Source organism: Shinella daejeonensis (assembly GCF_024281235.1).
GTDB classification, from domain to species: Bacteria; Pseudomonadota; Alphaproteobacteria; order Rhizobiales; family Rhizobiaceae; genus Shinella; species Shinella daejeonensis.
Genome location: NZ_JAHWXY010000009.1, coordinates 1 through 113156 on the forward strand (window position 1 = coordinate 1; position 113156 = coordinate 113156).

Annotated in this window: 113 protein-coding genes, 1 tRNA gene and 1 pseudogene; 85 read left to right on the forward strand and 30 right to left on the reverse strand. The window is 64.0% G+C overall.

The genetic code is table 11. The annotated features are described in order from the left end of the window. The 4 genes and pseudogenes from KYK29_RS17585 to KYK29_RS17600 form a co-directional block, all read left to right on the forward strand. Positions 1 to 633, forward strand: a pseudogene (locus KYK29_RS17585) (DNA polymerase III subunit gamma/tau); the annotation flags it as partial. 28 nt (positions 634 to 661) lie between these two features. Then, the gene (locus KYK29_RS17590; RefSeq protein ID WP_254692197.1) at positions 662 to 985 is read left to right on the forward strand and encodes a YbaB/EbfC family nucleoid-associated protein; all 324 of its coding nucleotides are present in this window, start codon (positions 662 to 664) and stop codon (positions 983 to 985) included. Between the two features lie 89 nt (positions 986 to 1074). Beyond that, on the forward strand, positions 1075 to 1680 hold the full coding sequence (gene recR / locus KYK29_RS17595; RefSeq protein ID WP_254692198.1) for a recombination mediator RecR: 606 nt from the start codon (positions 1075 to 1077) through the stop codon (positions 1678 to 1680). Between the two features lie 14 nt (positions 1681 to 1694). After that, positions 1695 to 2939, forward strand: coding sequence for a lytic murein transglycosylase (locus tag KYK29_RS17600; protein ID WP_254692199.1), 1245 nt, complete (start codon positions 1695 to 1697; stop codon positions 2937 to 2939). A 53-nt stretch (positions 2940 to 2992) separates the two neighbouring features. On the opposite strand, the gene KYK29_RS17605 is transcribed toward KYK29_RS17600, so the two are convergent. Then, positions 2993 to 4621: an MFS transporter gene (locus KYK29_RS17605; RefSeq protein WP_254692349.1), complete on the reverse strand. Its 1629-nt coding sequence runs from the start codon at positions 4619 to 4621 to the stop codon at positions 2993 to 2995. A gap of 231 nt (positions 4622 to 4852) precedes the next feature. Between KYK29_RS17605 and rimP the strand changes: the two genes are divergently transcribed. From rimP to KYK29_RS17660, 11 genes are all read left to right on the forward strand, one after another. After that, positions 4853 to 5464 (forward strand): ribosome maturation factor RimP, encoded by a 612-nt coding sequence (rimP, locus tag KYK29_RS17610; protein WP_254692200.1) that lies wholly within the window; start codon positions 4853 to 4855, stop codon positions 5462 to 5464. 129 nt (positions 5465 to 5593) lie between these two features. Then, positions 5594 to 7195, forward strand: a complete 1602-nt coding sequence (nusA, locus tag KYK29_RS17615) for a transcription termination factor NusA (RefSeq protein ID WP_254692201.1) — start codon at positions 5594 to 5596, stop codon at positions 7193 to 7195. A gap of 16 nt (positions 7196 to 7211) precedes the next feature. Next, entirely contained in the window at positions 7212 to 7868 is a 657-nt protein-coding gene (locus KYK29_RS17620; protein WP_254692202.1) for an RNA-binding protein, read from the forward strand. Positions 7869 to 7969: 101 nt separating this feature from the next. Continuing rightward, positions 7970 to 10570: a translation initiation factor IF-2 gene (gene infB, locus KYK29_RS17625; RefSeq protein ID WP_254692203.1), complete on the forward strand. Its 2601-nt coding sequence runs from the start codon at positions 7970 to 7972 to the stop codon at positions 10568 to 10570. Positions 10571 to 10642: 72 nt separating this feature from the next. Continuing rightward, positions 10643 to 11053 (forward strand): 30S ribosome-binding factor RbfA, encoded by a 411-nt coding sequence (gene rbfA / locus KYK29_RS17630; RefSeq protein ID WP_254692204.1) that lies wholly within the window; start codon positions 10643 to 10645, stop codon positions 11051 to 11053. A gap of 12 nt (positions 11054 to 11065) precedes the next feature. Further along, entirely contained in the window at positions 11066 to 12001 is a 936-nt protein-coding gene (gene truB, locus KYK29_RS17635) for a tRNA pseudouridine(55) synthase TruB (RefSeq protein WP_254692205.1), read from the forward strand. Positions 12002 to 12114: 113 nt separating this feature from the next. Further along, positions 12115 to 13863, forward strand: a complete 1749-nt coding sequence (locus KYK29_RS17640; RefSeq protein WP_254692206.1) for a sensor histidine kinase — start codon at positions 12115 to 12117, stop codon at positions 13861 to 13863. Between the two features lie 202 nt (positions 13864 to 14065). Then, complete coding sequence (gene rpsO, locus KYK29_RS17645; RefSeq protein ID WP_254692350.1) at positions 14066 to 14335, forward strand: 30S ribosomal protein S15; 270 nt, start codon at positions 14066 to 14068, stop codon at positions 14333 to 14335. A 309-nt stretch (positions 14336 to 14644) separates the two neighbouring features. Further along, positions 14645 to 16789 (forward strand): polyribonucleotide nucleotidyltransferase, encoded by a 2145-nt coding sequence (pnp, locus tag KYK29_RS17650; RefSeq protein ID WP_254692207.1) that lies wholly within the window; start codon positions 14645 to 14647, stop codon positions 16787 to 16789. Positions 16790 to 16869: 80 nt separating this feature from the next. Continuing rightward, positions 16870 to 17886 (forward strand): class I SAM-dependent methyltransferase, encoded by a 1017-nt coding sequence (locus KYK29_RS17655; RefSeq protein WP_254692208.1) that lies wholly within the window; start codon positions 16870 to 16872, stop codon positions 17884 to 17886. A 92-nt stretch (positions 17887 to 17978) separates the two neighbouring features. Further along, the gene (locus KYK29_RS17660; RefSeq protein ID WP_254692209.1) at positions 17979 to 18206 is read left to right on the forward strand and encodes a hypothetical protein; all 228 of its coding nucleotides are present in this window, start codon (positions 17979 to 17981) and stop codon (positions 18204 to 18206) included. Positions 18207 to 18318: 112 nt separating this feature from the next. Here the strand turns inward: KYK29_RS17660 and fabI are convergent, their stop codons facing one another. The 3 genes from fabI to fabA are packed head-to-tail and all read right to left on the reverse strand — an operon-like array spanning position 18319 to position 20923. Continuing rightward, a complete protein-coding gene (gene fabI / locus KYK29_RS17665; protein WP_254692210.1) occupies positions 18319 to 19125 on the reverse strand; it encodes an enoyl-ACP reductase FabI in 807 nt (268 codons plus the stop codon). A gap of 5 nt (positions 19126 to 19130) precedes the next feature. Then, positions 19131 to 20354 (reverse strand): beta-ketoacyl-ACP synthase I, encoded by a 1224-nt coding sequence (fabB, locus tag KYK29_RS17670; protein WP_254692211.1) that lies wholly within the window; start codon positions 20352 to 20354, stop codon positions 19131 to 19133. Positions 20355 to 20407: 53 nt separating this feature from the next. Next, on the reverse strand, positions 20408 to 20923 hold the full coding sequence (gene fabA, locus KYK29_RS17675; protein WP_254692212.1) for a 3-hydroxyacyl-[acyl-carrier-protein] dehydratase FabA: 516 nt from the start codon (positions 20921 to 20923) through the stop codon (positions 20408 to 20410). A 315-nt stretch (positions 20924 to 21238) separates the two neighbouring features. On the opposite strand from fabA, the gene irrA reads away from it, so the two are divergent. Further along, positions 21239 to 21661, forward strand: coding sequence for an iron response transcriptional regulator IrrA (irrA, locus tag KYK29_RS17680; RefSeq protein WP_254692213.1), 423 nt, complete (start codon positions 21239 to 21241; stop codon positions 21659 to 21661). Between the two features lie 4 nt (positions 21662 to 21665). Here the strand turns inward: irrA and KYK29_RS17685 are convergent, their stop codons facing one another. Then, positions 21666 to 22301 (reverse strand): trimeric intracellular cation channel family protein, encoded by a 636-nt coding sequence (locus KYK29_RS17685; RefSeq protein WP_254692214.1) that lies wholly within the window; start codon positions 22299 to 22301, stop codon positions 21666 to 21668. 137 nt (positions 22302 to 22438) lie between these two features. Here KYK29_RS17685 and KYK29_RS17690 point away from each other — a divergent pair, with 137 nt between their 5' ends. Then, complete coding sequence (locus KYK29_RS17690) at positions 22439 to 22912, forward strand: hypothetical protein (protein WP_254692215.1); 474 nt, start codon at positions 22439 to 22441, stop codon at positions 22910 to 22912. 96 nt (positions 22913 to 23008) lie between these two features. Here KYK29_RS17690 and KYK29_RS17695 read toward each other — a convergent pair whose 3' ends face one another. From KYK29_RS17695 to KYK29_RS17705, 3 genes are all read right to left on the reverse strand, one after another. Further along, complete coding sequence (locus KYK29_RS17695) at positions 23009 to 23803, reverse strand: YdcF family protein (protein WP_254692216.1); 795 nt, start codon at positions 23801 to 23803, stop codon at positions 23009 to 23011. A 135-nt stretch (positions 23804 to 23938) separates the two neighbouring features. Then, a tRNA-Ala gene (locus KYK29_RS17700) sits at positions 23939 to 24014 on the reverse strand. A gap of 143 nt (positions 24015 to 24157) precedes the next feature. Next, entirely contained in the window at positions 24158 to 24550 is a 393-nt protein-coding gene (locus KYK29_RS17705) for a TIGR02300 family protein (protein WP_254692217.1), read from the reverse strand. A 277-nt stretch (positions 24551 to 24827) separates the two neighbouring features. Between KYK29_RS17705 and aroA the strand changes: the two genes are divergently transcribed. The 3 genes from aroA to rpsA all read left to right on the forward strand — a co-directional run bounded on the left by aroA (position 24828) and on the right by rpsA (position 28635). Next, entirely contained in the window at positions 24828 to 26183 is a 1356-nt protein-coding gene (gene aroA, locus KYK29_RS17710) for a 3-phosphoshikimate 1-carboxyvinyltransferase (RefSeq protein ID WP_254692218.1), read from the forward strand. Continuing rightward, a complete protein-coding gene (cmk, locus tag KYK29_RS17715) occupies positions 26180 to 26812 on the forward strand; it encodes a (d)CMP kinase (protein ID WP_254692219.1) in 633 nt (210 codons plus the stop codon). The genes aroA and cmk overlap by 4 nt, the downstream gene beginning before the upstream one ends. Positions 26813 to 26928: 116 nt before the next feature. Beyond that, positions 26929 to 28635, forward strand: coding sequence for a 30S ribosomal protein S1 (gene rpsA / locus KYK29_RS17720; RefSeq protein ID WP_254692220.1), 1707 nt, complete (start codon positions 26929 to 26931; stop codon positions 28633 to 28635). 77 nt (positions 28636 to 28712) lie between these two features. On the opposite strand, the gene KYK29_RS17725 is transcribed toward rpsA, so the two are convergent. Next, positions 28713 to 30209: a hypothetical protein gene (locus KYK29_RS17725; protein WP_254692221.1), complete on the reverse strand. Its 1497-nt coding sequence runs from the start codon at positions 30207 to 30209 to the stop codon at positions 28713 to 28715. A gap of 334 nt (positions 30210 to 30543) precedes the next feature. Between KYK29_RS17725 and KYK29_RS17730 the strand changes: the two genes are divergently transcribed. Together KYK29_RS17730 and KYK29_RS17735 are read left to right on the forward strand one after the other, a co-directional pair. Continuing rightward, positions 30544 to 31926, forward strand: a complete 1383-nt coding sequence (locus KYK29_RS17730; protein ID WP_254692222.1) for a nicotinate phosphoribosyltransferase — start codon at positions 30544 to 30546, stop codon at positions 31924 to 31926. 103 nt (positions 31927 to 32029) lie between these two features. Continuing rightward, positions 32030 to 32371: a DUF6665 family protein gene (locus KYK29_RS17735; RefSeq protein ID WP_254692223.1), complete on the forward strand. Its 342-nt coding sequence runs from the start codon at positions 32030 to 32032 to the stop codon at positions 32369 to 32371. A 13-nt stretch (positions 32372 to 32384) separates the two neighbouring features. Here the strand turns inward: KYK29_RS17735 and KYK29_RS17740 are convergent, their stop codons facing one another. Further along, on the reverse strand, positions 32385 to 33620 hold the full coding sequence (locus tag KYK29_RS17740; RefSeq protein ID WP_254692224.1) for a hypothetical protein: 1236 nt from the start codon (positions 33618 to 33620) through the stop codon (positions 32385 to 32387). 80 nt (positions 33621 to 33700) lie between these two features. Then, entirely contained in the window at positions 33701 to 34327 is a 627-nt protein-coding gene (locus tag KYK29_RS17745; RefSeq protein ID WP_254692225.1) for a ribonuclease D, read from the reverse strand. 110 nt (positions 34328 to 34437) lie between these two features. Between KYK29_RS17745 and KYK29_RS17750 the strand changes: the two genes are divergently transcribed. After that, the gene (locus KYK29_RS17750) at positions 34438 to 34770 is read left to right on the forward strand and encodes a hypothetical protein (RefSeq protein ID WP_254692226.1); all 333 of its coding nucleotides are present in this window, start codon (positions 34438 to 34440) and stop codon (positions 34768 to 34770) included. Positions 34771 to 34957: 187 nt separating this feature from the next. Further along, entirely contained in the window at positions 34958 to 35998 is a 1041-nt protein-coding gene (locus KYK29_RS17755; protein WP_254692227.1) for a hydroxyacid dehydrogenase, read from the forward strand. Between the two features lie 57 nt (positions 35999 to 36055). Here the strand turns inward: KYK29_RS17755 and KYK29_RS17760 are convergent, their stop codons facing one another. The 3 genes from KYK29_RS17760 to KYK29_RS17770 all read right to left on the reverse strand — a co-directional run bounded on the left by KYK29_RS17760 (position 36056) and on the right by KYK29_RS17770 (position 39822). After that, complete coding sequence (locus tag KYK29_RS17760; protein WP_254692228.1) at positions 36056 to 36310, reverse strand: GlsB/YeaQ/YmgE family stress response membrane protein; 255 nt, start codon at positions 36308 to 36310, stop codon at positions 36056 to 36058. Positions 36311 to 36426: 116 nt separating this feature from the next. Beyond that, positions 36427 to 37716 (reverse strand): L-rhamnose catabolism isomerase, encoded by a 1290-nt coding sequence (gene rhaI / locus KYK29_RS17765; RefSeq protein WP_254692229.1) that lies wholly within the window; start codon positions 37714 to 37716, stop codon positions 36427 to 36429. 12 nt (positions 37717 to 37728) lie between these two features. Continuing rightward, positions 37729 to 39822 carry a bifunctional rhamnulose-1-phosphate aldolase/short-chain dehydrogenase gene (locus tag KYK29_RS17770; RefSeq protein ID WP_254692230.1) on the reverse strand — a complete coding sequence of 698 codons (2094 nt, stop codon included), beginning with the start codon at positions 39820 to 39822 and terminating at the stop codon, positions 37729 to 37731. Between the two features lie 199 nt (positions 39823 to 40021). On the opposite strand from KYK29_RS17770, the gene KYK29_RS17775 reads away from it, so the two are divergent. From KYK29_RS17775 to fliF, 17 genes are all read left to right on the forward strand, one after another. Next, a complete protein-coding gene (locus KYK29_RS17775) occupies positions 40022 to 40834 on the forward strand; it encodes a DeoR/GlpR family DNA-binding transcription regulator (RefSeq protein ID WP_254692231.1) in 813 nt (270 codons plus the stop codon). 35 nt (positions 40835 to 40869) lie between these two features. After that, positions 40870 to 41859 carry a rhamnose ABC transporter substrate-binding protein gene (gene rhaS, locus KYK29_RS17780; protein ID WP_254692232.1) on the forward strand — a complete coding sequence of 330 codons (990 nt, stop codon included), beginning with the start codon at positions 40870 to 40872 and terminating at the stop codon, positions 41857 to 41859. 177 nt (positions 41860 to 42036) lie between these two features. Beyond that, entirely contained in the window at positions 42037 to 43539 is a 1503-nt protein-coding gene (locus KYK29_RS17785; RefSeq protein ID WP_254692233.1) for a sugar ABC transporter ATP-binding protein, read from the forward strand. Then, positions 43536 to 44522 (forward strand): ABC transporter permease, encoded by a 987-nt coding sequence (locus KYK29_RS17790; protein WP_254692234.1) that lies wholly within the window; start codon positions 43536 to 43538, stop codon positions 44520 to 44522. Before KYK29_RS17785 ends, KYK29_RS17790 begins: the two co-directional genes overlap by 4 nt. After that, complete coding sequence (locus KYK29_RS17795) at positions 44515 to 45549, forward strand: ABC transporter permease (protein WP_254692235.1); 1035 nt, start codon at positions 44515 to 44517, stop codon at positions 45547 to 45549. The genes KYK29_RS17790 and KYK29_RS17795 overlap by 8 nt, the downstream gene beginning before the upstream one ends. A gap of 10 nt (positions 45550 to 45559) precedes the next feature. Further along, positions 45560 to 45874: an L-rhamnose mutarotase gene (rhaM, locus tag KYK29_RS17800; protein ID WP_254692236.1), complete on the forward strand. Its 315-nt coding sequence runs from the start codon at positions 45560 to 45562 to the stop codon at positions 45872 to 45874. A gap of 619 nt (positions 45875 to 46493) precedes the next feature. Then, positions 46494 to 48056, forward strand: a complete 1563-nt coding sequence (locus KYK29_RS17805; RefSeq protein ID WP_254692237.1) for a globin-coupled sensor protein — start codon at positions 46494 to 46496, stop codon at positions 48054 to 48056. Between the two features lie 47 nt (positions 48057 to 48103). After that, positions 48104 to 48403 carry an STAS domain-containing protein gene (locus KYK29_RS17810; protein WP_254692238.1) on the forward strand — a complete coding sequence of 100 codons (300 nt, stop codon included), beginning with the start codon at positions 48104 to 48106 and terminating at the stop codon, positions 48401 to 48403. Next, positions 48400 to 48765, forward strand: coding sequence for a chemotaxis response regulator CheY1 (gene cheY1, locus KYK29_RS17815; RefSeq protein WP_254692239.1), 366 nt, complete (start codon positions 48400 to 48402; stop codon positions 48763 to 48765). The genes KYK29_RS17810 and cheY1 overlap by 4 nt, the downstream gene beginning before the upstream one ends. Positions 48766 to 48781: 16 nt before the next feature. Further along, the gene (locus tag KYK29_RS17820; protein ID WP_254692240.1) at positions 48782 to 51061 is read left to right on the forward strand and encodes a chemotaxis protein CheA; all 2280 of its coding nucleotides are present in this window, start codon (positions 48782 to 48784) and stop codon (positions 51059 to 51061) included. Between the two features lie 2 nt (positions 51062 to 51063). Further along, complete coding sequence (locus KYK29_RS17825) at positions 51064 to 51528, forward strand: chemotaxis protein CheW (RefSeq protein WP_254692241.1); 465 nt, start codon at positions 51064 to 51066, stop codon at positions 51526 to 51528. Then, a complete protein-coding gene (cheR, locus tag KYK29_RS17830; RefSeq protein ID WP_254692242.1) occupies positions 51525 to 52433 on the forward strand; it encodes a protein-glutamate O-methyltransferase CheR in 909 nt (302 codons plus the stop codon). Before KYK29_RS17825 ends, cheR begins: the two co-directional genes overlap by 4 nt. Continuing rightward, complete coding sequence (gene cheB, locus KYK29_RS17835; RefSeq protein ID WP_254692243.1) at positions 52430 to 53488, forward strand: protein-glutamate O-methylesterase CheB; 1059 nt, start codon at positions 52430 to 52432, stop codon at positions 53486 to 53488. Before cheR ends, cheB begins: the two co-directional genes overlap by 4 nt. After that, entirely contained in the window at positions 53488 to 53877 is a 390-nt protein-coding gene (locus KYK29_RS17840; RefSeq protein ID WP_254692244.1) for a response regulator, read from the forward strand. Before cheB ends, KYK29_RS17840 begins: the two co-directional genes overlap by 1 nt. Then, a complete protein-coding gene (cheD, locus tag KYK29_RS17845; protein ID WP_254692245.1) occupies positions 53874 to 54428 on the forward strand; it encodes a chemoreceptor glutamine deamidase CheD in 555 nt (184 codons plus the stop codon). The genes KYK29_RS17840 and cheD overlap by 4 nt, the downstream gene beginning before the upstream one ends. 83 nt (positions 54429 to 54511) lie before the next feature. Further along, positions 54512 to 54904, forward strand: a complete 393-nt coding sequence (cheT, locus tag KYK29_RS17850) for a chemotaxis protein CheT (protein WP_254692246.1) — start codon at positions 54512 to 54514, stop codon at positions 54902 to 54904. Between the two features lie 274 nt (positions 54905 to 55178). Beyond that, the gene (gene fliF / locus KYK29_RS17855; protein ID WP_254692247.1) at positions 55179 to 56864 is read left to right on the forward strand and encodes a flagellar basal-body MS-ring/collar protein FliF; all 1686 of its coding nucleotides are present in this window, start codon (positions 55179 to 55181) and stop codon (positions 56862 to 56864) included. A 24-nt stretch (positions 56865 to 56888) separates the two neighbouring features. Here fliF and KYK29_RS17860 read toward each other — a convergent pair whose 3' ends face one another. After that, positions 56889 to 57269, reverse strand: coding sequence for a hypothetical protein (locus KYK29_RS17860; RefSeq protein WP_254692248.1), 381 nt, complete (start codon positions 57267 to 57269; stop codon positions 56889 to 56891). Positions 57270 to 57412: 143 nt separating this feature from the next. On the opposite strand from KYK29_RS17860, the gene visN reads away from it, so the two are divergent. Beyond that, a complete protein-coding gene (visN, locus tag KYK29_RS17865; protein ID WP_254692249.1) occupies positions 57413 to 58156 on the forward strand; it encodes a transcriptional regulator VisN in 744 nt (247 codons plus the stop codon). Then, a complete protein-coding gene (gene visR, locus KYK29_RS17870) occupies positions 58156 to 58911 on the forward strand; it encodes a transcriptional regulator VisR (protein WP_254692250.1) in 756 nt (251 codons plus the stop codon). The genes visN and visR overlap by 1 nt, the downstream gene beginning before the upstream one ends. Before the next feature lie 60 nt (positions 58912 to 58971). Here the strand turns inward: visR and KYK29_RS17875 are convergent, their stop codons facing one another. From KYK29_RS17875 to motA, 6 genes are all read right to left on the reverse strand, one after another. After that, a complete protein-coding gene (locus tag KYK29_RS17875; RefSeq protein ID WP_254692251.1) occupies positions 58972 to 59418 on the reverse strand; it encodes a BspJ family T4SS effector nucleomodulin in 447 nt (148 codons plus the stop codon). Between the two features lie 4 nt (positions 59419 to 59422). Continuing rightward, positions 59423 to 60502 carry a flagellar biosynthesis protein FlhB gene (gene flhB / locus KYK29_RS17880; protein WP_254692252.1) on the reverse strand — a complete coding sequence of 360 codons (1080 nt, stop codon included), beginning with the start codon at positions 60500 to 60502 and terminating at the stop codon, positions 59423 to 59425. Positions 60503 to 60617: 115 nt separating this feature from the next. Further along, on the reverse strand, positions 60618 to 61655 hold the full coding sequence (fliG, locus tag KYK29_RS17885; RefSeq protein WP_254692253.1) for a flagellar motor switch protein FliG: 1038 nt from the start codon (positions 61653 to 61655) through the stop codon (positions 60618 to 60620). A 138-nt stretch (positions 61656 to 61793) separates the two neighbouring features. After that, the gene (gene fliN / locus KYK29_RS17890; RefSeq protein ID WP_254692254.1) at positions 61794 to 62393 is read right to left on the reverse strand and encodes a flagellar motor switch protein FliN; all 600 of its coding nucleotides are present in this window, start codon (positions 62391 to 62393) and stop codon (positions 61794 to 61796) included. A 62-nt stretch (positions 62394 to 62455) separates the two neighbouring features. Then, positions 62456 to 63400 carry a FliM/FliN family flagellar motor switch protein gene (locus KYK29_RS17895; RefSeq protein ID WP_254692255.1) on the reverse strand — a complete coding sequence of 315 codons (945 nt, stop codon included), beginning with the start codon at positions 63398 to 63400 and terminating at the stop codon, positions 62456 to 62458. Between the two features lie 3 nt (positions 63401 to 63403). Then, the gene (motA, locus tag KYK29_RS17900; protein ID WP_254692256.1) at positions 63404 to 64279 is read right to left on the reverse strand and encodes a flagellar motor stator protein MotA; all 876 of its coding nucleotides are present in this window, start codon (positions 64277 to 64279) and stop codon (positions 63404 to 63406) included. A gap of 183 nt (positions 64280 to 64462) precedes the next feature. Here motA and KYK29_RS17905 point away from each other — a divergent pair, with 183 nt between their 5' ends. The 14 genes from KYK29_RS17905 (at position 64463) to fliP (ending at position 74217) form a co-directional block, all read left to right on the forward strand. Next, complete coding sequence (locus KYK29_RS17905; protein WP_254692257.1) at positions 64463 to 65242, forward strand: DUF1217 domain-containing protein; 780 nt, start codon at positions 64463 to 64465, stop codon at positions 65240 to 65242. Position 65243: 1 nt separating this feature from the next. Further along, on the forward strand, positions 65244 to 65969 hold the full coding sequence (gene flgF, locus KYK29_RS17910) for a flagellar basal-body rod protein FlgF (RefSeq protein ID WP_254692258.1): 726 nt from the start codon (positions 65244 to 65246) through the stop codon (positions 65967 to 65969). Between the two features lie 6 nt (positions 65970 to 65975). Continuing rightward, positions 65976 to 67388, forward strand: coding sequence for a flagellar protein export ATPase FliI (gene fliI / locus KYK29_RS17915; RefSeq protein WP_254692259.1), 1413 nt, complete (start codon positions 65976 to 65978; stop codon positions 67386 to 67388). A gap of 4 nt (positions 67389 to 67392) precedes the next feature. Beyond that, complete coding sequence (locus KYK29_RS17920; protein WP_254692260.1) at positions 67393 to 67950, forward strand: flagellar protein; 558 nt, start codon at positions 67393 to 67395, stop codon at positions 67948 to 67950. 173 nt (positions 67951 to 68123) lie between these two features. Beyond that, the gene (flgB, locus tag KYK29_RS17925; RefSeq protein ID WP_254692261.1) at positions 68124 to 68504 is read left to right on the forward strand and encodes a flagellar basal body rod protein FlgB; all 381 of its coding nucleotides are present in this window, start codon (positions 68124 to 68126) and stop codon (positions 68502 to 68504) included. 3 nt (positions 68505 to 68507) lie between these two features. Then, the gene (gene flgC / locus KYK29_RS17930) at positions 68508 to 68927 is read left to right on the forward strand and encodes a flagellar basal body rod protein FlgC (RefSeq protein WP_254692262.1); all 420 of its coding nucleotides are present in this window, start codon (positions 68508 to 68510) and stop codon (positions 68925 to 68927) included. Beyond that, positions 68924 to 69250, forward strand: a complete 327-nt coding sequence (gene fliE, locus KYK29_RS17935; RefSeq protein ID WP_254692263.1) for a flagellar hook-basal body complex protein FliE — start codon at positions 68924 to 68926, stop codon at positions 69248 to 69250. Before flgC ends, fliE begins: the two co-directional genes overlap by 4 nt. Before the next feature lie 9 nt (positions 69251 to 69259). Further along, positions 69260 to 70042, forward strand: coding sequence for a flagellar basal-body rod protein FlgG (gene flgG / locus KYK29_RS17940; protein ID WP_254692264.1), 783 nt, complete (start codon positions 69260 to 69262; stop codon positions 70040 to 70042). 74 nt (positions 70043 to 70116) lie between these two features. Then, a complete protein-coding gene (gene flgA, locus KYK29_RS17945) occupies positions 70117 to 70599 on the forward strand; it encodes a flagellar basal body P-ring formation chaperone FlgA (RefSeq protein WP_254692351.1) in 483 nt (160 codons plus the stop codon). Further along, the gene (locus KYK29_RS17950; protein ID WP_437437271.1) at positions 70596 to 71711 is read left to right on the forward strand and encodes a flagellar basal body P-ring protein FlgI; all 1116 of its coding nucleotides are present in this window, start codon (positions 70596 to 70598) and stop codon (positions 71709 to 71711) included. The genes flgA and KYK29_RS17950 overlap by 4 nt, the downstream gene beginning before the upstream one ends. Beyond that, a complete protein-coding gene (locus KYK29_RS17955; protein ID WP_437437272.1) occupies positions 71708 to 72250 on the forward strand; it encodes a MotE family protein in 543 nt (180 codons plus the stop codon). The genes KYK29_RS17950 and KYK29_RS17955 overlap by 4 nt, the downstream gene beginning before the upstream one ends. Beyond that, entirely contained in the window at positions 72247 to 72957 is a 711-nt protein-coding gene (gene flgH / locus KYK29_RS17960; protein ID WP_254692266.1) for a flagellar basal body L-ring protein FlgH, read from the forward strand. The genes KYK29_RS17955 and flgH overlap by 4 nt, the downstream gene beginning before the upstream one ends. Before the next feature lie 34 nt (positions 72958 to 72991). After that, positions 72992 to 73483 (forward strand): flagellar basal body-associated FliL family protein, encoded by a 492-nt coding sequence (locus KYK29_RS17965; protein ID WP_254692267.1) that lies wholly within the window; start codon positions 72992 to 72994, stop codon positions 73481 to 73483. Continuing rightward, a complete protein-coding gene (fliP, locus tag KYK29_RS17970; protein ID WP_254692268.1) occupies positions 73480 to 74217 on the forward strand; it encodes a flagellar type III secretion system pore protein FliP in 738 nt (245 codons plus the stop codon). The genes KYK29_RS17965 and fliP overlap by 4 nt, the downstream gene beginning before the upstream one ends. Before the next feature lie 98 nt (positions 74218 to 74315). Here the strand turns inward: fliP and KYK29_RS17975 are convergent, their stop codons facing one another. Next, positions 74316 to 76238 (reverse strand): O-linked N-acetylglucosamine transferase, SPINDLY family protein, encoded by a 1923-nt coding sequence (locus tag KYK29_RS17975; RefSeq protein WP_254692269.1) that lies wholly within the window; start codon positions 76236 to 76238, stop codon positions 74316 to 74318. A 320-nt stretch (positions 76239 to 76558) separates the two neighbouring features. Here KYK29_RS17975 and KYK29_RS17980 point away from each other — a divergent pair, with 320 nt between their 5' ends. From KYK29_RS17980 to KYK29_RS18085, 22 genes are all read left to right on the forward strand, one after another. Then, positions 76559 to 77449, forward strand: a complete 891-nt coding sequence (locus tag KYK29_RS17980; protein ID WP_254692270.1) for a flagellin N-terminal helical domain-containing protein — start codon at positions 76559 to 76561, stop codon at positions 77447 to 77449. Positions 77450 to 77693: 244 nt separating this feature from the next. Further along, positions 77694 to 78683, forward strand: coding sequence for a flagellin N-terminal helical domain-containing protein (locus KYK29_RS17985; RefSeq protein ID WP_254692271.1), 990 nt, complete (start codon positions 77694 to 77696; stop codon positions 78681 to 78683). Positions 78684 to 78993: 310 nt separating this feature from the next. Beyond that, positions 78994 to 79956 carry a flagellin N-terminal helical domain-containing protein gene (locus tag KYK29_RS17990; protein WP_254692272.1) on the forward strand — a complete coding sequence of 321 codons (963 nt, stop codon included), beginning with the start codon at positions 78994 to 78996 and terminating at the stop codon, positions 79954 to 79956. Positions 79957 to 80274: 318 nt separating this feature from the next. Continuing rightward, a complete protein-coding gene (locus KYK29_RS17995) occupies positions 80275 to 80922 on the forward strand; it encodes a hypothetical protein (RefSeq protein WP_254692273.1) in 648 nt (215 codons plus the stop codon). Next, complete coding sequence (locus tag KYK29_RS18000) at positions 80919 to 82109, forward strand: flagellar motor protein MotB (protein WP_254692274.1); 1191 nt, start codon at positions 80919 to 80921, stop codon at positions 82107 to 82109. Before KYK29_RS17995 ends, KYK29_RS18000 begins: the two co-directional genes overlap by 4 nt. Before the next feature lie 4 nt (positions 82110 to 82113). Continuing rightward, complete coding sequence (gene motC, locus KYK29_RS18005; RefSeq protein WP_254692275.1) at positions 82114 to 83418, forward strand: chemotaxis protein MotC; 1305 nt, start codon at positions 82114 to 82116, stop codon at positions 83416 to 83418. Further along, positions 83415 to 84800 (forward strand): flagellar hook-length control protein FliK, encoded by a 1386-nt coding sequence (gene fliK, locus KYK29_RS18010; RefSeq protein WP_254692276.1) that lies wholly within the window; start codon positions 83415 to 83417, stop codon positions 84798 to 84800. The genes motC and fliK overlap by 4 nt, the downstream gene beginning before the upstream one ends. Further along, positions 84742 to 85302: a transglycosylase SLT domain-containing protein gene (locus KYK29_RS18015; RefSeq protein WP_254692277.1), complete on the forward strand. Its 561-nt coding sequence runs from the start codon at positions 84742 to 84744 to the stop codon at positions 85300 to 85302. The genes fliK and KYK29_RS18015 overlap by 59 nt, the downstream gene beginning before the upstream one ends. 281 nt (positions 85303 to 85583) lie before the next feature. Then, on the forward strand, positions 85584 to 86258 hold the full coding sequence (gene rem, locus KYK29_RS18020; protein WP_254692278.1) for a transcriptional activator Rem: 675 nt from the start codon (positions 85584 to 85586) through the stop codon (positions 86256 to 86258). A 99-nt stretch (positions 86259 to 86357) separates the two neighbouring features. Then, positions 86358 to 87629 (forward strand): flagellar hook protein FlgE, encoded by a 1272-nt coding sequence (locus KYK29_RS18025; protein WP_254692279.1) that lies wholly within the window; start codon positions 86358 to 86360, stop codon positions 87627 to 87629. Between the two features lie 43 nt (positions 87630 to 87672). Continuing rightward, a complete protein-coding gene (flgK, locus tag KYK29_RS18030) occupies positions 87673 to 89118 on the forward strand; it encodes a flagellar hook-associated protein FlgK (protein WP_254692280.1) in 1446 nt (481 codons plus the stop codon). A 3-nt stretch (positions 89119 to 89121) separates the two neighbouring features. Continuing rightward, a complete protein-coding gene (locus KYK29_RS18035; RefSeq protein ID WP_254692281.1) occupies positions 89122 to 90177 on the forward strand; it encodes a flagellar hook-associated family protein in 1056 nt (351 codons plus the stop codon). 37 nt (positions 90178 to 90214) lie between these two features. Continuing rightward, positions 90215 to 90568 carry a flagellar biosynthesis regulator FlaF gene (flaF, locus tag KYK29_RS18040; RefSeq protein WP_254692282.1) on the forward strand — a complete coding sequence of 118 codons (354 nt, stop codon included), beginning with the start codon at positions 90215 to 90217 and terminating at the stop codon, positions 90566 to 90568. Then, complete coding sequence (flbT, locus tag KYK29_RS18045; RefSeq protein ID WP_254692283.1) at positions 90565 to 91011, forward strand: flagellar biosynthesis repressor FlbT; 447 nt, start codon at positions 90565 to 90567, stop codon at positions 91009 to 91011. Before flaF ends, flbT begins: the two co-directional genes overlap by 4 nt. Then, positions 91005 to 91415, forward strand: a complete 411-nt coding sequence (flgD, locus tag KYK29_RS18050) for a flagellar hook assembly protein FlgD (RefSeq protein WP_254692284.1) — start codon at positions 91005 to 91007, stop codon at positions 91413 to 91415. The genes flbT and flgD overlap by 7 nt, the downstream gene beginning before the upstream one ends. 6 nt (positions 91416 to 91421) lie before the next feature. Continuing rightward, on the forward strand, positions 91422 to 91688 hold the full coding sequence (gene fliQ, locus KYK29_RS18055; RefSeq protein ID WP_254692285.1) for a flagellar biosynthesis protein FliQ: 267 nt from the start codon (positions 91422 to 91424) through the stop codon (positions 91686 to 91688). Between the two features lie 116 nt (positions 91689 to 91804). Beyond that, a complete protein-coding gene (gene flhA, locus KYK29_RS18060; RefSeq protein WP_254692286.1) occupies positions 91805 to 93892 on the forward strand; it encodes a flagellar biosynthesis protein FlhA in 2088 nt (695 codons plus the stop codon). Further along, positions 93889 to 94641 (forward strand): flagellar biosynthetic protein FliR, encoded by a 753-nt coding sequence (locus KYK29_RS18065; protein ID WP_254692287.1) that lies wholly within the window; start codon positions 93889 to 93891, stop codon positions 94639 to 94641. Before flhA ends, KYK29_RS18065 begins: the two co-directional genes overlap by 4 nt. Before the next feature lie 7 nt (positions 94642 to 94648). Beyond that, on the forward strand, positions 94649 to 95041 hold the full coding sequence (locus KYK29_RS18070; RefSeq protein ID WP_254692288.1) for a hypothetical protein: 393 nt from the start codon (positions 94649 to 94651) through the stop codon (positions 95039 to 95041). Positions 95042 to 95244: 203 nt separating this feature from the next. Continuing rightward, a complete protein-coding gene (locus KYK29_RS18075; RefSeq protein WP_254692289.1) occupies positions 95245 to 95796 on the forward strand; it encodes a rod-binding protein in 552 nt (183 codons plus the stop codon). 15 nt (positions 95797 to 95811) lie between these two features. Continuing rightward, positions 95812 to 96180, forward strand: a complete 369-nt coding sequence (locus tag KYK29_RS18080) for a hypothetical protein (RefSeq protein WP_254692290.1) — start codon at positions 95812 to 95814, stop codon at positions 96178 to 96180. Next, a complete protein-coding gene (locus KYK29_RS18085; RefSeq protein WP_254692291.1) occupies positions 96177 to 96689 on the forward strand; it encodes a hypothetical protein in 513 nt (170 codons plus the stop codon). The genes KYK29_RS18080 and KYK29_RS18085 overlap by 4 nt, the downstream gene beginning before the upstream one ends. Before the next feature lie 31 nt (positions 96690 to 96720). Here the strand turns inward: KYK29_RS18085 and KYK29_RS18090 are convergent, their stop codons facing one another. After that, positions 96721 to 97515 (reverse strand): WecB/TagA/CpsF family glycosyltransferase, encoded by a 795-nt coding sequence (locus KYK29_RS18090; RefSeq protein ID WP_254692292.1) that lies wholly within the window; start codon positions 97513 to 97515, stop codon positions 96721 to 96723. Here KYK29_RS18090 and KYK29_RS18095 point away from each other — a divergent pair. The 5 genes from KYK29_RS18095 (at position 97514) to KYK29_RS18115 (ending at position 102861) form a co-directional block, all read left to right on the forward strand. Next, on the forward strand, positions 97514 to 97768 hold the full coding sequence (locus KYK29_RS18095) for a hypothetical protein (protein WP_254692293.1): 255 nt from the start codon (positions 97514 to 97516) through the stop codon (positions 97766 to 97768). The two genes, KYK29_RS18090 and KYK29_RS18095, sit on opposite strands and share 2 nt — an antisense overlap. 225 nt (positions 97769 to 97993) lie before the next feature. Further along, on the forward strand, positions 97994 to 98893 hold the full coding sequence (gene folD, locus KYK29_RS18100) for a bifunctional methylenetetrahydrofolate dehydrogenase/methenyltetrahydrofolate cyclohydrolase FolD (RefSeq protein WP_254692294.1): 900 nt from the start codon (positions 97994 to 97996) through the stop codon (positions 98891 to 98893). 334 nt (positions 98894 to 99227) lie between these two features. Beyond that, positions 99228 to 100586 (forward strand): ABC transporter substrate-binding protein, encoded by a 1359-nt coding sequence (locus KYK29_RS18105; protein ID WP_254692295.1) that lies wholly within the window; start codon positions 99228 to 99230, stop codon positions 100584 to 100586. Positions 100587 to 100700: 114 nt separating this feature from the next. After that, the gene (locus tag KYK29_RS18110; protein WP_254692296.1) at positions 100701 to 101711 is read left to right on the forward strand and encodes a carbohydrate ABC transporter permease; all 1011 of its coding nucleotides are present in this window, start codon (positions 100701 to 100703) and stop codon (positions 101709 to 101711) included. Position 101712: 1 nt separating this feature from the next. Then, positions 101713 to 102861, forward strand: coding sequence for a carbohydrate ABC transporter permease (locus KYK29_RS18115; RefSeq protein WP_254692297.1), 1149 nt, complete (start codon positions 101713 to 101715; stop codon positions 102859 to 102861). A gap of 54 nt (positions 102862 to 102915) precedes the next feature. Here KYK29_RS18115 and edd read toward each other — a convergent pair whose 3' ends face one another. The 5 genes from edd to KYK29_RS18140 all read right to left on the reverse strand — a co-directional run bounded on the left by edd (position 102916) and on the right by KYK29_RS18140 (position 110081). Then, complete coding sequence (edd, locus tag KYK29_RS18120) at positions 102916 to 104736, reverse strand: phosphogluconate dehydratase (protein ID WP_254692298.1); 1821 nt, start codon at positions 104734 to 104736, stop codon at positions 102916 to 102918. 136 nt (positions 104737 to 104872) lie between these two features. Beyond that, positions 104873 to 105571: a 6-phosphogluconolactonase gene (pgl, locus tag KYK29_RS18125; RefSeq protein ID WP_254692299.1), complete on the reverse strand. Its 699-nt coding sequence runs from the start codon at positions 105569 to 105571 to the stop codon at positions 104873 to 104875. A 9-nt stretch (positions 105572 to 105580) separates the two neighbouring features. Next, positions 105581 to 107053 (reverse strand): glucose-6-phosphate dehydrogenase, encoded by a 1473-nt coding sequence (zwf, locus tag KYK29_RS18130; protein ID WP_254692300.1) that lies wholly within the window; start codon positions 107051 to 107053, stop codon positions 105581 to 105583. Positions 107054 to 107149: 96 nt separating this feature from the next. Further along, entirely contained in the window at positions 107150 to 108433 is a 1284-nt protein-coding gene (locus KYK29_RS18135) for an NAD(P)/FAD-dependent oxidoreductase (protein ID WP_254692301.1), read from the reverse strand. Between the two features lie 208 nt (positions 108434 to 108641). Next, on the reverse strand, positions 108642 to 110081 hold the full coding sequence (locus KYK29_RS18140) for a glutamine synthetase family protein (protein ID WP_254692302.1): 1440 nt from the start codon (positions 110079 to 110081) through the stop codon (positions 108642 to 108644). Positions 110082 to 110249: 168 nt separating this feature from the next. Here KYK29_RS18140 and KYK29_RS18145 point away from each other — a divergent pair, with 168 nt between their 5' ends. After that, a complete protein-coding gene (locus KYK29_RS18145; RefSeq protein ID WP_254692303.1) occupies positions 110250 to 111431 on the forward strand; it encodes a BaiN/RdsA family NAD(P)/FAD-dependent oxidoreductase in 1182 nt (393 codons plus the stop codon). 99 nt (positions 111432 to 111530) lie between these two features. Here the strand turns inward: KYK29_RS18145 and KYK29_RS18150 are convergent, their stop codons facing one another. Beyond that, a complete protein-coding gene (locus KYK29_RS18150) occupies positions 111531 to 111770 on the reverse strand; it encodes an SMc00767 family acetate metabolism repressor (RefSeq protein ID WP_254692304.1) in 240 nt (79 codons plus the stop codon). Positions 111771 to 111813: 43 nt separating this feature from the next. Next, a complete protein-coding gene (gene aceA, locus KYK29_RS18155) occupies positions 111814 to 113103 on the reverse strand; it encodes an isocitrate lyase (protein WP_254692305.1) in 1290 nt (429 codons plus the stop codon). Positions 113104 to 113156 lie beyond the last annotated feature (53 nt).

A 113156-nucleotide genomic window follows, 5' to 3' on the forward strand; every position in this document is an offset into this window, starting at 1 on the left:
CAGTCGTCTGCGCGGTCCGCCGTTTCGGCGGTTGCCCGTGCGCCCGACGCTGCGGCGCGTCCGCAGCCGGGCGGCGGGGCGGCGACGATGCTGCGCGCCGTGCCGAAGGCCGAGCCGGAGCTGCAATCCGAGCGCCGTATCGAGCCGGTCCCGGCCGAACCGCCGCCGGCGCCGAAGGTGCCGGTGGAAAGCCTGTCCGACATCGCCGATCTCTGCACGCAGAACCGCGATATCCGGTTGCGCGCCCTGTTGCGGGCGTTCGTGCGTCCGGTGCGCATCGAGGCCGGCCGGCTGGAGATCGGTCTGGCCGAGGACGCACCGAAATCGCTGGTGGCGGAATTGCAGCGTCGTCTGGAGGAATGGACCGGTGTGCGCTGGATGGTGATCCTGTCGCGCGACGCCGGCGGCCCGACGCTTGCCGAGGCGGAGGCGCAGGCGCAGCAGGAACGGGTCGCCGATGCCCGTCAGGACCCGGACGTCGCCGCGATCCTCCAGCGCTTTCCCGGCGCCCGCATTACCGACGTGCGCATAAAGCCGGCGGAGACGGAAGCCGACGAGGAGACGGCGGAAGTGGCCGCCGTCGCCGAATCCGCCGAGGGCGACATCCTGCCCGGCGACGATATCGAACACTGACGTTTTCAAACAGGAACAGGAGAGGCCGATGCGCGATATCATGGGCATGATGGGCAAGGTCAAGGAAATGCAGGCCAAGATGGAGAAGATGCAGGAGGAGATCGCGGCGCTTGAAGTCAGCGGCAGCTCCGGCGGAGGTCTTGTCTCGGTGACGCTCGACGGCAAGGGCAATCTCAAGGGCCTGAAGATCGATCCCTCGCTTTTCAAGGAAGACGATGTCGAAATCCTCGAGGACCTGATCGTCGCGGCCCACAAGGACGCCAAGGAGAAGGCCGAAGCCGAGGCCGCGGAGAAAACCCGGGCGCTGACCGCCGGGCTGCCGATTCCTCCCGGTTTCAAGCTGCCGTTCTGATCGGGCGACGGCCCGCTCGGCCCGCCGGCGCGGCGCGCGCCTTCGAGAGATAGATTCCGTTTGCCCGGCAGATGGGCTAGATAGCGGCAATGGCAAAACGAGTCACCGGCCCCGAAATCGAAAAACTCATCCAGTTGCTGGCGAAGGTGCCGGGCCTCGGGCCTCGTTCGGCGCGCCGCGCGGCGCTGCATCTCGTCAAGAAGAAGGACCAGTTGCTCGGGCCGCTCGCGGATGCGATGGGCGAGGCGCATCGCAAGGTGCGCATCTGCTCGTGCTGCGGCAATGTCGACACCAGCGATCCCTGCACCGTCTGCATGGATGTCCGCCGCGACCGGTCGGTCATCATCGTCGTCGAGGATGTCTCCGATCTCTGGGCGCTGGAGCGGGCCGGAGCGATGAACGCCGCCTATCACGTGCTGGGCGGAACGTTGTCGCCGCTCGACGGTATCGGACCGGACGATCTCAATATCCGCGGTCTCGTCGACCGGGTGGCGGAAGGCGGCGTGCGCGAACTGATCATCGCGGTCAACGCCACCGTCGAGGGCCAGACCACGGCGCATTACATCACCGATCAGCTTTCCGGCCTCGACGTCAGGATCACGCGGCTGGCGCATGGCGTGCCGGTGGGCGGCGAGCTTGATTATCTGGATGAAGGTACGCTGACGGCCGCATTGCGCGCCCGCACGGCGATCTGAGAAAGGGACCTGTGATGCTTCGATGGCTGCGGCGGTTCATCCCTTTCGCGCTCCTCCTCGCCGTGGCGCTTCCCGCTCAAGGCGCTTCCAGGCCCGAGGTGGAAAAGATGTTCCGGGCGTGGATCGAGACTGAACTCTGGCCAGCCGCCCGCAAAACCGGTGTCGGCGAGAAGACCTTCCGCGCCGCCATGGCGGGCGTGACGCTCAACTGGGATCTGCCCGATCTCGTTCCGCCGGGTTCCAGGCCGAAGGCGGAGCAGGCGCAGAGCCAGGCGGAATTCTCCTCTCCCGGCGCCTATTTCTCCGAAAAGCGGTTGCAGGGGCTGGCAGCGACCGGCCGGCGCCTTTTCAAGACCCATGCGGCGACGCTGCGCCGGATCGAACAGCGTTTCGGGGTTCCCGGCGAGATCGTCGTCGCCGTCTGGGGCCGTGAATCGGGTTTCGGCAGCGCGAAAATCCCCTATTCCGCCGTCGAGGTGCTGGCCACCAAGGCCTTCATGTCGACGCGCCGGGACCTGTTCCGCCGGGAACTGATCGCCGCGTTGCATATCGTCGACGGCGGCGACCGGACGGTAGAGCAGCTGAAGGGCTCCTGGGCGGGCGCGCTCGGTCAGCCGCAGTTCATGCCTACGAGTTTCCTGCAATACGCCGTCGATTTCGATGGCGACGGCCTGCGCGATATCTGGGGCTCGGTGCCCGACAGCCTGGCCTCGATCGCCAATTATCTGGCGCGCAAAGGCTGGAAGCCGGGGCGCGACTGGGGCTTTGAGGTGTCGATCCCGGCGGGTGTTTCCTGTGCGCAGGAGGGGCCGGATCGGGCCAGACCGGTTTCGGCCTGGGCCGCGCAAGGCATCGAACGGATTTCCGGCAAGGCGTTCCCGGCGGGCGAGGCCGGGGCTTCCGGCATGATGCTCGTGCCCGCCGGCACGCATGGGCCGGAATTCATCGTGACGCCGAACTTCTACGTGCTCAAGGAGTATAACAACTCCGATCTCTACGCGCTTTTCATCGGCAATCTCGCCGACCGTATCGCCTATGGCGCCGGACCGTTCCGGGGCCGTTGGGGCGATGTCGGCAAAATGCTGCGTTCGGATGTGCTCGCCATGCAGAAGGCGCTGGTGGCCGAGGGATACGACGTGGGCAAGGTCGACGGGCTGCCGGGTTTCAAGACGCGCCGCTCGCTCGGCGACTGGCAGGCAAAGAGCGGGCTTGCGCCGACCTGCTACCCCGACGCCTCCCTCAAGGCGCGGCTGCACTGAAACGGTTCCGGTAAAATCGGGCATCGGTCTGCCCCCCAACCACACACATAATTTCAGGGCAGGTCGACGGGTTGCTTGTAGCGTTCGTAGTCGCCGGGGATGATGGTCTGGCGCTCGATCATCCGGTGGACATGCGGTGCGTCGGGTCCCCGGTGCAGCTTGCGCAGCCGCTCGCTGTTTTCCGCATCCGCCTGGGTGCGCCGCCGGTTGTGCCGGACATATTCCACCCAGGTCGGCACCTGATAGGTTTCCGTCCAGACGGTGGGGTTCTCCAGATCGCGCATCAGCGCCCACTGGCCGGCTCCGTCGCGAATGCGGATGCGCCGCCGCTCGGTCATCGCCGTCAGGAACGCGGGAATATCCGCCTCGTCGATCTCGTAGTCGATGAGGATGACGATCGGGCCGCTGCGCGGCTTCAGGTCGAGCGGCAGGACCGGCTCGCTGAAGCGGTTGAGCGGCGCAAGGTCGAGGGAGCCGAGTTCGGGAAGCGCGTAACGAAGGCCGATCGCCGCACCGACGACCATTGTCGCGGCGGAGGCGAGAAGCGCGGTCTGCGCGCCATGGGCCTCCGCCGTCGCGCCCCAGATCCAGCTTCCTGCCGCAATGCCGCCGAAGGTTGCCGTCTGGTAGAGCGAGAGCGCCCGGGCGACGACCCAGCGCGGCGTCGAGAGCTGCACCGTGGTATTGAAGAGCGACAGCGCCAGCACCCAGGAGGCCCCGGCAAGGAGAAGGAAGAGGCCGGTCACCGCGGACAGGGAACTGACGGCTGCAACCACCGCGCTGACGGCGAAACTTGCGAAGGCGAGCCGGGTGATCGCCTCGACCGACAGGTGTTCGCGGATGCGGGTGTTCATCAGCGCGCCGCCGACGGCGCCAAGGCCGAAACAGCCGAGCAGGATACCGAAGGTGAGGGGGCCGCCGGCGACGAGATCGCGGGCGATCAGCGGCAGCAGCGACAGGATGGAGCTGGTGGAAAGCCCGAAGGCGAAACTGCGCAGGAGAACCTTGCCGATGTTCGGCGACATGAAGACATAGCGCAGCCCCGCCCGGACCGCGCGGCCGAAGTCCTCGCGCGGCAGCGTGCGGTCGTAGGCCGGCGGTCGCCAGCGGAACAGGGCGAAGATCAGCGCGAAATAGCTGACGGCGTTGACGGCGAAGGCCATGGCCGCGCCGCCTGCCGCGACGATGATCCCGCCGATTGCCGGCCCGACGCTGCGGGTGATGTTGAAGCCCATGCTGTTCAGCGAGACCGCGGACGGCAGGTCCTCGCGCGGCACCAGGTCGCCCACCGACGCCTGCCAGGCGGGGTTGTGCAGCGCGATGCCGCAGCCGATAAGGAAGGTGAAGGTCAAAAGCAGCCAGGGCGTGATCATCCCCTGCCAGGCGACGAGCGTCAGCAGGATGGAAACAACCAGCATGAAACATTGCGCTGTCAGCATCAGCCGGCGGCGGTCGAAATTGTCGGCAAGCGCGCCGGAAGCGACGGAAAACAGCATGATGGGCAGGGAGGTCGAGGCCTGCACCAGCGCCACCATATTGGCGGAGGTGGAGATCGAGGCCATCATCCAGGCCGCGCCGACCGCCTGGATCAGGCCGCCGAAATTGGAAGCAAGGCTGGCCAGCCATATCCGGCGGAAGGTTTCGTTTCCAAGGGGCGCTAGCGGGGATTTTCGGTCCGGCACGACGATGTCTCGCGGTTGTCGGGAGAGATGAAGGACTGCAATGTAGCTCCTGCGTCCGCCGGGGCAAGCGCCATCGGCGGTGCGCATGCGTGATCTTGCAATCGCGGCCGGACCGGTCTATATAGCGTGCAAATTCTTGATCGTCAGATGAAGAGTGGGCCCGCGAGGACCCGCTCTTTTTTATTGGCCCGGTCAGGTGCATGATAAACGGGCAATCCGGGGAGGGCAGCCATGTCCGATACGACCCAGACAGAAAATGCCGCCATCGAGCCACGGCTGATCGTCGAAACCGGCCTCGACCGGCGCGTCGCCGAAATCGTCGAGCCGGCGATTGAGCAGATCGGCTACCGGCTGGTGCGCGTGCGCATGCTGGCGCAGAACGGCGCGACGTTGCAGATCATGTGCGAGCGGCCGGACGGCACCATGACCGTGGAGGACTGCGAGCAGGTCTCCATGGCGGTCTCCCCGGTGCTCGACGTTGAGGATCCGATCGACAAGGCGTATCATCTTGAGGTGTCGTCGCCCGGTATCGATCGCCCGATGGTGCGGAAATCGGATTTCGCGCGCTGGGCCGGCCATCTCGTCAAGGGCGAGACATCCGTGCTGATCGACGGACGCAAGCGGTTTCGCGGCACGATCGTCGCGACGGATGCCGATGGCTTCACGATCGAACGGGACCAGCCCCCGGCGGGTGAGGATCCGCAGGCGGTGATCCCGTTTGCAGCGCTGGCCGAGGCCAAGCTCATCCTGACCGACGAGCTGATCCGCGACGCGCTGGCCGCCGACAGGAAGGCGCGGGCCGAAGCGGCCAACCAGAACGGCGAAGACGACGGCGACGAATAGATTTTGTGAATGCGTGTCGTCCCGGGGCCTCGGCCCCGACGCGGGCGGGGCGAAGGCGAGAGAACCGGAACGGCGGTGCCGTTCCAGGCGCCGGAGCAGGACTCCGGCCTGAACATGGAGACTGAGACAATGGCAGTCAGTGCGAACCGGCTGGAACTTCTGCAGATCGCGGATGCCGTAGCCCGAGAAAAGGTGATCGACCGCGAGATCGTGCTTGCGGCGATGGCCGACGCCATCCAGAAGGCGGCCCGCTCCCGTTACGGCTCGGAATCGAATATCCGCGCCGACATCAACTCCAAGACCGGTGAAATCCGTCTCCAGCGCCTGCTGGAGGTCGTCGAGCATGCCGAGGACTATTCCACCCAGATTCCGCTGGAACTGGCGCGCGACCGCAACCCGGACGCCAAGCTCGGCGACTTCATCGCCGATCCGCTGCCGCCGATGGACTTCGGCCGCATCGCCGCGCAGTCGGCCAAGCAGGTCATCGTGCAGAAGGTGCGCGAGGCCGAGCGTGACCGCCAGTTCGATGAATACAAGGATCGCATCGGCGAAATCGTCAACGGCACCGTCAAGCGCGTCGAATACGGCAATGTCATCGTCGATCTCGGCCGTGGCGAAGGGATCATCCGCCGCGACGAGATGATCCCGCGCGAAAACATGCGCTATGGCGACCGCGTCCGCTCCTTCGTCTATGACGTGCGCCGCGAGCAGCGCGGCCCGCAGATCTTCCTGTCGCGGACGCATCCGCAGTTCATGGTCAAGCTCTTCACCATGGAAGTTCCGGAAATCTACGACGGCATCATCCAGATCAAGTCGGTCGCCCGCGATCCGGGTTCGCGCGCCAAGATCGCCGTCATCTCGAACGATTCGTCGATCGATCCGGTCGGCGCCTGCGTCGGTATGCGCGGTTCGCGCGTTCAGGCCGTCGTCGGCGAGCTTCAGGGCGAGAAGATCGACATCATTCCGTGGAGCCAGGATCCGGCCTCCTTCATCGTCAACGCCCTTCAGCCGGCGGAAGTCGCCAAGGTCGTCCTCGACGAGGATGCCGAGCGCATCGAGGTGGTCGTTCCCGACGAGCAGCTGTCGCTGGCGATCGGCCGGCGCGGCCAGAACGTGCGGCTTGCCTCGCAGCTCACCGGCTGGGATATCGACATCCTGACGGAGGCCGAGGAATCCGAGCGCCGCCAGAAGGAATTCAACGAGCGCACCAACCTCTTCATGGACGCCCTCGACGTCGACGAGATGGTGGGGCAGGTCCTTGCGTCCGAAGGCTTTGCCGCCGTGGAGGAACTGGCCTATGTCGAACTCGACGAAATCTCCTCGATCGAAGGTTTCGACGAGGACACCGCCCAGGAAATCCAGACCCGCGCCCGCGAATATCTCGACCGCATCGAGGCTGAAATGGACGCCCGCCGCAAGGAGCTTGGCGTTTCCGACGATTTGCGTCAGATCGATGGCCTGACGGGCCAGATGCTCGTCGCTCTCGGCGAGGATGGCGTCAAGACGATGGAAGATTTCGCCGGCTGTGCGGTCGACGATCTGGTCGGCTGGAGCGAGCGCAAGGACGGCGAGACGAAGAAGTTCGAGGGTCTGTTCTCGAAGCTGGAGGTCTCCCGCGCCGAAGCCGAGGCGATGATCATGCAAGCCCGCCTGGCGGCCGGCTGGATCACGGAAGAAGAGCTTGCCGCCGATACCGAGGAAATCGTCGAGGGCGCCGAGCAGGACGCCTGAGGCGTCCCGGCGATCGATGATGGACAGGAAGGGCGAGGACGTGAACGATCGTCAGTGCATCGTGACCCGCGAGAGCGGTGATACGGACATGCTGATCCGTTTCGTCGCCGCTCCCGACGGCGGGGTCGTTGCCGATCTGAAGCGCCAGCTGCCCGGACGCGGCTGCTGGGTGAAGGCGGAGCGCGCCGCTGTCGACAAGGCGGTGGCGAAGAAGCTTTTCGCCCGCGCGCTGAAGGCCGGCGTGACGGTTTCTCCCGATCTCGGCGGGGAGGTGGACCGGCTGCTTTCCCTTCAGCTTGCCGGTATGATGAACATGGCGCGCAAGGCGGGCCAGTTCATCACCGGCGCGACCAAGGTCGACCAGGCGGTGCGGGCAATGGCGGCGCTTGCTGTCTTTCATGCGGCCGATGCCGCCCCCGACGGCGTGCGCAAGATCGACCAGGCGCGCAAGGCGATGAGCTTTGTGCGCGACGACGGAATGGAAATACCTTCCTTTCGCTGCTTCACGGAGGGCGAATTGGAGACGCTTTTGGGTCAGAATGCCTTTATTCATGCCGCAGCGCTTGCAGGGCAGGCGGGTGAAGGTGTAGTGAAGCGCGCAATCATGCTCGAAAAGTACCGGGGCGAGAGCCGGGTAGGAGCACCTGATGGCGCGGGCCAGCCAAACCGATGACGCGGTCACCGGCTTTTGGCCGGCCAAAGCCGCATTGGATGAACGCAATTGAACGACGGGGTCTGACACGTATCTGGCCCTGATCTTAGGAACGGAACGGAATGACCGACAACAATGACGACAAGACGATCAGCGTGGCGGGCAAGAAGACCCTGACCCTGAAGCCTTCGGGGGTACAGCAGGGGATGGTGCGCCAGGACATGGGTCGTGGCCGCACGAAGGCTGTCGTGGTCGAGACCCGCAAGCGCCGCATCAATCGTCCCGAGGACGAACGCGTGGCTCCGCCGGCCGCCGCTCCGGTCCAGCGTGCGCCCGAGCCGCCGCCGCAGCGCGTGCAGCCGCGCCCCGAGCAGAACCGCCCCCGCGTCGGTGTGGTGTTGAACCAGCTTTCGGCCGACGAGATCGAGGCGCGCCGTCGCGCGCTCGCCGAAGCGCAGATCCGCGACGCCGCCGAGGCGGAGCAGCGCGCCGAGGAGGAAGCGCGCCGCAAGGTCGAGGAAGAAGCCCGCCGCAAGGCCGAGGAAGAGGCTCGCATTCAGCGCGAGAAGGAAGAGGCCGAGCGCCTGGCGGCAGAGGCCGCCCGTCCCGCCGTGGTGGAAACACCGGCGGACCGTACCGCTGCGCCCGCTTCCGACGCCCGTCCGCAACCGGCCCGCACGCCGTCCGCCGCTCCCGTTGCCGGCCGTGGTCGTCGCGAGGGCGAGGAGGAAGAGGCTCGCCCGCGCTCCGGCGCTCCGGCAAACCGCGGCAAGGTCGTCCGCCCGGAAGCCGCCAAGACACCGGCCCGCCCCAAGGGCGACGAAGGCCGCCGCCAGGGCAAGCTGACGCTGACCACCGTGTCGAGCGACGACGACGGCGCGGTCCGTGGCCGTTCGCTTTCGGCGATGCGCCGCCGCCAGGAAAAGTTCAAGCGCTCGATGATGCAGGAGACCCGTGAGAAGATTTCGCGCGAGGTCGTCCTGCCGGAAACCATCACCATCCAGGAACTGTCGCAGCGCATGTCCGAACGGGCCGTCGACGTCATCAAGTATCTGATGAAGGAAGGCCAGATGATGAAGCCGGGCGACCTGATCGATGCCGATCTCGCCGAACTCATCGCCGGCGAATTCGGTCATACGGTCAAGCGGGTTTCGGAATCCGACGTCGAGGAAGGTATCTTCAACATCTCCGACGACGAGGGCGATCTGGAATCGCGTCCGCCGATCGTGACGATCATGGGCCACGTCGACCACGGCAAGACGTCGCTGCTCGACGCCATCCGCCACGCCAATGTGGCGTCCGGGGAAGCCGGCGGCATCACGCAGCATATCGGCGCCTATCAGGTGGAGCAGAACGGTAACAAGATCACGTTCATCGACACCCCCGGTCACGCCGCCTTCACCGCCATGCGCGCCCGTGGCGCGCAGGCGACGGACATCGCGATCCTGGTGGTCGCCGCCGACGACAGCGTCATGCCGCAGACGGTGGAATCCATCAACCACGCCAAGGCGGCCGGCGTGCCGATCATCGTGGCGATCAACAAGATCGACAAGCCGACGGCCGACCCGCAGAAGGTTCGCACCGAACTCCTCCAGCACGAGGTCTTCGTCGAATCCATGGGCGGCGAGACGCTAGACGTCGAGCTTTCCGCCAAGAACGGCACCAATATCGACAAGTTGCTCGAGGCGGTGCTGCTACAGGCGGAAATCCTCGATCTCAAGGCCAATTCGAACCGCACCGCCGAGGGCGTCGTCGTCGAGGCGGAACTCGATCGCGGCCGTGGCGCCGTTGCGACGATTCTCGTGCAGAAGGGCACGCTGACGCCCGGCCAGATCATCGTGGCCGGTGACCAGTGGGGCCGCGTGCGCGCGCTCGTCAACGACAAGGGCGAGCACGTCAAGGAAGCCGGTCCCTCGACGCCGGTCGAAGTGCTCGGGCTTTCCGGCACGCCGGCCGCCGGCGACAGGTTCGCCGTGGTCGAGAACGAAAGCCGCGCCCGCGAGATTTCGGAATATCGCCAGCGTCTCGCACGCGAGAAGCAGGTCGCCCGCCAGACCGGTTCGCGCGGCTCGCTCGAGCAGATGATGAACCAGCTCCAGACCTCCGGCCTCAAGGAGTTCCCGCTGGTCATCAAGGGCGACGTGCAGGGCTCGATCGAAGCGATCGCCGGCGCCCTCGAAAAGCTCGGCACCGACGAGGTGCGCGCCCGCATCGTCCATTCCGGCGCAGGCGGCATCACGGAGTCCGACATCTCGCTTGCGGAAGCCTCCAATGCCGCGATCATCGGCTTCAACGTCCGCGCCAACGTGCAGGCGCGCAGCCTGGCGGAGCGCGAGGGCATCGAGATCCGCTACTACAACATCATCTACGATCTGGTGGATGACGTGAAGGCGGCCATGTCCGGCCTGCTGTCGCCGGAACGCCGCGAGACCTTCCTCGGTTATGCCGAGATCCTCGAGGTGTTCAACATCACCAAGGTCGGCAAGGTCGCGGGTTGCCGCGTCACGGAAGGCAAGGTCGAGCGCGGTTCGGGCGTACGCCTCGTGCGCGACAACGTCGTCATCCACGAAGGCAAGCTCAAGACCCTCAAGCGCTTCAAGGACGAGGTCTCGGAAGTCAACGTCGGCCAGGAATGCGGCATGGCCTTCGAGAATTACGAGGACATCCGCGCGGGCGACCAGATCGAGTGCTTCCGCGTGGAGCACATCACCCGCACGCTTTAAGCATCCGGCGGACCAGGAAACGCGCGAGCGCCGGACCATTTCGGCGCTCGCGCTTTTTTGAAGGTAACGATTATGACCAGAGCCACATCCTCCGCCCCGTCACAGCGCATGTTGCGCGTGGGCGAGCAGGTTCGTGCGGCGATCACCCAGGTCCTGCAACGGGGCGAGGTGCGCGACGCGCTTCTTGAAAAGACCGTCGTCTCGATCTCGGAAGTCCGTATGTCGCCGGACCTGCGCCTTGCCACCGCCTATGTGACGCCGCTCGGCGTTGCCGATCACGCCGCGGTCATCGAGGCGCTGAACCGCAATGCGAAGTTCATTCGCGGCCGTCTCGGCCCGCAGCTTCGCCAGATGAAATACATGCCGGACGTCCGCTTCCGCGACGATACCAGCTTCGACAATTACAAGAAGATCGACGATCTTCTGCGCTCGCCGGAAGTGGCCCGCGACCTTTCCGCCGAAAACGGCGACGACGACAGATAATTCAGGATAACGATGTCCAAGCCCCGCAAACCCAAGGGCCGCCCGGTTTCCGGCTGGCTCATTCTCGACAAGCCTTTCGACTTCGGCTCGACGGAAGCCGTCGCCAAGATCAAGTGGCTGTTCAAGGCGCAGAAGGCCGGCCATGCCGGCACGCTGGATCCGCTCGCCTCCGGCATGCTGCCGATCGCGCTCGGCGATGCGACCAAGACCGTGCCCTACGTCATGGACGGCCGCAAGATCTACGAGTTCACGGTCACCTGGGGCGAGGAGCGCACGACGGACGACCTTGAGGGCGAGGTGACGCAAAGCGCGCAGACGCGCCCCGACGCCGACCGGATCGAGGCGATCCTCGGGGACTATACCGGCGTCATCCGGCAGGTGCCGCCGCAGTTCTCGGCGATCAAGATTGCAGGCGAGCGCGCCTACGACCTCGCCCGTGAGGGCGAGATCGTGGAAATCCCGTCCCGGGAGGTGGAAATCCATCGCCTGACGCTGATCGGATGCCCGGACGAAAACAGCGCGCAGTTCGAGGTCGAATGCGGCAAGGGCACCTATGTGCGCGCGCTTGCCCGCGATTTCGGCCGCCAGCTCGGTTGCTACGGATATGTCTCGGCGTTGCGGCGCACCTTCGTCGCGCCGTTCGGGGAAGATGAGATGGTGCCGCTTGCGGATCTGGTGGCGCTGGAGAAGATCGAGGACGAGGCGGAACGGCTGGCCGCGCTCGACGCGCTGCTGATCGACACCGGAGAGGCGCTTTCCGATTTGCCGCAAATCGTCATCAACGACGACCAGGCGCACCGGCTGCGCATGGGCAATCCGATCCTGCTGCGCGGCCGCGATGCGCCGGTTTCAGCGGATGAAGCCTATGCGACCGCGCGGGGCAAGCTGGTGGCGATCGGCGAGGTCGGCGGCGGCGAGTTCCGGCCCAAGCGGGTTTTCGCCGGTTGACGCTTTCTGCCGGAACCATCCGGCATGGACTTGATTTCACCCCCGGCGGCAGGTTTTATTGTCCGCCGCATGGGGGCGGGTGATAGGGCGGGAGGTGAAAGGAATGGCCGTTGATGGTTGTCGGACGCGATCAGCCCACCTCCGCCGCTGCGATGGATGATGAGGCAGGGCGCGGGGCGACCCGCCGGATGCGCCATCCCGTGGCGCTCTATCTGGTCTGCCTGATCCTGGTGGTTGTCGTCCCGGCCTTCCTGTTTTCCTTCGTGATTCTCTACCGGACGAACGAAGCGCAGGAGCGTATCTTCGAATCGCTGCTGCGCACCTCGACCAGCGCCGTGAATCGCGCCGTCGAGCGCGAAATCTCCGGGATGTTCGCGACGCTGAATTTCCTGTCCACCTCGGAAAGCCTCACCAACGGCGACTTCAAGGCGCTGCATGGCCAGGCGCTGAAGGCGCTGGAAGGCACGGATATCCATTTCGTCGTCATCGACGACCATATGCGGCAACTGCTGAACACGCGCGTTCCCTACGGCGCCCCGCTCCTGACCATGTCCGATCCGCAATCGGCAAATCTGGCCCTGTCGCGGGAGGAGCGCATGGTGTCGGGCCTGTTCTTCGGCCGGACGGCGCAGGAGTGGGTCTTCAACGTCTATCAGCCGCTGCGCCTGCCCGATGGCCGGCGCTTGCTGCTCGCCCTCAACAAGAGCGCGCAGGCCCTGCGTCGCGCCGTCAATCCCGATATCCTGTCGCCGGGCTGGAATGCTGCGGTGCTGGATGCCGGCGGCCTCGTGGTGGTCTCCAGCGACAAGGAACAGAAGACCGGAGAACCTTTCTTTCTCAAGGTGGTTCCGTCCTTCCACGTCGGGGCCAGCACGGCCCGCTATGACGGCGTCGACTATCAGGTTGTAGTCGAATTCTCGTCGCTTGCCGGCTGGCGGATGATCGCCTGGGCCAAGGCCTCCGATGTGCAGGCGCCGGCCAAGGCCTCGTTCCTGTGGTTGACGATCGGCGGCGCGCTCTTTGCGCTGCTCGCCGCCGCCACCGCCTTCGGCATCGCTCGGGTGTTGTCGCGCGACGTCCGCCTGCTGGCCTTCGATGCCCGCCAATTGGGGCGCGGCGAACGCGTCCCGTCGCGCCGCTACGTCATTTCCGAGCTGGAGACCGTGTCGCGGGCCCTGTCGGAAGCCGCCGATGACCGGGTCAAGGCCGAAACCAATGTCCGCTTCCTGATGCGCGAGGTCGCTCACCGGTCGAAAAACCAGCTCAGCGTCATCCAGGCGATGCTGAACCAGTCGGCGGCGGGAGCGGAGAGCGCGGCCGACTTCGCAGAGGCTTTCCGCAAGCGCGTGGCAGGGCTTGCCCGTTCGACCGACCTGATGATCGCCAATGCGACCCAGGGCGTCAATCTGGCGGAGCTTGCGCGTAACCAGCTGAAGCCTTTCACGCCGGATGACGCCAGCCGCGTGCGCATCTCCGGTCCGGTCGTGCTGCTCGATCCGCAGCCCTCGCAAACGCTCGGCATGGCGTTGCACGAACTGTCGACCAACGCCACCAAATACGGCGCGCTTGCCAATGAGACCGGCGCCGTTTCCCTGACCTGGACGCTGTCGCAGGACGACCTGCATTTCATCTGGCGCGAGAGCCGGGCGGAAATCGACCGGCAGGCGCTTGCCGAAAACCGCAAGGGCTTCGGAAGCGTCGTCCTCGAACGGATGCTGGGCATGGTTCTGGACGCCCGGCTGGTGCAGATCGTCCATGACGACGGCATCGAATGGCGCGTGACGATCCCGCTTGCGCGCCTGCGGGGCGCCGAGGAGCAGGACGAAGAGGAAGACGGAGAGGAAACGCGGCCCGGGGCGTGAAGTGCGCCCTGTCCGGCGATAGTCCGGAGGCATCCGGCCTGCGGACGTCGCGGGGCGCATGAATTACGCCTTTCCTTTCTGCCGGCTTTGGTTTATAGGCACCGCCAGCAACGCAGGGTATGAACTGCTTGCCATCAAGGCCATCGCTGGACGACATCCCGGCTTTTGGCGACCTTGTTCTCCATTCATGAAAGGACACGCGATGTCGATCACTGCCGAGCGCAAGACTGCTCTCATCAAGGAATATGCCACGAAGGAAGGCGACACCGGTTCTCCGGAAGTTCAGGTCGCGATCCTCACCGAGCGGATCAATAACCTGACCGAGCACTTCAAGGGCCACAAGAAGGACAATCACTCCCGTCGCGGTCTTCTGGCTCTGGTTTCCAGCCGCCGTTCGCTTCTTGATTATCTCAAGAAGAAGGAAGAAGCCCGCTACACGAAGCTGATTGCAGCTCTGGGCCTTCGCCGCTAACAGTTTTCCGGCGGGCGCTCCCAGGGGCGCCCGCCGATTTTGCAACGGAACGACCGTTCCGTCCCGCCTTTCGCTTGCCGGTCGGACCGATAAGCGAAGCGGATTTTCCAGCAGGCCGGAAGAGCCGGTCCTGCGGAGCCAACCGTTGGCCTGTCATGGGGCAGGATTGCAGGATGCTTCCGGCGGCCCGCGCCGTCTCTTTTTTCGCCGAAGCCTCCCGTTGTCTTGCCCATGATGCGTCACGAATGCGGACGGGACGCCCGCGCCTTGCCAGGCCGCGCCGCGCCGATCCGCCAAAAAGGACAAGACATGTTCAATACCCATACGGTTGAAATCGAATGGGCGGGCCGTCCGCTCAAGCTCGAAACCGGCAAGGTCGCCCGTCAGGCTGATGGCGCGGTTCTCGCCACCTACGGCGAGACCGTCGTTCTCGCCACCGTCGTTTCGGCGAAATCGCCGAAGCCGGGACAGGATTTCTTCCCCCTCACCGTCAACTACCAGGAAAAGACCTATGCCGCCGGCAAGATCCCGGGGGGCTACTTCAAGCGCGAAGGCCGCCCGAGCGAGAACGAGACGCTGGTTTCCCGCCTGATCGACCGGCCGATCCGCCCTCTTTTCCCGGAAGGCTACAAGAACGACACGCAGGTCGTCATCACCGTCATTCAGCATGACCTCGAAAACAACCCCGATGTCCTGTCGCTGGTCGCCGCCTCGGCAGCACTGACGCTTTCCGGCATCCCCTTCATGGGACCGGTCGGCGGCGCGCGCGTCGGTTACATCAATGGCGAATACGTCCTCAATCCGCATCTGGACGAGATGGATGAAACGAGCCTCGACCTCATCGTCGCCGGCACGCAGGAAGCGGTGCTGATGGTTGAATCCGAGGCGAAGGAGCTTGCCGAGGACATCATGCTCGGCGCCGTCATGTTCGGCCAGAAGGGTTTCCAGCCGGTCATCGACGCGATCATCAAGCTTGCCGAAGTCGCCGCCAAGGAGCCGCGCGAATTCGAGCCGGAGAACTATTCCGCGCTTGAGAACGCCATGCTTGCGCTTGCCGAGGACGAGCTTCGCAACGCCTACAAGATCACCCAGAAGGCTGAACGTTATGCCGCCGTCGACGCCGTCAAGGCGAAGGTCAAGGCGCATTTCCTGCCGGAAGGCGTCGAAAATCCGGACTATACGGCCGAGGAAATCGGCGCGGTCTTCAAGCACCTGCAAGCCAAGATCGTCCGCTGGAACATTCTCGACACCAAGAGCCGCATCGACGGCCGCGATCTCGAAACCGTCCGCACGATCGTCGCCGAAGTCGGCCTCCTGCCGCGCACGCACGGTTCGGCGCTCTTCACCCGCGGCGAGACGCAGGCCATCGTCGTCGCCACCCTCGGCACGGGCGAGGACGAGCAATATGTCGACAGCCTGACCGGCATGTACAAGGAGCGCTTCATGCTCCATTACAACTTCCCGCCCTATTCGGTCGGTGAAACGGGCCGCATGGGCTCTCCGGGCCGTCGCGAGATCGGCCACGGCAAGCTCGCTTGGCGCGCCATCCGCCCGATGCTGCCGTCCGCCGAGCAGTTCCCCTACACGCTGCGCGTCGTCTCGGAGATCACCGAGTCGAACGGCTCGTCCTCCATGGCGACCGTTTGCGGTACGTCGCTCGCCCTCATGGATGCCGGCGTTCCGCTGGCCAAGCCCGTTGCCGGCATCGCCATGGGCCTGATCAAGGAAGACGAGCGCTTCGCCGTCCTGTCCGACATCCTCGGTGACGAAGATCACCTCGGCGATATGGACTTCAAGGTCGCGGGTACGGAAACCGGCATCACCTCGCTCCAGATGGACATCAAGATCGACGGTATCACCGAAGAGATCATGAAGGTCGCCCTGAACCAGGCGAAGGGCGGCCGTCTGCACATCCTCGGTGAGATGGCCAAGGCCATCACCGAAGGCCGTTCGGAACTCGGCGAATTCGCCCCGCGCATCGAAGTGATGAACATTCCGGTCGACAAGATCCGCGAAGTCATCGGCACGGGCGGCAAGATCATTCGCGAGATCGTCGAAAAGACCGGCGCCAAGATCAACATCGAGGACGACGGCACGATCAAGATCGCCTCTTCCTCGGGCAAGGAGATCGAAGCCGCGCGCAAGTGGATCCACTCGATCGTCGCGGAGCCGGAAGTCGGCCAGATCTACGAGGGAACGGTCGTCAAGACCGCCGATTTCGGCGCCTTCGTCAACTTCTTCGGCCCGCGTGACGGCCTCGTCCATATCTCGCAGCTTGCCCAGGAGCGCGTCGCCAAGACCTCCGACGTCGTCAAGGAAGGCGACAAGGTCTGGGTCAAGCTGATGGGCTTCGACGAGCGCGGCAAGGTCCGCCTGTCCATGAAGGTCGTCGATCAGGCGACCGGCCAGGAGATCACTGCCGAGAAGAAGAACGACGGCGAAGCCGCCGAATAAGTCGTGCCTGATGGAATTGAAGGGGCGCGGAGCGGCAAGTTCCGCGCCCTTTTTCCTTGATCGCCACCCGGAAACCGACGATGACCCGTGACGCCCTGAAGACCTTGTTCCATCCTTTCGCCACCGGCACGCTGGCCCTGCCCGGCGCGGAGCAACGCTATCTCTTTCTCGGGGCCGAGGCTGGCCAGCGCCCTCCGGCCGGCTTTGAGGCCGCCATCGATGCCGTGCAGCCGCTGCGCCCGCTCTACCGCGCGCTGGAGGCTGCACGCGTTGCCGTGACGCCCCTGATCGAAGGAGACGATTACGACGGCGCGCTCGTGCTTTTGAACAAGCATCGGGGGGAAAATGAAAACCGCCTCGCCGAGGCTTTGCGCCGCGTGCGCACGGGCGGCCTGATCGTGATCGCCGGCGGCAAGGAGGATGGCGTCCAGTCGCTGAGAAAACGTCTGGATCAGCTCGGCCTGTCCGGCGATTCCATGCCGAAATATCATGGCCTCGCTCTCTGGTTCGCCCGCCCGGAGGATCCGTCGGCGGCGATCGACAAGCTGGCGGCCGCGCCGGTGCGCATCGCCAACAGCTTTATCGCAGCGCCCGGCATGTTCTCCCACGACCGGATCGATGAGGGCTCGGAATTGCTCGCGACCCGCATTCCGGAGGACTTTCACGGCCACGCCGCCGATTTCGGCGCGGGCTGGGGCTATCTTGCGGCCACCCTCGGCGGCCGTGCGCCCCAGGCCAAGGGGATCGATCTTTTCGAAGCCCATTACGAGGCACTGGAAGCCGCCCGGCAGAACATGGCGGTAAACTGCCCGAACGTGCCGGCGCGCTATTACTGGATGGACCTGACCGCGGAGACGCCGCGCGATCATTACGACCTCATCGTCATGAACCCGCCCTTTCACGAGGGCCATGCGGTCGATCACGGCCTCGGTGCGGCGATGATCCGCATGGCGGCGAAGTCGCTGAAGGCGGGCGGACGCCTCCTGATGGTCGCCAATCGCGGCCTGCCCTACGAGCCGGTGCTGAAGGAAGCCTTCAAGGAAAGCGGAGAGACCTGCCGGAACGCACGCTTCAAGGTGCTCTGGGGCAAGCGCTGAAGCGCCTGCGACACGCTTCGCCGCCGGCAAGACTTGTTTTTTCCGCAAAGAGGGGCATCATTCCCGAACCCGTTCCGTTCAGGAGACCTGCCATGGCTTTTGGACCCGCAAGACCGCCGATGATGGAAGATGTGGCGGAAGTGATCGCGAAGGAAGTGAAGGAAGGGGAGGGGCACAGGCCGACCTCCGAGGTGCCGCTTGCCTTCCTGCGAAAAGCAGGCGGCGACAAGCCGCTCGAAATGAACGCCCGCGTGCGGATGTTCCTGATCGCCGCCGCTGCGGCCGTGGCGGTGCTCTTCATCCTGCTGGCGCTGCTTTAGAACCCTTTCAGCTGACAGGCTCAGCGGTTTTGCGCCCGGAATCGATCTGGGATATTCTTCCGCTCTTCTCCCGCAAACGGGCTTGAGGAAGAGCGGAAGGGTGTGATGGCCGTTATTCGCTATCGGCGGAGCGTAGGCGCTCGAGGGTCGGCATGGAGGTGATATTGTAACCGGCGTCCACATAATGGATTTCGCCGGTGACGCCGCTCGACAGGTCGGAGAGCAGATAGAGCGCCGAACTGCCGACGTCCTCGATGGTGACGGTGCGGCGCAGCGGCGCGTTCTTCTGCTGCCAGGACAGCATCGCGCGGGCGTCCGAAATGCCGGCGCCGGCGAGCGTGCGGATCGGCCCGGCCGAAATGGCATTGATGCGAATGCCGCGCGGGCCGTAATCGCCGGCGAGATAGCGCACGGAAGCCTCCAGCGCGGCCTTGGCGACGCCCATGACGTTGTAGTTCGGCATGAGTCGGACGGAGCCGCCATAGGTCAGCGTCAGCATCGTGCCGCCGTCTTCCATCAGTTCGGCCGCCCGCTTGGCGATTTCCGTGAAGGAGAAGCAGGAGATGACCATGGTGCGCGTGAAATTGTCGCGCGTCGTGTCCGCGTAAAGGCCTTTCAGCTCGTTCTTGTCGGAAAAGCCGATGGCGTGCACGATGAAATCGAGCTTGCCCCATTTTTCCCGGATCGTCGCGATGGCGGCGTCGACCGAGGCGATGTCCTCGACGTCGCAGGGCAGGATGAAATCCGAGCCGAGTTCTGCGGCGAGCGGCTTCACCCGCTTGCCGAGCGCCTCGCCCTGATAGGTGAAGGCGAGTTCGGCGCCCTGCGAGGCGAGCTTCTGGGCGATGCCCCAGGCGATGGAGTGATTGTTCGCGACCCCCATGATGAGGCCGCGCTTGCCGTTCATGATCCCCGTCATGTCTGTCATCCGTTGAAGCGCTGGAAAACCAGCGTGGCGTTGGTGCCGCCAAAACCGAAGGAATTGGAAAGAACCGTGTCGATCCGGGCATTGTCGATACGCTTGCGGACGATCGGAACCCCCTCGAATACCGGGTCGAGTTCGGTGATATGGGCGCTTTCGCCGATGAAGCCGGCCTGCATCATCAGGAGGCCGTAGATCGATTCCTGTACGCCGGCTGCGCCCAGCGAATGGCCGGTCAGCGACTTGGTCGACTGGACATGCGGGATACGGTCGCCGAAGACCTCGCGGATCGCCGCGATTTCCTTGGAGTCGCCGACCGGCGTCGAGGTGCCGTGCGTGTTGATATAGTCGATGTCCCCCTTCACCGTCGCGAGCGCCTGGCGCATGCAGCGCACCGCGCCCTCGCCGGAGGGGGCGACCATGTCGTAGCCGTCCGACGTCGCGCCATAGCCGACCAGTTCGGCGTAGATCTTCGCGCCGCGTGCACGTGCGTGTTCCAGTTCCTCCAGCACCAGAACGCCCGCGCCGCCGGCGATGGCGAAACCGTCGCGCGTCACATCGTAGGCGCGCGAGGCGGTGGCGGGCGTGTCGTTATGCTTCGACGTCATGGCGCCCATGGCGTCGAAGAGGTTCGACATGGTCCAGTCGAGATCCTCGTGGCCGCCCGCGAACATCAGGTCCTGCTTGCCCCATTGGATCATCTCCGCGGCATTGCCGATGCAATGCGCCGATGTGGAGCAGGCCGACGAGATCGAATAATTGACGCCGTGGATCTTGAACCAGGTGGCGAGCGTCGCCGAGGCGGTGGACGACATGGCCTTCGGTACAGCAAAGGGGCCGATGCGCTTCGGCGAATTGTTCTTGAGCGTGATGTCCGCCGCCTCGATCAGGGTGCGGGTCGAGGGGCCTCCGGAGCCCATGATGATGCCGGCACGCGGATTTTCGGCATAGTCGGCTTCCGTCAGGCCCGAGTCGGCGATCGCCTGCTTCATGGCCACATGGTTCCACGCTCCGCCCTGCGACAGGAAGCGGGCGGCGCGGCGGTCGACGAGGTCGCTGGTGTCGATATCCGGGGATCCCCAGACCTGGCAGCGGAAGCCGTGGTCGGCAAAATCCTGCGAGAAGCTGATGCCGGAGCGCGCGTCATGTAGCGACTGCGTCACTTCGTCCGCATTGTTTCCGATGGAGGATACGACCCCGAGACCCGTAACGACGACCCGTCTCATTGTGCTGACCTTTTCTAGAACTCTCTCATGTGAAGGCGGCCGGCGGCCGCCGTTCAGGCTGTCTTGTCCTTCGACAGGCCGACCCGCAGGTCGGTCGCCTGATAGATAAGCTCGCCGTCGGCCTTCAGCCAGCCGTCGGCCGTGCCGAGGACCAGCCGGCCGCGCAGGACGCGCTTGAAATCGATGCCGTACTCCAGGAGTTTCGTTTCCGGGCGGACCATGCCCTTGAACTTGACCTCGCCGGTCGACAGCGCCATGCCGCGCCCGGGCTCGCCGAGCCAGCCGAGAAAGAAGCCGGTCAATTGCCACATCCCGTCGAGGCCGAGGCAGCCCGGCATGATCGGGTTGCCCTGGAAATGACACGGGAAATACCAGTCATCGGGCGTGACGTCGTATTCGGCGCGGACATAGCCCTTGTCGAAAGCGCCGCCAGTCTCCGAGATATCCGTGATGCGATGGACCATCAACATCGGCGGGAGAGGAAGCTGCGCGTTGCCGGGTCCGAACAATTCGCCGCGCCCGCAGCGCAGGATTTCCTCATAGTTGAAGCTGGATTGCCTGGTTGTCATCTGGTTGTCTCGTCCCCGGTCTCTGGAAGCCCTGTCGGCTCTAGCTTTAGAACAGGATCGGGCCGAATTGAAGCACCCGGGCCATCCTCTTCATCGTCTTCCGGCCCCATGGGACCGGCGTCAATTCCGCAGTCCGCATACATGATGCTCTCCATGACAGCCAGAACAAAGTAACGGCTTTGCGGGAAAAGTCCCGGTTTTCCGCATGTTGCGCGTCTTTCTGCCGCTCCGATGCTATTGAATACCGCGACGGCAAAAGTTATATCACTTTCCTATGGATTATTGTTCAAGGCCCCAGGAGCGGACTTTTTGCCCATGACGCCTGTACATGAGATGCCGATCGAGGAGCGCCTGCGCTGCTCCGGCCTTCGACCGACGCGCCAGCGGGTAGCGCTCGCCGACCTGTTGTTCGCCAAGGGAGATCGCCATCTGACGGTCGAGGAACTGCATGAGGAGGCGGTGGGCGCCGGCGTGCCCGTTTCGCTTGCCACCGTCTACAACACGCTGCATCAGTTCACCGAGGCCGGCATGATTCGCGTCCTGGCGGTGGAAAGCTCGAAAACCTATTTCGACACCAATGTCTCCGATCATCACCATTTCTTCATCGAGGGCGAAAATCGCGTCCTCGACATTCCGGTGAGCAATATCGAGATCGGCAATCTGCCGCCGCCGCCCGAGGGCATGGAAATCGCCCATGTGGATGTGATCATCCGGCTGCGTCAGCGCAAGGGCGCCTGAAGGCTCACATCACATCGTCGGGATGTCTTCCCGGCCGGGACCGATAGGCGGGAAACCGCCAGCCGAATTTCAAGGTTCCGCCGCGCACCGCGAAGGCGACCGAAATCCCGAGACCGGCGGCCAGCCACAACGGACCGCCCATCGCCGTCGCCAGCGTGAACATGGCGGCGCCGGCAAGCGCGGCGGTGACGTAGATTTCCGGTCGCAGCAAGACGGAAGGCTCGCCGGCCAGCAGGTCGCGCAGGATCCCGCCGAAGGTGGCCGTCAGTACGCCGGTGGTGATCGCCACCGTCGGCGAGCCTGTCGCCGTCAGCCCCTTGGCCGCGCCCATGACACAATAAGCCGAAACGCCCATCGCATCGAGCCACAGCAGGAGCCGGTAGCGCGATTCCACCCGGTGGGCGAGAAAATAGATGATGAGCGCAACGGCGGCGCAGACGAGGAGATACGTCGGGTTCACAACCCAGAAGACCGGCGTCGCTCCCAGGACGACGTCGCGAAACGTACCGCCGCCGATGCCGGTCGTCGCCGCCAGAAACAGGAAGCCGATAATGTCGAGCTGCTTGCGCGAGGCGGCCAGTGCGCCGGTGGCGGCGAAGATGGCGACGCCGGCATAATCGAGCAGTTCCAGGATCGGCACGGTTTCCTCCCTCGGGCGGGCACAGCCCCGCGACAGCTTGCCGGCCTTAAATGATGCAGCCGCGCGGCCGGACGCAGAATCAGCCGCGATCTACCCGCCGATAATGACCGAAACGCCCGTCATGGAAAGGTTGTGCGATGATCATCCGCATCAGTTTGTTCGCGACGCTCGCTTTTTCACTCCTGATCGCCAGCCTGCCGGCCGGCGCCGCAGAGATCCTTCCCGATCCGGTCGCCAGGGAGAAGGCCGGCGTGGCGGAGCGCTGCAAACAGGCGTTCTACGGCCGGGATTTCGTCGAGGAGATCGATTTCAACAATGACGGGCTGGCCGATGTCATCACCAATCTCGGCGCGGTCAATTGCGATGGCGTTCCGGGTGGACTTTGCGGCAATGTCGGCTGCCCGCACAATTTCTACATCCGTGTCGCGGAAGGCGGCTATTTCCTGGCGGCAAGCGCCGATCTCTATGGCTACACGTTGAAGAAGCGCTATGGCAACAAGGTGCTGGAACTGCGCGCCAATGCTGCCAGCTGCGGCCGCGACGACAGCGACTATTGCATGATGACGATCCGGGTCCGCGGCACGCGCTTCGAAACCATCTCGAAGAAATAGGCAGGTCCCGCGTCGGGGGCGATTGCGGCCGGCAATCCCGTTGCTCCAGGCGGTTCCCGGTGCAAGACCGGGTCTCCTGCTTTCGCAGGCGTTGCTTTAATCGTCCGGAAACAGCGCATCCGTGCGGCCCGCGAGATAGTAGACAAGGAGGCCGGTCCATTCCCGCAGGGCCGTCGTGGTGAGCTGGCTGTTGGTCGAGGGTTGCGTAAAATCGAACCCGATGCCGGTGCGGCCGGTCGTCCGGTAGTCGGTGGGCCAGGGATGCACGGTCAGTCCCTGTCGCCGGAAGAGCCCGATCGAACGCGGCATGTGGAACGCCGAGGTGACGAGCAGGCAGTCGCGAAGACCCTCCTGCTCCAGCAGGGCCTTCGTATTGGCGACGTTCTCGAAGGTCGTGCGGGACCGCGTTTCGAGGAGCAGCCGGTCGCGGGAAACGCCGAAGGTCTCGAAGAACCGTGCGGAGACGGCGGCGTCGGCTTCGTAAGAGCCGCTGAAGGAACCGTCGCCCCCCGACACGAGAATGCGGGCTTGCGGCAGGTCCCGGGCAAGGCGCAGCGTCTCGATGAAACGGTCTCCCGCCTGGTTCGTCTCGAAGCCTCCGCGCGCGGCGATCACCGCCGCCTCGATGCCGCCACCCAGCAGGATGATGCAGGCGGCGCCGTCTTCCGGCAGGGCCGCGCGGGCGATCCGATCCTCCAGCCGTTGCAGCAGCACCGGGCCGGTGGTGGTAAAAAGGGTGAGAAAAAGAACGACAGCGGCGACGAGTGATGCCGCAGTGCGCAGGCGTTTGAACCCCAGAAGCCCGGCCAGCATGCCGGCGACGAGCAGAAGAAGCGTCAGCGATAGCGGCTGCGCCAGGAGCCAGACGATTTTCGATGCGTAGTAAACCACCCGTCCCTCCGTCCGTTCCGGCGCGCCCTCGCCACCCGCCGCCTCAGGAAGACCTCCGATGGCACATCGAAGGCACCGGCGATAGAGCCCGGGCGATTATCAGGAAAGAATCGGAAGCGGATGTCAGGAGAAATTTGGTGGAGCTAAGCGGGATCGAACCGCTGACCTCTTGCATGCCATGCAAGCGCTCTCCCAGCTGAGCTATAGCCCCACGTCGGGTCCGGCGGAGCCGGTGTCCGGGAACCGAGGCGTTGCGCCTTCGGTGAGCGGGTTCATACTTGCGCTTCTCCAGGATGGCAAGCCCCAAATTGCATTCCGGCCGATTTATTTGAAATCAGCCGGAAATTCATGGTCTTAAGTCTCGTCGTCGTCACCGGTCACGCCGATGAGATCGCTCATGTCGGTATCGTCCTCGTCCTCGTCCTGCTCGAGGAAGGTGTCGTCGTCGTCGCCGTCGATCTCGACGTCGTCGTCGTCCCCAAGATCGGGCAGCGCCTCATCGCCGCTCGCTTCCTCGTCGGCTTCCTCGAGGGAGACGAGCTCGACTTCGGTATTTTCTGCGTCGACCTCGTTGACATCCTCTTCCTCGGCCTTTTCGAGGACCGCGGCAGCCGACGTCTCCTCGAAGAAGGAGAGCGGATAGGACTTGCCGGTATAGGGGGAAACGATCGGGTCGCGGTTCAAGTCGTAGAACTTTTTGCCCGTTTCCGGATCGATGCGCTTGGTTCCGAGTTCCGGTTTTGCCACAGTCAAAGCCTCTCAGGGTGCCGGGCCGTGCCGGCAGGGCCGGGGATCCCGGCGCGTTGAACGGTAGAAGGATTCAGCCGGTCCCCTTAATCGTCTTGATCTTTCCTGTCAAAGCCAAACTTCAAGGGTTCCGCCGGCCGACCCGTCGCAATGATTTGCAGGTGGAGGATGACGCTCCCTGTCCTTTGTGCTAGCAAGCGCCGGCCTCCCGGATCTCCGGTCCGCAAGCCGCCGATGATCCATGGACCCCGTACCGGACTCTATAAGGAAAAAGAACATGTCGCACGGCGCCAGTGCACGGCCCGCCACCGCTCGCAAATCCATCGGCCTTTCCGGCACCGTCCGCATTCCCGGCGACAAGTCGATCTCCCATCGCGCCTTCATGTTCGGCGGGCTGGCCAGCGGTGAAACCCGCATCACCGGCCTGCTCGAAGGCGAGGATGTCATCAATACCGGTAAGGCCATGCAGGCCATGGGCGCGAAGATCCGCAAGGACGGCGATACCTGGATCATCAACGGCACCGGCAACGGCGCGCTGCTGGCGCCGGAAGCGCCGCTCGATTTCGGCAATGCCGGCACGGGATGCCGCCTGATGATGGGCCTCGTCGGCGTCTATGATTTCGAAACGACCTTCATCGGCGACGCCTCCCTCACCAAGCGGCCGATGGGGCGCGTTCTGGATCCGCTGCGCGAAATGGGCGTGCAGGTCGCGTCCGCCGAGGGCGACCGTCTGCCGGTGACGCTGCGCGGGGCGAAGACGCCGACGCCGATCACCTATCGCGTGCCGATGGCTTCCGCGCAGGTCAAGTCGGCCGTGCTGCTCGCGGGCCTCAATACGCCCGGCGTGACCACGGTGATCGAGCCGGTCATGACCCGCGACCACACGGAAAAGATGCTGCAGGGCTTCGGCGCGAACCTCACCGTCGAAACGGACGGTGAGGGCGTTCGCACCATCCGGCTCGAAGGCCGCGGCAAGCTTTCGGGACAGGTCATCGACGTGCCGGGCGACCCGTCCTCGACGGCTTTTCCGCTGGTGGCCGCGCTTCTCGTGCCGGGCTCCGATGTGACGATCCTCAACGTGCTGATGAACCCGACGCGCACCGGCCTCATCCTGACGCTTCAGGAGATGGGCGCGGACATCGAGGTGCTCAATCCCCGCCTTGCCGGCGGCGAGGACATGGCGGACCTGCGTGTGCGTTCCTCCACGCTCAGGGGCGTCACGGTGCCCGAGGATCGCGCCCCCTCGATGATCGACGAGTATCCGGTTCTTGCCGTCGCGGCCGCCTTTGCGGAAGGCACGACCGTCATGAACGGACTGGAGGAACTGCGCGTCAAGGAAAGTGACCGTCTCTCGGCCATGGCCGTCGGCCTCAAGCTCAACGGCGCCGATTGCGACGAGGGCGAGACCTCGCTCGTCGTGCGCGGCCGTCCGGACGGCAAGGGTCTCGGCAATGCGTCGGGCGCTCCCGTCGCCACGCACCTCGACCATCGCATCGCCATGAGCTTTCTCGTCATGGGTCTCGTCTCGGAACATCCGGTGACGGTGGACGATGCGGCGATCATCGCCACGAGCTTCCCGGAGTTCATGGACCTCATGACGGGTCTCGGGGCGAAGATCGAGATGGCGCCGTGAGCTTCGTCGTCGCTATCGACGGCCCGGCGGCGGCCGGCAAGGGAACGTTGGCGCGCCGGATCGCAGAGCATTACGGCTTCCATCACCTCGATACCGGCCTGACCTATCGTGCGACGGCCAAGGCGCTTCTCGACCGGGGCCTGCCGCTTGACGACGAGGCCGTCGCCGAAGGCATGGCGCGCGAACTCGACCTTTCCGGGCTCGACCGGGCGGTCCTTTCGCGTCACGAGATCGGCGAGGCGGCCTCGAAAGTGGCCGTGATGACGCCGGTGCGCCGCGCGCTGGTGGAGGCGCAGCGGCGCTTCTCGCTGAAAGAGCCCGGCGCGGTGCTCGACGGGCGCGATATCGGCACGGTCGTCTGCCCCGGCGCGCCGGTGAAACTCTACGTCACGGCCTCGCCCGAAGTCCGGGCGAAACGCCGCCTCGACGAGATCGTCGCCAATGGCGGGAACGCAGACTATGCCGCGATTTTCGCCGATGTCCGCACGCGTGACGAGCGCGACATGGCGCGCGCCGACAGTCCGTTGAAACCCGCGCAGGACGCGCACTTGCTTGATACGTCCGAAATGAGTATAGAAGCGGCGTTTTCGGCGGCGAAGTCGATCATCGACGCCCGCCTCGAACAATAGAACCAAGCCTGTCCCCGCGCCGGATCTGGCTGCCTTGAAGGCAGCGGACATGTGCCTGGTTCATCATCAACGCTAACCCCCGGCGCCCGTGTCCGAGTGACACATCAGGAGTTTTCATGTCTCAAGCAAACCCCACGCGCGAAGATTTCGCAGCCCTTCTGCAGGAATCCTTCGCCGTAAACGATCTCGCCGAAGGCTATGTCGCCAAGGGCCTGATCACCGCGATCGAAAAGGACGTCGCCATCGTCGACGTCGGCCTCAAGGTCGAAGGTCGCGTTCCGCTGAAGGAATTCGGTGCGAAGTCCAAGGATGGCACGCTCAAGGTCGGCGACGAAGTCGAAGTCTACGTCGAGCGCATCGAAAACGCGCTGGGCGAAGCTGTCCTGTCGCGCGAAAAGGCTCGCCGTGAGGAGAGCTGGGCCAAGCTCGAAGTCAAGTTCGAAGCCGGCGAACGCGTCGAAGGCGTCATTTTCAACCAGGTCAAGGGTGGCTTCACCGTCGATCTCGACGGCGCCGTCGCCTTCCTGCCGCGTTCGCAGGTCGACATCCGCCCGATCCGCGACGTCACGCCGCTCATGCACAACCCGCAGCCCTTCGAAATCCTCAAGATGGACAAGCGCCGCGGCAACATCGTCGTTTCGCGCCGTACGGTTCTCGAAGAGTCGCGCGCCGAGCAGCGCTCTGAAATCGTCCAGAACCTTGAAGAAGGTCAGGTCGTCGACGGCGTCGTCAAGAACATCACCGATTACGGTGCGTTCGTCGACCTCGGCGGCATCGATGGCCTGCTGCACGTTACCGACATGGCCTGGCGCCGCGTCAACCATCCGTCGGAAATCCTGTCCATCGGCCAGTCGGTCAAGGTTCAGATCATCCGCATCAACCAGGAAACCCACCGCATCTCGCTCGGCATGAAGCAGCTCGAGTCGGATCCGTGGGATGGCATCGGCACCAAGTACCCGACCGGCAAGAAGATTTCCGGCACGGTTACGAACATCACCGATTATGGTGCCTTCGTGGAACTGGAGCCGGGCATCGAAGGCCTGATCCACATTTCCGAAATGTCCTGGACCAAGAAAAACGTCCACCCCGGCAAGATCCTGTCCACGAGCCAGGAAGTCGATGTGGTCGTCCTCGAAGTCGACCCGACGAAGCGCCGTATCTCGCTCGGTCTCAAGCAGACGCTGGAGAACCCGTGGCAGGCATTCGCGCATGGCCATCCGGCCGGCACGGAAGTCGAAGGCGAAGTCAAGAACAAGACCGAGTTCGGCCTGTTCATCGGCCTCGAAGGCGACGTGGACGGCATGGTTCACCTCTCCGACCTCGACTGGAACCGTCCGGGCGAGCAGGTCATCGAGGAGTTCAACAAGGGCGACGTCGTCAAGGCCGTCGTTCTGGATGTGGACGTCGACAAGGAGCGCATCTCGCTCGGCATCAAGCAGCTCGGCCGCGATGCGGTTGGCGATGCTGCCGCTTCCGGAGACCTGCGCAAGAACGCTGTCGTGTCGGCCGAGGTCATTGCCGTCAACGATGGCGGCATTGAAGTGAGGCTGGTCAACCACGAGGACGTCACCTCGTTCGTTCGTCGCGCCGATCTGGCGCGCGACCGTGACGAGCAGCGTCCGGAGCGTTTCTCGGTCGGTCAGGTCATCGACGCCCGCGTCACCAACTTCTCGAAGAAGGATCGCAAGATCCAGCTTTCGATCAAGGCGCTGGAAATCGCCGAAGAGAAGGAAGCCGTCGCGCAGTTCGGTTCGTCCGATTCGGGTGCGTCGCTCGGCGACATCCTCGGCGCGGCTCTGAAGAACCGCAACAACGCCGAGTAAGCCTCGCTTGCATCGCCTTATGAAAAGCCCGCGGAGAGCAATCTCCGCGGGCTTTTTCGTGGTCTGCTCCGGCCGCCTCAGGCCCAGTAGTCGCCGAGGGTCCGGTAGAAGGAAAGGCCGGGCTCCTGGGTTCCCACCATCTCCTCCGTCTTCCGGCGACGTTGCGCCATGTCGGGGCTTTCGGAAGCCGTCGCGTCCGCCGCGTCGTCCGGCCGCTCGTCGTCGTCCGGCTCTCCGCCGTCGTCTGTATCGCCGCCGGGGTCCTCGTCCTCTTCGTTGCGGGCGTCTTCCACCGCGTCCCAATCGGGATCGTCCTCGGCCGGCAGGTAGGGGACATAGGCGAGCGGCACGCCTTCGCGAAGCGGGACCGCCTGTGTCGTGGTGACAGGGTCCCTGCGTGCCGCCGCCGGCATCTCGCGCAGGTCCGCGCTGGCGGTCTCCGGTGTTTTGGCCGCTGGTCGTGCCGGCCTTTCGACGGCGTCTCCGGTCCCCGTAAGGGGAGCGGCCGGGCCGCCCGCCATCGGGCGGGCTTTCGGTTCGCCACCCATATCGAGCGGCTTTTCAAGAAGCAGGCGCAGGAATTGCGCATCTTTCGGCGGCAGGCTGGCGATGAAGCGGACGACGGCCTGCTGGAGAGCACCTTGTGAAGCCAGTCGGGGAGCGGTGTGCGGGAGGCGTTCGGCGGGATGATCTGCGGCTTGCATCCGGTCGGCCTTCGCGGCCGGCAGGGCCGGCTCGGCTGTTCCGTTCCGCACCGGTGCGACGGTTGCATGATCCTGTCGGGGAGCGACGGGCGCACGCTCGCCGGCATGGCCGCTTTCCGTGGGCCTTGCGGCGGGTTCCTGTCCCGAGACGCGGGCGGGGGTGGGTGGCGCGGCTTTCTCCCCGCCGGCCGGCGCGCTATGGAAGCGGCTGGATTGAAGTCGTCCTCCCTCCATCTCGAAGAGACGGACCAGGGCATTTTGCAGGGCGCGGGCGTCGGCGGACGGGGCTGGCTGCGTGTTGGCGGTTTGCTGTCCTGTCCGCCCGTCGAGGGCGGCAAGCTGCTGTATCGTGAGGCCTGTTGCGGGCGGCCGCCTCGCTCCAGCGGGCGCGATTTCGCCCTCGCGATTGCCTTGGGCGGCAAGGCGTTCCGACAGAAGGGCGATGAGTTTCTGTGCCTTTGGCGTGTCTGGAGCGCGCCATGCCTCCATGAGGGTCCGTGTCGGCATGGAGGAGAGAAGCGTTCGCACAAGCGTTTCCGCCGCCGGTCGCAGGTTGGGCGGCAGGCGGACGAGAAGCTCGAAAAGCGGCCGCCGCCCCTTGTCTCCCGCCTCGGGAAGCGATTTCAAGGCGGCGATCAGGGCTTCGAGAAGCGGCCGCCCGGCAGCATTGTCCCGCCCCCCTTCTTCAGGCATCCGGCCGATCAGCGCCTCGAAGAGGCGGAGCAGCATTTCGGCGCGAATGCCGGCAAGTGCGATGGCGGGCGCGATGGCAGGGGCGGGCGGCTCGCTGCGTGCGCCGGCCGTCGTTTCCACGGGGACGGCGGTCGAAGAGGGTGTCGTACCGATCGCCGGTGCTGTCTGCGTCAACATGCTTGCCTCCCTTCGTGCGCGCGGAAATGCGGATTCGCCTTGCCGTGCGGGTCGTTGACGGTCGATCCTGTGGTCGATGGCGCATCATGCGCGATGCTGTGATTGCGATGCCTCGTCCGCCGCTGCGGCGGGGCCGGCTCTTGCCGGCGAGGGGCGATGCGGGAAAAGCGGGTTGCCGCTTTTCCTCCACTCATAGCATTTCTCAATTCATGCTTAACAAATCGCTAACGACGCGGAGTGCCGCCGCCGCCCTTGCTCCTCCTGTGCGGCTCGCGTAAATCTTGCCGGCCCGCGCGAAGCGGCGGCGCCCCGGACGCGGCGGAGAACCGATGCGATGAACCTGACGAACCTGATCCTCAATACGGACAGCTACAAGCTCAGCCACTATCTGCAATATCCGCCGCAGACCCGGGCGATTTCTTCCTATGTGGAGGCGCGCGGCCACTCCGACGAGCCGGAGGTGATGTTCTTCGGTCTCCAGATGTTTCTGAAGGAATATCTGTCAAAGCCGGTCACCATGGCCGACATCGAGGAAGCCGAGGCGATCGTCACCGCGCACGGGCTGCCCTTCAACCGGGAAGGCTGGATGCACATCGTGGCGCGGCACGGCGGCTTCCTGCCGCTCGCCATCGAGGCGCTGCCGGAGGGAACGCGCGTGCGCCGGGGCGTACCGATGGCGCAGGTGGTCAACACCGATCCCGCCTGCTTCTGGCTGACCTCCTACATCGAGACGGCGCTGTTGCGGGCGATCTGGTATCCGAGCACGGTCGCCTCCAATTCGCGCAAGGTGAAGCAGATCATCCAGCCGGTCCTCGAACGGACCTGCGACGACCCGGCGGCGGTCCTGCCGTTCCGCCTGCATGATTTCGGTGCGCGCGGCACGACGAGCCTGGAGCAGGCCGGTATCGGCGGCGCGGCCCATCTCGTCAATTTCATGGGAACCGATACGGTGAGCGGCCTGCTTTTCGCCCGGCGCTATTATGGTGCGGAGATGGCGGGATTTTCCATTCCCGCCTCCGAACATGCGACCATGACGGCGTGGGGGCCGGAGCGGGAGGTGGAAGCCTATGCCAATATGGTCGAGAAATTCGGGGGTGGAGGCCTCTATGCCGTCGTCTCCGACAGTTACGATATCAACCACGCCGTCACCGGGATCTGGGGCGGGCAGCTCCGGGACAAGGTGAAGGCCGCCGGCGGGACGCTCGTCGTCCGGCCGGATAGCGGCGATCCGGTGGAAACGCCGGTAGAGGTGGTTCGCCAGCTTGCCCATCACTTCGGCACGCGGCTCAATGCAAAGGGGTTCAAGGTGCTGGACGACAGCGTCCGCGTCATCCAGGGCGACGGCATCTCGCCCGCCGAGATCGGCCAGATCCTCGGTCGTCTCGAAGCGTTCGGTTTTTCGGCGGAGAATATCGCCTTCGGCATGGGAGCCGGCCTGTTGCAGAAGGTCAATCGCGACACCTATTCCTTCGCCATGAAGGCCAATGCCCGCCAGGACGAGGCGGGCGAATGGCACGATGTCTACAAGCGGCCGGCGACGATGACCCTCAAGGCCTCCAAGGCGGGCCGGCAGGCGGTTGTCGAGGCGGCCGAAGGGCTCGTGGCGGTGCGCGCCGATGCGCTTGCAGGTCGGGAAAATCTGCTGGTTCCCGTGTGGCGCGACGGAGCGCTGCTGGTCGACTGGAGCTTCGAGGCCATCCGCGCCCGCGCGGCCTGAGAGGCCCTTGCTGTTCCGCCCCCGTCGCGCCATCCTGCGATCCTGGACGCACGACCGGCTCCCGCTTTCGCCGGAATTGCACGGCAAGGAAAGGAGAGTGGAAATGACGGTTCGCCCCCCGCAGGCGCTGGCTCCCGCCACGGCCACGCAAACCGGCCTCGGTGTCCTCGAATACGAACTCATGGCCGAACGGGCCGATGCGCTCGGCCGGCATGGACAGAAGGTGGAGACGGCGCTTGCGCGTCTGGCGGAAGGGGTGGCTGGCGGATGCCCGCCCGAAGAGCGCGAGACGCTGCTCGACGATGCCGCCGGCAAGGTCTGGGCCTTCATGATCCAGCGGGAAATATGCGGCCTGCGCAGCCAGAAGGATCTCGTGCGCCGTTACGGCATTCCGCCGGAGGTCATGGCCCGGCTCGGCATCGTCAAGCCGGGGCAGGCGGGCTGAGTCCGCCCTTGCGCTAGCCGGCAAGCTGGCGGGTGATCAGATCGTAGATGCCGTTCTCGTCGACGCGCAGGGTAAAGATGTCCTTTGCCGCGTCGCGACGCTCCTTATCCTGCCGTTTCGCCTCGGCTTCGATCCCGCGGAGCGCATCCTGCGAGGTTTCCGCGTCGTCGTCTTCCGTTTCGTTGCCCGTAGCATCGCCTTCGCCGGATTGCGCCTGTGTGGCGGCAAGGCCGGAGGCGAGAAGCTGGATTGCCGACAATGCATCCGAAGGGCCGTCCGTTTCGCCGTCGCCGGCCCCTTCTGCGGCCTGCTTCTTCTGGACCTCGCCCATCGCTTCCTGAAGGTCGCGAACCTCCTCCAGCTTTCCGGCCGTCTCGCGTGCGCGGATATCCTCCTCGCGCTCGGCCCGGGTTTCGGCATCCTCCACGCGCGTCAGGTCGCGTCGGGTCCGTTCGAGCTTCAGTTCCTCGATGGTCTTCGGAGCGGCGGTGTCCTCCAGCCGGGCCAGCGTCTTGCGCATCTCCGGCGTCAGCGCCTTTTCCGCCTCAGCCTTTTCGGCAAGCGCGTCCTTCACATGCCGGGCAGCCGATCCATAGGGATCGCGCAGGGCGGCAAGCAGGTCTTCGACCTTGAGGCCGAGGCACGAAAGCCCCGTCTGCCGCTCGATCGCTTCCTTGCTTTCCGGGATCTCGCCGCGAAGGCGCGTCAGCATGGCAGAAAGGCGGTCGGAAAAATCGGCGTCGGCCTCCCCTTCTTCCTGCGCCACGCCCTGCGAGAGGGCGAGCCGCGCCACGAGCATGGCCGCCGGATCGTTGGCTTGACCGCCGCCGAGAGCGGATTGGACCGCGGCGAGCGTGGTGCCGAGGCTTGCAAGCGTGACCTGCGGCGGTTCACGGCCGTTGGTGCGCACCGTATCGGCGAGCGTCACCAGATCGGAAAGCCGTTGCGCGAAGGCGCGGCCGGTTTCTTCCGGCCGCTGGCCGACGCCGAGGACAGCACTCAGCCGGGAGACCAGCGTGGCGATCGTTTCCGTATCGCGGGCGCGGCTTCCGAAGAAATGCTCGTTGACGCGCGCATTGGCCTGCCGCGCCGTTTCGTCCGATTGCACGGACGGCGCGGGAAACGCATCGTTCTTGCGGCCGTTCGCCCTCTCGGCTTCCTCGCGCTGCCGGTCCCCGATCGTGTCGAGGATGCCCTGCATCGTCGAGGCGGCGGCGGCCAATGGTGCGCTCTTCAAGGGATAGAGCATCGCAACCTCCGGTTTGGCCGAAGGTAGGTCGTCGCGGTTAACCGTGCGTTAAATCCGTCCCGCCCGTGTCGTTTTCCGGCTCAGCTATGGGCGAAAATATCGGTTTCCTCCCAGCCGAGAAGATCAAGCTTGGCGCGGGTGGGAAGGAACGCGAAACAGGCCTGCGCATGGGCGAGGCGGCCGTCGCGCACCAGCCTTGCGGTAAGCTTGTCGCGCAGCGCATGCAGGTGGAGCACATCCGAGGCGGCATATTCGAGCTGCGCCGGCGAGAGCGTTTCGGCCGCCCAGTCGGAGGACTGCTGCTGCTTGGAAACGTCGACGTCGAGCATTTCCTTGAGATTGTCCTTGAGGCCGTGGCGGTCGGTATAGGTGCGGGTGAGGCGCGAGGCGATCTTGGTGCAGAAGACCGGCTGGGTGGTGACGCCGAAAGTATGGAACAGCACGGCGATGTCGAAACGGCCGTAATGGAAGATCTTCTGGCGGGCCGGGTCTTCCAGCATCGCCACGAGATTGGGCGCTTCCTTCTGGCCGGCGGCGATGCGCACGACATCGGCGGTGCCGTCGCCGGACGAGAGCTGGACGACGCACAGCCGGTCGCGGCGCGGGATGAGCCCCAGCGTTTCGGTGTCGATGGCGATGGCGTCGGTATAACGCGCCGCGTCCGCCGCCGGGATGTCGCCTTCGTGGTAGCGGATTGCACTTGCCATGAAAAACCCCATATGAATGTCAATCGATGCCCGCAGGCCTATAGCGCATGTTTCGGCCGGCGGGTACTTCTTTCCGATGACGACAGGGCGCTTTGCGCGGGGAGGCGGTGATGACGGGATGCAAGAGGATGGCGGCGGCGCTGGCCGGCGTGCTTCTGTTTGCCTCCGGTTCGCAGGCCGTCGCGCAAGTGAAGGTACTCGATTTTTCCGGCCCCGTACCTGGCGAGGTCTACAGGGACCTGCCGGGCGTGGTGACGCCGGAGGAAGCGGAGGCGCGCAAGAAGAATGTGTCCTGCGTGCGCGTCCCGTCAGACCGCTCCCTCAGCGGGCGATGGCGGCCGGAGGACAGCGCCTTATACAGTTGCACCCGCAACGGCGTGACCGTCACGACCAACCAGCTTCCCCGCTCGCGCGAGCGCGACCTGCGCGGTATCGGCTGGTAGCGCGTGACGTTGCTTCCCCGTCCGTGCCAGAGCATTTCCAGCAAAAGTGCGAAACGGTTTTGCGTCCGGAAATGCGGCTCAAACAAAGAAATAGAGCGGTTCTACCGATTCTGTTAAAACCGGAACCGCTCTAATTTTCCAGCCGGCCCGCCCCGCCGGATGGGAGTCCGTTGCGCAAGGAGTTTTCATGACGGCTGTTTCCGATGTTTCTCTGCCGCTGGTGATCAGCGCGCCGGAGCCGCGTAGTCTCGATCTCATCTTCACGCCGGAAGCGCTGGCGCGGCTGCGCGCCGGCTATCGTGTCGTCGAGGCCGATCCTGAGAATATCGCGGGACTTGGCGAGGCCGTGCTTGGCGAAGCGCGCTACGTCATCGGCCAGCCGCCGCTTTCCGCAGAGACGCTCGCCCGCATGCCGAAGCTGCGGGCGATCCTCAATGTCGAAAGCAATCTTCTGGACAATATGCCCTATGACATCCTCTTCCAGCGCGGCGTCCATGTGGTGACGACGGGCCAGGTCTTTGCCGAGCCTGTTGCGGAAATGGGGCTCGCCATGGCGCTCAATCTGGCGCGCGGCGTCATCGATGCCGATGTCGCCTTTCGCGAAGGACGGGAATTGTGGGGCGGCGACGGCAACCGCGCCGCACGCCTCGTCTCCGGCTCCGAAATCGGCATCGTCGGCTTCGGTGATCTCGGCCGCGCGCTGAACCGGGTGCTGGCGGGCTTCCGGGCGCATGTGCGCGTCTTCGATCCATGGCTGCCGTCGTCGATCCTGCGTGAGGCCGGGGTCGAGCCGGCCTCGCTTGAAACGGTGCTCTCGGCGAGCGATTTCGTCTTCGTGGTGGCGGCGGTCACCAGCGAGAACCGGGGCTTCCTCGGTGCCGACGCCTTCGCCTCGATGCGTAAGGGCGCGGCCTTCATCCTGCTCAGCCGCGCCGATGTGGTCGATTTCCCGGCGCTGATGGCGGCCGTCCGCTCGGGCCATATCGTGGCGGCGAGCGATGTCTATCCCGAAGAGCCGCTGCCGCGCGATCATCCGGTGCGCGAACTGCCCGGCTTCATCCGTTCGGCGCATCGCGCCGGCGCGCTCGACAGCGCCTTCAAAAAAATGGGCGAGATGGTGCTGGAGGATATGGCGCTGATGGATCGCGGCCTGCCGCCGATGCGTTGCAAGCGGGCGGAGCGCGAGACGGTGTCGCGGATGCGTTCGAGGCCGGTCAGCCGCAACTGAGACGAAAAAGGGCCGCAGTGTGAAAGCACCGCGGCCCTTTTTACCGGTGGCTCCGGGTCAGGCGCGTTTGACGACCTTGATGAGCACGAGCAGGATCACCGCGCCGATGGTCGAATGGATGATTGCCGCGACGATGCCGCTGCCGAGGCTGATGCCGAGCGCGGGAAAGAGAAAGCCGGCGATGAACGCCCCGACGATGCCGACGACGATATTGCCGACGAGGCCGAAGCCGAAGCCCGAGACGATCAGGCCGGCGAGCCAGCCGGCGATGGCGCCGACGATGAGAAATACCAGAATGCTTTCAATGCCCATGATGCGCTCCCTGTGAAAATGTCGTCTTTCGCCGGAAGAATGTGGCAGGCGTTTCAAGGAATGCAAGGGCTTTCGTCGCCGCCGTTTGCCGGAACCGGCAGGATGGCTTTGACAGTTCAGACGATGCCGCCGCCGCCGCTGGCCACCGCCGGTCGCTCGCCGGCCACTTTCGCCCGATAGCCGGCCGCCCGATAGGTCGCGACCGGATCGATCGCCCCGCCGCTTTCAAGACGCGCCGTGGCGAGGATCGGTTCCACATCGGTGCGGAAGGCGGCCTTCAGCGTTTCGGAGGCCATCAGGGCGTCGTTTCCGTCCTGATAGACCGCCAATGCCGCCCGATCGACAAGGAGGCCCTGGGCATAGGCGCGGCAGACCTCCATGGCGCTGCGCATCAGGCTTTCGATGGGATCGGTGACGTTATGGCTCTGGTCCAGCATATGGGCCGGTGCGAAATCTTCGGCCTGCCGCATTTCCGCTCCGACGAGTTCGTTGAAGACGAGGAACAGGCGATAGGGATCGATGGAGCCGGTGTCGAGATCGTCGTCGCCATATTTCGAATCGTTGAAATGAAAGCCGCCGAGTTTGCCGAACTGGATCAGACGGGCGACGATCATCTCGATATTGACGTTGGGCGCATGATGGCCGAGATCGACGAGGCAATAGGCCTTGGGGCCGAGCTCCCGGGCGATCAGGTAGTTGGTGCCCCAATCCTGCACGATCGTCGAATAGAAGGCCGGTTCGTACATCTTGTGCTCGGTGAAGAGCCGCCAGTCGTCCGGCAGTTCCCTGTAGATCGCCTTCATCGCATCGAGATAGCGCTCGAAACTTCTGGTGAAATCGGCCTGTCCGGGGAAATTCGTCCCGTCGCCGATCCAGACGGTCAGGGCCTTCGAGCCGAGGATCCTGCCGATCTCGATACATTCCAGATTATGCTCGACCGCCTGCCGGCGGGTGGCGGCGCTGGCATGCGACAGCGAGCCGTATTTGTAGGAATGCTCCTGCTGCGGCGCGTCGGAGAAGGTGTTGGAGTTCATGGCGTCGAAGCCGAGGCCCAGCGCGTCGCCCTTTTCCTTCACGTCCCTCATGTCCGCCACCTTGTCCCACGGAATATGCAGCGAGACGCTCGGCGTGGCGCGGGTCAGTTCCTGAATGACCGCGCAGTCCTCCAGCTTGTCGAAAATGTTGCGCGGCTCGCCATCGCCGGGGAAGCGGGCAAAGCGCGTGCCGCCGGTGCCCACGCCCCAGGAAGGCACCGCCACGCCATAGGCCGCGACCTTCGTCTTGATCGCTTCGATGTCGACGCCCCGGCGGGCAAGCCGCGCGCCGAGGTGGTCGTAGTCCTGCTTGAGTTCGGCAAGGCGCCGGTCGTTTTCGGCGGCGATCACATCCCTGGAAATCATCGTCATGGCGCGTCCTCCTCAACGCGTGAAGGACTGGGCGTTGCCCGCGTCGACATTGATGATGTTGCCGGTCGATTTGGCCGACATGTCGGAGGCGAGGAAATAGATCGCTTCCGCGATATCCTCCGGGAAGACCGAGAGCTTCAGCATGGAGCGCTCGCGGTAATGCGCTTCCAGATCGTCGGTCTTGTAGGTGGCGGCGCGCTGTTCCTTCCATTCGCCGGTCCAGATCTTCGAGCCGCGCAGCACCGCGTCGGGGTTCACCACATTGACCCGGATCTGCTCGGATGCGCCTTCGAGCGCCAGGCAGCGGGCCAGATGGATTTCGGCGGCCTTCGCCGTGCAATAGGCCGAAGCGCCGGGGGAGGCGGCAAGGCCGTTTTTCGAAGCGACGAAGACGACGTTGCCGCCGGCCTTCTGCTTGCGGAAGATTCGGAAGGCCTCGCGCGAGACGAGGAAATAGCCCGTCGCGAGAATGTCGACGTTCCGGTTCCACAGTTCCAGCGTCGTATCCTCGATCAGCGCCGAGGAGGCGAGGCCGGCGTTGGAGACGAGGATGTCGAGGCCGCCGAATTCGACGAGCGTTTCGGCGAAGCTTCTCGCCACCAGGGCCTCGTCGGTGACATTCATCGCGACCGAGCGCACGAAATCCTTGCCGTAGCGGCCGGCAAGCTCGCTTTGCGCGGTTGCGAGCGCCGCCTCGTCGATATCGGCAAGCATCACGCAGGCGCCCTCCGCCATCAGCCGGTCGGCCGTCGCCTTGCCGATGCCGCCGGCGCCGCCCGTGACGAGCGCGATGCGACCGGCGAGGCTCTTCGGCTTCGGCATGCGCTGGAGCTTGGCCTCCTCCAGGAGCCAGTATTCGATATCGAAGGCCTCCTGTTCCGGCAGGCCGATATAGTCGGAGACGCCGGATGCGCCGCGCATGACGTTGATCGCATTGACGTAGAATTCGCCGGAAATGCGGGCCGTCGCCTTGTCCCTGGCGAAGGTGATCATGCCGACGCCGGGCACCAGATAGACGACGGCGTTCGGATCGCGCATGGCTGGGCTGCCGGGACGCTTGCAGCGTTCGTAATAGGCGGCGTAACCGGCGCGATAGGCGGCAATGGCGTCGGCCAGTCCGGCAAGCGTTGCGTCTATATCCGGATTGGCGGGATTGAAGTCGATCACCAGCGGGCGGATCTTCGTGCGCAGGAAGTGATCCGGGCAACTCGTGCCGAGGGCGGCGAGCGGTTCGAGGTTCCCGGACGTCACGAAATCGAGCACGGCGTCGCTGTCGTCGAAATGGCCGACCTTTCTTTCGTCCTTGCCGATCATGCCCCGGATGACCGGCATCAGCTTTTCGGCGATCTTCCGGCGTTCCGCAGCGGCAAGCGCCGGCCGCGCCGCGCCGCCGAAGGCGGGGGCCTTGTTGTTTTCCTCGAACCAGGCGATCGCCTTGTTGATGATTTCGATCGTCGTCTCGTAGCAGTCCTTTGCCGTATCGGCCCAGGTGAAGAGGCCGTGGCTTTCGAGCACCACGCCGCGGGCTTTCGGGTTGTCCCGGCAGAATTTCTCAAGCCACAGGCCGAGTTCGAAACCCGGCCGCTTCCAGGGCAGCCAGCCGATGTCGTTGCCGAAGATCTTTTGCGTCAGTTCGCGGCTGTTCTTCGACGCCGCAATCGCGATGACGGCGTCGGGGTGCATATGGTCCACATGCTTCCTCGGCACAAAGGCGTGCAGCGGCGTGTCGATGGAGGCGGCGCGCGGATTGAGATCGAAGGTGCAATGGGAAAGATAGCCCACCATCTCGTCCTCGTGTTCGATCCCCCGATAGAGGCCTTTCAGCGCGTTGAGCCTGTCCATATAGAGGGTTGCAAAGCCGTCCATCCGGATCGTGCCGACGTCGCCGCCCGATCCCTTGACCCAGAGGACCTCGACATCGCCGGCCGTAAGCGGGTCTTTCCCGATCACCTTGGCCGACGTGTTGCCGCCGCCGTAATTGGTGATCCTCTTGTCCGAGCCCAGCAGATTGGAGCGATAGAGCAGCCGTTCGGGTTCGCTCATCGTCGATGCCCGCGCGTCATCCCAAAGATTGGCAAGGCGCGCGCCCAGGTTCTCGTCGAGCATCGGTGTTTCCTCCCGCTGGTTCCAGGTGCAGGCCGCTCGCGGCGGCTGACGGCAGGTTTTCAAATTTCATGGAATGAGCGCAAATGTCAATCATTAACGATCAAAAACAATCATATTGCGTTGCACAATGAAAAAAAATGATCGAACGTGATTGACAATGCGTGGTGGCGATGGAAGCATTGCAACGGTTGGAGGAGCCATGCACGAGAAGGAAAGACATCGGATCATTCTGTCGGCGGTCCAGGAAAAGCCGGTCGCGACAGTGCCCGAACTGGTCGAGCTGACGGACAGTTCCGAGGCGACGATCCGGCGCGACATCGCGGCCCTGCATGTGCAGAAGCGGCTGCGCCGGGTGCGCGGCGGAGCGGAGGCGCTGCATCCGCCGCAATTCGTCGGCCTCGCCGGTCGGCCCTTCACCGTCAACGAGACGCTGAACACCCGCCAGAAGCAGGCGATCGCGAAAGAGGCGGTGGCGCTCTGCGAGGATGGCGACCCGATCATCATCAACGGCGGCACCACCACCTTCCAGATGGTGCATTTCCTGGTGAACCGGCGCATGCAGGTCTTCACGAATTCGTTCAATATCGCCGAGCATCTGCTCAAGCATTCGAAGAACACCATCATGCTTTCCGGCGGCACGATCTATCGCGAACAGAACATCGTGCTCAGTCCCTTCGACAACGATGTGACGCGCAATTTCTATGCGCGCCGCATGTTCATGGGGGCGCAGGGTCTCGGGCCGCTCGGTCTGATGGAGGCCGATCCGCTGCTCATCCAGGCGGAACAGAAGCTCATCGACCAGGCGGACGAACTCGTCGTGCTGGCCGATTCGACCAAATTCAGGAAGCGCTCCAGCCTCATCCTGTGCGGCCTGAAGCGCATCGCAACCGTGATTACGGATTCGGGCATCGAGGACAGGGACGCCGCGATGCTGGAGGAAGCGGGCGTCCGGCTGATCGTCGCGAATGTTCAGGCGGAAGCCGGAGCGCAGACTGCGCCCGCACCGGCGTGAGGCCGGAGGGTGGATTTCACTGGGAGGAAACAGTCATGAAGATCTTGAAGACTTTGCTGGTGACGGCGGCGGTATCGGTCGCCCTCGTCGCCAATACCGCGCATGCGGAAACGAAGAAGATCGCCCTCGTCGTCAAGGCGCTCGGCATCGGCTTCTTCGAAGCCGCCAACAAGGGTGCGCAGGAGGCCGCGAAGGAACTCGGCGACGTCGAGGTGATCTATACCGGCCCGACCAGTACCACGGCGGAAGGCCAGATCGAGGTGATCAATTCGCTGATCGCCCAGAAAGTCGACGCCATCGCCGTCTCGGCCAATGACACCAACGCCCTCGTTCCGGCGCTGAAGAAGGCGATGGACCGGGGTATCAAGGTGATTTCCTGGGATTCGGGTGTCGCGCCCGAGGGTCGCCAGATGCACCTCAATCCATCGTCGAACCCGTTGATCGGCAATATGATCATCAAGCTTGCCGCCGACAACCTGCCGGAAGGCGGCGATGTCGCCGTTCTCTCGGCGACCGCCACCTCGACCAACCAGAATGTCTGGATCGAGGAAATGAACAAGGTGCTCGGCAATTACCAGGGGATCAATGTCGTGGCGACCGTTTATGGTGACGATCTTGCCGACAAGTCCTATCGCGAGACGCAGGGGCTCATCCAGTCGTATCCGGATCTGAAGGCCATCATCGCGCCGACCTCCGTCGGCATCGTCGCCGCCGCCCAGGCGGTCACCGATGCCGGCAAGGCCGGCCAGATCAACGTCACCGGCCTTGGCCTGCCCTCCGAAATGGCCGGCCACGTCAAGTCGGGCGCGTCCAAATCCTTCGCGATCTGGAACCCGATCGACCTTGGCTATTCCGCCACCATGATCGCCTACGACCTGATCGGCGGCGCGGAAGCCAAGCCGGGCGCGGAACTCAAGATGGGACGCATGGGCGCCGTCACGCTCGACGACAACAACGAAGGCGCCATGGCCGACCCCTTCGTCTACGACGCCTCCAATGTCGAGGAATTCGCCAAGATCTTCTGATCTGGACGAAAGACGGATGAGCGGATGACGGCAAGCATTGCGCCTGCCGGTTCCCCTCATCGCCTCGCATGCGCTCCACTCTTCTCCCGGCCGGAGAGGAGCGGGCTGCGGGGCAGCCTTGATGAAAAACCCTGAAACTTGCCGGTGGACCGACCCTTGCAGCAGGACACGACCCCATTGCGGACGAAGCCCGCCATCGCGCTCGAAGGGATCTCGAAATCCTTTCCGGGCGTGCGGGCGCTGTCCAAGGTTTCGCTCGCGCTCCATCCGGGTTCCGTAACGGCGCTCGTCGGCGAGAACGGCGCCGGCAAATCGACCCTGGTGAAGATCCTCACCGGCATCTACCAGCCGGACGAGGGCGTCATCCGCGTCGATGGCGCGCCGACCCGTTTTCCGTCGGCCAGTTCCGCAGCCCGGGCCGGCGTCACCGCCATCCATCAGGAAACCGTGCTCTTCGACGAACTGTCGGTCGCCGAAAACATCTTCCTCGGCCACGCCCCTCGCATCGGTCCCGGTCTCATCGACTGGCGGAAGATGAACGCGGACGCCCGTGCGCTGCTTGCGCGTGTCGGGGCCGATCTCGATCCGTCGATCCGCCTGCGCGATCTCGGTATCGCCAGCAAGCATCTGGTGGCCATCGCCCGGGCGCTTTCCATCGACGCCCGCGTCGTCATCATGGACGAGCCGACGGCGGCGCTGTCGCACAAGGAGATCCACGAGCTTTACGAGCTCGTCGACCGGCTGAAGGCCGACGGCAAGGCGATCCTTTTCATCAGTCACAAGTTCGACGAGATTTTCCGTATCGCCGACCGCTACACGGTCTTTCGGGACGGCTCCATGGTGGGCGAGGGACTGATCGCTGAAACCACGCAGGACGATCTCGTGCGGCTGATGGTTGGCCGTGATATCGGCCAGGTCTTTCCCAAGCAGGCGGTGGCGATCGGCGAGCCGGTGCTCACCGTTTCCGGCTACCGGCATCCGACCGAATTCGAGGATATCAATTTCGAACTGCGTCGCGGCGAGATTCTCGGCTTCTACGGCCTCGTCGGCGCCGGCCGCTCGGAGTTCATGCAGTCGCTGATCGGCATCACGAAACCGTCCGCCGGGGCCGTCCGGCTCGATGGCGAGGTCCGGGTCATCCGCTCGCCGGCCGATGCGATTGCGGCGGGTATCGTCTATGTGCCGGAGGAGCGGGGCCGGCAGGGGGCGATCATCGGCCTGCCGATCTTCCAGAATGTCACGCTGCCGTCACTGTCGCGCACCTCCCGCGCCGGTTTCCTGCGGCTGGCGGAAGAATTCGCGCTGGCGCGCGATTATACGGCGCGGCTCGATCTTCGCGCGGCCTCGTTCGATCAGGACGTCGGAACGCTGTCGGGCGGCAACCAGCAGAAGGTGGTCATCGCCAAATGGCTGGCGACGAAGCCGAAGGTCATCATCCTCGACGAGCCGACCAAGGGCATCGACATCGGCTCCAAGGCGGCCGTTCACGCCTTCATGAGCGAACTGGCCGCCTCCGGTCTCAGCGTCATCATGGTCTCTTCGGAAATTCCGGAGATCATGGGCATGGCCGACCGCGTCATCGTCATGCGCGAGGGGCGCATCGCCGCCCGCTTCGAGCGGGACGCGCTTTCCGCTGAAGGACTGGTGCGCGCCGCCGCCGGCATCCGGGAGGCCGCATGATGAAGCGTCTCTCCGGAAATCGCGAGATGCTGCTGGTGGTGGCGATCGTCGCGCTGGTGGCGCTGATCGCCCTGCGGTTCCCGCCCTTCGTGACGCCCGGCAATCTCGTCAATGTCTATAACGACTCCTCGATCCTGATCATCCTGGCGCTCGGCCAGATGGCCGTCATCCTGACGCGCTGCATCGATCTTTCGATGGCTGCGGCGCTTGCGCTCTGCGGCATGGCCGCGGCGATGGTCAATGCGGCGATGCCCGGCCTGCCGATCCCGCTTCTCATCCTGATCGCCATGGCGCTCGGCACGGTTCTCGGCGCCTTCAACGGCCTGCTCGTCTGGAAGCTCGATATTCCGCCGATCGTCGTCACGCTGGGAACGCTCACGATTTATCGCGGGCTGATCTTCCTCCTCTCGGGCGGGGCCTGGATCAACGCGCACCAGATGAGTCCCGCCTTCAAGGCGCTGCCGCGTCTGAACCTGCTCGGCTTTCCGGTCCTGTCCTGGCTGTCGCTCGCCATGATCGCGATCATGCTGCTCGTCATGCGGCGAACGCCGCTCGGACGGGCTTTCTTCGCGGTCGGCGGCAATCCGCATGCGGCCGTCTATACCGGCATCGACGTCGGCCGGACGCGGTTTCTCGCCTATTGCCTCTCCGGCATGCTGGCCGGCCTTTCCGGTTACCTCTGGGTTTCGCGTTACGCGGTCGCCTATGTCGATATCGCGGCCGGCTTCGAACTCGACATCATCGCCGCCTGCGTCATCGGCGGCGTATCGATCGCCGGCGGCATCGGCTCCGTCGCCGGCACGGTGCTCGGTGCGCTCTTCCTCGGCGTCATCAAGAATGCGCTGCCGGTCATCGACATCTCGCCCTTCGCCCAGATGGCGATTTCCGGCACGGTCATCATCGTCGCCGTTGCCGTCAACGCCCGTTCCGAAAAACGCAAGGGCAGGGTGATCCTGAAGAAAGCGGAGGCGACCCATGGCTGACGTGCAAAGGGCTGACGGGCACGGGGCTGACGGGCAGAGGGTTGCACGTCATATTCCCGATCGGCGGGAAGGCCGTGCCGCCCGCATGCTGAAAGGCTGGGAAGCGTTGCTCGTCGCCGTGGCGGCGGCGATCTTCCTCGTCAATTCGTTTGCCTCTCCCTATTTTCTCGATCCCTGGAACCTGTCGGACGCGACCTTCAACTTCACCGAGAAGGCGATGATCGCCTTCGCCATGGCGCTGGTCATCATCTCCGGCGAGATCGACCTTTCCGTCGCCTCGATCATCGCATTGACCTCCACCGCCATGGGCTATGCCGTGCAGCTCGGCTTCGATACGCCGGCGCTCGTCACGGTCGGCCTCGCCACCGGTCTTCTTTGCGGCGCGCTCAACGGCGCGCTCGTCACCGGCCTCGGCCTCCCGTCCATCGTTGTGACCATCGGCACGATGAGCCTGTTTCGCGGGCTGTCCTTCATCATCCTCGGCGATCAGGCGTTCACCGGCTATCCCGCAAGCTTTTCCTGGTTCGGCCAGGGCTACGTCTGGTGGGTCTTCTCCTTCGAGTTCTGCCTGTTCCTGCTGTTCGCCGTCGTCTACGGCGTGTTGCTGCACCGGACGAGTTTCGGCCGCACGATCTACGCCATCGGCAACAATCCCACTGCGGCGCTGTTTTCCGGGGTTCGCGTCGGGCGTGTGAAATTCCTGCTTTTCCTGCTCACCGGCCTGATGTCCGCCGTTGCCGCGATCTGCCTGACCGCCCGCCTCGGTTCGACACGCCCCTCCATCGCGCTCGGCTGGGAGCTGGAGGTGGTGACGATGGTGGTGCTCGGCGGCGTCAACATCCTCGGCGGCTCCGGCACCATCCCCGGCGTCGTGCTGGCTGCCCTCATCATGGGCATGGTGACCTTCGGCTTCGGCCTCCTCAATGTGCCCGGCATCGTCATGTCGATCTTCATCGGCCTCCTGCTGATCACCGTCATCGCCCTGCCGATCCTTTACGGACGCCTGCGCCGCCGCGTAACGCACTGAGGAGAAGACCGTGGAGAAATATGCCTTCCGCATGCGGCTCGACCCGGGCAAGGCGGCCGAATACAAGGCGCGGCACGACGCTATCTGGCCGGAACTGGTGGCGCTTCTCAAGCAGGCGGGCGTAGCCGACTACTCGATCCATCTGGATGAGGAGACGAACCTGCTCTTCGGGGTGCTCTGGCGGAAAAAGGATCACGCCATGGCCGGCTTGCCGGACCATCCCCTGATGAAGCGCTGGTGGGCGCATATGGCGGATATCATGGAAACGAAACCCGACAACGAGCCGGTGGCGGTGCCGCTCGTCACCGTCTTTCATATGGCCTGACGCGCCGGATCCTTGTTTTTAACACATTCCCCGACGCCGAAGCGATCCCGCTTCGGCCGGAAATGCGCCGGCGGCCGCGACGGATCAGAACACTTTGGTCCGCACCGGCCCGCGTCCCGCATCGATGTCGATCAGCAGCGATACGGCGACGAATGTCGCCGAGGCGATCAGCGCCGCGCCCAGTCCCAGAACGATCATTGTTCCCTCCTGACGATCATGGTCAGCCTTGACCGTCATCCTGCGCCTCGCGGCTTGCCCGGAGCTTGCGCAAACCGCAAGTTTTCCCGCGGCACTCAACTTTTCGGGGAACCGCCGGATATTAACCTTCAGGCAAGGAATTAACCATAAACATGGGGGTAACACGTCGGAATGGGAAATCCGCCTTTTCCCACCCAGGCATGACGCCGAACCGCCGTACCGGGTTCGAGCCGGTATTCGAGATTCACCGAATTTGATCATGGATCGACGGTCGGCATCCTGGTGCACCGGTTCCTGGAAGCTGCGCTCCGCTTCCCGGCCGGCGCCGGCGCCACCTTCCTTCCATGCGCGAATTTCCGGACCGGGCCTCTAATGGCCGGTTCGGGCGCATCGTTGGTTTGGGAGCGGATTGGTGCAGGACATGTCGGCAGATCAGGTGCGAACGGGACAGGCGTCAAGCCTGCGCGACCGCCTGCGCTTTGCCGGCCTCGAAGCAGACCAGGGCGAATGCCTGCGCGCCGGCCGGCAGGCGCTCGAACGGCGCGTCGAACTGGCGCTGCGCGATCTTTTCCAGCGCTTCCAGGCGTTTCCGGATGCCGCCCGCCATTTCGAGAGCGACCGCCAGATCGACCGCCTGCACGATCTCCACAGCTCCCACTGGAACGTTCTGACCGATGCGCGCTTCGATGCGCTTTATGCCGAACGCGTCAAGGTGCTCGCCGATACCGAGAGCCGGATGGGGCTCGATCCGCGCTGGCGCATCGCCGGCCATGCGGTGGTCATCGAAAAGGTGGTCACCGGCCTCATCGAGGACCATTGGCCGAAGTCGTTGCTGCCCGGTAGCGGAAAGGCGCGCCGCGAGGCGCTGACGGAGCTCGTCTCCGCCTTCCTGTGCACGGCGCTTGTCGACTTGGAGATCGGCGTTTCGCTCCGCTTCAATGAATTGCGCCATGCGCACGCCCGCGCGCTTGCCGAACAGCGCGACGAGGACCGGGCGGATCTCGAACGCGTCTTCGGCGAGACGATCCGGGGGCTGGCGCGGCTGGATTTTTCCGCGCGTGCCAGCGAAACGGCGCCGGAGTCCTGGCGGGAACTGGTCGATACGCTGAACGGCGCGCTCGACGAAATCGGCGGCCGCCTGTCCGCCGTCGCCACGCAGGCCGGCGAAACCGACCGCCTTGCCGTCATGCTGTCGGCCGAATCCGGCACGCTTGCCGGCCGTTCTGCCGAACAGTCGGCAAATCTCCTGGAAGCCGCGAATACGCTTGGCGGGATCGCCGAGCGTGTGCATCGGACCCTGAACGAGACCCGAAAGGCGCAGGAAGCGGCTGCCGAAACGCGCCAGTCCGTGGCGCTGAGCGGCGATATCGCCGGCGAGGCGATGACGGCCATGGCCGATATCGAGGCCTCGGCGGAAAAGATCGGCCAGATCATCGGCGTCATCGACGAGATCGCCTTTCAGACCAATCTTCTCGCCCTCAATGCCGGAATCGAGGCGGCGCGGGCCGGCGACACCGGCCGCGGCTTCGCCGTGGTGGCGCAGGAGGTGCGGGCGCTTGCCCAGCGCTCGGCCGACGCCGCCCGTGAAATCAAGCAACTCGTCGTCGGCACGAAGACGCAGGTCGAGGAAGGGGTCGAGCGCGTCCATCGCACGCAGCACGCCATCGGCGGCGTCGTGCGTCAGGTCGAAGACATCAACGAGCGGATCGGCGGTATCCTGCGCGACGGCGCGGCGGAGGCCGACGGACTGGATCTGGCGAGCGCCGGGATCGCAAGCGCCGGCCGTGCGCTGGAGGCGCAGGCGACGGACGCCGGTCGCATCGGCTCCGCCGGCGGCGACCTGAAAACCGTCATCCTCGAACTTGGCCAAACCATCCGTCAGTTTCATGTGGCGCATACGCGCGAACGCCAGACCGGCGAAAGAAACGATGGCGCAGCGGGAGCCCTGTCGCTTCCCGCTCGCGCAGCGGGCATTGCGAGTTGAAACGGGACGATGATGAACATGAACCGACTGGAACAAGGAAAACCGTGATGGCGAGCAGGAAAACCGCCGGCAAGACGCTGAACCTCGCGCCGGTGCTGGATCTCAACGAGGCTTCGGCCCTGCACGGCAGGCTGATGAGCCTGAAGGGCAGCGCCATCGTCATCGACGCATCGGCGGTGGAGCGCGTCGGCGCGCTCTGCATTCAGGTCCTGATGGCTGCGGCGAGAAGCTGGGAGCGCGACCGGCTGTCCTTCACCTTCGCCCGCGTTTCGGACGCCTTCATGGCGACCCTGAAACTCATCGGCGTCGACATTGATCATTTGCTGGCGAAGGAGATTCGGCAATGAAGAAGAAGGTACTGACCGTGGATGATTCACGGACGATCCGGAACATGCTTCTGGTGACGCTCAATAATGCGGGCTTCGAGACGATCCAGGCCGAGGACGGTATCGAGGGGCTGGAGGTGCTGGAAAACACCCGTCCCGACGTCATCGTCACCGACATCAACATGCCGCGTCTCGACGGCTTCGGCTTTATCGAGGGCGTGCGCCGCAATGAGAAATATCGTGCGATCCCCATCCTCGTTCTGACGACCGAAAGTGACGCCGAGAAAAAGAACCGCGCCCGTCAGGCCGGTGCGACCGGCTGGATCGTCAAGCCCTTCGACCCGACCAAACTGATCGATGCAATCGAGCGCGTAACCGCCTAATCCAGGATTCTTCCCGATGGATATGAACGAAATCAAGGAGATATTCTTTCAGGAATGCGAGGAACAGCTCGCGGAACTGGAAGGGGGACTCCTGCGTCTGAACGATGGAGACCGCGATCCGGAAACGGTCAACGCCGTGTTCCGTGCGGTGCATTCGATCAAGGGCGGCGCCGGCGCCTTCGGCCTCGATGACCTCGTATCCTTCGCCCATGTCTTCGAGACGACGCTGGAATGCGTCCGCTCCAACCGGCTGGAACCCTCCCCGGATGTCCTGAAGGTCATGCTCAAATCCGCCGATGTGCTTGCCGACCTGACGAATGCGGCGCGCGACGGCGGCAGTGTCGATGCCGAGCGCAGCCGCGCGCTGATCGGTGAACTGGAAGCGCTCGCGCGCGGTGAAGTGGAGACGCTCGCGCGCGTCGAGGCGCCCGTCGCCGAAACGCCGGCGTCCCCCGCGCCGGATGCCGGGACCGCGATCGAAACGCCCGCGCCCTCTTCGGGCAATAACGAGGGGTTCCAGCCGATACCCTTCTCCTTCGACGATTTCGGCGACGAGCCGGCGCTCGAAACCGCCGATGAAGCCTCCTGTGTGCCGACCTGCGAGATCCTGTTCCGCCCGCGAAGCGACCTTTATGCCAAGGGCAACGAGGCGACGCTGCTGTTGCGCGACCTGTCCCGCCTCGGCGACATGAGTATCCATTGCGACATGGACAGCCTGCCGCCGCTGGAGGAGATGAACCCGGAGGAAGCCTATTTCTCCTGGCGGATTTCCGTGGCCACCGACCGGGGCGAGGACGCCGTCCGCTCGGTCTTCGAATTCGCCGAATGGGACTGCGATCTGGAGGTGCGCACCGTAAAGGACGAGCCCCTCGCCACCGATGGGGGTGATCCGGATGAAGCGCCGATGCAGCCCGTTCCCTTCGACCTGTCCATCCTCGATGACGATCAGGGGCCGTCGATCGTCGAAACGGAAAGCCCGGCAGTCGCCGCGGTCAACGCCGCGGAAACGGCGACCGCCGTCTCGCAGGCGGCAGCCGCCGCCAGCCGCAATACCGCTGCCGCAACCGCTGCCAATGCCCAGGGCGCTGCCGCCCAGACGATCCGCGTCGACCTCGACCGGGTCGACCGGCTGATCAACCTCGTCGGCGAACTCGTCATCAATCAGGCGATGCTGTCGCAGAGCGTCGTCGAAAATGACAGCAACGGCGTGTCCTCCATCAACATGGGGCTCGAGGAGCTGCAACAGCTGACCCGCGAGATCCAGGATTCGGTGATGGCCATCCGCGCCCAGCCGGTGAAGCCGGTCTTCCAGCGCATGTCGCGCATCGTGCGCGAGATCGCCGACGTCACCGGCAAGTCGGTGCGCCTCATTACGGAAGGCGAGAACACCGAGGTCGACAAGACGGTCATCGACAAGCTGGCCGAGCCGCTGACCCATATGATCCGCAACGCCGTGGACCACGGTCTCGAATCGCCGGAAAAGCGGGAAGCCGCCGGAAAGAATCCGGAAGGAACGGTGCGGCTCACCGCCAAGCACCGGTCCGGCCGTATCGTCATCGAGCTTGCCGACGACGGCGCCGGCATCAATCGCGAGAGGGTGCGCCAGAAGGCCATCGACAACGATCTCATCACTGCGGACCAGAACCTGTCGGATGAGGAGGTCGACAACCTGATCTTCCATGCGGGGTTTTCGACCGCCGACAAGATTTCCGATATTTCCGGACGCGGCGTCGGCATGGACGTGGTGAAACGATCGATCCAGGCGCTCGGCGGGCGCATCTCGATTTCCTCGAAGCCGGGCCATGGCTCGGTCTTCACGATGAGCCTGCCGCTGACGCTCGCCGTCCTCGACGGCATGGTGGTGACGGTTGCCGGCCAGACGCTGGTGGTGCCGCTGACGGCCATCGTCGAGACGTTGCAGCCGGAGGCGGCGGCAATCCATTCCTTCGGGGCCGCCCAGCGGCTTATCTCGATCCGCAACTCTTTCTGCCCGCTGGTCGACGTCGGCAAGATCCTGAATTTCCGGGCCTCGCAGGCGAACCCGGTGGAGGGCGTGGCGCTCCTGGTCGAGTCGGAAGGCGGTGGCCAGCGCGCGTTGATGGTCGATGCCATCCAGGGCCAGAGGCAGGTCGTCATCAAGAGCCTGGAGGCCAATTACAGCCATGTTCCTGGCATTGCCGCGGCCACCATTCTCGGCGACGGCCGGGTCGCGCTCATCCTGGACGTCGATGCGGTCGTGGCCGCTTCGCGCGGCCAGTCCCTGAAACCTGAAATCTCGCTTGCGGCGACGGGCTAGCCATGACGAACGCGGTCAAGAATCTTACCCACGGGCGCGAACTCATCGCCTTCAGGATCGGCGACCAGGAATTCTGCGTCAACATCATGTCGGTGCGGGAGATCCGGGGATGGACCCCGGCCACCGCCATGCCGCATGCGCCCGGCCATGTGCTGGGCGTGATCAACCTGCGCGGCGTGGTGCTGCCGATCGTCGACCTGTCGCAGCGCCTCGGCATGGCGCCGGCCGAGCCGACGGTCCGCCATGTCATCATCGTGGCCCAGGTCGGCGCGAAGGTGGTGGGGCTTCTGGTCGATGCGGTCTCCGACATATTGACTGTCGTCGACGAAAATATCCAGCCGACGCCGAATATCGCCAGCGAGATCGAAAAGGTCTGCGCGCGCGGTATCCTGGCCATCGAGGGGCGCATGATCTGCCTGATCGATCTCGACGCCCTCTTCCCGGACATCGAAAGCGAGGCGGCATGACGACTTCACCGGCCAGGGATATCAGGCCGTCGCCGGACGAGTGCCTGGCGAGCGGCGAATATCCGCTGACGCGGCGGGATCTCTCCGAGATCGCCGCCATGATCTATGCGGATGCGGGCATCTTTCTCAACGAGACGAAGGCCTCGCTTGTCTATTCGCGCCTGTCGAAACATATTCGCGCGCTCGGCCTCAAGGGCTTTCGGGAATATTGCGAACTGGTCTCCTCGCCGGAGGGCGCGCCCGTCCGCCGGGAGATGCTGTCGCATCTGACGACGAATTTCACCCGCTTCTTCCGCGAGAATCACCATTTCGAGCATATGAGGACGGAGCTTCTGCCCGGACTTCTCGAACGGGCTCGTCGTGGCGGAAGGGTGCGCTTGTGGTCGGCGGCCTGCTCGGACGGGCAGGAGCCCTATTCCATCGCGCTGACGGTTCTTTCGATGATGCCGAATATCGCCGACTACGATTTCCGCATCCTCGCCACCGATATCGACCCGAAGGTGCTCGCGCTTGCCCGCGCCGGCGCCTATGATGCGACGGCGCTGGAGACGGTGAGCCCGCCGATGCGCAAGCAGTTCTTCCGCGAGGTGGAGATCGGCGGCCGCAAGCGCTTCCAGGTCGATGACAGGGTGAAGCGTCTCGTTACCTTCAACGAGTTGAACCTGCTTGCGCAATGGCCCTTCAAGGGGCCTTTCGACGTCATCTTCTGCCGCAACGTCGTCATCTATTTCGACGAACCCACGCAGATGAAGATCTGGTCGCGCTTCGCCGGCATGCTGGCCGACGACGGCCATCTCTATATCGGACATTCCGAGCGCGTGGCCGGCGAGGCCAAGGTTCTGTTCGACAATACCGGGATCACCACCTACCGCTATGTCGGCAGGGGCCGGGGGAGGGGCGCATGACGGCTCCGGCGCGCGTTCTCGTCGTCGACGATTCACCGACCATGCGCGGGCTCATCACCGCCGTCCTTCGCGCCGACCCGGAAGTCGACGTCGTGGGGCAGGCTGGCGACGCGATGGAAGCCCGCAGCGCCATCAAGCAGCTCAACCCCGACGTGGTGACGCTGGATATCGAGATGCCGAATATGAACGGCCTCGAATTCCTGGAAAAGATCATGCGGCTGCGCCCGATGCCGGTCATCATGGTCTCGACCCTGACGCATCGCGGTGCGGATGCGTCGCTGATGGCGCTGGAGATCGGTGCTTTCGACTGCGTCGGCAAGCCCCAGCCGGGCGACGTCCGGCCGTTTGGCGATCTTGCCGAAAAGGTGAAGGCCGCCGCACGCTCGCAGCATCGGCGTATCCGCACTGAAACGCCGCCTCTCGCGCCGGTCGCCGCCAGTGTCGACCCGACCGGCGGCTACCGCCCGGGCCGCAAGATGGTGGCGATCGGCGCGTCCACCGGCGGCGTCGAGGCGCTGATCGCGGTCTTGCAGAAGTTTCCGGTCAATTGCCCGCCGACCGTCATTACCCAGCACATGCCGTCCACCTTCACGAAGAGCTTCGCCGAGCGGCTGAACCGCCTCTGCGCGCCGGTGGTGCAGGAGGCGACGGACGGCGCGCGGCTGGAGATCGGCCGGGTCTATCTGGCGCCGGGCGGCGACCGCCATCTGGAGGTCGTCAATTCGCATGCACCGTGCTGCCGGCTGGCCGATCGCGATCCGGTCAACGGCCACCGGCCTTCGGTGGATGTGCTGTTCGATTCCGTCGCCGCGCTTGCAGGCCGCAATGCGGTTGGCGTCATCCTCACCGGAATGGGACGGGATGGCGCGGCGGGATTATTGAAAATGCGCCATGCGGGGGCGCGGACCATCGGTCAGAACGAAAAAACCTGCGTCGTTTATGGGATGCCGAGAGTGGCCTTCGAACTGAACGCCGTCGAACACCAGCACCCGCTTTCGTGCATAGGGGAGGAAATCTTGAAGATCACAGCGGCCCGTAGAGAAGGAAGCGAATAATGTCTCTCGCTGAAAAAATCAAAGTTCTCATCGTCGACGATCAGGTGACGAGCCGCCTGCTTCTGGGCGATGCCCTGCAACAGCTCGGCTTCAAGCAGATCACGGCGGCCGGCGACGGCGAGCAGGGCATGAAGATCATGGCCCAGCAGCCGCACCATCTGGTCATCTCCGACTTCAACATGCCGAAGATGGACGGCCTCGGCTTTCTGCAAGCCGTCCGTTCCAATCCGACGACGAAGAAGGCGGCCTTCATCATCCTGACGGCGCAGGGCGACCGGGCGCTGGTGCAGAAGGCGGCGGCGCTCGGCGCGAACAACGTCCTCGCCAAGCCCTTTACCATCGAGAAGATGAAGGCGGCGATCGAAGCCGTGTTCGGGGCCCTGAAATGACGACAGCTCCCGGCGAGCGGCGCGTTCATGTGATTCAGGGCGAATACAAGGTTTGCAGTGAGCCGGATGTGGTCATGACGACCATTCTCGGCTCCTGCATCGCCGCCTGCATGCGCGACCCGGTTGCCGGCGTCGGCGGCATGAACCATTTCCTGCTGCCGGGGTCCATGGATGCGCTTGCGGCGGGGGGCGATGCGACCCGCTACGGCGTGCATCTGATGGAACTGCTGATCAACGGCCTGCTGAAGCGCGGCGCAAGGCGCGAGCGGCTGGAGGCGAAGATCTTCGGCGGTGCGAGGACCATCGCCAGCTTCTCGAATGTCGGCGAGCAGAACACCCGCTTTGCGCGACAGTTCCTGGCGGACGAGGGCATCCGTCTCATGGGCGAAAGCACCGGCGGCGAACATGGCCGCAAGGTGGAATACTGGCCCACCACGGGCCGGGCGCGCCAATATGCGCTGACCGGTATGGAGACGCAACGGGCGGTGGCTCTGGAGCAGCGGCCCGCGCGGATTGTCAAGCCGGTGGAAAACGCGATCGAATTCTTCTGAGCGGGCGTCGGGGACGTCCGGTGGACAGGCAAGCAGAAAAACAGACGCATCGCCAGCGGCGCGATGCGCAAAAGAGGATCGTGATGCAAACGGAGTTTTTGAGTGCCGCCCCCGCCCTGCCGGAAGAAGCGTTGGCCGAGGTCTTGATGCGCGTCGTTAGCGAACTGCATGACGTTGCCTATCTGATAGAGCGGATCGAACCCCAGCTTGCCGGTCTTCAGACCGGCGCGGCGACGGCCGCCTCCGAACGGATGATGGTGCTTCAGGGCATCGACCTCGCCGTCCAGAAGACCCGCGGTCTTGCGGAATTCATCGACACCATCACCGCCGGCGTTCCGGAAGGCTGGCTGGTCGATGTGACCACGGCGCTGAGCCTGGTGAAGCTTGCCGATATGCAGAAGGCGCTCGGCAAGGGCATGCGTCACGGCCATTCCCAGCCGCTTGACAAGGCCGCTGGCGATTTCGAAGCTTTCTGACCGCCGTTCCTGAGACGAAGTACGGATATATCCTCCTTCCGGCGGCGTCCTCCCGGGCGCCGTTTTTCATTCGCTGTGGCTGTCGCACCCGGCGAAATGCTCGCGCAAGTTTCGCTGACTAGTGTCCCCGTCGGATCGGTCAGATCCGCGTACACCACGGGGTGGAGCAGCGCGTGCGGCAAAAGCGTCGTTCCGCCTCAAGTGATCGAAATTGTGTTTTCCGGTTCCGGCTTGTCGCGCCGGTAGAGGAAAGCCAAGTCCGTGCGGGAACAGAATGAATCTGTCGGAACAGTTGACCAACATCTATAACAACCTGGCGGCGCTGGGGCGGGCGAAACTGGCGATGCTCGGTGGCGCGGCCGTGGTTTCGATCGGTCTGGTGCTGGCCGCCGGCATCATGGTGAACAAGCCCGCCTACGAGACGCTCTATGTCGGTCTGGAAAAGACCGACATGAGCCAGATCAGCATGGCGCTTGCCGAAGCCAATATCGATTTCAACACCGGAACGGACGGAACGAGCGTGCAGGTGCCGGTCGGCCAGACCGGCAAGGCGCGCCTCTATCTCGCGGAGCGCAGCCTGCCGAACAGCGCCAACGCCGGTTATGAACTCTTCGACAAGGTCGGCTCGCTCGGCCTGACCTCCTTCATGCAGGAAGTGACGCGGGTGCGGGCCCTTGAAGGCGAGATTGCCCGAACCATCCAGCAGATCGGCGGCATCGCCGCCGCCCGCGTTCATATCGTCATGCCGGAACGCGGCAATTTCCGTAAGGCCGACCAGATGCCGACGGCTTCCGTGATGATCCGCGCGGGTGCGCAGGTCGGCCGCGATTCGGCGGCGGCCATCCGCCATCTCGTCGCCGCGTCGGTGCCGGGGCTCGACGTCAGCGGCGTGACGATCCTCGACTCGGCCGGCCAGCTTCTCGCCTCCGGCGACGATGCGGAGAACGGCTCGCTCAACCGCTCGCTCAGCGCCGTCCACACGGTGCAGAGCGAGATCGAGCGCAATATCGAAAAGGCGCTCGCCCCCTTCCTCGGGATGGAAAATTTCCGCGCCAGCGTGACCGCGACGCTGAATATGGACAGCCAGCAGATCCAGGAAACGGTCTACGATCCGGAATCGCGCGTCGAGCGCTCCGTCCGCGTCACCCGCGAAAGCCAGAAGTCCAGCCAGCAACAGGGGCAGAAGCCGACGACGGTCGAGCAGAACCTGCCGCAGGGCGGCCCGCAGGGTGATCTTGCCGGACCCCAGTCGAATGACGAGGCGGACAAGAAGGAAGAACAGACCAACTACGAGATCAACAGCCGGACCGTCGCCACCGTTCGCAACGGCTATGCCGTGGAGAAGCTGTCGGTGGCCATCGTCGTCAATCGCGCCCGCGTCGCCGCCATGCTCGAAGAGCCGGTCGACCAGGCGAAGGTCGACGCCTACCTGGCCGAAATGCAGACGATCGTCACGGCTGCCGCCGGCCTCGACAGCGCCCGCGGCGATGTGGTGACGCTCACCGCCATGGAGTTCCTCGATCACCAGCTTCTCGACGAGGCGGTGGCCGGGCCGGGCGTGATGGAAACATTGACGCGCAATCTCGGCGGTATCATCAATGCTCTCGCCTTCCTCGGCGTGGCTTTTGTGGTCGTCTGGTTCGGCCTTCGCCCGGCGGTGCGCTCGATTGCCGGCAACGGCGCTGCCCCCGATGCGGACGCGGCCGGGCTGGAGCTGCCCGACTTCTCGCCAGCGGGCGCGGTCGGCGGGCCGGGCGCCGCTCTCATGGATGGCTTCGGCGCGGACTTCGGCTTCGACAGCACCGACGACCTGCTTGCCGGTGGCGACGACGATTCCGACGGTTTCAACCGGCGCGTCAAGGAAGGTCCGGAGCGACGCCTCGGCCGCATGGTCGAAATCAGCGAGGAACGGGCCGCCAAGATCCTGCGCAAATGGGCGGACGAGAAGGAAGCCGCCTGAGAAAACGTCACATGACGGGGAAATTCAGGGCGTGTCCGGCAACGGGCGCGCCCTTTCCGTATCTGCGCGACGGCCATTTAAGGCGAGAGTGTGGCGCAGCCGCAACATTTCTTGCGGGATACAGCGAAGCATTGCGGGCCGGAAGAGGCGCAAATGCGAAAAAACGCGGCCTGTTACAAAATAATAATAAATCGCTTTGGCTGTGGCGCCATCGAAAAAATGCAAATTCTGGTTGCGTGTCGATGGCGAAAAGCCGCCCGATATCGCCCGGCCTTCCGAATAGATCATGGTTAACAATAGGTTAACCATCGATGCAAGCGGCCGATCGGGATCGCGAGACGCGGGCAAATCAGTCGCGACAGGCGATTCACAGAAAAGCCACGAAGTAAATCCCGAAAAGGCCACTGTGGTTTTCGGGGGTGGCGCATGTATCCTTTAGTCACTGATTCGGTTGATGATTCCCGCTGATGCGGCTTGACCGCCGGTTGCCGTTTCTACGGCTTGCCGGCGAAGGGGGCGGGACGAATCGGGCAAACAGGGGGCTACTTATGGAAACGATCCGGTCGGGTGATGCGACCCGGACAGCTTATGGATTCCCGGCGGCGCGCGATGTCGGCGGAAGCGAGCGTGAGCGTCTCGTGCGATGGCTGGGGCGCTGCGCCGACAAGTCGGATATTCCCGCGGGCCTGAAGGCCCTGACCGACTACGTCAGCGCATCCTACTATCTTCTGCTCCGTCACGATATTGCCGCCGAAACCGGTCTGGAATCCGTCCTGGCGTCGGATTGGCCCTTCAATCTGGTCCGTGGCATTTCGACGATGGTCGCCACCAGCCAATCGCGCATGAGTGACGTGGAGAAATGTCTCGGCGTCCTCAAGCCGCATTTCTTCCAGCTGCCGGACAGCATGGTGCGTCCGCGCGGCATCGGCCGTGAATATTGCGCCGTCTCCTTCCAGGTCGGCCGCGCGCGCCTGTCGCTGATGCTGCTCTTCCCGGAGCACTTCATCCTTTCGCAAAGCAAGCTGCGTGACGTGGGGCTGCTGGCCGGCTATTTCGCGAGCCGTTGCTGCCGCAGCGTGATCGAGCGCCACGACCGCGACCGGGAGCTGACGGATCGGGAGGTGGAGTGCCTCTACTGGATCGCCGAGGGCAAGACGAGCGACGAAGTCGCCCTCATCCTCGGCATATCGCGCAACACCATCAACAATTACATCACCGGCGTGATGCGCAAGACGGCGACGCGTACGCGTTCCGAAGCGATCGCCTGGGCTGTCCGCAACGGTCTGGTCTGATGGGCAGGAGCACCGAGATCCGGCTTCATCAGGCCGCGTCCATCGAAGGGGACCTCAAGCGCACGCGACCGGCCAGGCCGGTGCCGGTGTCCGATTTCGTCGCCACGCTCCGGACGATGCAGATGATCGTCGGGGCGGAGCGCTTCGTGGTGCTGCGGCTTGCCGGTCACGGGCTTGCCTCGATGCGCAAGCTCGTGCCGGCTCTCCAGAACTGGGGAACGCAGGCCGATTCCGGCCTGCGCCAGCTTCTCGATGGTTACGGCGAGGCGATGCTCGCCCATATGGAGGTCTCGATCGTCCCGCTCGTGTGGGAGGGGCTTGGCGACGGTCAGTTCGCCGAAGCGGCGACCGACGCTTTCACCCATCGCCTTCAGCCGCAGCTGCTGCCCTGGTCGGGCATCGCCTTTCCGGTGCAGCTCGGCGCGGCGGGCAACGGCTACGTCGTCTTCACCGGCGGTTATATCGAGCTTGCGAGCGACACGGTCATCGACATGCATCTGAAGTGCTGCCAGCTTCTCGGCGACATGCTGGCGAACGACGAACGCCGGCTTGCGCCTGCCGCCAGCCTCACGGAACGCGAGATCGCCTGCCTGCAAATGGCCGGCGACGGCTGCATCTCGGAGGCGATCGCCGAAAAGATGGGGCTTTCGGTGCATACCGTGAACGCCTATCTCGGCATGGCGACGACCAAGCTTGACGCCGTCAACCGTATCCAGGCCATCGCGAAGGCCATCCGTCTCGGCTATATCACCTGAGGCGGCAAAGAGTGGCCGGCTTCCGGCCGGCCACAGATGTCCAAACCAAATGTGTGGAAATCAATGCGTTGTTTCGGACGACCCGGCGTCTCCGCGCATATAGCGGGCGGCGCGCAGGCTTTCGCGCAGGAGCGCGGTATTGTCTTCCGGATCGGCATGCGGCTCGTTGAAGGCGACATGGGTCACCTCGACGCCGGCCCGGTCCTTCTGCAACAACAGCTTGGCATAGACGGTGACGCCCGGCGGGCGCAATTCCATGTCGAGGGTCACTTCGGGTTCGAGCCCCCAGTCGAGGCGATAGTCACCGCCCGCGCCGAAATTGACGGTTCCGGGCAGGAAGTAGAGTTCGGCAGCCGAAGAGACCAGATCAGCAAGGTTGCCGTAGCATTCGAAACGCAGAAGCGAAACCAGGTCCGCGGCGTCGAGCATTCGCAACTCGGTCGCCACCGGACATATCGCTTCCGCGACAATTTTTTCACGTTCGGCGGAATAGGCGCATTTTCTCATGGCTCTAGTTTATCCGTCTGGTCTGGGGCGAAGCTGCATAAACCCGGTGAATCAGTTCCGCCACTGCCTTGTAGAACACCGGTGGAATGACACTATCTACCGAGACTTGCGCAAACATTGAGCGTGCAAGCGGCGGGTCCTCGAAGACGGGTATATCGTTCTCTTCAGCGATCTCGCGGATTTTCAGCGCGACGAGGTCCTGTCCCTTGGCCACGATGACGGGCGCGTCGCCTTCCTCGCGCACATAACGAAGCGCCACGGCGTAGTGGGTCGGGTTGGCGATCACCAGGGTCGCGCGCGGGACCGCCGCTATCATGCGGCGACGGGCCCGGTCGCGCTGTACCGAACGCATGCGCGCCTTGACGATCGGGTCGCCCTGCGCCTGCTTCATTTCCTCCTTCACTTCCTGCTTGGTCATGCGCAATTCCGTGAACCAGTGATAACGGGTCCAGGCGAAATCGACCGCCGCCACCAGCGCCGTGGCGAAGAGGATGATGAGCAGCACCTTGCTGACGTCCAGCGTCATCATGTGAATGAGCGTGGCCGGTTCGGAGAACATCGTGTCGAGCGCGGCGAAATAATCGCGCTGCATCAACAGCGCCACCACCAGCGACACGACGAGGATCTTGATCAGCGATTTGCCGAATTCCACCAGCCCCTGCTTGCCGAAGATCCGGGTGAACCCCTTCATCGGACTGAGCCGCGAGGCTTGTGGGCGGATGCGCTCCAGCACGGGGCTGGGCAGGTTCTGCAACACCGAGGAGGCGATGCCGAACACCATCATCATGATCAGGACGGGCATCAGCAGCCGCCCGGCCTCCCAGCCGAGATGGTGAAACAGCGAAAGGACGTCGCCGCCGGTGTTGAGGCGCCAGGCTTCCGGCTTCTCGAACAGGTCACGCAGCGTTTCGTTCATTCGCGCCACGCCGCCGGGCAGGAAGAACACCAGAAACAGATAGATCGCAATGGTCGAGGCGAAGACCGGCACTTCGCGGGAAAACGGGGTGTTGCCCTTTTCCACGGCGTCGCGAATCTTTTTCTCCGTCGGGAGTTCTGTTTTGCTGTCCTTGTCTTCGTCCGACACGTGTCGCGCTCCCGGCCGCCGGCCGGCGGCGTTGAAATGCCATGGCCCGAACCCCTCGGCGAGAGATTCGGGCCATGGTGACGCTCCGCCTGCGGCGACATCCTGTCAAGCAGGATCAGGCCGCTTGCTGCAGGTCGTTCTTTTCGCGCAACTGGATCTGGTCGGCGGCGGCGAGCCGGATGGCCTCCTGGGTGATCGAGCGGCGGGCGATCGCCACCTCGCGCGGGTTGATGTTCTGGTCGCCGTCGGCGAGATCGGACTCGATCATGCGGCGCTGGCGCGCGCCGATGGAGGAGAGCACCGCCTCGCGCAGATCCATGGGCGTGCCGCGCAGCGCCGCCGTGATGACATCGCCCGACACGTCGTTGAAGAGCATGACGCGGCTGCGTTGCGGCATCAGGATCACATCCTCGAAGAGGAAGATCTTCGGGCGTACCTTCTTGACCGCGTCGGTCGAGACATTCGCCAGCGACGACAGCATGTCGTCGACCTGCGTCTTCTCCAGTTCGTTCATAAGATCGGCGACCTTGTTCGAACCGATGGAGTTGCTCTCCGCGTTGAGCGTGTCGATCATCTCGATGACGCGGGCTTCCACGATGGCCGTTGCCTTCGGGCTCGCTTCCTTGAGATTGACCGTACGGTTGATGATGTCGGCGCGCGCGTCTTCCGGAATTTCCAGCAACACCTTCGCCCCGAAAGCGGAAGGCATCATCGACAGCATATAGGCGACGGTCTGCGGGTGCTCCAGAAGCAGGAGTTGCGAAACGGCGACCGGATCGGCGTCCTGGAGGCGGTCCCAGATGGTGGTCTCATAGGCCTGGAAGGCGGCGCGGCGGCCGAGCAGCCCGTCCACCTCGTCGGGCGTCAGGCCCTCCTCCAGAATGCCTTCCATCATCTTGGCGTTGTCCATGAGCCCGGTGCCCTCGGTGAAGAGGTCCTCGAATTCGTTGACGAGGTCGAGCAATTCATGGGGAGGAATGGCGCGAAGGTTCTGCGCGGCGGCGATGATCGTCTGCAATTCGGCCTGGGTGAAATACTTCAGAAGCTTGCCGGCGACGCCCTTGCCCATCGCCAGAAGCACCGCCGCGGCCTTTTCCACCTGCGAGAGGGGAGCCGCCACGGCCGTATTGCCGTAATTTTCGAAATCCATCATGGATTACCCCCTGAGACCTGAAACCGGCGTCAGACCTAGAGCATTTCCAACCGAAGAAAGATCGCTCCGGCGTCGGATAATGCGGTGAAAACAGTATATGAGAGCAATCCCGATGAGCCGGATTTCACCGGGATCGCTCTAGCGTGTATTTTTCACTTCGATCAGTTTCACCCCGAAGCGGGTGTCGTCGTTTTCCAGAACCGTGATCTCGCCACGACCGATGACGCGGCCGTTCACCATGATCTCGACGGGTTCGCCGATGCGGCGGTCGAGCGCGATCGTCGCGCCTTCGGTAAGGTTCATCAGGCCCGAGACCTGCATTCGCGACGAGCCGAGAACGATCTGGAGGTCGATCGGAATATCCATGATGAGATCGAGATTGGCGTCCATCGCGCTGCCGGGGCGGGATTCCTCGGAAAAATCCGCACCCGCCGGCGTGTCGTCGGCGCTGAAATCCGGGGCTGCGAAATCCGCCGCGCCTCCGAAATCCGCCGTGCCGCCGAAGTCCGCCGTGGCGCTGAAATCCATGGTGCCGGAAGCAGGCGTGTCGTCGCCGCCTCCGAAATCCGTTTCGAAGTCTCCGCCGAATTGCGCCAGCGGATCGCTGGCCGGGGCGATGCCCTCGGCATCCTGCTGGAGCACGCCGCGCAGGTCGTCGATCGCCTGCTCCAGCTCCTGGTCGCCGGTATTGTTGGAAGGCATGATGTCGTCAGCGATGGGTGTTTTCTTCGGTGCCATGAGATCACTATTCCAATCGAAACTTGCCTGAGGCGTACCATTCGGCAAACCTCGTCGATGAACTATCCGATAATGTGCTCGAGGAGGTCCTCACCCGAGCCGTGCGTATCCTTGATGCGCACCGTGTAGCGGGCGCCTGAACGCCCGAATTCGCAGACATAGAGATCGCGCCCGTTCGCATTGACCTCCACGCGCACGTCGCCGGTATCGCGGAAGGGGATGATGTCGCCGGCTTGCAGGCGGCTGATCGTGTCGAGCGTCTGCGCTTCCAGCCGGATGCGCGCCTCCAGCGTCACCTTGGAGCGGCGGACCTGCTCCCCGAGCTGCTTGCGCCATCCGGAATCGGCCTGCTGCTCCGGGCTTTCCGCCGCCGGGGCGATAACCGATTTCAACAGCACGCTTTGCGGCACGATGACATGGAAGGTCGACAGCACCGGGCCGATGCCCACGGCCATGTTGACCATCGCCGCGAAAGTTTTCCCGTCGTCGTCCTCGTCCGTCTTGCCCTGTTCGAGGTTGGCCGCCAGGCCGAGCCGCACGTCCCGTTCGCCGTTCCTGCCGATGGACGCAGCGAGCACGCCGGAAATCCGGTCGAACAGCATGGCTGCGATGTCGAGTTCGATACGCGACAAGAGCCGGGGCGCCGGCTCCTCGACCGAATCGTCGACTGCGCCGAGCATGTTCTCGACGAGCGTGATGACCAGGGGGCTGTCGCATAGGATGGCGACGTCGTCGCACCAGCCGGCGACGGAGGATCGGCAGTATGCCATCGCCCCGCCGAGCTGGCCGAGCAATGTATCGGTGTGCCCGGCCTCGAAACCCGCATAGGAGACGGCGACCTCGAAGCCGAGTTCGCTCTCCAGCATGGCCGACAGGCGGTGTGAGAAGACCTCTCCGAGGCTCGCGCAGAGCCGGGAGATCGTCGCCCGGTCGCCAAGGCGGCCGGTCAGGCGCGCGAGAACGACGGGGTCCATGGCAGGGAGCGGGGCCGCGGTCACATTTTCCATGGATCAGGCCGCCTTGATGTCCGAGCCGCGCGGGGCCATCATCTCCTGCTCGACGGCATCGATCGACGGCCGTTCGTAGGAGGAAATGGTCTTGCGGCCGTATTCCAGCGCCACCTGCGGCACGGAACCGTTCATATAGGCAAGCAGCGTCTGCTTGACGATGATGTAGAGCCGGTTCTGCTTTTCGCGCACCGCCTTGATGTTGGCGGTGATCGGCGACACGATCGAATAGGACAGGAACACCCCGAGGAGCGTGCCCACCAGCGCGGCGGCGATCTTGCCGCCAAGGATTTCCGGGCTTTCGTTGATGGCGCCCATCGCCTTGATGACGCCGAGAACGGCGGCCACGATGCCGATGGCGGGCAGCGCCTCGCCGACGACGTTCAGCGCATGATAGGGTTTCATCCGGTCGCGGGTGATCGTCTGGATTTCCTCGTCCATCAGCGCCTCGATCTCGTGCGAGCGGGCGTTGCCGATGATGATGAGGCGGACGTAATCGCAGATGAAGGCGGTGAGTTCCTTGTTTTCCAGAACCGTCGGCGCGGCCTGGAAGATCGGCGATTCGCCGGGGTTGTCGATATGGGCCTCGATCTCGTTGCGCGACTTGGTGCGCAGATCGCGCATCAGGCTGTAGAGCGCGCCGAGCGTGTCGAGATAATGACGCTCCTTCGGAACCTTGTAGCGGAAGGCTTCGCCCAGCGCCTTTCCGGTGTCCTTCAGGGTCTTCATGTTGTTGGCCACGATATAGCCGCCGATGCCGGCGCCCCCGATGATCACGAGCTCGAAGGGCTGCATCAGCACCTCCATATGCCCGCCCATGGCCATATAGCCGCCGATCACGCAGCCGAAGGTGACGATGAGACCGATGATGATGTTCATAAGGCAGCTGTCCTGACACAATTCTGACCCGACCGGGGATAAGCCGTCAGCCTTGCGTGAGGCTGTAGGCTGCATCCCCGGGCAGCGGGTACGCGCCGATCAGCCTCGCACAAGCAAGCACGCACAGGATTGGAGCTTGTGAGGGGCTTTGCGCCCTGCCCGTGATCTATCGGCGGAGCCATCGTGACGACCACCTATACGAGCTATAAGCTGATCTCTTCCGACCTTCAGGCCTCGCTGAAGCGCGTGGCCGAGCAGCCGGACGTCAAGCGCGAGACGGAATATTACCTTGCCCATATCGGCGACGTGAAGTCGATCGATGACTTCTTCGCCGACAGCCGTCTCTACAACTATGCGATGAAGGCGCATGGCCTCGAGGATATGGCCTACGCCAAGGCCTTCATGCGCAAGGTGCTGACCGAGGGCGCGGACGACGAGGCCGCCTTCGCCAACAAGCTGAGCGACAGCCGCTACAAGGAACTGGCCGAAGCGCTCAATTTCGCCCGCCACGGCGAACTGGCCACGACCTTCGAGCGTGCCCGCAAGGGGGTGGCGGACAAGTATCTCCGCGAGACGCTGGAAGTCAGTGCCGGCGAGGACAATACCGGCGTGCGGCTGGCGCTGTATTTCGAACGCATGGCCTCGTCGATCACCTCCGGCTATTCGATCATCGCCGATGATGCGCTGGCCCAGGTCGTCCGCACCGCCCTTCAACTCCCCGCCGAATTCGCCGCGACCGACGTCGACAGGCAGGCGGCCTATTACGAGAAGGCGCTGAACCTCGAGGATTTCCAGGACGGCGCCGCGCTCGGCCGGTTCCTGGAGCGGTTCACCAGCCTGTGGGAGCTGGACAATCCGGCGGGCAGTTACGATCCGCTCACCGCCTTCCGCTCATCGAGCCTCACGGGCATTTCGACGGACCTTCTCCTTTCGATCAACAATCTGAAACTTGGAGGCCGCTGACATGCAGACCGGGCTTTACGTATCGCTTTCCTCCCAGCTCGCTCTCGACCGCCGCATGACGACGCTGGCCGATAATGTCGCCAATGCGACGACGGTCGGTTTCCGCGCCACCGAGATCAAGTTCAACAAGGTCATCAGCGACCAGAAGATCGCCGATGTCGCCTTCGTCTCGCAAGGGCAGGAGTTTATGAACACCCGCAGCGGCGGCCTGACCGAAACCGGCGGCCCGCTCGACTTCGCCATCAAGGGCGACGCCTGGTTCCAGGTGGAGACCCCCGCCGGGCCGACGCTCACCCGCGATGGCCGCTTCGCGCTGACGGAGGCCGGCGAACTGGTCACTCTCAACGGCTATATGGTGCTCGACGCCGGCGGCGGGCCGATCCAGCTCGATCCCGAAAACGGATCGATCTCGTTGAGCGCCGACGGTCAGCTGAACCAGAACGGGCGGCCCGTCGCCGCCCTCGGGCTGTTTTCGGCCGACCTTTCCGGCGGCTTCATGCGCGCGGGCAACAGCGGCCTCATCACCACGCTTGCGCCGGAGCCGGTCATCGACCGTCTCGATGCCGGTGTCGTGCAGGGCTATATCGAGGAATCGAATGTCAATGCGATGAGCGAGATGACGCAGCTCATCCAGATCACTCGGGCCTTCGAGAGCACGGCCGCCCTGCTGCGCGACAGCGAGAGTTCGCTGAGCGAGGCGGTGCGGGTGCTCGGCGGCAGCAAGTAAACGGCCATGGCAGCGGCATCCCGTACCCGTAACGAGGCGAGGGTAGGCGAGGGCGCACGCCGGCTGAGCGCGCTCGCCGGTCTGGCGCAACGCTATGCTTCGCCGGAATTCTCCATCGCCCATGGTGGCAAGGTGAGGACGATTGCGGCTGGAAACTATACGGTCTCCGGTCTGTCGCGTCATGTTCGCCTCGGTGAATTCGTCGCCCACAAGAGCGAAACGGGCGTGCACCTGGGCGAAGTGGTTCGCGTCGAACCCGATGCGGTGGTGGTCTGCCCGATCGAGCCGGGCGAGCCCATCGGCATCGAGGACACCGTCATTCGCAAGGGCGCGTTCCGCGTCGCGCCCACGGACGCCTGGTGCGGGCGCACCATCAATGCGCTCGGAGAGCCGATCGACGGTCTCGGCGCATTGGCGCAAGGTGGCGTGCGCCGCTCCATTTCCAATTCGGCGCCGCCTTCCATGACGCGCCGGCGGGTCGAGAAGGGTTTCCACACCGGCGTGCGCGCCATCGATATTTTCGCGCCGCTCTGCCTCGGGCAGCGTCTCGGCATCTTTGCCGGCTCGGGCGTCGGCAAGTCGACGCTGCTGTCCATGCTCGCCCGGGCCGATGCCTTCGACAAGGTGGTGATCGCGCTCGTCGGCGAGCGCGGCCGCGAGGTGCGTGAATTCATCGAGGATACGCTTGGCGAGAATCTCGCCAAGTCGGTGGCGGTGGTCGCGACCAGCGACGAAAGCCCGATGCTGCGCAAGATGGCTCCGCTGACCGCCGTGACCATCGCCGAGCATTATCGCGATCAGGGCGACAACGTCCTGCTGATCGTCGACAGCGTCACCCGTTTCGCCCACGCGATTCGCGAGGTTGCGACCGCCTCCGGCGAGCCGCCGATCGCCCGCGGCTATCCCGCTTCCGTCTTTACCGAACTGCCGCGCCTGCTGGAAAGAGCGGGGCCGGGAACGGAGAGCGCCGGAACGATCACCGCCATCATCTCGATCCTCGTCGACGGCGACAATCACAACGATCCCATCGCCGATTCCACGCGCGGCATCCTCGACGGTCATATCGTGCTGGAGCGCAGTCTCGCCGAGGAAGGGCGGTATCCGCCGATCAATCCGCTGGCCTCGATCTCGCGTCTTGCGCGCAAGGCGTGGACGCCGGATCAGGAAAAGCTGGTTTCCCGCCTGAAGGCGCTGGTCCATCGCTTCGAGGAGACCCGCGACCTCCGGCTCATCGGCGGCTATCGGCCGGGCGCCGACGCCGACCTCGACATGGCGATCCGGCAGGTACCGGTGATCTACGAGGTTCTCAAGCAGACGCCGGGCGAAAAGCCGGCGGCCGACGCCTTTACCGATCTCGCCGTCGCGCTGAAGAACGCGGCCGGCCAGCCGGGTGGCCCCGGCGTGGTCAGAAGGGGGTGACGCGATGACGGAATTCGACGACGACCAGGCCGTACCACCGATCCGCCGGCGCGACAGAAACCGTTACAGCCGGTCGGACAAGGTCATTGTCGCCTCGGGCGTGTTGCTTGCCGCGCTTGCCGCATTCTTCCCGTGGTATGTCTTTCTCCATCCTGAAAAATTCTCCATCCCGAAACTCTGGGAAGGGACGACCCGCGACCTGCCGGAACACGGCGCGCGCAAGGTGATGAGCGTGTCGCCGACCGCCATGGTCGACAGCACGCGGAATTCCGGCGATGCCGCCCCCGATTTGATGGCGACCGCGACGACCTCGGATGTCGGGCGGGAGAAGAACCTCGGCGTTCCGGTCGAGACCGGTCTCGACCAACCGCTTCCCGCTCCTTCCGGCTTCCGCCTGATGCATGTCGCCAACGGCCGGGCGCTCATCGAGGATGCGCGCGGCATGTATATCGTGCGTGTCGGCTCGATCCTGCCGGACAACAGCCGCCTTGCGACGCTGGAGCAGCGCGAGGGCGCCTGGGTCATCGTCACGTCGAACGGCGACGTCATCGCGCGCAACTGATCCTTCTCCGAGACTTCGTCCTTCTGCCTGTTCAGGCCGGATAGGCCGGCACGGATTGCCGGTTACAGGGGATATTTGCTGAGAATCCGGCAAGAACCGCGGTTACGGCAGGGCGGGCAAGTCCCACGCAAGATTGGCTCCCTAGTTTCCATGTGAACAAGATGGAGCCTGCCATGAACCCGATTCAATTCTTCGAACTGGCCTCGCGGCAAGCCGAGTGGCTTTCGGTTCGGCAGGGCGTGGTGGCGGGCAACATCGCCAATGTCAACACGCCGAATTTCCGTGCGAAGGACGTAACGCCCTTCCAGTCCGTGCTCGAGACTACCGGCACCCGCATGGCGGCGACGCATCCCGGTCATTTCACGGAGACCGAAATGGCCAGCCGCGTCATCGAGACCCGCCCCACCGAGGAGATCGGCGTGCAGGAATCCGGCAACACCGTCGGCCTCGCGCAGGAACTGATGAAGGAAGGTGAGGTCAAGCGGGAGTTCGAACTGAACGCCGGCCTCGTCAAGGCCTTTCATCGCATGATGCTGATGACAGTCAGAAGGTAAAAAATGGATCCGCTCGTTGCTTCAATGAAAGTCGCGGCCTCGGGACTCGAGGCGCAGTCCACCCGTATCCGCATCGTTTCGGAAAACATGGCCAACGCCCGCTCGACGGGCGATACGCCGGGCGCCGATCCGTTCCGGCGCAAGACCGTGACCTTCGCCGCCGAGGTCGACCGCGCGACGGGTGCTTCCCTCGTGCAGGTCTCCCGCCTCGGCGAGGACGACGGCGAGTTCGCCACCGAGTTCGACCCGGGCAATCCGGCAGCCAACGAACAGGGCGTCGTCAAGGTTCCGAACGTCAACATGCTCATCGAGATGGCCGACATGCGGGAAGCCAACCGGTCCTATGAAGCCAATCTGCAAAGCATCAAGCAGTCGCGCGACCTGATCAGCGCCACCATCGACCTTCTGAGGGCATCGCAATGATCGAAACCGTAAAGGGCATCGGTTCACCCTTCTCCTCCGACCCGGTTTCCGCTGTCGTCGACAAGGCCGGCAATGCTGCGGCCGCCGGCGAGGGCGTGGCCGCGCCGCAGAGCTTCGCGCAGGTCCTTGGCGACATGGCGACGGATATGGCGACCTCCCTGAAGGTCAGCGAGACGAAATCCTTCGAAGCCATCCAGGGCAAGGCATCGACCCGGGAAGTGGTCGACGCCGTCATGAACGCCGAGCAGGCGCTACAGACCGCCATCGCCATCCGCGACAAGGTCGTCACCGCCTATCTCGAAGTCACAAGAATGCAGATCTGAGGACCGGACATGAAAGCTCTTGCCATCGCCGCCACCGGCATGAACGCGCAGCAGACCAACGTCGAGGTCATCGCGAACAATATCGCGAACATCAACACCACCGGCTACAAGCGCGCCCGTGCGGAATTCTCCGACCTGCTCTATCAGACCGAGCGCGCCCAGGGCGTGCCGAACCGCGCCAACCAGGCGATCGTGCCGGAAGGGGCGATCATCGGACTTGGCGTGAAGACCGCGGCGGTGCGCAACCTGCATCTCCAGGGCGGGCTGACGAGCACCGGCAACTCCTTCGACCTTGCATTGGTCGGGCGCGGCTGGTTCCAGATCGAGGCGGCGGACGGCACCACGCTCTATACCCGCGCCGGCGCCTTCAACACCAATGCCGAAGGCCAGCTGGTCACGCTCGACGGCTATCCGGTCGTTCCGGGCATCATGGTGCCGGCGGATGCGACGGAAGTCATCGTCAGCCGCTCCGGCCAGGTCTATGCCACGGTCGACGGCGAACAGCAGGAGCAGGGACAGATCACCCTCGCCAATTTCATCAACGAGGCCGGCCTCGAGCCGCTCGGCGAGAACCTTTTCCGCGAGACCGCGGCCTCCGGCCCGGCCAATGTCGGCACCCCGGACGAGGAGGGCTTCGCCTATATCCAGCAGAATTATCTGGAAGCCTCCAACGTCGATCCGGTCAAGGAGATCACCGATCTGATTTCCGCGCAGCGCGCCTATGAGATGAATTCCAAGATCATCCAGGCGGCCGACGAGATGGCGTCCGTCGTCAGCAAGAACCTGAGATAAGCCGAACGGAAAAGGGGAACATGATGTTTCGCCCGACAGCAGCAAACCATCGTCCGGCAGCGGTCCAAGGCAGCATGCGCCGGGGCTTGCGCGGGGTGATTCCCGTCTTGCGCACCGTCGCGCCGGTCTTCCTGGCCGGCCTGCTCGTCGCCGATGCGGCGATGGCGGACATGCGCATGGCTGTGGTGCCGAAACAGATCATCTATCCGGGCGAGGAAATCGAAGCGGCCCAGCTCGAGGAGGTCGAGGTCACCAACCCCAACCTCGCCAAGGGCTACGCCGAGCGTATCTCCGCCGTTACCGGGCTCGTGACGCGCAAGACGCTGCTTCCCGGCCGCATCATTCTCGTGTCGGCGTTGCGCGAGCCCTTCGCGGTGTCCCGCGGCTCGACGGTCCAGCTTGTTTTCGACGATGGATCGCTGGTCATCCGCGCCGCCGGCACGCCTCTCGAGGATGCCGCCATCGGCGAACTCATCAAGGTCCGCAACAAGGATTCCGGCGTCATCGTCTCCGGCACGGTGATGGTCGACGGCAGCGTGCATGTGGTGGTGAAATGACGATGCGTTTCCTTCTTCATGTCTTCGCCGTCGCGGCCTGCCTGCTGGCCGCCGCCGCGCCGGCCCTGCCGGCCGCCCGCATCAAGGACGTCGCTTCGCTGCAATCGGGACGCGACAACCAGCTCATCGGCTACGGTTTGGTGGTCGGCCTTCAGGGCACCGGCGACAGCCTGCGCGCCTCGCCCTTCACGGAGCAATCCATGCGGGCGATGCTGCAAAATCTCGGCATCTCCACCCAGGGCACCCAGTCGCGCGCCAAGAACATCGCGGCGGTGCTCGTCACCGCCAACCTGCCGCCCTTCGCCAGCCCCGGAAGCCGGATCGACGTCACCGTCGGCTCGCTTGGCGATGCGATGTCGTTGCGCGGCGGCACGCTGGTCATGACCTCGCTTTCGGGCGCGGACGGGCAGATCTACGCGGTGGCGCAGGGCTCCATCGTCGTGACCGGTTTCAACGCGTCGGGCGATGCGGCAAGCGTCCAGCAGGGTGTTACGACGGCCGGCCGTGTGCCGAACGGGGCGATCATCGAACGGGAACTGCCGTCGCGCTTCAAGGATTCCGCCGAACTCCTGCTGCAATTGCGCAATCCCGATTTTTCCACCGCGGTCGGCATGGCGGACGCGATCAACCGCTATGCCGCCGCCCAGTATGGCGGACCGATCGCCGAAACGCGGGATTCGCAATCCGTGCGTGTCGCCAAGCCGAAACAGGTCGATCTGGCGCGCCTGATGGCGGAGGTGGAAAACCTCGTCATCGAAACGGATGCGCCGGCCCGCGTCGTCGTCAACGAGCGGACGGGCACCATTGTCATCGGCCAGGACGTCCGTATCTCGCCGGTCGCCGTCAGTTACGGCTCGCTGACCGTGCAGGTCAACGAGATGCCGCGCATCATCCAGCCGGAGCCGTTCTCGCGCGGCGAGACGGCCGTCGAGCCGAATACCGACATTCTCGCCCAGCAGGACGGCGGCCAGGTGGCGATTCTCGATGGTTCCAGCCTGCGTTCGCTCGTTTCCGGGCTGAACAGCATCGGCGTCAAGCCGGACGGGATCATCTCCATCCTCCAGAGCATCAAGAGCGCCGGTGCGCTCCAGGCGGAACTGGTGTTGCAATGACCAAGGACATGACGTTTTCCATCACGGCAAAGACCATGCGGCGCTTCGGCCTCGCCCTGGCGGGGCTTGCCTTCCTCGCCATTCCCGGCGCCTTCGCGGAGGAGCGCCCGGTCATCTCCACGACGACGGCCACCGCCGACGAAATCCGCGCCTTCTGCACCAATATCGCCGATGCGGCGCGCGATCAGCGTTATCTTCTTCAGAAGGAGGAACTCGAGGCGCTCCAGAAGGATGTCGATGCGCGCATTCGCACCCTGGAGGCGCGCCGCGCCGAATACGAGGACTGGCTGAACCGGCGCAACCGGTTCCTCGAGACGGCTCAGGCTGGGCTTGTCGACATCTACAGCAAGATGAAGCCGGATGCCGCGGCCGCGCAGCTTGCCGCCCTCAATCCGGAAATCGCCTCGGCGATCGTGATGAAGCTGCCGGCCCGTCAGTCGAGCGTCATCATGAGCGAGATGCCGGCCGATAAGGCGGCAAGGGTGACCCGCATTATCGCGGTGGCCACCGACCCGAACACCTCGAAGGATCCGTCATGAAGAAGACCGCTTCCGCGCTCGCCGTCGTCCTTGCGCTGTCGGGTTGTTCCAACCAGGCGCTGAATGAAATCGGCCGGGCGCCCGCGATGAGCCCCATCGGCAGCGGTCTCAACTATGCCCAGACGCCGCAAATGGCGCTTTATCCCAAGCAGCCGCGCACGGCGGCGGCCGGCTATTCCATCTGGAGCGACCAGCAGGCGGCGCTCTTCAAGGATTCCCGCGCCTTCAAGGTCGGCGATATCCTGACGGTCAATATCCGGGTCAACGACCGCGCCACCTTCGACAACAAGACCGATCGTTCGCGCACCAACAAGAGTGGCATGAATTTCGGCATCGGCGGGAAGGGCGATCATTTCGGCTTCGGCACGGAAGGCAATCTCACCTATGGCTCCTCCACGGACACCAAGGGCGACGGCAAGACGGAGCGTTCAGAACGGCTGAACCTGCTGGTGGCGGCGGTCGTCACCGGCGTTATCGAGAACGGCAACCTGCTGATCAGCGGTTCGCAGGAAGTGCGCGTGAACCATGAGCTGCGCATCCTCAATCTCGCCGGCATCGTCCGGCCGCAGGATGTCGACGCCAACAACATGATCTCCTACGAGCGTATCGCCGAAGCGCGCATCTCCTACGGCGGCCGCGGCCGCCTGACCGAGGTGCAGCAGCCGCCGTGGGGCCAGCAGGCCGTCGATCTGCTGTCGCCGATCTGACGGCGGCGGCGAGGCGAAAAACGGAAGGACCGATATGGCGGACGAAGAGCCGGGCGACGACAAGAAGTCCTCGAAGGTGGCGACCATCGCCATCGTCGCGGTGCTGACGCTGCTTGCCGGCGGCGGCGGCTGGTTCGTGGGTACGCTGCTTGCGCCGCCGGCCCCGGAAACGGCCGTGGCCGCGTCGCAGGCCGCCGATGGCGGGCAGGGGATCGACGGGCAACAGCAGGCATCGGACGGGATGGACGGCGTCCTTCTTCTCGATCCGATTACCAGCAACCTCGCCTATCCTTCGCAAAACCGTGTCCGCCTCGAAGTGGCGCTGATCTTCAAGGGCGTGCCCGACCCGGAACTCGCCCGCGAGATCCATCAGGATATCCTCGCTTATATGCGCACCGTGTCGCTGCAACAGATGCAGGGGCCGCGCGGTTTCCAATATCTGCGGGAAGACCTTCACGAGCGGGTTGACCTTCGTTCGCAAGGGCGCGTAACCAACATCATGTTTCGGACCTTTGTGATCGAATGATTCGAGCCTTCCTGACCCTTGTCGCCATGATGGCGATGACCGGCGCAGCCGCCGCCCAGCAATTGCCGGGCGGTTTTTTCGACATGCCGGTCGACGGCTCGGTCGCCTCCTGGATCATCCGCACCTTCGGGCTGCTGACGGTCCTGTCCGTCGCGCCCGGTATCCTGATCATGGTGACGAGCTTCCCGCGCTTCGTGATCGCCTTTGCGATCCTGCGCGCCGGCATGGGGCTCGGAACGACGCCCTCGAACATGATCCTCGTGTCGCTGGCTCTCTTCATGACCTTCTACGTGATGGCGCCGACCTTCGATCGCGCCTGGCAGGACGGTGTCGAGCCGCTGATCGCCAACCAGATCGACGAGACGGAAGCCGCCCGGCGCATCGCCGAGCCGTTCCGCGCCTTCATGACCGTCAACACGCGCGACAAGGACATGGACCTGTTCATTTCGCTGGCCGAGGAGCGCGGGCAGACCGTGGTCAACGGCGACGTGGTCGACCTGCGCGTCGTCATCCCGGCCTTCATGATCTCGGAACTCCGCCGCGGCTTCGAGATCGGTTTTCTGGTCGTGCTGCCCTTCCTCGTCATCGACCTGATCGTCGCCACCATCACCATGGCCATGGGCATGATGATGCTGCCGCCGACCTCCATCTCGCTGCCCTTCAAGATCATGTTCTTCGTGCTGATCGACGGCTGGAACCTGCTTGTCGGAAGCCTGGTCAGATCCTTCAGTTGAACTGAAGCGCCTGCGCAATCAAGGGCACAACCGAAAAACCTCCCTGAACCGCATGGCTCAGGGAGGTTTTTGTTCCGGCTATGGCCGGCTTTGCGCTTCTACTGCGGGTGGAAAGGTGCGGTACGGGCGGGCAGCGGCTCGACGTCGAAATGATCGGGCTGCTGTCCGCCGCTTCTCGCTTTTGCGGCCATGGTCTCATAGGCCGATTCCAGATGCCGGCAGAAACGCTCGGCATCGAAGAGCGGGGCGCGGAAGCGATTGTCGACGAGCCGCTGCCTCAATGCGGCCAGCTGTTCGCGATTTTCGTAGAACCATACCGCCTTTTCGACATAGGCCTCGTTGTCTTCGACCACCAGTTCCGGCAGGTCGATGGCGTTGAGCAGGCTTTCCGAGACACGGGAAGCGAAATTGGTGCCCTTGCGGGTGAGGACCGGCAGGCCGGCCCAAAGTTGCTCCGACGTGGTCGTGTGGCCGGTGACTGGGAAAGTGTCGAGGCCGAGATCGGCAAGCTGCAATCGCTCCATGTGCTGCTGGTAGGGCACCTTCAGCGAGAACACTATCTGTTTTCGCGGGATGCCCCGGCTTTCCAGTTCCCGCAGGATATTGTTGCGCGCCCGCTCGCTCTCCACCATGATCCACAGCACGCTGTTCCTGCACCGCTTGAGGATGCGGCCCCACATCTCGATGAAATCCGGGGTGATCTTCCGGTTGGCGTTGAACGAAGCGAAGATGAACGCGTCGTCCGGCAGATCGTGCTGTTCCCGGCTGGCGGGTTGCGGCAGGGGGCGGTGAACGGGGTCGTTCGGCTGATAGCTTTCCGGCATCCGGCAGAACTTCTCGTAGAAGAACGGCTTGGAGTCCTCCGGCAGCACGAAGTGGTCGCCGATGATGTAGTCGATGTCCAGATTGATGCTGGTTCCTGGAAAACCAAGCCAGGAAACATGCACCGGCGCCGTTTCGAGATTCATGATCCGGGAACGGTTGCCCGTGGTGGAACCCTTGAGATCGACCAGGATATCGATGTTGCGCGACTGGATTTCGGTCGCGGCTTCCTGATCGCTCATCTGGTCGATGCGGACGATGTTGCCCCAGAGGCTGCGGTCGATCCTGTTGCGCGCAAGGTGTTCTTCGGGCGTATGGCAGAACAGGGTGATCTCGAAACGGTCGCGGTCGTGCCGTTCCAGCACGTTTCCGAGCAGCTTCATCGTCGCATGGGCATCCCAGAAGTCGTAGGAAAGATAGCCGATGCGAATCCTGTCGGAGGACCAGTTATGCGGCCGGGCGCGGCGACGCTCGGGAGTTCCGGCGGGATAGGGATGGGTCCCCATGGCGGCCATCATGTTGAGCCGCTCGTCGCCGCAGCCCATGAGGCTGTAGAACGGGCTGCTGTTGGCGACGATGCTCGCGTTGCCGGCGGCGATCGCCGCATCAAGGATCGGCTGATGCTTGCGCAGGCCGTCGAACTCGCAGAATTCCTGACAATGGATGAGATGGAGAATCCGGACCCCGTGATTGGCGGGGAACAGCTTCATCGTTCGCGCGAGCGTTTTGAAGTTGGTTTCGTCGGCGGGTGAATCTTCAAGCAGACGGAGAGACAGGGCGAGATGCTCCGGGCGGGTGCTTTCGAGCAGCGGTTGCCGCAAGGGTCCCAGGATCTCCTTCTGGCCGCGCTTCAGGAAGACGGAGGCGAGCACATAGGCGACATCCGCGTCCATTTGCGTGGGCTTCATGAGTTTCTTGGCGTTCAGCAGCGCGTCGTCGTCGTTGCCGCATTCGAAATGCAGCATCATCGCCTTGTGGATGAAGCGTTCTGCGTTGCCGCCGCTCTCCCGGCCCGCCAGGGCGTATGCGGTGGCCGCCTCCGGTTTCATGTCCAGCTTCAGCAGAGTGCGGGCGAGAAGCGCGTAGATCTTGGAATCCTGGCGGCTGTCCAGCGCCTGGTTGATCGCATAGAGCGCGCTAGCGTAATTCCCTTTCTGATATTCCTGCGACGCTTTCAGATAGCTTGTCTCGATATTCACGTTTGAAACTCCGATAGGCCGGCGCGGATGACTTGGCGTGCCGCTCCGGTCCAGTATCGACCGACAAACTTGCCCGGAACTGGCTGGCTCGGCATTTACCGTTCATTCACCACGAGGATAAGGAGTTCCGGCCGGGTTTCCGGATTTAAGAACTTGGCAAGCTCTGGCCGCGAAATTGTCCTCACACGCAACGGGTTTGCTCTCCCCGGTCAGACGGAGGGGCAAGCGGCATGATGTCGATCGTTGCGTGCCGGTAAGATTTTCGAAGTCCGGTATGTCCCCTCGCTTCAGTATTTCGTAAATTAAGGGACACCTCAGCTATGGCAAGCATTCTCACCAATACGTCGGCAATGGCCGCACTGCAGACCCTGCGCACCATCAACAACGACATGGAAACGACGCAGAACCGTATCTCGACGGGCCAGCGCGTCAGCTCTGCTTCCGATAACGCCGCCTATTGGTCCATCGCCACGACCATGCGCTCCGATAATGCGGCTCTTTCCGCCGTACAGGACGCTCTCGGCCTCGGCGCCGCAAAGGTCGACGTCGCCTATGCCGGCGTTGAAGCGGCGATCGATGTCGTCAAGGAGATCAAGGCCAAGCTCGTCACGGCGACCGAACAGGGCGTCGACAAGCTCAAGGTTCAGGAAGAAATCAAGCAGCTCCAGGACCAGCTCGAAAGCATCGGCAAGGGCGCGACCTTCAACGGCGAAAACTGGCTGGCCGGCGGCAACTCCGCTGCAACGATCGTCACCGGTTTCGTCCGTACCGACGATACCGTGAAGGTTACGACCGCCACCTACAATGCCAGCACCGGCACCGGCGGCAATGCGCTGTTCGGCGCCTATGATGCCTCGACCGATACCCTGGCATCCGGCGGCATCCTTGAGGACGTTCTGGCCATCACCCTGACCGGCAGCACCAGCGACACCGCTATGGCAGGCTTCCTCGACGATGTCGAAGCAGCGCTGAAGTCCATGGGTGAGGTCGGCTCGAACCTCGGTTCGCTGTCCAAGCGCATCACCCTCCAGGAAGATTTCGCTTCCAAGCTGTCCGATGCCATCGACAAGGGCGTGGGCCGTCTCGTCGACGCCGACATGAACGAGGAATCGACCCGCCTCAAGGCGTTGCAGACCCAGCAGCAGCTCGCCATCCAGTCGCTGTCGATCGCCAACTCCAACTCGCAGAACATCCTTTCGCTGTTCCGCTGATCGGGAACCGGCGCGCAGGCTGAGCGCGCTTTTCCTGAAAAAAAGGGCCGCGTCCGTTTCGGGCGCGGCCCTTTTTCTTTTTGCTTCAGGAATAATTAACCTTACTGCGGTTTTCTGGCGTCATCGAAACGACGGGTTAACCAGAAAAATTAACCGGTTGGCAGGCATGAGGCTGACCGTCGTTTACCGGCTTTCCAACCGGAATGTCCCTTTTCCAGTCAGCCATTCTAGGGGCAATCACATCATGACGAGCATTCTGACCAACGTCGCGGCCATGGCCGCTCTCCAGACCCTGCGGACCATCGGCAACGAGATGGAAACGTCGCAGGCCCGCGTTTCCTCGGGCATGCGCGTCGGCGAAGCCAAGGACAATGCCGCCTATTGGTCCATCGCCACCACCATGCGCTCCGACAATCAGGCGCTTTCCGCCGTGCAGGACGCCCTCGGCCTCGGCGCCGCCAAGGTCGACACGGCCTACGCCGGCATGAACGCCGCCATCGACGTCGTCAAGGAAATCAAGGCCAAGATTTCGGCGGCAACCGAGCAGGGCGTCGACAAGGCCAAGGTTCAGGAAGAAATCACCCAGCTCCAGCAGCAGCTCGTCTCGATTTCCAACGGCGCCTCCTTCAACGGCCAGAACTGGCTGGTGTTTGAGAACGGCACGGGCGCTGTTGCCGACAAGACCATTGTCTCCGGCTTCATCCGTTCGGCCGATGGCACCGTCAAGCTCAACACCACCATCTATACGCTTGAAGACACCCCCTCGGTCGGCACCACCGGAACCGTCACAGTCTCGAACGTCCTGTTCCAGACAACGGACGATGACGATCACAGCCAGAGCGCCGGCGGCATCCTCGGTTCGAACGCGGCTGCTCTCGGCGTAACCGCAGCCTCCGCCGACTGGGATGCAGCCACCACCGTCGTCAATATGGATATCACGGAGTATAGCGACGCCGATATGGCCGACGCCCTGTCGCTGGTCGAAGCCGCCTTCCAGATGATGACCAAGGCAGCCTCGCAGCTCGGCTCCATCTCCATGCGCATCAGCCTCCAGGAAGACTTCGCCAACAGGCTGACGGATGCCATAGACAAGGGTATCGGCCGCCTCGTCGATGCCGACATGAACGAGGAATCGACCCGCCTCAAGGCCCTGCAAACGCAGCAGCAGCTCGGTATCCAGGCGCTGTCGATCGCCAACTCCTCCGCCGAAGGCATCCTCCAGCTCTTCCGCTGATCGAGGCGCAACCGGCCGGTCTTTCAACCGGCCGTCATCTCCGCAATCGCCGCCGTCCCGAAAGGGGCGGCGGTTTTCGTATGGGCGGCCGGGATCGCCGGCGCGTTCCGGGCGGTTACGATTTCTTCATCTGTCTTGCCATTTCCTTAACGACATTAACCATTCGTTAACCATTCACTTTTAACTCTCTGTTAAGAACGATGGTCTGGCGCCCAGGGCAAACGAGTGGCGACAGGCGCATGAGGCCTCTCCATCGTTGCCGGCTCCGCATTCCGGCCTGCACCATTCTCCAGATCCCGGAACCGAACCGATGACCAGCATCCTCACCAATGCCGCCGCCATGGCCGCGTTGCAGACCCTTCGCGCCATCGACAACAGTATGGAGACCACCCAGGCCCGCGTTTCCTCCGGCCTGCGGGTCGAGACCGCCGCCGACAATGCCGCCTATTGGTCGATCGCCACCACCATGCGCTCCGACAATCGCGCGCTTTCCACCGTCGCCGACGCGCTGGGTCTCGGCGCTGCCAAGGTCGACACCGCCTATACCGCGCTCGAAAACGTCATCGAGGTGATGAGCGAGATCAAGGCGAAGCTCGTGGCGGCTCGCGAGCCGGGTGTCGACAAGACCAAGATCAACGATGAAGTGGCCGAGCTGAAGAACCAGCTGCTGTCTGCCGCCCAGTCGGCTTCCTTCTCCGGCGAGAACTGGCTCTACAACTCCGATACGGCGCCGCTCGGCGTGAAATCCGTCGTCGCCTCCTTCGTGCGTACGGCCAATGGCAACGTCTCCGTCGCCACGCTTGATTTCGACACCGCCAACTCGGTGCTCGTCGACACCGGGAATGCCAGCCGCGGCTATCTGACCAAGGCGCTTGATGCCGATCAATTGCAGGAGACGCCATCCGGAACGCCCCGCACCTACTACCTGCTCGACGCCGGAGGGGCGCCCACGGGCAGCAAGGAGATCAAAATCGACGGCAACACCCTCGATTCCGAGATCGACGACATGATCAGCGTCGTCGACGATATTACCCGGCAGCTCACGAATGCGGCCTCCACGCTCGGCGCCATCACCAAGCGCATCGATATGCAGGAAGGCTTTGTCGCCACGCTTGCCGATGTGATCGACAAGGGCATCGGCCGTCTCGTCGATGCCGACATGAACGAGGAATCGACCCGCCTCAAGGCGTTGCAGACCCAGCAGCAACTCGGCATCCAGTCGCTTTCCATCGCCAATTCCAGCGCCGAGAACATTCTTCAGCTCTTCCGTTAACAGGACGGGCCGCTCTCATCCGCCCGGCCATGGTCATCGGTCCGGGCCGAAGCGTTGGGTCGCACGGTTTGCCCTGGTGCGGCCCAACACTGCATCTTCATCCTCGCACAAGTTTGGACCCCTAGGTTTCACGGCACGATCAGGAAGATTGTGCGTCCATGCCGCAAGGATGGCGCGTCGTGTCCCGAAAGACAGGTCAGCGGTGGTGTCAGTTTCAAGCCAGTTCCAGAACGAATGCACATGCGCAAGCGGGCGGAGGCCGATGTTCCGGCCTGCGCCGGCCGCCGATCGCGTTGCGGCGGGGCAGGGAGGCGCGGCATGAGTGTCCAGCTGGCCCGTTACCTGAAGGATTTCAGTCCGCCGCCCCGGGTGCGTCCGTCGCTCTTCCCGTCCTCGGGGCAGAATGCCGGGGGGGCTTCCCCCGATGCCTCCGCGCTTTCGTTCCCCGATCCGCCCGTCGATGTCGCAGCCGAGCGGGCGGAGGCCTTCGCGGAGGGACGGGCCGAGGCCGAAGTGGAACTGGGCGCGCGCCACGCCGCCGCGCTTGCGGCATTGGCCGAAACCCATCGTGCCGAGATGGAAACGATGAAAAGCCGCTACGAGCAGGACTATGCCGCCGCGCTTGCCGAACGCTTCGCGACGCTTGCCGACGAGGTTGCCGACCGTATCGCGGGCGAGGCGGCAATGGTGCTGGCGCCCGTTCTGGAGGACGCCCTGACCGGACGCGCCGTGGAGGATCTCGCGCGAATGGTTCGCGAAGGCCTTCATGCGGGAGAAGCCGTTACGGTGACGGTCAAGGGACCTTCCGCCCTCTTCGAGCAGTTGCAATCGCATTTCGAGGCGTCCGCTCCGGCCTTCCGCCATGTCGAGACGCAGGATGTCGATCTGACGGTCGAGTTCGGCGAAACCGTCCTGGTAACGCGGATGGCGGCCTGGGCTGACACCGTACGCAAGGTGCTTGCATGAGCGAAAGCGAAAACCCCCACGCCAAGAACGAGATCATCGTCATCAAGCGACACGGCAACCATGACGAGGAATCCCATTCCTCCGCCTGGAAGATCGCCTATGCCGACTTCATGACGGCGATGATGGCGTTCTTTCTCGTCATGTGGCTCGTCAATGCGGCCAATGAAGAGACCAAGGCGTCGATGGCCGCCTATTTCAACCCGATCAAGCTGACGGATGACAAGCCCTCCGACCGTTCCGTGAAGAAGCCGGCCAACAGCGCCGAAGGCGACCAGACGCAGGACAAGGCCAGGGAAGCCGGTCAACGTCAGGCCAGCGGCGACGAGGCCGACAAGGGCAGCGACGAGAACGCCACCGCCGGCGACGAGACGCGCTATTCCGAGGCCAATTTCTTCGACAATCCCTATTCGGTCCTGTCGGAAATCGCCCAGGAAGTCGGCCAGCAGGCGAATGTGAGCGCCAAGGGTGACGGCGGCGCCGACAGTTCGGGTCCGGCGACAGGCGCAAGCGGGGGCGAGGCCTATCGTGACCCGTTCGATCCGGATTTCTGGACGCAGCAGGTGGATATAACGCAAGCGACGAGCGCCGGCAGCGAGGGCGCACCGGGAGACGGCACGGCCGAACGGCAGGTGGCGGCGGTCGATCCGGCGGCAAGCGATGCGGAAAAGGCGGCAGCCGCAGCTGCGGCTGCGGAGGCGGAGGCGGAGACCGGCAAGCGGAAGGCGGAGAAGGCGGCCGAGGAACTGAAGCAGCAGATCGAAAAGGAAATCGGTTCGCTCGGAAAGCTGTCGGAAGGGCTGAGCGTCATCACGACCGACGGCGGCCTGCTGATCAGCCTGACGGACCAGATCGATACGCCGATGTTCAATATCGGCTCGGCCCTGCCGATGCGTGACATGGTGCTGGCGATGGAGAGGATCGGGCGCATTCTCGAAGGTCGCCCCGGCGCCGTCGCCATCCGTGGCCATACCGATGGCCGCCCCTTTGCGGGCGGCAAGAACGATAACTGGCGGCTGTCCATGGATCGCGCCCAGAGCGCCTATTACATGCTGGTGCGCGGCGGACTGGACGAGGCCCGTGTGAGCCAGGTCAGCGGCTTCGCCGATCGTCATCTCAAGGTGCCGGAAGACCCGATGGCGGACTCCAACCGGCGTATCGAAATCTTCATTCAGCCGGCGGGCGGCTGACGCCATGGCCCTCTTGCGACGGATCCTTCTTGCGGGTGCGGCCTTGTGGGCGGGCGTTGCGGCCGGCTGGCCGGCGCAGGCGCAAAGCCTTGACGATCTCGCGCCCTACAAGATGATCCGCTCGCTGCAATTCGTGCAGGACACGGTGGTGCTCGGCGATCATTCGGCCATGGAGATGCAGCGTTTCCTGCTCGCGACGATCGACGAGCGGCTGCGTGCGGCGGAGGCGTCGATCTTCGACGATCCGCGCAATGTCGACGCCGCTCTCATCTATGCGATGAGCGGCGGCAATCCCGAAACGCTGGAAATGCTGATCGCGCGGGACGTCGCCGGCCATTTCGATCCGCGCGTCACGGATGCTTTGCGCAGTTATCTGAGCGGTACGGGTGTGCAGAGCGCAAAGCCGCTCGCCGAAATCTTTCCTGAATATATGCAATCGCGCATCGGTCCCTATCTGGCGCTTGTTTCGGCCAATTCGGTGTTGCGCAGGGATCCGGCGCTGGCGCTGCGCTATTTCGACCAGGCGCGGCTGTCCGCTCCGGGCACCATCGTCGAGGAGGCGGCGCTGCGGCGTTCGATCTATATCGCCAGCCAGTCCGGCTGGGTCGACCGGAGCATGGACTATGCCAACCGCTACGCGCGCCGCTTCCTGCGCTCGCCCTACGCCAGCCAGTTTGCCGATCTCTTCGTCAAGCTCTCGGTCGATCATTTCGAAACGATCGACGAAAGCGAGATTCCCGCGGTGCTGTCCTTCATGGATGTTCCGCGCCAGCGGGAGGTTTATTTGCGGATGGCCAGGCTTGCCGCAATTTCCGGCAAGAACAGGCTGGCCAGCCTTGCGTCCAAACGGGCGGAGGCGCTTGCCGGCGATGGCGAGAGCGTGCCCAGGGTGCTTGCCGAACTTTACGGAGGCCTTGCCGCCGTTCCTTCGGCGGGGGTGGCGGAGGCTATGGAAACCCTTATCGCCGTGCCCGACGACCAGCTTTCCGCCAAGGATCGTGCGCTGAAAGCGGCTGCGACGGCGATTGCCGAGGAAGTGCTGCGTGTGCCGGCCGCCCCGGTGCCGCCGCCGGAAATCCCGCCGCAGGACGGGCGCCTCGCCACGACGGCGGAGCTGGACGACAGGGCGATGGATCCACGCGCTCCCGCCCTCGTGCAGGACGCCAAGGCCGGGGTGGAACCGAAAAATCCGTCGGAGCAGGCGGATGGGGATCAGGCGGCCGCCGATCCGGCCTTCGATACATTCGTCTCCGATAGCCGTTCGCGGCTGGACGAGATCGATGCGCTTTTGAGAGGAGAGGGCAGTTGAGCAGTATCCCAGCCGGTATTCCCGGCTTCGCGTCGGGGCAAACGTCCGTAAAGGGGCGTGGTATGGCGGCGAAGGACGCCGGCGAGCCCGGCGAGGACTTTGCCCGGACCATCGCCAGTCTGACGTCTCGCGGCGAGGGGCATCGCCGCGCGCCCGCCGCCGATGCCGATATGTCGAAAGACGCGTTGAGCGGACATGACGCCGATACCGATACCGTCGCGCAGGAGGAGACCGCTTTCGATGGCCGGCGCGCGGACATGCTGTCGGGGCCGCAGATCAAGATGAAACCCAACAGCGAGGCGAAGACAGGCAATGCCGCCAGCGAAGCGCTGGGCGCCTTGAGGCAGGCGGTAGCCGGGCGACAGGAATCCGGTAAGGGCGATGGCGTCGCGGCCCTGTCGGAAGAGGTCACGTCGGAAGAGACCGTGCCGGAAGAGGGGTCGTCGACCGATGCCGGCAATCTTCTCGATCTCCTTGTGGGCGCGGGTGTGGGGCAGCCGCCGGCCACGACGGCGGCTGGCGGACAGGAATTCAAGGGGCGTGGCGCCGACAAGGCCGGGCGGCAGGATGCACGCGCCGATGGCCTCGTTCGTGTCGTTGCCGATGGCGGCAGACCGGCGGCGCCGATGCCGGAGGCTGCCGCGATGGAGACCGTGGACGCGCCCGAAGGGGAAGGCGATCAACTGTTCCGTTTCCTTCGTTCGAATGGAAAGGGGCGTGAAATCGATATGCAGATCAGCCGGGAAAGCGAGCGCGCCGTCTTCAAGGATGCCGCCGCCACCGGGCCGAAGGGCGATCCGGTGACCGTTCTGGAGGCGCGCCGCTATATCGGGCTTGCCGCGACGGGCAATGCCTCGGCCGTGACGGCGTCAATCGCGCAGGATCCCGAGTGGGCCGCATCGCTGCGCGCCACGGACGCCGCCGGTCCGGCGGCGCAATCGGCAACGGGCCGGGTGGTCAATACGCTGCGCATCCAGATGAGCCCGGTCGAACTCGGCCTCGTGACCGCGACGCTGCGGCTGCATGGTGACGAACTGGTCGTTTCCCTGCGGGTGGAGACCGGGGAAGCCTATCGGCAGCTTTCCGACGATCAGGACAAGATCGTCAAGGCGCTGCGTGCGCACGGTTTTGCGGTCGATCAGGTCAGCGTTCAGCTTTCGACCGACCGTAGCGCCTCCGCGCAACAGCAGCAGGGCGATGCGCAACCGCAGTTTTCCGGCCAGCAACAGGCCCGTGAGGGCACAGACGGCCGCCAGCAGGGCGGCGGACAGCCGGCAGGCCGTTCTCCACGAGAGGAAGTGTCTCATGAAGGTAGACCGGAGAATGCGGTTTCAGGTGCTTCTGGCAGCCAGCCTCATCACGCTGGCGACATCTATCTCTGATGCCCGCGCGAATGCGGGCGCCTGCGAGCGCGAGATCCTGACGGCGGCGGCGAAATACGACATTCCCGCCGGCATCCTTTATTCCGTCGGCCTGACGGAAACGGGCCGCAAGGGATCGCTGCAACCCTACGCCCTCAATATCGAGGGCAGGGCGCTGTTCGCCCGCAGCCGGCAGGAGGCCCTCGACGCTTTCCAAAAGGCGCGCGCCGGCGGCGCGAAACTGATCGATCTCGGCTGCATGCAGATCAATCATCATTTCCACGGCGACCGGTTTGCGTCGGTGGGGGCGATGCTGGATCCGCATCGCAACGTGGATTATGCCGCTTCGTTCCTGGCGCAGCTGCATGCCCGTCACGAGACCTGGACGATGGCCGTCGCACGCTACCACGCAGGCCCGAACAACGACCCGGCGCAGAAGCGTTACGTCTGCCGGGTGATCGCCAATCTCGTGGCGACAGGGTATGGCAGCTGGACCGACAACGCACGAAAATTTTGTCATTGATTCAACCGATGATTGCTTTTCAAGTCTGCATCCAGTGCAATCCGGCAATGTGGCGGGATTGCGCCGGAATTGCGATGGCAAGCCGGAGCGTTAACCTTTCTTAATTTTTCCACCATAAAATTGTGCCACTATGAGGCGGTACCTACTAAATATAGACCAAATCGGCAGGTGATCCTTAATCAATTATTAAAATCTGCCCTTTATTTTCTCTAGTTGCTGCCGATTCCGGCGCTCCGTACCACTGGCCTGACGAAACACCACACTGATTCGGAGGCGGACGAATGATCGTAGTGGTTGATGAGCGAGAGCTCGTTAAGGACGGCTATACTTCTCTTTTCGGGCGCGAGGGCGTGCCCTCGACGGGCTTTGACCCGCGGGAATTCGGCGAGTGGGTGAATACCGCCGCCGACGCGGATATCGACGCCGTCGAGGCGTTCCTGATCGGCCAGGGCCAGGCGACCATGGAACTGCCGAAGGCCATTCGCGACCGGTCGCAGGCGCCGGTGATCGCGGTCAGCGATACGCCGTCCCTGGAGACGACGCTGGCCTTCTTCGACAGCGGCGTCGACGATGTCGTGCGCAAGCCCGTCCACCCCCGCGAGATCCTGGCCCGTGCGGCGGCCATCCGGCGGCGGCTGAAGGCGCTGAACAATTACACCGACATCGGTCCCGTCCGCGTCTTCTCGGACGGGCGGGATCCGGAAATCGGCGACGAGGTCTTCCCCCTTCCGCGCCGCGAGCGCCGAATCCTGGAATATCTGGTCGCCAATCGCGGCCGGCGGCTGTCCAAGACCCAGATCTTCAACGCGATCTACGGGATTTTCGACGAGGGCGTCGAGGAGAACGTGGTGGAAAGCCATATCAGCAAGCTGCGCAAGAAACTGCGCAAGAAGCTCGGCTTCGATCCGATCGATTCCAAGCGCTTCCTCGGCTACTGCATCGACTGGCCGGGCTGACGGGAAACCGCGCTGGCTGACGGAAAAGCGGACCGGCAGCCAGCTTCACGCAAGGCCCGTCTCATAGGGTCCGGGTCACCAGACGAACGAGGAAGAGACATGAGCCTCTACGGAACGATGAGAACCGGTGTTTCCGGTATGAACGCCCAGGCCAACCGCCTGAGCACGGTGGCGGACAATATCGCCAATGCCAATACGACCGGCTACAAGAAGGCCTCCACCCAGTTTTCCTCGCTGATCCTCCCCACCACCGGCGGCGCCTACAATTCCGGCGGTGTCACGACGGACGTGCGCTATTCGATCTCCTCGCAGGGCACCTTCAGCTACACCACCTCCGCGACGGACCTTGCCATCAACGGCAAGGGCTTCTTCATCGTTCAGGGCGGCGACGGCGTCGAATACCTGACCCGCGCGGGCGCCTTCACGCCGATGAGCGATGGCACCCTGCGCAACTCGGCCGGCTTCACGCTGATGGGCTATCCCTATTCCTCGACCGAGGATCCGACGATCGTCATCAACGGTTTCGCCGGCCTGTCGCCAATCAACCTGGCATCGGGCGAATTGAACGTGCAGGCCTCTGAAAGCGGCTATCTGCATGTGAACCTGCCGTCGAACGAGGCGCACCCCTATACGAAATCCACCTCGCTTGTGGCCTATGACAGCCTCGGCAACACCCGCAAGCTTGATTTCAACTATTCGACGACCGCAACGCCCGGCGAGTGGGAGCTGTCGGTCACCTACACGGATCCGGATACCGGCGACGTTTACGACATGCTGGATCCCGCCGGCGCGACGGTCATCACCCCGCCCGCAACGGCTGCGACCCAGGCGCTTGCCTTCGACACCGACGGCAAGCTCGCTCCGCCGAGCCCGGAGACCATCGCCACCCAGCCGCTCGGAATTGGCGGCGCGATACTCAACGGACTGTCCATTTCGATCGGCGGGACGAGCGGCGGCAGCACGCAGCTTGCCGCGTCCTTTGCGGCGAAGGGCGATATCGACGGCATCGGGCCGAGCGGTGTCGCCGGCTACGAGATCAGCGACGACGGCGTCGTCTATCTGAAGTACGAAAACGGCGACCTCGTGCCCAAGTATCGCATCGCGATGGCGGATGTGCAAAGCCCGGACAACCTCAAGCCGCTGGCCGGAAACGTCTATTCCCAGAGCAACGACTCCGGCGTCATCGTCATGGGGTATGCCGGCAATAACGGCTACGGCAGCATCATCTCCGGCGCGCTGGAGGATTCCAACGTCGATATCGCCGAAGAACTGACGAACATGATCGAGTCGCAGCGCAACTACACCGCCAATTCGAAGGTGTTCCAGACCGGGTCCGAACTCATGGATGTCCTCGTCAATCTCAAGAGATAAGGCGGCCTGAGGGCCGCATGCATTCGAGAATCAGGTAGAACCGATGTCGCTTTCAACAGCAATGAAGACTGCCCAGTCCAATTTCTCCAACGTGGGGCTGCAATCGGCTGTCGCGGCGAAGAACATTGCGAATGCAAGCAATCCGGCCTACGCCCGGCGCTCGGCCATGCTCGTCTCGGCGGCCTCGGGCGCTACGGTGGTGGAAACCCAGCGTGCCCAGAACGAGGCGCTGCTGAAGCAGAACCTGCTCAGCATTTCCAAGTCCAGCGCACAGGATACGCTGCTTTCCGGCCTGACCCAGATCAAGATGATGCTGGGCGGCGAGGACTACGAGCTGTCGCCGGCCAACTATCTTGCGAAGTTGCGCGACGACCTCCAGACCTATGCCGACAAGCCCAACGAGGCTTCGCTCGGCGAGACGGTCGTGGCCGGCGCCGCCGATGTGGTCCAGGCGCTGAACGGCACGTCGCAGGCGCTGCAAAAGCTGCGCGCCGAGGCGGATGCCGATCTTGCGACCTCCGTGAACGAACTCAACCGGTTCCTCAGGGAATTCCAGACCTACAACGATCAGGTACGGATAGGAACGGCGGCCGGAACGGACATCAATGACGCGCTCGACCAGCGCGACAAGCTGCTGACGCAGATTTCCGCCACCGTCGGGGTGAGCGCGGTCAAGCGGACGAACAACGACCTTGCACTTTATACCAGCGACGGCGCGGTGCTTTTCGAAACCGTCCCGCGCAGCGTCACCTTCGCGCCGACCTCCACCTATACCGCCGCGGTAACCGGCAATCAGGTCTATATCGACGGTGTTCCGCTTCAGGCGGGTGCCGGCGGCAACACCAGCGCGCAAGGCGAAATGGCCGCGCTGCTGCAAATCCGCGACGAGGTCGCGCCCACCTTCCAGAACCAGCTCGATGAAATCGCCCGCGGTCTCATCGACATGTTCAGCGAAAGCATCGAGACGCCGGCGGGCTCCGGCACCTTCGTCGCCATGGACGGGCTCTTTACCCGCAACGGCATGGCCTCGGTCAACGCGCCGGGGCTGGCCGCGGTGATCGCCGTCAATCCGGCTGTCGTCACCGGTCAGGGGGGCAATCCCGTCCGGCTGCGCGACGGGATAAACGGTCCGTTGAACCCCGGCGGCGAGGCGAGCTTCTCCGGCCTGCTCAACGGCTATGCCACCGCTTTCGAGATGCAGCGGAGTTTCGATCCGTCCGCCGGCATCGACACCTCGGCCAATCTTCTCGCCTTCAGTTCCTCCTCCATCGGTTGGCTGGAGCAGTTGCGCAGTTCGGCAACGGCGGCAAGCGACGACAAGGCCGCCCTTCTCGGCCGGACCGAACAGGCGTTGCTCAGCGTGACGGCGGTCAGCCTCGATGAGGAGCTGTCGCTGCTGCTCGACCTGGAGCAGTCATACAAGGCGTCGGCGAAACTGCTCGCGGCGATCGACGAGATGATTTCAGCCCTGCTGCAAGCTGCGAGGTAAGTTATGAAGACTTCATTCGTTTCGAACATGTCGCTTCAGACCTCGATGCGCCTGACGATCGCAAAGGCGCAGAACGAGCTTCTGAAGATGCAGGAGGAGGCCGTTACCGGTCGTCATTCCGACGTCGGCGTGGCGCTCGGCGCCAAGACCACGCGCACGCTCAATCTGCATCGCGACCTGCAGCGTCTGGAATCGCTGAAGAGCACCAACGGCCTGACGACGCAGCGTCTTGCCGCCTCGCAGGAGGCGCTCGGGCAGATGTCGGAGGCCGGAAACGCCGCGTTGGAAGTGTTGATCGCGCTGTCGGGCATGAGTTCCAGCGACCAGCTCAATCTGGCCAAAAGCAATATCGGCGATGCCATGTCGACCTTCACGGCGGCCGCCAATACGTCCTTCAGCGGCGAATACCTCTTTGCCGGCATCAATTCGGATGTGATGCCGCTCAAGAACTACCTGTCGACTGCGCCGGTCTCCGATGCGAAAGCCTCGTTCGATGCGGCGTTCCTGGCGCATTTCGGCTTCACCCAGGCGGACCCGGCGGTCTCCACGATCACGCCGGCCAACATGGAGGCCTTCATCGACGGCCTCGAGGCGAGCTTCGACGGGCCGGATTGGCAAAGCGACTGGTCCAATGCCTCCAGCCAGAACATGCAGAGCCGCATCAGCCCGTCCGAGACCGTTCAAAGCTCCACGAACACCAATGCGCCGGGCATGCGCAAACTGGCTCTCGGCCTGATGATCGGCTACGAGCTGCTGACGCTCGACGTGTCCGAGGATACCCGCAAGACCGTCAGCGATGCGTCGATCGATCGCGTCAGCCAGGGGATCACCGGTGTCGACGCCGAGCGCAGCCGGCTCGGTGTTTCGCAGGCGCGGGTCAAGGAGGCGACGACGTCGCTTTCTGCGCAGGTCGCCATCCTCACCAACAGCATTCAAAACCTGGAATCGGTCGATACCTACGAAGCGGCGACGCGCGTGACCACGCTGAAGTCGCAGCTTTCGCTCGCCTATACGCTGACGTCGCAGATCCAGAACCTGAGCCTGTTGAATTACCTCTGATGACCGGAGGATACGGACACACATGAAGGATGTCTGAATGTACCAGTTTTCCTATGCCGAGATCATGGAGGAGGGCTCCGTCGTCTCCAGGGACCGGGAGCGGCAGGTTCTCGAACGGTCGATCGCTCTCCTGAAGGTGGCGGCGGAAACGTCGGACGGGCGGTTGGGCAAGGACGCCATCGAGGCGATCTATTTCACGCGTCGGGTCTGGATCCGCTTCATCGAGGATCTCGGATCTTCCGAAAACCAGCTCGACGAGGAACTTCGGGCCAACCTGATTTCCATCGCCATCTGGATCCTCAAGGAAATCGAAAAGATCCGCAGGCGCGAATCCGACAATTTCCAGGGCATTATCGATATCACCACCATCATCAAGGATGGCATCAAATGAAAAGCACGCTGCGTATATCGCTGAAATCCGGTGAGCGCATCTTCATCAACGGCGCGGTTCTGAGGGTCGATCGCAAGGTGGCGATCGAGTTCCTGAACGACGTGACCTTCCTTCTGGAAAATCACGTTCTCCAGCCGGAGCAGGCCACGACCCCGCTGCGCCAGCTCTATTTCATCGCGCAGATGTCGCTGATCAATCCGGAAGGCGCCGAACAGTCGACCGCGCTGTTCCGCAAGTCCGTGCTGATGCTGCTGTCCTGCTTCCGCAACGAGGAAGTGCTGGCCGAACTGAAGCGCGTCGACGGACTGGTCGCGCAGGGGCGCGCCTTCGAAGCGCTGAAGGCCATCCGCGCGCTCTATCCGATCGAGGAGCGCGTCCTCAGCAATCAGGAACTGCCGCCGGCGACGATCGAGCAGATCCGCAAGGAGATCGCACCATGGTAACGCCCGTTTCCGGTTCGGATGCCTATTCCCCGACGGTCTCCGCCACGCAATCGTCCGGCGACGCCAGCGCGGCGGCGCTCAACTATGAAAGCTTCCTGAAGCTTCTCGTCGCGCAGATGAAGAATCAGGATCCGACCGAGCCGATGGACGCGGCCCAGCAGATGGCGCAGCTCGCCACCTTCTCGCAGGTCGAACAGACCATCAAGACGAACAAGAACCTCGAAAGCCTGCTCCAGCGCACGTCGTTGCAGGAGGCAAATTCGGTTATCGGTCGCACCGTCACCAGCCAGGACGACAAGATTTCTGGCGTCGTGACCTCGGTCACGCTATACACGGACGGTATTGTGGCGACGCTTGAGTCGGGTGAAAAGCTTGTCATCGGACCGGGCGTGAAGGTGAGCTAGACAACCGTGAATGAGGCCGACGCCCTCGACATCGCGCAGGCCGCCATCTGGACGGTGATCGTCTCCGCCGGACCGGCGGTGCTGGTCGCCATGATCGTCGGCGTCGCCATCGCCCTGGTCCAGGCATTGACGCAGGTGCAGGAAATGACCCTGACCTTCGTTCCGAAGATCCTGGCGATCATGGTGACGATCGCCATTTCCGCGCCCTTCATAGGCGCGCAGATTTCCATCTTTACGAATCTCGTCTTCTCGCGCATCGAAAGCGGTTTCTGACCCTCCCGGTCCGGCTGCTGCCACCCTCGCGCAAGTTTCACCCTGTAGGTCTCGCATGAAATGGCGGCGCGTCCGGCGCGCTGCTGCCTCTCATGACGAGACGGGAAGACGATCATATGGCGCAAGTACCAGCACTCGATTTGCCGAAGGTGAGCCCGCGCGGCCGCGATATCGCGTTCGCCATCGGTATCCTGACGATCCTGTCGATCCTGTTCCTGCCCATCCCGCCGGCGATGATCGATATCGGGCTGGCCTTCTCCATCGCCTTCTCCGTCCTGATCCTCATGGTTTCGCTGTGGATCAAACGCCCCCTGGATTTCTCGTCGTTTCCCACGGTGCTGCTGATCGCGACGATGGTGCGTCTCGCCCTCAACATCGCCACCACGCGCGTCATCCTCTCGCATGGCAACGAAGGCCACGATGCGGCCGGCGGGGTGATCGCCGGTTTCGCCAGCCTCGTCATGTCGGGCGACTTCGTGATCGGCCTCATCGTCTTCCTGATCCTGATCGTGGTGAATTTCATCGTCATCACCAAGGGCGCGACGCGTATCGCCGAGGTGGGCGCGCGCTTCACCCTCGACGCCATTCCGGGCAAGCAGATGTCGATCGACGCCGACCTTTCGGCCGGTCTGATCGATGAGAAGGAGGCGCAGCACCGCCGCCGCGAACTGGAACAGGAAAGCTCGTTCTTCGGCTCCATGGACGGTGCGTCGAAATTCGTGCGCGGCGATGCGATCGCCGGCCTGATCATCACGGCCATCAATATCATCGGCGGCATCATCATCGGCTATTTCCGCCACGGCATGGAACTCTCGAAGGCGGCCGACGTCTTCGTCAAGCTGTCCGTCGGCGATGGCCTCGTGTCGCAGATCCCGGCGCTTATCGTCTCGCTGGCCGCGGGCCTCATCGTGACGCGCGGCGGCACGTCGGGTTCGACCGATGAAGCGGTCATCAGTCAATTGAGCGGCTATCCCCGCGCGCTTCTGGTGGCCGCATTGCTGATGTTCCTGCTTGCCGTCATGCCGGGGCTGCCCTTCCTGCCGTTCACGGTGCTCGGCGGGGTCATGGCTCTCGGAAGCTGGGTCATCCCGCGCCGCATCGAGGAAGCCAATCGCGCGCGCCGCGAGGATGAGGCGAAGCTTGCCCAGCAGACCCGCGAGCAGGAAAAGGATTCGGTGAAATCGGTGCTGAAGACGGCGGAAGTCGAGCTTCTGCTCGGCAAGCAGGTCTCCACCCGCCTCCTTGGCGCGCATCAGGAGCTGGCGTTCCGGGTCGGCAAGATGCGCAAGAAATTCGCGGCGCAATACGGTTTCGTCGTGCCGGAAATCAAGGTCTCCGACGATATCGCGATCCCGGACAAATCCTATCATATCCGCATTCATGGCACGACGATCGCCTCCAACGTCGTGCGCGTCGGCGAGGTTCTGGTGGTCACCGGCGGCGGGCGCAAGCCGAGCGTTCCGGGTGACGAGATCCGTGAACCGGCCTTCGGCATGCCGGCGGTTTCGGTGCTGGAGACTTTTGCCGACGATCTTCGTCGCGAGGGCTTCCACCCGATCGATAATGTCTCGGTGGTGCTGACGCATCTGTCGGAGGTCATCCGCAACAACCTGCCGCAACTGCTCTCCTACAAGGATGTGAAGGTCCTGATCGACCGGCTCGACCCGGAATATCGCAAGCTCGCCGACGAGATCTGCTCCTCGCACATGTCCTACTCCGGCTTGCAGGCGGTGCTGAAGCTGCTGCTGGCCGAGCGGGTGTCGATCCGCAACCTCCATCTCATCCTGGAAGCGGTCGCCGAGCTTGCGCCGCATGTGCGCAAGACGGAGCAGATCGTCGAGCATGTCCGTATCCGCATGTCGCAGCAGATCTGCGGCGACCTTGCCGAAAACGGGGTGTTGCCGGTGCTGCGGCTCGGCAACCGCTGGGACACGGTGTTCCATCAGGCGCTCAAGCGCGATTCCAAGGGCGAGATCGTCGAGTTCGACATCGATCCGCGCCAGCTGGAGGAATTCTCCGAGCAGGCGACGCGGGTCATCCGTGAATTTCTTGATCGTGGCACGCCCTTCGTGCTGGTCACATCGCCCGAATCCCGCTCTTATGTGCGCATGATCATCGAGCGCCTCTTCGCCACATTGCCGGTCCTGTCCCACGTCGAACTCGCCAAGGGCATCGAGATCAAGATTCTCGGCTCGATCTCATGATCGAGGATCCGCAGGGCACGGTGCTGGCGCTTTTTGCCGCCTTCTGTCGTGTCGGCGGCTGTTTCATGCTGCTGCCGGGGTTCGCCTCGGCGCGGATCGCCATGCAGGTTCGCCTGTTCCTCGCCGTCGCCGTCTCCATGGCGGTGCTGCCGCTCATGTGGGACACGATCTATCCGCGCGTTTCCGGTCCGGCGACGGGCTATGTCCTGCTCATCGTGCTCGAGACGCTGACCGGGGCGACGATCGGCCTGATCGCCCGCTTCTACGTGCTCGGCCTGCAATTCGCCGGAACGGGCCTGACCATGATGATCGGTTTCAATGCGCCGCCGACGCAGGACGTGCTGGAGGATGCGGCGGCGAACCAGTTGACCAATCTTCTGTCTTTCTGCGGCCTGATGGTGCTCTTCCTGTTCGATTTCCACCATATCGTGATGCGGGCGCTGATCGATTCCTACACTGTCATGCCGCTTGGCGCCGGGTTCAACCCGCAAAGCGCGCTGATCACGCTGACGGATACGCTGGCGCAAACCTTCATGATCATGCTGCGGCTGGCGAGCCCGTTCATTCTCTATGGCCTGGTCTTCAATATCGCCATCGGCCTCATCAACAAGCTCGCGACGCAGATCCCGATCTATTTCATCTCGCTGCCCTTCATCATCTTCGGAGGCCTTTTCCTGATGTATTTCGGCATTTCCTCGATGCTGGAAATCTTCGCCAACGGTTTTCTCATCGTGTTTCGCGGGGAGTAGGGAGCGGATGGACAAGACCCGTTCGCAAAAGCTGAAGCGGCTCGTCGCCGTGCAGCGCCATCTGGAAAGAATGGCCGAGATCGAGCTTGCCGGCACCACCCGCCAGCGCCGGGAGGTGGCCGAAACCATGGAGGCCGTGGTGGGCGCGATCAACTCGCTTGATCCCGTGCACCGCAATTTCTCGAAGATCTATTCGGGCAACTACAACCGGCTTCAGCAGACGGATCAGATGTTGGCCAACGTCCAGCAGATGCACGAGATGCGCGTCCTGCGCGAACGTACCAAGGGCGATCGCATGGAGGAGCGCATGCGCGAGGCGCGCGCCGTGGAGGATCGCGACGCGGCCGATACGTCGATCTACGATCTGATCGACCAGTTCGTTTCCTACAGGAAGCCGTGAACGGGGTTTCGCCTTGCCGCTGCGCCACCAGCCTCCGGTAAGCTTGGACAGCGATAGTCACTGCGAGACGATGACGGCGCTGCCTGAAAACGCCTGGTGGCGGTAGGGCGGACCGGGATGTCCGGAATGGTCGTGGGACCGGCAAAGCCGTCATGAGGATGGAGCGACCGGTTGGCAGGATTCACCTGAAAGGCTTTGAAGACGTGGCAATTTCACCCCCCAGCGATTTGGTGCTCGATGTCGTGCGCGCCGCCGATCCGGCCCAGGTGCAGGAAGCGCAGGCCAGGCTGAAGGCCAATCACGCGGCTTTCGCGTCGAAGAGCCTCGCGGATGCCGGCGCCGGATTCCAGGCGGCTGTCGGCGTTCTCAATCGTGACACGGCCGCCCGCGCCACGGATGGCGCGCCGCCGGCGGCCGGGAAAACCGTCGTGCCGGAGCACCTGCACAAGTTCGAGGCGATGGTGTTGCAGAATTTCGTGAAGTCGATGCTGCCGGCGGAAAGCGAAGGCGTCTACGGCAAGGGAACAGCCGGCGAGATGTGGCGCGGCATGCTCGCCGACCAGCTGGGCGAGATGATCGCCAAGGGAGGCGGGATCGGGATCGCCGAAAGCCTCGCGAAGAGCAGCGGCATCGGGGCGGCGTCCCGTGGAGAGCCGGACACCGACCGTATCGCCAGCGGGCTGATCCAGTCGCTCCAGCGCCAGGCCTTCGCCGACCTGACGCCGGGCATCAAGGACGACAACAAGAAAGCATAAGCGGAGAACGATAAAATGGAACAGTCCAGCAACGAACTGCGGATCCGCACCGTCCTCGGACGGCTCGAAACCATCATCGACAGCGAGAACGCCAATATCGGCAACGATCCGGCCTTTGACCTTTCGACATCCAATGCCCACAAGAGCCGCTGCCTCTACGAACTGGCGATGCTGTCGCGTGACGTCGCTGTCGAGGACGTGCCGGCCGCCTTCTCGACGCAGCTTGCGCGGGTGCGCGAAAAGCTGGCGGTCAATGCCCAGCGCGTTTCCGCCCAGCTGGAGGCGGTGCGCGCCGTCGTGTCGCTCCTGAAGAACGCCGTCCAGGACCTTGAGGCCGACGGCACCTATTCGCAGGAACAGTTCCGCCTGGGCTACCAGCCATGATCAAGCTTGTCGGCACCGGCGTCTGGGTGCTCGCCATCACGCTTGCATCGGTCTACGTCTCGCTGAAGATGGCCGCCACGCCGAAGGATGACGCCGAGGCCGCCGCGCGCGCGGCAGCCCTGGAGTTCGTGACCGGCTATGTGACGACGGTGCCGGTCCTCGGGGAAGGGGGCGTCAAGGGCTACCTGATGACGCGCCTTGCCTATAAGGCGAACAAGGAACTGGCGGAAAAGCAGGTCGTGCCGCTGCCCCAGATGATCACCGACGAGCTTTATACGCTGCTCCTCGGTAACCGGCTGATCGACGTCGCGGACACCGGATCATTCGATCTCGATGTCTTCCGCACTACCGTCAGGGACGGGCTGAACAAGCGTTTCGGCGCGGAGGTGATCGACGAGGTCTTCGTGGAGCAGATCGATTACCTGACCACGGCCGGGATCGCGCATCCCTCTCCCAGGCAGGGCGTGACGATCGCTCGCGGCAGCGTGCCCGCCGAAAGCGGCGATTGAGGCCGTATCGCGGGTAGATCTCCGCTTTGCGTCAGGCGGGATGCATATCGTCGTGCAGCTTCGGCTTCCGCAGCTTGTAGCGCAGGACGTGATAGAGAAACAGCGGATTGCCGATCAGATAGCGCCGCCATAGCCGGCTCGGCTCCTGAAGCAGGCGATAGACCCATTCGAGCCGCAGCCTGCGCACGCCGGGCGGTGCGCGTTGCAGGTCTCCGGCGACGAAATCGAACAGCGCGCCGACGCTGATGACCAGCCGGGCATCCTGCGGCCTGACGTGGCGGTCGATCCATTTTTCCTGTGCCGGCGTGCCCATGGCGACCAGCAGGATGTCGGGTTTCTGCATGCTGGCGCGTTCCAGGATCTCGCCGGATTTCGACCGGTCGAAGAAGCCGTCCGAGAGCGGCAGGAACCGGTGCCACGGCGCCAGGCGGCGGAAATTTTCCGCTGCGCGCGCCAGTGTCTCCGGCCGGGTGCCGATCATCGCCACGGTCAGCGGCCGTTCGAGATAAGTCAGGAGGGCCGGTACGAAATCGGTGCCATTGAGATTGGCCGGAAACTTCCGGCCATGGAAAACCAGGGAAGCGATATCGACGCCGTGCCCGTCGGGAAGAACCACCTGACGTTGCAGAACGGCCCGGTATTCCGGATCGCGGATCATCAGATTGGCATTATGCGCGTTGAGGAAGGCGATGACGGTCTGCCCCTCGGCCTGCTGGGCAACCTCGCTGGCGAAGGCGAAGGCCTCTCCCCAGCGCATGCCGCAAACCGGAATACCGAGAATGTCGCGCCGCAGAGCGGCGATCGGCTGTTCGGGCAGGCATTCCATGAACCGTTCCTTCTCGGTCGAAGCCGCATGGCGCGGCGGACGGGCGGAAATCATTCCCGTCCGTGTCGGATCATTCGACTGGCCCGATCTATCAACTTCGTTTGAAGGGCGGGTTAAGGTGAATGGTCGGACTTTCGCCATTATGGCAACGATTTGTTTACCTTGGCCGATTGCCGCGATAAATGTCCGGAAATCCGCGGTCTTTCCGGTATCGGCGGAAGACGGAAAGCCCCCAGGAGCAGCCGTGGCCTGAAAGAACGTGCATCAAAAAAGGATTTTAGGCCCACCAGACGCGGTAGACGAAGCCTTTGCGTTAGCCTTTCATTCATGAAAGGAAAGGCGCCGTTAACGATGGGTTCCCACATTCTCCCGTCCGCCCGCTTGAATTTATCGGATTTGAACAGCATAGGGCGTTGGGAGACCATCCCGCCGTCTTTGTCCTTCATTAGATTGCCCGCAGTTCGCCAGGGAGAGAAATGTGACCACCATTATCGATGGGAAGCAGGTTGCGGCTTCCGTGATTGATGCCGTCAAGTCCGCTGTCGTTGGATTGGAAAAGGATACCAGCCTGAAGCCCGGCCTTGCCGTGGTCATCGTCGGCGACGATCCGGCAAGCCATGCCTATGTTTCCTCCAAGAGCCGCATGGCCAAGGAATGCGGCTTCAACTCCGTCCAGCATACGCTGCCGGAAGAGACCACGCAGGAGGAACTTGCCCGTCTCGTCGCAACGCTGAACGACGATGCGGGCATCCATGGCATTCTCGTCCAGCTTCCCCTGCCGAAGCATCTGGATTCCGAACCGATCATCCAGTCGATCCGGCCGGAAAAGGACGTCGACGGGCTGCATGTCGTCAATGCCGGGAAGGTGGCGACCGGTGATCTCGACGGCGGCCTGGTCTCCTGCACGCCGGCCGGCGCGATGGTCTTCGTGCGCCGGATCCACGGCGACGATCTTTCCGGTATGAACGCCGTGGTCATCGGCCGCTCCAACCTGTTCGGCAAGCCGATGTCGGCGCTGCTTCTGGCCGCCAATGCCACCGTGACGACGGCCCATTCGCGCACGCTCGACCTGCCCTCGGTCTGCCGCAACGCCGATATCCTCGTCGCCGCCGTCGGTCGTCCGGAAATGGTCAAGGCCGACTGGGTCAAGCCGGGCGCGACGGTGATCGACGTCGGTATCAACCGTGTGCCGGCTCCCGACAAGGGGGAGGGCAAATCGCGCCTGGTGGGTGACGTGGCCTTTGAGGAATGCGCGAAAGTGGCAGGCGCCATCACCCCGGTTCCCGGCGGCGTCGGGCCGATGACCATCGCCATGCTGATGGCCAACACCGTCATCGCCGCCTGCCGCAAGGCCGGTCGTACGCCGCCGAAATTCTGAGCGGGACGCATTATCGGACGGCCAGCCCGAAGCCGGCGAGGAACGGCTCGTCCTTCGGGTTTCTGCCGTGCGCGCTTGACGTGCCATGACGTCCAAAGCGCTTTGAATGTCTCCTGTCGGCATAAATCGGTTTCCAAACCGCTTTGATCCTGTAGCATCGGGCGATGTGACGGAAAGATACGGTTTTCACGATTTTGCGCCGTAAAACGCTGTTGCATCACTGGAAGACGACGCACTTCACACCTTTGACCCGTCTTTGACGGGGCCTGGAGGGACGTGGAATGAAGACGGAATCCAAGCGCTTTGGATTCTGCGTCAACGGGAGGTGATTCAGATGAGGAAGACATTAACGATGACGGCGGCCGTCGCCATTCTCATGGCGAGCGGTGCGGCTGCGGCAGACCTCAAGTTCCAGCCGGGGGAGGATTCGAAGTTCAACTGGCAGAGCTTCGAGGATTTCGGCAAGGCCCATGACCTGAAGGGTCAGACGCTCACCATTTTCGGCCCCTGGCGTGGAGAAGACCAGACACTTGCCGAATCCGTACTCGATTATTTCCGCGAGGCGACCGGCGTCGACGTGAAATATTCTTCCTCCGAGAATTACGAACAGCAGATCGTCATCGACACCCAGGCGGGCAGCCCGCCCGATATCGCCATCCTGCCGCAGCCGGGCCTTATCGCGGACCTTGCCTCCAAGGGCTATCTCGTACCGCTCGGCGAGGACACCCGGGACTGGCTTCTCGAAAACTATGCCGCCGGCCGGTCCTGGGTGGACCTGTCGACCTATGAGGACGGCGACGGCAAGGCGCAGCTCTTCGCCCTGCCCTACAAGATCGACGTGAAATCGCTCGTCTGGTATGTGCCGGAGAACTTCGAGGACGCCGGTTACGACGTGCCGAAGACCATGGAAGACCTGAAGGTGCTGACCGGGAGGATCGTCGCCGACGGCGGCATCCCGTGGTGCATCGGGCTCGGTTCGGGCGGAGCGACCGGCTGGCCGGCTACCGATTGGGTCGAGGACCTGATGCTGCGCAGTGCGCCGCCGGAAACCTACGACAAATGGGTGACGAACGAGATTCCCTTCACCGATCCGGTGGTGGTCGGGGCGCTGGACGAATTCGGCTGGTTCGCCAGAAACGACAGCTTCGTCGATGGCGGCGCGGCGGCGGTGGCCTCCACCGATTTCCGTGATAGCCCAAAGGGCCTCTTCACCTCGCCGCCGAAATGTTACCTGCATCATCAGGCCTCCTTCATTCCTTCCTTCTTTCCCGAGGGAACGGTGGTCGGCCAGGATGCGGATTTCTTCTATATGCCGCCCTACGCCGACAAGCCGGAGCTTGGAAATCCGGTCCTCGGCGCCGGCACGCTCGCCATGATCATGCGGGACACGCCCGCCGCCCGCGCCTTCATCGCGTTCCTCAAGACACCGATCGCCCATGAGGTCTGGATGGCGCAGTCGGGTTTCCTGACGCCCTTCAAGAGCGCCAGCAAGGAAACCTACGCCAACGCGCCGTTGAAGAAGCAGGGCGAGATCCTGCTGTCCTCGACGACCTTCCGCTTCGACGGTTCCGACCTGATGCCGGGCAAGATCGGCGCGGGTGCGTTCTGGACCGGCATGGTCGATTTCGTCGGCGGCAAGCCGGCGGCCGACGTCGCGGCCGATATCCAGAAGGCCTGGGACGCCATCAGGTAGCGCGACGGGCCGCCCGGCGTTCGTCGGCCGATTTTCCGGGCACGCCCAAAAGAGAGCCGCAGGCGTTCCGCCTGCCGGCCTCTTGTGCGGGGTGCGAAGCGGAGGAGGGGGTGCGTGAACCAGCTTTTCTATGCCGTCACCACGATGGCCGCGGGAGTTCTGGCCTGTGTCGCCTATTTCTACGTGACCAACCGGCTGCTGGACCGGGTTTTCCTGTCGAAGGGCTTCACCGGCGCGCAGGCGTCGCGCAACCTGCGTCGCGCCAACGCCATCCGGCCGTGGCTGTTCATGGCGCCGGCCATCGTCGCGCTTGCGGTCTATCTCGTCTATCCGGTGTTCGAATCCGTGCGCCTCAGTTTCCACGGCCGCGACGGGCGGGCGTTCGTGGGCCTCGATAATTACCTCTGGATGGTGACGGACGGCGAGTTCCGCCAGTCAATCGTCAACAATTTCCTCTGGCTGCTTGTCGTGCCGGCGCTTTCCACCGTCTTCGGCCTGGTCATCGCCGCGCTGACGGACCGGATCTGGTGGGGCAATCTCGCCCGAACCCTGATTTTCATGCCGATGGCGATTTCGTTCGTCGGCGCCGCCGTCATCTGGAAGTTCGTCTACGACTATCGTTCGGCCGGCAACGAGCAGATCGGCCTCCTGAACGCCCTCGTCGTCTGGCTCGGCGCTGCGCCGGAAGCCTGGATGACCATCCCTTTCTGGAACAATTTCTTCCTCATGGCGATCCTGATCTGGATCCAGACGGGCTTCGCCATGGTGATCCTGTCGGCGGCGTTGCGCGGGATCCCGCAGGAGACCGTCGAGGCGGCGGTCATCGACGGGGCGAACGGCGTGCAGATATTCTTCAGGATCATGGTGCCGCAGATCCGGGGCGCCATCGCCGTCGTCTGGACGACCATCACCATCCTCGTGCTCAAGGTCTTCGATATCGTGCTCGCCATGACCAACGGGCAATGGCAGACGCAGGTTCTCGCCAATCTGATGTTCGACTGGATGTTTCGCGGCGGCGGCGACTTCGGGCGCGGCGCAGCGATCGCCGTCGTCATCATGATGCTCGTCGTTCCGATCATGATCTGGAACATCCGCAACGCGACCCGGGAAACGGAAGGGCGATGAAATGACCGCTTCCGCCCGCTTGCCGCTCGTCTTCGTCGTCCACCTCTCGGTGTTCCTGCTCGTCGTTCTCTGGACAATACCGACGGCGGGCCTGCTGATCTCGTCGCTGCGGGACAAGGATCAGCTTGCCGCCTCCGGCTGGTGGACCGCGTTTTCCACCTCGTCGCAGAATCTGACCGGCCGGGCCGCTTCACCGGAAACGCAGGTGGAGCGGGACGGCGGGTTCGTCGTCGCCGGCAGCCTGCTCGAAGGCGGAAAAAAGGCAAAGGTGTCGGCCTTCGGCGTCCGGCCGATGCAGCCCGCCGCTTTCGAAGCCGGCGCGATCGCCGGGATCGGCGACGGCCGGATGCTGACCGTTCGCGAGGACGGCAGCTACGAACTCGTCTCGCCGGTGCGCATGGAAGGCACGCGCGGCCAGCGTATCTTCTATACGGCCGCCGTGCCGCCGCGTTTCACGCTCGACAATTACCGCGAGGTCCTGTCGGCCGAAGGTATCGGCGCATCCTTCGTCAATTCGCTGACGGTCGCCATCCCCTCGACGGTCATTCCCATCCTCGTCGCCGCCTTCTGCGCCTATGCGCTCGCCTGGATGCGCTTTCCCGGACGGGCCATCCTGATCGCCGTCGTCGTCGGCCTGCTTGTCGTGCCGTTGCAGATGTCGCTGATCCCGCTCCTCAAGCTTTACAACGGGGTCGGGGCCTTCTTCGGCGTGCCGGCCAAGACCTATGTCGGAATCTGGCTTGCGCATATGGGCTTCGGCCTGCCGCTCGCCATCTATCTCCTGCGCAACTACATGGCCGGCCTGCCGCGCGAGATCATGGAATCGGCCCGCATCGACGGCGCCGGCGACTTCGACATCTTCGTGAAGATCGTGCTGCCGCTGTCGTTTCCCGCACTTGCCTCCTTCGCCATCTTCCAGTTCCTCTGGACGTGGAACGATCTCCTTGTGGCGATGGTTTTCCTCGGAACCGGCGATGACGAACTGGTGCTGACCGGACGGCTCGTCAATCTGCTCGGTTCGCGGGGCGGCAACTGGGAAATTCTCACCGCCTCCGCCTTCGTCACCATCGTCGTGCCGCTCGTCGTCTTCTTCAGCCTGCAACGCTATCTCGTGCGCGGCCTGCTGGCCGGCTCGGTCAAGGGCGGCTGAAGAATTTCCGGCGACGGCTGTCGCGCGGACTGAGCGTCCTGGCCCGTAGAGCGGTCAGCTGAACAGCACGCTTGCGCCCTGGTCCGCCGGGCCGGCGATGGCGCGGAAGGGGGCGAAGAGTTCCCGGCCCATGCCGGTTTCGTTGCCGGAAAGATCGGCGGCGGCTTTCGGCCGCGCCGCGAATTCGCCGGCGTCCACGAGAACCTCGATCGTGCCCCGGACGGCGTCCAGACGGATGATATCGCCGTCGCGGATGCGGCCGATCGGACCGTCGTCCGCGGCTTCCGGCGTAACGTGGATGGCGCAGGGTACCTTGCCGGAAGCGCCCGACATGCGCCCGTCGGTCAGGAGCGCCACATGCTGGCCGCGATCCTGAAGAATGCCCAGAACCGTGGTGAGCTGGTGCAGCTCCGGCATGCCGTTGGCCTTCGGACCCTGGAAGCGGACCACGGCGACGAAATCTCCGCCGAGCGCGCCGTTCTTGAAGGCGGCGTGCAGCTCCTGCTGGCCGTGGAAGACCCTGGCCGGAGCCTCGATGATATGACGGTCCGGCTTCACCGCGGAAATCTTGATGACCGCCTTGCCGATATTGCCGGACAGCATCTTCAGGCCGCCCGTCGTGTGGAAAGGCGTTTCGATGCTGGCAAGGATTTTCGCGTCATGGCTCGCCTCGGGCGCGGGTTCGCGACGAACCGAGCCGTCTTCTCCCAGCCGGGGGTCGATCCGGTAGGCGGCAAGGCCCTGGCCGTAGACCGTCCGGACGTCGTCGTGCAGCAGGCCGTGCTTCAGGAGTTCCTGGATCAGGAACCCCATGCCGCCGGCCGCGTGGAAATGGTTCACGTCGGCCAGCCCGTTCGGATAGACGCGGGCGATCAGCGGCACGATGTCGGAAAGCTCGGAAATATCTTGCCAGGTCAGCACGATGCCGGCGGCGCGCGCCATGGCGACGAGGTGCAGCGTGTGGTTCGTCGAGCCGCCCGTCGCGTGCAGGCCGACGACGCCGTTGACGATCGAGCGCTCGTCGATCATCTCGCCGGCCGGGGTGAATTCATTGCCCTGGGCGGTGATGGCCAGCGCCCGCCGGGCCGCTTCCCGCGTCAGCGCGTCGCGCAGCGGCGTTCCGGGATTGATGAAGGAGGCGCCCGGCATGTGGAAACCCATGATCTCCATGAGCATCTGGTTGGAGTTGGCGGTGCCGTAGAAGGTGCAGGTGCCGGGGCCGTGATAGGATTTGGACTCCGCTTCGAGCAGTTCGTCGCGACCCACCTTGCCCTCGGCGTAAAGCTGGCGCACCCGGGCCTTCTCGTCGTTCGGCAGGCCCGAGGTCATCGGCCCGGCCGGAACGAAGACGGCCGGCAGATGACCGAAGGTCAGCGCGGCGATGACGAGCCCCGGCACGATCTTGTCGCAGACGCCGAGATAGACCACCGCGTCGAACATGTTGTGCGAGAGGCCGACGCCGGCCGCCATGGCGATCAGGTCGCGGGAAAACAGCGAAAGCTCCATGCCGGGCTGGCCCTGGGTGACGCCGTCGCACATGGCCGGAACGCCGCCCGCCACCTGCGCCACGCCGCCTGCCTCGCGCGCGGCCTCGCGGATCAGCGCCGGATAGGTCTCGAAAGGCTGATGCGCCGAGAGCATGTCGTTATAGGCGGTGATGATGCCGAGATTGGGTACGCGGTCGCCCGCCAGCGCCTGTTTCTCGGCGGGGGAACAGACGGCAAAGCCGTGGGCGAGATTGCCGCAGCCGAGCACCCCGCGATGCACGCCCGTCGTGGCGGCCGCGCGCACGCGCGTAAGATAGGCTTCGCGCAGCGGCCTTGAGCGTTCGATGATGCGGGCGGTGATGGCTTCGATGCGTTTATCGGCGGACATGGGACGATCCTACCCTCGTTCGATTGGCTTTCCCGCGCCGGCTGGGGGGAGGGAGGCCGCCCGGCGGGCTACGGATCGCGGCCCGGCGTCTTGGTGGAGGACGCCGGAAAAGGCCGGCCATGGCCGGCGCGGGGCCTTAAGGGGCCCAGTATATGTCGACCGGCGTCTGCGCCCGGCGCAGGATGGCCCGGATCGGCATGTCGGCCTCGGGACCGTCGGCCTCGGCGGCCTCCAGCACGTCCTTCTTGCCCTTTCCTTCGATATGAAGCGCCAGAAAGCGGGCATCCTGAAGGCTGGCGAAAGTGAAGGTCAGGCGCGTCTCGCCGGCCCCTTCGGCTTCCATGGTGATCACCCCGCGCGGCGTCGTCGCCGAAATGGCTTCGGCAAGGCGATCGCCACCGGGGAAGAAGGAGGCTGTATGGCCATCCGTTCCCATGCCGAGAATGACGACGTCGAAGGGTTGGCCGATCGTCGCCGTGTCGGCTGTGGCGATCCTTGCAGCTTCCCCGGCATTTTCCGCCGGCCGGTAAAGCGGCAGGAAACGGGCGCGCGCGGCCTTGTCCTGCAACAGGTTTCCGGCGACCAGAAGATGGTTCGAACGCGGATTGTCGGCGGGTACGAAGCGCTCGTCGACAAGCGTGATCGTCACCTTCTCCCAGTCGAGCGACCGGGTCGACAGCGCCTTGAAAAAAGCCTTGGGTGTGGAGCCGCCGGAGACCGCGAGGCTCGCCGCTCCACGCGCGGCGATACCGCCGGCAAGCGTTTCGGCGACCTTGTCGGCCAGCGCTTCGGCCAGGATCGCGCTATCGGCGAAGGGATGCAATGTCACGCTCATGGCCTGTCCTTATGTTTCATGCCAGGTCCGGCCGTCGCGCTCGATGAGGGCGATGGCCTGGCTTGGCCCCCAGGTGCCGGCGGTATAGCCCTGCGCCTGCTGGCCGGTGGTTTCCCAGGCGGTCAGGATGGGGTCGATCCATTTCCAGGCGGCCTCGACCTCGTCGCGGCGCATGAAGAGCGTCTGGTTGTTGCGGATCACGTCGAGCAGCAGCCGCTCGTAGGCGTCGGCGTTGCGGGCGTCGAAGGCCTCGGCGAAACTCATGTCGAGCGAAACGTTGCGAAGCCGCATGCCGCCCGGGCCGGGATCCTTGATCATCAGCGACTGCTTGACGCCATCGTCGGGTTGCAGGCGGATGATGAGCTGGTTCTGTCCGATCCGCCCGGCGGATGGATCGAAGATCGAGTGAGGGATCGGCTTGAAGGTGATGACGATCTCCGACATGCGCGTGGCAAGCCGCTTGCCGGTGCGGATGTAGAAGGGCACGCCCGCCCAGCGCCAGTTGCCGATTTCCGCCTTGATGGCGACGAAGGTTTCCGTATTGGAAACGCCGCCTTCCAGTTCTTCCAGATAGCCCTTGACCGGCCCGCCGGCCGAGGCGCCGGCGCGATACTGGCCGCGCACGGTCAGCCGCTCGACATTGTACTGGTCGATGGGTTTCAGCGCGCGCAAGACCTTGAGCTTTTCGTCGCGCACCGCTTCGGCGTCCATGGAAGAGGGCACCTCCATGGCGACGAGGCAGAGAAGCTGGAGGATATGGTTCTGCACCATGTCGCGCAGCGCGCCCGCCTTGTCGTAGTAGCCGGCGCGGCTTTCGAGCCCCACCGCTTCGGCTACCGTGATCTGGACATGGTCGATATGGGAGGAATTCCAGAGCGGCTCGTAAAGGGCGTTGGCAAAGCGCAGCGCCATCAGGTTCTGCACCGTCTCCTTGCCGAGATAGTGGTCGATGCGGAAGATCTGTTCTTCGTGGAAAACCTTGCCGATCGTGTTGTTGAGATCGTTGGCCGAGGCGAGATCGCGACCGATCGGCTTTTCGACGACGATGCGGGTCTGTTTGGTGATCAGCTTGTGATCGCGGATCTTTTCCGAAATGTCGCCGAAGATCGTGGGCGCGACCGCCAGATAGAAGGCGCGGACCCGGTCCCTGCCCTCGTCGAGCAACGCCTTCAGCTTGTCCCACCCCTGATCGGACTTTGCGTCGACCGGCACGTAGAACAGCCGCTGACAGAAGGTCTTCACCTGCGCTTCGTCGTAGTCGTCGGCTGCCAGATGTTCCTTCAGCGCGTCGACGGCGAACTTGCGGTAGTCCTCGTCGCTATAGGCCGTGCGCGACGCGCCGATGATGCGGGTCGGATCGGTAAGCTGGCCGGCCACCTGCCGGTGATAGAGGGCCGGAAGGAGCTTGCGTTCGGCAAGGTCGCCGGTTCCGCCGAAGACGACATAGTCGAAAGGGTCAACGGGAATGATCTGGCTGCTCATCGGATATCTCGATCTTGTAGGTGTTGCCGGAGTTATAATCTAATCGATTTAAAAACGCCAGAGCGCAAAGCGACAAAATCGCGACCTCCGACGCTGTCAGAGTTTGTCGCGCAGTGCATACCATGTGAGCGCAAGAAACAGGAGTGGCGAGCGGAACCGCGGCCCGCCCGGAAACGACGGGATCTTCAGGGCTTTCAGGTGATCCAGTTCGCGGCTGCCGCCGGTTGCCTCTTCCGCGTAGAGCTTGCCGCAATAGTTGGAGAGCATCACGCCGTGGCCGGAAAAGCCGCCGATGGAGGTGATGCCGGGCATGACTTCGCGCACGAAGGGCTGCCGCGGCAGGGTGATGCCGACCGAGCCGCCCCAGGCGTGGGCGATGTCGATCTCACCCAGTTCGGGATAGATTTCCGCGATCTGGCGGCGAATGTGCCGGGAAATGTCGCGCGGATTGTCCGCCGTATAGGCCTCGCGCCCGCCGAACAGCAGGCGCCCGTCGCGGCTCTTGCGGAAATAGCGCACCACGAAGCGGGAGTCGGCGATGGACTCGCCGCCCGGAATGATCGAGGGAAAGGCGTCGAGCACCGGCGTCGCACCGATGAACGAGCGGATCGGCATGACGCGTGCGGCCGTTTGCGGCTCCAGGTCGCCGATATGGCCGTTGCAGGCGATCAGCGCCCTGTCCGCCCGGATCGTGCCGCGCGACGTGGTGATGACGGCCTTGCCGTCGCTGCGGGCGATCTTCAGGGCCGGCGTCTGCTCGTGCAGAACGGCGCCCGCGGCGCTGGCGGCGCTGGCGATGCCCACCACCAGCTTCATCGGATGGATATGGCCGGTGCCGGTGTCGCGCAGGCCGAAGAGATAGAAGGAGGAGCCGACGCGCTCCCGAGTTTCGGCCTGGTCCATGAAGGAGACATGCTCGTAGCCGTAGCGTTCGGCGATCGCTGGCGCTTCGCGATAGTCCTTCTCGTAGCTTTTCTTGTGGCAGACGTTGAGCTGGCCGGGCATATATTCGATGTCGAGATCACGTTCCCGGGCGAAGTCGAGGATGTAACGCTTGGCGTTTTCCGCAAGGTCGAACAGCGCCTTGGAGCGCTCGAAGCCGAGCTGCGCTTCCAGTTCGGCCGGCTCGGCGCGCTGGCCGGTGCCGAGCTGGCCGCCGTTGCGGCCGGATGCGCCGTCGCCGAAGCGATGGGCGTCGATCAGCACGACGCCCACCCCCTTGCGGGCAAGCGTGTAGGCGGCCTGGAGACCGGTGAAGCCGCCGCCGACGATGGCGACGTCGGTGGTCGTGGAGCCGTCGAGCGGCGCATATTCGGGACGCGCGTCGACGGTGGTTTCATACCAGGAGATTCCGGGGGAAATCGGGCTTTGCCAGGGCATGGGTGCGTTCTCGCAAATGGCGTTGAGGCAGCGGCGCAGGGTGCGGGCCGTGCGCCGGCAAGGTGTCGGCGGGCGTTGTCCGCCCGCCGGCGGTTCTGGAGCAATCCCGGCAGAAGCGGGAACCGGCTTTGCGTCCGGAATTGCCCTGATATATCGCTTTTCCCGCATTATCCGACGCCGAGGCGATCCCGCTTCGGCTGGAAATGCTCTAGACGTTCAAGAGCAGGAACTCGCGTTCCCAGGGGCTGATCACCTGCATGAAGGTCTCGAACTCGCCGCGCTTGACGCCGGCGTAAAGCCCGATGAACTCCGCGCCCAGAACCTCTTCCAGCGCCGGATCGGATTCGAGCAGCGCCACGGCCTCCAGCAGGCCGCGCGGCAGGTCGATCGATCCTTCGTTGGCCGTATCTTCCGTCGGCGGGCTCGGCTCGATCTGGTTCATGATGCCGAGCAGGCCGCACCCGAGCGAGGCGGCCAGCGCCAGATAGGGATTGGCGTCGGATCCCGGCAGGCGGTTTTCGATGCGGCGCGAGCTGGCGTCGGACACCGGAACCCGGAAGGCCGTTGTGCGGTTGTCGTAACCCCAGGCGTTATTGACCGGCGCGGCCATGTCGGGGGTCAGCCGGCGATAGGAATTCACATAGGGCGCCATCATCGCCAGCGTCTTCGGCACATAGACCTGCATGCCGCCGATGAAATGGAAGAATTCCCGCGACGGCGAATCGTCCGGATTGGAAAAGATGTTCCGGCCGCTTTCGATCTCCACCACCGACTGGTGGATATGCATCGCCGATCCCGCCTGGCCCTGCATCGGCTTGGCCATGAAGGTGGCGTAGATGCCGTGCTTCAGCGCCGCCTCGCGGATGGTGCGCTTGAACAGGAAGACCTGGTCGGCAAGTTCGATCGGATCGCCGTGGCGCAGGTTGATCTCCAGCTGCGCCGGCCCTTCCTCGTGGATCAGCGTATCGATCTCGAGACCCTGTTTCTCGGAGAAATGGTAGATATCGTCGATCAGTTCGTCAAATTCGTTGATGCCGGCGATGGAATAGCCCTGTCCGCCGACGATCGACCGGCCGGACCGGCCCTTCGGCGGGCGCAGCGGATAGTCGGGATCGTCGTTCATGGCGACGAGATAAAATTCGATCTCGGGCGCCACGACGGGCTTCCACCCCCGGTTGCCATACATGGCGACGACGTTCTTCAGGACGTTGCGCGGCGTATAGGGCACGTTTTCGCCGGTGGAGCCGACGATGTCGCAGATCACCTGAGCCGTCGGATCGCTTTCCCAGGGGACGACCGAAAGGGTCGAGAGATCGGGCACCAGCTTGAGGTCGCTGTCGCGGGGCTCATAGCGGAAATTTCCGGTCTCTTCGGGATAATCGCCCGAGATCGTGTGACGGTAGAGCGCCGAGGGAAGGGCGAGCGAGGTGTTGGAGGTGAATTTCGAGGTCGGCATCATCTTGCCGCGCGGCACGCCGGCAAGGTCCGGCGTGATGCATTCGATGTCCTCGATACCCCGGGCGCGCAGCCAGGATGCGGCTTCCTTCCAGGTCTTGACCCCACGTGGCACGCTGAGGGAGGGAGGGATTTTGGCGGAGCGTGCGGATTTTTCGATTGCGGGGGCTAAGACTCGCTTCCTGGGCGGCATGGGACACCGGTGGTTGTTGACGATGGGTCATCATAGCCGGAGTTTACTGCTTGGCTAGGGGGCCTCCGGCGGGCAGATCCCCGATTTCTTTAGGATAAGGCCACTTTCTCCGCCCGGTTGACATTATCGCGCATTCGCCGAAAGAGGGCGCGAACGGAGAGCGTGAACATGGCGGAACGGCGGGACGTCGTCATCATCGGGGCGGGGGCGGCAGGGATGATGTGCGCCATCGAGGCGGGCAAGCGTGGGCGAAGCGTGCTCGTCCTCGACCATGCCCGTGCGCCGGGCGAGAAGATCCGTATTTCCGGCGGCGGGCGTTGCAACTTCACCAATCTTCATGCCGGACCGAAGAACTTCCTTTCCGCCAATCCGCATTTCTGCAAGTCGGCGCTTGCCCGCTACGGCCCGCACGATTTTCTCGATCTCGTGGAACGCCATGGCATCGCCTGGCACGAAAAGACGCTGGGCCAGCTTTTCTGCGACCAGTCGTCCAGACAGATCGTGGCGATGCTGCTGGCCGAAATGAAGGCGGCCGGTGTCGCGTTGCGGCTGTCGACGCCGGTCGCCGCGGTCGGCCATGACGGTTCCGTCTTCCGCGTCGAGACGGAAGCGGGCGTCGTGGAGACGGCGTCGCTGGTGATCGCCACCGGCGGCAAGTCCATTCCGAAAATGGGTGCGACGGGTTTTGCCTATCGCATCGCCGAGCAGTTCGGCCTCACGGTTCTCGAAACGCGGGCGGGACTGGTGCCGCTGACCCTCGATCCGGCGACGCTTTCCGCGCACGAGGGCCTGCCGGGCGTGGCCGTTGACGTTGCCGTCCGCCATGGGCGCACGGAATTTCGCGAGGCGATGCTGTTCACCCATCGCGGCCTGTCCGGCCCCGCCATCCTGCAAATCTCCTCCTATTGGCGCGAGGGCGAGGAAATCGCCCTGTCCATTCGCCCCGATGTCGATTTTGCCGCCCTATTGGCGCAGGCGCGGCGGCAGAACGGCCGTCAGGCGGTGCAGACCGTGCTGTCGGAGCATGTTCCGAAGGCGCTCGCGCAACGTCTCGTCGCCGATCTCGGCATCGGGGGATCGCTCGCCGAACAGCCAGCCGCACGCATCGAGGCGCTGGTGCGGCGGTTCCGCGACTGGCGGCTGCGGCCGCCGGGCTCGGAAGGATACCGTACGGCGGAGGTGACGCTCGGCGGTGTCGATACCGCCGCGCTCGATTCCCGCAGTATGGAGGCAAGGGCGGTGCCGGGCCTTTACTTCATCGGCGAGGCGGTGGATGTCACCGGCTGGCTCGGCGGCTACAATTTCCAGTGGGCCTGGGCCTCCGGCCATGCGGCGGGTCAGGTCGCCTGAGCCGGCCCGGGTGTTCGAGGCGCGCTTGCGGCAAGGATTTGCCGTAGCCTGAAGGCCCGGATTACGCCGGACCTTCCTGTCGTCCGGCAATGCCGGCCGTCAGCCGCGGCCCTGGGTGAGGACGACCGGGATCAGCAGATCGCCCCAGTTGCCCTCGCCGCCGTGGTGGCGGGCGGAGCGGACGAGTTCGACCGAAACGCCGGCCTCCACCGCCTTCATGACGGACTGGTTGAGGCGGTGCAGGTCGTTGGCCACCATGCGGATCATCGCCTGCTGGTCGGGGGTCATGGCGGAGGACTGTTCTTCCGCCCGTTCCTTGACGCGTGTCTGGACTGTCATGACGTCTTTCCTCTTCTGATGGCTGTGTGGGGCGCGGCGGCGGCTATTCGGCAGCCGGGCGGAACTGGTCCCGTTCGGTGGATTCCTGCATGGCGGTGGTCGAGGACCTGCCGCCGGTGATCGCCATCGTCACGGCGTCGAAATAGCCGGTGCCGACCTCGCGCTGATGCTTGGTCGCGGTATAGCCATCGGCCTCCGATGCGAATTCGGCCTGTTGCAGTTCCGAATAGGCGGCCATCTGTCGGTCTCTATATCCACGCGCCAGTTCGAACATGCCGTGATTGAGCTGGTGGAAGCCGGCCAGCGTGATGAACTGGAACTTGTAGCCCATCGCGCCCAGTTCTCGCTGGAACCTGGCGATGGTCGCGTCGTCGAGGTTCTTCTTCCAGTTGAAGGAAGGCGAGCAATTATAGGCCAGCAGCTTGCCGGGATGGGCCTTGTGCACGGCCTCGGCGAAGGTGCGGGCCTGTTCGAGGTCCGGCTTGCCGGTCTCCATCCAGATCAGGTCGCAATGGGGCGCATAGGCGATGGCGCGGGCGATGCAGGGCTCGATACCGTTGCGGACATTGTAGAAGCCCTCGACCGTGCGGCCGGCGTCCTGATCGACGAAAGGCCGGTCGCGCTCGTCGATATCGGAAGTGAGCAGCTTGGCCGCTTCCGCATCGGTGCGGGCGATGAGCAGCGTCGGCACGCCCATGACGTCGGCGGCAAGGCGCGCGGCGTCGAGATTGCGGATATGGGCGGCGGTGGGGATCAGCACCTTGCCGCCGAGGTGACCGCACTTCTTCTCCGAGGCGAGCTGATCTTCGAAGTGGACGCCGGCGGCGCCCGCCTCGATGAAGGCCTTCATGATCTCGAAGGCGTTGAGCGGGCCGCCGAAGCCGGCTTCCGCGTCGGCGACGATCGGCGCGAACCAGGTCTCGACGGACAGGCCATTACCCTCGGCGGTCTCGATCTGGTCGGCGCGCTGAAGCGTACGGTTGATGCGCTTTGCAAGCTCCGGCGCGGCATTGGCCGGATAAAGCGACTGGTCGGGATACATGGCGGAGGCGGTATTGGCATCGGCGGCGACCTGCCAGCCGGAAAGATAGATCGCCTTCAGCCCGGCGCGGACCATCTGCATGGCCTGATTGCCCGAGAGCGCGCCCAGCGCGTTGACGAAGTCCTCCTCGTGGATCAGCTTCCACAGCCGGTTCGCGCCGTTTTCGGCAAGCGTATGCCGGATCCGGACCGAGCCGCGCAGTCGCTCGACATCGGCCGGAGCATAAGGACGCTCGATCCCGTCGAAGCGGCCTTCCGGTGCGCCCGGGATGAGTTTGTAAAAATCTGTCATTCGATCCTCCATCGATTGTATCGCTCTGTTTGACGACAAGGCCGCTGAATGCG

Coding starts and splice junctions, on each gene's coding strand:
- fliG (WP_254692253.1), bottom strand. CDS start 61,655: ATGATGGATTTCGAAAATTACGGCAATACGGCCGTGGCGGCTCCCCTC.
- KYK29_RS18150 (WP_254692304.1), bottom strand. CDS start 111,770: ATGACAGTCCAGACACGCGTCAAGGAACGGGCGGAAGAACAGTCCTCC.
- cheD (WP_254692245.1), top strand. CDS start 53,874: ATGACGACAGCTCCCGGCGAGCGGCGCGTTCATGTGATTCAGGGCGAA.
- KYK29_RS17655 (WP_254692208.1), top strand. CDS start 16,870: ATGACCCGTGACGCCCTGAAGACCTTGTTCCATCCTTTCGCCACCGGC.
- flgH (WP_254692266.1), top strand. CDS start 72,247: ATGAAGAAGACCGCTTCCGCGCTCGCCGTCGTCCTTGCGCTGTCGGGT.
- truB (WP_254692205.1), top strand. CDS start 11,066: ATGTCCAAGCCCCGCAAACCCAAGGGCCGCCCGGTTTCCGGCTGGCTC.
- edd (WP_254692298.1), bottom strand. CDS start 104,736: ATGTCCGCCGATAAACGCATCGAAGCCATCACCGCCCGCATCATCGAA.
- motC (WP_254692275.1), top strand. CDS start 82,114: ATGGCCCTCTTGCGACGGATCCTTCTTGCGGGTGCGGCCTTGTGGGCG.
- KYK29_RS17750 (WP_254692226.1), top strand. CDS start 34,438: ATGACGGGATGCAAGAGGATGGCGGCGGCGCTGGCCGGCGTGCTTCTG.
- flgB (WP_254692261.1), top strand. CDS start 68,124: ATGAACCCGATTCAATTCTTCGAACTGGCCTCGCGGCAAGCCGAGTGG.
- rhaS (WP_254692232.1), top strand. CDS start 40,870: ATGAAGATCTTGAAGACTTTGCTGGTGACGGCGGCGGTATCGGTCGCC.
- cheB (WP_254692243.1), top strand. CDS start 52,430: ATGACGGCTCCGGCGCGCGTTCTCGTCGTCGACGATTCACCGACCATG.
- fabI (WP_254692210.1), bottom strand. CDS start 19,125: ATGACGGGGATCATGAACGGCAAGCGCGGCCTCATCATGGGGGTCGCG.
- recR (WP_254692198.1), top strand. CDS start 1,075: ATGGCAAAACGAGTCACCGGCCCCGAAATCGAAAAACTCATCCAGTTG.
- pnp (WP_254692207.1), top strand. CDS start 14,645: ATGTTCAATACCCATACGGTTGAAATCGAATGGGCGGGCCGTCCGCTC.
- fabB (WP_254692211.1), bottom strand. CDS start 20,354: ATGAGACGGGTCGTCGTTACGGGTCTCGGGGTCGTATCCTCCATCGGA.
- rpsO (WP_254692350.1), top strand. CDS start 14,066: ATGTCGATCACTGCCGAGCGCAAGACTGCTCTCATCAAGGAATATGCC.
- irrA (WP_254692213.1), top strand. CDS start 21,239: ATGACGCCTGTACATGAGATGCCGATCGAGGAGCGCCTGCGCTGCTCC.
- rem (WP_254692278.1), top strand. CDS start 85,584: ATGATCGTAGTGGTTGATGAGCGAGAGCTCGTTAAGGACGGCTATACT.
- cheY1 (WP_254692239.1), top strand. CDS start 48,400: ATGAAGAAGAAGGTACTGACCGTGGATGATTCACGGACGATCCGGAAC.
- fliN (WP_254692254.1), bottom strand. CDS start 62,393: ATGGCACCGAAGAAAACACCCATCGCTGACGACATCATGCCTTCCAAC.
- KYK29_RS17965 (WP_254692267.1), top strand. CDS start 72,992: ATGGCGGACGAAGAGCCGGGCGACGACAAGAAGTCCTCGAAGGTGGCG.
- KYK29_RS17740 (WP_254692224.1), bottom strand. CDS start 33,620: ATGCTCTATCCCTTGAAGAGCGCACCATTGGCCGCCGCCGCCTCGACG.
- KYK29_RS17840 (WP_254692244.1), top strand. CDS start 53,488: ATGTCTCTCGCTGAAAAAATCAAAGTTCTCATCGTCGACGATCAGGTG.
- KYK29_RS18085 (WP_254692291.1), top strand. CDS start 96,177: ATGATCAAGCTTGTCGGCACCGGCGTCTGGGTGCTCGCCATCACGCTT.
- KYK29_RS17775 (WP_254692231.1), top strand. CDS start 40,022: ATGCACGAGAAGGAAAGACATCGGATCATTCTGTCGGCGGTCCAGGAA.
- KYK29_RS17745 (WP_254692225.1), bottom strand. CDS start 34,327: ATGGCAAGTGCAATCCGCTACCACGAAGGCGACATCCCGGCGGCGGAC.
- fliP (WP_254692268.1), top strand. CDS start 73,480: ATGATTCGAGCCTTCCTGACCCTTGTCGCCATGATGGCGATGACCGGC.
- KYK29_RS17985 (WP_254692271.1), top strand. CDS start 77,694: ATGACGAGCATTCTGACCAACGTCGCGGCCATGGCCGCTCTCCAGACC.
- KYK29_RS17725 (WP_254692221.1), bottom strand. CDS start 30,209: ATGTTGACGCAGACAGCACCGGCGATCGGTACGACACCCTCTTCGACC.
- KYK29_RS17790 (WP_254692234.1), top strand. CDS start 43,536: ATGATGAAGCGTCTCTCCGGAAATCGCGAGATGCTGCTGGTGGTGGCG.
- infB (WP_254692203.1), top strand. CDS start 7,970: ATGACCGACAACAATGACGACAAGACGATCAGCGTGGCGGGCAAGAAG.
- visN (WP_254692249.1), top strand. CDS start 57,413: ATGGAAACGATCCGGTCGGGTGATGCGACCCGGACAGCTTATGGATTC.
- rhaI (WP_254692229.1), bottom strand. CDS start 37,716: ATGACGATGATTTCCAGGGATGTGATCGCCGCCGAAAACGACCGGCGC.
- KYK29_RS17950 (WP_437437271.1), top strand. CDS start 70,596: ATGACGATGCGTTTCCTTCTTCATGTCTTCGCCGTCGCGGCCTGCCTG.
- KYK29_RS17980 (WP_254692270.1), top strand. CDS start 76,559: ATGGCAAGCATTCTCACCAATACGTCGGCAATGGCCGCACTGCAGACC.
- visR (WP_254692250.1), top strand. CDS start 58,156: ATGGGCAGGAGCACCGAGATCCGGCTTCATCAGGCCGCGTCCATCGAA.
- KYK29_RS18035 (WP_254692281.1), top strand. CDS start 89,122: ATGAAGACTTCATTCGTTTCGAACATGTCGCTTCAGACCTCGATGCGC.
- flgA (WP_254692351.1), top strand. CDS start 70,117: ATGCGCCGGGGCTTGCGCGGGGTGATTCCCGTCTTGCGCACCGTCGCG.
- flbT (WP_254692283.1), top strand. CDS start 90,565: ATGAAAAGCACGCTGCGTATATCGCTGAAATCCGGTGAGCGCATCTTC.
- aceA (WP_254692305.1), bottom strand. CDS start 113,103: ATGACAGATTTTTACAAACTCATCCCGGGCGCACCGGAAGGCCGCTTC.
- KYK29_RS17955 (WP_437437272.1), top strand. CDS start 71,708: ATGACCAAGGACATGACGTTTTCCATCACGGCAAAGACCATGCGGCGC.
- zwf (WP_254692300.1), bottom strand. CDS start 107,053: ATGAGCAGCCAGATCATTCCCGTTGACCCTTTCGACTATGTCGTCTTC.
- KYK29_RS17770 (WP_254692230.1), bottom strand. CDS start 39,822: ATGCTCGACGAGAACCTGGGCGCGCGCCTTGCCAATCTTTGGGATGAC.
- KYK29_RS18105 (WP_254692295.1), top strand. CDS start 99,228: ATGAGGAAGACATTAACGATGACGGCGGCCGTCGCCATTCTCATGGCG.
- KYK29_RS18025 (WP_254692279.1), top strand. CDS start 86,358: ATGAGCCTCTACGGAACGATGAGAACCGGTGTTTCCGGTATGAACGCC.
- KYK29_RS17920 (WP_254692260.1), top strand. CDS start 67,393: ATGACGGAATTCGACGACGACCAGGCCGTACCACCGATCCGCCGGCGC.
- KYK29_RS18070 (WP_254692288.1), top strand. CDS start 94,649: ATGGACAAGACCCGTTCGCAAAAGCTGAAGCGGCTCGTCGCCGTGCAG.
- KYK29_RS17795 (WP_254692235.1), top strand. CDS start 44,515: ATGGCTGACGTGCAAAGGGCTGACGGGCACGGGGCTGACGGGCAGAGG.
- KYK29_RS17590 (WP_254692197.1), top strand. CDS start 662: ATGCGCGATATCATGGGCATGATGGGCAAGGTCAAGGAAATGCAGGCC.
- flgF (WP_254692258.1), top strand. CDS start 65,244: ATGCAGACCGGGCTTTACGTATCGCTTTCCTCCCAGCTCGCTCTCGAC.
- KYK29_RS17735 (WP_254692223.1), top strand. CDS start 32,030: ATGACGGTTCGCCCCCCGCAGGCGCTGGCTCCCGCCACGGCCACGCAA.
- flgG (WP_254692264.1), top strand. CDS start 69,260: ATGAAAGCTCTTGCCATCGCCGCCACCGGCATGAACGCGCAGCAGACC.
- KYK29_RS17690 (WP_254692215.1), top strand. CDS start 22,439: ATGATCATCCGCATCAGTTTGTTCGCGACGCTCGCTTTTTCACTCCTG.
- rpsA (WP_254692220.1), top strand. CDS start 26,929: ATGTCTCAAGCAAACCCCACGCGCGAAGATTTCGCAGCCCTTCTGCAG.
- fliI (WP_254692259.1), top strand. CDS start 65,976: ATGGCAGCGGCATCCCGTACCCGTAACGAGGCGAGGGTAGGCGAGGGC.
- nusA (WP_254692201.1), top strand. CDS start 5,594: ATGGCAGTCAGTGCGAACCGGCTGGAACTTCTGCAGATCGCGGATGCC.
- flaF (WP_254692282.1), top strand. CDS start 90,215: ATGTACCAGTTTTCCTATGCCGAGATCATGGAGGAGGGCTCCGTCGTC.
- KYK29_RS18140 (WP_254692302.1), bottom strand. CDS start 110,081: ATGCCGCCCAGGAAGCGAGTCTTAGCCCCCGCAATCGAAAAATCCGCA.
- rbfA (WP_254692204.1), top strand. CDS start 10,643: ATGACCAGAGCCACATCCTCCGCCCCGTCACAGCGCATGTTGCGCGTG.
- KYK29_RS17755 (WP_254692227.1), top strand. CDS start 34,958: ATGACGGCTGTTTCCGATGTTTCTCTGCCGCTGGTGATCAGCGCGCCG.
- KYK29_RS17990 (WP_254692272.1), top strand. CDS start 78,994: ATGACCAGCATCCTCACCAATGCCGCCGCCATGGCCGCGTTGCAGACC.
- KYK29_RS17895 (WP_254692255.1), bottom strand. CDS start 63,400: ATGGAAAATGTGACCGCGGCCCCGCTCCCTGCCATGGACCCCGTCGTT.
- KYK29_RS17760 (WP_254692228.1), bottom strand. CDS start 36,310: ATGGGCATTGAAAGCATTCTGGTATTTCTCATCGTCGGCGCCATCGCC.
- KYK29_RS17805 (WP_254692237.1), top strand. CDS start 46,494: ATGTCGGCAGATCAGGTGCGAACGGGACAGGCGTCAAGCCTGCGCGAC.
- KYK29_RS17600 (WP_254692199.1), top strand. CDS start 1,695: ATGCTTCGATGGCTGCGGCGGTTCATCCCTTTCGCGCTCCTCCTCGCC.
- flgC (WP_254692262.1), top strand. CDS start 68,508: ATGGATCCGCTCGTTGCTTCAATGAAAGTCGCGGCCTCGGGACTCGAG.
- KYK29_RS17620 (WP_254692202.1), top strand. CDS start 7,212: ATGATGGACAGGAAGGGCGAGGACGTGAACGATCGTCAGTGCATCGTG.
- KYK29_RS18135 (WP_254692301.1), bottom strand. CDS start 108,433: ATGCCCTGGCAAAGCCCGATTTCCCCCGGAATCTCCTGGTATGAAACC.
- flgK (WP_254692280.1), top strand. CDS start 87,673: ATGTCGCTTTCAACAGCAATGAAGACTGCCCAGTCCAATTTCTCCAAC.
- KYK29_RS18080 (WP_254692290.1), top strand. CDS start 95,812: ATGGAACAGTCCAGCAACGAACTGCGGATCCGCACCGTCCTCGGACGG.
- flhA (WP_254692286.1), top strand. CDS start 91,805: ATGGCGCAAGTACCAGCACTCGATTTGCCGAAGGTGAGCCCGCGCGGC.
- fliF (WP_254692247.1), top strand. CDS start 55,179: ATGAATCTGTCGGAACAGTTGACCAACATCTATAACAACCTGGCGGCG.
- KYK29_RS17640 (WP_254692206.1), top strand. CDS start 12,115: ATGGTTGTCGGACGCGATCAGCCCACCTCCGCCGCTGCGATGGATGAT.
- KYK29_RS18015 (WP_254692277.1), top strand. CDS start 84,742: ATGCGGTTTCAGGTGCTTCTGGCAGCCAGCCTCATCACGCTGGCGACA.
- KYK29_RS17730 (WP_254692222.1), top strand. CDS start 30,544: ATGAACCTGACGAACCTGATCCTCAATACGGACAGCTACAAGCTCAGC.
- KYK29_RS17660 (WP_254692209.1), top strand. CDS start 17,979: ATGGCTTTTGGACCCGCAAGACCGCCGATGATGGAAGATGTGGCGGAA.
- KYK29_RS18145 (WP_254692303.1), top strand. CDS start 110,250: ATGGCGGAACGGCGGGACGTCGTCATCATCGGGGCGGGGGCGGCAGGG.
- motA (WP_254692256.1), bottom strand. CDS start 64,279: ATGAACATCATCATCGGTCTCATCGTCACCTTCGGCTGCGTGATCGGC.
- KYK29_RS17875 (WP_254692251.1), bottom strand. CDS start 59,418: ATGAGAAAATGCGCCTATTCCGCCGAACGTGAAAAAATTGTCGCGGAA.
- KYK29_RS17820 (WP_254692240.1), top strand. CDS start 48,782: ATGGATATGAACGAAATCAAGGAGATATTCTTTCAGGAATGCGAGGAA.
- KYK29_RS18065 (WP_254692287.1), top strand. CDS start 93,889: ATGATCGAGGATCCGCAGGGCACGGTGCTGGCGCTTTTTGCCGCCTTC.
- KYK29_RS18115 (WP_254692297.1), top strand. CDS start 101,713: ATGACCGCTTCCGCCCGCTTGCCGCTCGTCTTCGTCGTCCACCTCTCG.
- fabA (WP_254692212.1), bottom strand. CDS start 20,923: ATGACAACCAGGCAATCCAGCTTCAACTATGAGGAAATCCTGCGCTGC.
- cheT (WP_254692246.1), top strand. CDS start 54,512: ATGCAAACGGAGTTTTTGAGTGCCGCCCCCGCCCTGCCGGAAGAAGCG.
- KYK29_RS17810 (WP_254692238.1), top strand. CDS start 48,104: ATGGCGAGCAGGAAAACCGCCGGCAAGACGCTGAACCTCGCGCCGGTG.
- flgD (WP_254692284.1), top strand. CDS start 91,005: ATGGTAACGCCCGTTTCCGGTTCGGATGCCTATTCCCCGACGGTCTCC.
- KYK29_RS18000 (WP_254692274.1), top strand. CDS start 80,919: ATGAGCGAAAGCGAAAACCCCCACGCCAAGAACGAGATCATCGTCATC.
- pgl (WP_254692299.1), bottom strand. CDS start 105,571: ATGAGCGTGACATTGCATCCCTTCGCCGATAGCGCGATCCTGGCCGAA.
- KYK29_RS18090 (WP_254692292.1), bottom strand. CDS start 97,515: ATGGAATGCCTGCCCGAACAGCCGATCGCCGCTCTGCGGCGCGACATT.
- KYK29_RS17995 (WP_254692273.1), top strand. CDS start 80,275: ATGAGTGTCCAGCTGGCCCGTTACCTGAAGGATTTCAGTCCGCCGCCC.
- rimP (WP_254692200.1), top strand. CDS start 4,853: ATGTCCGATACGACCCAGACAGAAAATGCCGCCATCGAGCCACGGCTG.
- cheR (WP_254692242.1), top strand. CDS start 51,525: ATGACGACTTCACCGGCCAGGGATATCAGGCCGTCGCCGGACGAGTGC.
- aroA (WP_254692218.1), top strand. CDS start 24,828: ATGTCGCACGGCGCCAGTGCACGGCCCGCCACCGCTCGCAAATCCATC.
- fliE (WP_254692263.1), top strand. CDS start 68,924: ATGATCGAAACCGTAAAGGGCATCGGTTCACCCTTCTCCTCCGACCCG.
- KYK29_RS17825 (WP_254692241.1), top strand. CDS start 51,064: ATGACGAACGCGGTCAAGAATCTTACCCACGGGCGCGAACTCATCGCC.
- KYK29_RS18095 (WP_254692293.1), top strand. CDS start 97,514: ATGAACCGTTCCTTCTCGGTCGAAGCCGCATGGCGCGGCGGACGGGCG.